Annotated in this window: 105 protein-coding genes, 1 tRNA gene and 1 pseudogene (2 of these 107 only partly in view); 58 read left to right on the top strand and 49 right to left on the bottom strand. The window is 59.3% G+C overall.

Translation table 11 applies throughout. The features are described from left to right. Window positions 1-1,976, bottom strand: the 5' portion of a protein-coding gene (gene alaS, locus TRL7639_RS09720; protein WP_085795490.1) for an alanine--tRNA ligase. 697 nt of this gene lie to the left of the window's left edge; the window shows 1,976 of its 2,673 coding nt (coding positions 1-1,976); the start codon lies at window positions 1,974-1,976; its stop codon lies beyond the left edge, outside the window. A gap of 179 nt (window positions 1,977-2,155) precedes the next feature. Continuing rightward, a complete protein-coding gene (gene recA / locus TRL7639_RS09715; RefSeq protein WP_085795489.1) occupies window positions 2,156-3,226 on the bottom strand; it encodes a recombinase RecA in 1,071 nt (356 codons plus the stop codon). Between the two features lie 193 nt (window positions 3,227-3,419). Here recA and TRL7639_RS09710 point away from each other — a divergent pair, with 193 nt between their 5' ends. Then, window positions 3,420-4,013 carry a gamma-glutamyl kinase gene (locus tag TRL7639_RS09710; protein ID WP_085795488.1) on the top strand — a complete coding sequence of 198 codons (594 nt, stop codon included), beginning with the start codon at window positions 3,420-3,422 and terminating at the stop codon, window positions 4,011-4,013. Window positions 4,014-4,035: 22 nt separating this feature from the next. On the opposite strand, the gene TRL7639_RS09705 is transcribed toward TRL7639_RS09710, so the two are convergent. From TRL7639_RS09705 to TRL7639_RS09690, 4 genes are all read right to left on the bottom strand, one after another. Then, window positions 4,036-6,342 (bottom strand): hybrid sensor histidine kinase/response regulator, encoded by a 2,307-nt coding sequence (locus TRL7639_RS09705; RefSeq protein WP_085795487.1) that lies wholly within the window; start codon window positions 6,340-6,342, stop codon window positions 4,036-4,038. Window positions 6,343-6,439: 97 nt separating this feature from the next. Then, on the bottom strand, window positions 6,440-7,609 hold the full coding sequence (locus TRL7639_RS09700) for an RsmB/NOP family class I SAM-dependent RNA methyltransferase (RefSeq protein ID WP_085795486.1): 1,170 nt from the start codon (window positions 7,607-7,609) through the stop codon (window positions 6,440-6,442). A gap of 10 nt (window positions 7,610-7,619) precedes the next feature. Further along, complete coding sequence (gene guaB / locus TRL7639_RS09695; protein ID WP_085795485.1) at window positions 7,620-9,068, bottom strand: IMP dehydrogenase; 1,449 nt, start codon at window positions 9,066-9,068, stop codon at window positions 7,620-7,622. A 132-nt stretch (window positions 9,069-9,200) separates the two neighbouring features. Further along, complete coding sequence (locus TRL7639_RS09690) at window positions 9,201-9,695, bottom strand: hypothetical protein (RefSeq protein ID WP_085795484.1); 495 nt, start codon at window positions 9,693-9,695, stop codon at window positions 9,201-9,203. Window positions 9,696-10,033: 338 nt separating this feature from the next. Between TRL7639_RS09690 and TRL7639_RS09685 the strand changes: the two genes are divergently transcribed. The 4 genes from TRL7639_RS09685 to TRL7639_RS09670 all read left to right on the top strand — a co-directional run bounded on the left by TRL7639_RS09685 (window position 10,034) and on the right by TRL7639_RS09670 (window position 15,410). Further along, window positions 10,034-12,082, top strand: coding sequence for an ASKHA domain-containing protein (locus tag TRL7639_RS09685; protein WP_085795483.1), 2,049 nt, complete (start codon window positions 10,034-10,036; stop codon window positions 12,080-12,082). Between the two features lie 74 nt (window positions 12,083-12,156). Further along, window positions 12,157-12,230: transfer RNA gene (locus TRL7639_RS09680), tRNA-Gly, on the top strand. A gap of 217 nt (window positions 12,231-12,447) precedes the next feature. Continuing rightward, window positions 12,448-13,791: a mechanosensitive ion channel family protein gene (locus tag TRL7639_RS09675; RefSeq protein WP_085795482.1), complete on the top strand. Its 1,344-nt coding sequence runs from the start codon at window positions 12,448-12,450 to the stop codon at window positions 13,789-13,791. Next, window positions 13,788-15,410: a mechanosensitive ion channel family protein gene (locus TRL7639_RS09670; protein ID WP_085795481.1), complete on the top strand. Its 1,623-nt coding sequence runs from the start codon at window positions 13,788-13,790 to the stop codon at window positions 15,408-15,410. The genes TRL7639_RS09675 and TRL7639_RS09670 overlap by 4 nt, the downstream gene beginning before the upstream one ends. A gap of 35 nt (window positions 15,411-15,445) precedes the next feature. Here TRL7639_RS09670 and TRL7639_RS09665 read toward each other — a convergent pair whose 3' ends face one another. After that, the gene (locus tag TRL7639_RS09665; RefSeq protein ID WP_085795480.1) at window positions 15,446-17,065 is read right to left on the bottom strand and encodes a long-chain-fatty-acid--CoA ligase; all 1,620 of its coding nucleotides are present in this window, start codon (window positions 17,063-17,065) and stop codon (window positions 15,446-15,448) included. A gap of 176 nt (window positions 17,066-17,241) precedes the next feature. Here TRL7639_RS09665 and TRL7639_RS09660 point away from each other — a divergent pair, with 176 nt between their 5' ends. Next, on the top strand, window positions 17,242-17,718 hold the full coding sequence (locus tag TRL7639_RS09660; RefSeq protein ID WP_085796353.1) for an acyl-CoA thioesterase: 477 nt from the start codon (window positions 17,242-17,244) through the stop codon (window positions 17,716-17,718). A 1-nt stretch (window position 17,719) separates the two neighbouring features. On the opposite strand, the gene pgi is transcribed toward TRL7639_RS09660, so the two are convergent. The 3 genes from pgi to zwf are packed head-to-tail and all read right to left on the bottom strand — an operon-like array spanning window position 17,720 to window position 21,481. Further along, window positions 17,720-19,327: a glucose-6-phosphate isomerase gene (gene pgi, locus TRL7639_RS09655; protein WP_085795479.1), complete on the bottom strand. Its 1,608-nt coding sequence runs from the start codon at window positions 19,325-19,327 to the stop codon at window positions 17,720-17,722. Between the two features lie 8 nt (window positions 19,328-19,335). After that, window positions 19,336-20,004: a 6-phosphogluconolactonase gene (gene pgl / locus TRL7639_RS09650; protein WP_085795478.1), complete on the bottom strand. Its 669-nt coding sequence runs from the start codon at window positions 20,002-20,004 to the stop codon at window positions 19,336-19,338. Window positions 20,005-20,014: 10 nt separating this feature from the next. Further along, a complete protein-coding gene (gene zwf / locus TRL7639_RS09645; RefSeq protein ID WP_085795477.1) occupies window positions 20,015-21,481 on the bottom strand; it encodes a glucose-6-phosphate dehydrogenase in 1,467 nt (488 codons plus the stop codon). A 156-nt stretch (window positions 21,482-21,637) separates the two neighbouring features. Here zwf and TRL7639_RS09640 point away from each other — a divergent pair, with 156 nt between their 5' ends. Together TRL7639_RS09640 and TRL7639_RS09635 are read left to right on the top strand one after the other, a co-directional pair. Continuing rightward, window positions 21,638-22,591 (top strand): radical SAM protein, encoded by a 954-nt coding sequence (locus TRL7639_RS09640; RefSeq protein ID WP_085795476.1) that lies wholly within the window; start codon window positions 21,638-21,640, stop codon window positions 22,589-22,591. Window positions 22,592-22,721: 130 nt separating this feature from the next. Further along, window positions 22,722-23,750, top strand: a complete 1,029-nt coding sequence (locus TRL7639_RS09635) for a Hint domain-containing protein (RefSeq protein ID WP_085795475.1) — start codon at window positions 22,722-22,724, stop codon at window positions 23,748-23,750. A gap of 8 nt (window positions 23,751-23,758) precedes the next feature. Here TRL7639_RS09635 and TRL7639_RS09630 read toward each other — a convergent pair whose 3' ends face one another. Further along, complete coding sequence (locus TRL7639_RS09630; protein WP_085795474.1) at window positions 23,759-24,028, bottom strand: usg protein; 270 nt, start codon at window positions 24,026-24,028, stop codon at window positions 23,759-23,761. A gap of 193 nt (window positions 24,029-24,221) precedes the next feature. Between TRL7639_RS09630 and gyrA the strand changes: the two genes are divergently transcribed. Next, window positions 24,222-26,954 (top strand): DNA gyrase subunit A, encoded by a 2,733-nt coding sequence (gene gyrA / locus TRL7639_RS09625; RefSeq protein ID WP_235820294.1) that lies wholly within the window; start codon window positions 24,222-24,224, stop codon window positions 26,952-26,954. A 179-nt stretch (window positions 26,955-27,133) separates the two neighbouring features. Here the strand turns inward: gyrA and TRL7639_RS09620 are convergent, their stop codons facing one another. Genes TRL7639_RS09620 through TRL7639_RS09610 form a run of 3 tightly spaced genes read right to left on the bottom strand, consistent with a single transcriptional unit; the run spans window position 27,134 to window position 30,562 of the window. Beyond that, window positions 27,134-28,603 carry a carboxypeptidase M32 gene (locus TRL7639_RS09620; RefSeq protein ID WP_085795472.1) on the bottom strand — a complete coding sequence of 490 codons (1,470 nt, stop codon included), beginning with the start codon at window positions 28,601-28,603 and terminating at the stop codon, window positions 27,134-27,136. 6 nt (window positions 28,604-28,609) lie between these two features. Next, on the bottom strand, window positions 28,610-29,755 hold the full coding sequence (gene ctaA, locus TRL7639_RS09615; RefSeq protein WP_085795471.1) for a heme A synthase: 1,146 nt from the start codon (window positions 29,753-29,755) through the stop codon (window positions 28,610-28,612). Between the two features lie 60 nt (window positions 29,756-29,815). Next, window positions 29,816-30,562 (bottom strand): RNA methyltransferase, encoded by a 747-nt coding sequence (locus tag TRL7639_RS09610; RefSeq protein ID WP_085795470.1) that lies wholly within the window; start codon window positions 30,560-30,562, stop codon window positions 29,816-29,818. 154 nt (window positions 30,563-30,716) lie between these two features. Between TRL7639_RS09610 and TRL7639_RS09605 the strand changes: the two genes are divergently transcribed. Then, complete coding sequence (locus TRL7639_RS09605; RefSeq protein WP_085795469.1) at window positions 30,717-31,337, top strand: thiamine phosphate synthase; 621 nt, start codon at window positions 30,717-30,719, stop codon at window positions 31,335-31,337. Here the strand turns inward: TRL7639_RS09605 and TRL7639_RS09600 are convergent. Further along, the gene (locus TRL7639_RS09600; protein WP_085795468.1) at window positions 31,334-32,470 is read right to left on the bottom strand and encodes a HupE/UreJ family protein; all 1,137 of its coding nucleotides are present in this window, start codon (window positions 32,468-32,470) and stop codon (window positions 31,334-31,336) included. The genes TRL7639_RS09605 and TRL7639_RS09600 overlap by 4 nt on opposite strands. Between TRL7639_RS09600 and TRL7639_RS09595 the strand changes: the two genes are divergently transcribed. The 4 genes from TRL7639_RS09595 (at window position 32,469) to TRL7639_RS09580 (ending at window position 35,885) form a co-directional block, all read left to right on the top strand. Further along, window positions 32,469-33,272, top strand: coding sequence for a DUF4198 domain-containing protein (locus tag TRL7639_RS09595; protein ID WP_085795467.1), 804 nt, complete (start codon window positions 32,469-32,471; stop codon window positions 33,270-33,272). The two genes, TRL7639_RS09600 and TRL7639_RS09595, sit on opposite strands and share 2 nt — an antisense overlap. A 45-nt stretch (window positions 33,273-33,317) precedes the next feature. After that, on the top strand, window positions 33,318-34,211 hold the full coding sequence (locus TRL7639_RS09590; protein ID WP_085795466.1) for a PfkB family carbohydrate kinase: 894 nt from the start codon (window positions 33,318-33,320) through the stop codon (window positions 34,209-34,211). Next, window positions 34,208-35,116 (top strand): pseudouridine-5'-phosphate glycosidase, encoded by a 909-nt coding sequence (locus TRL7639_RS09585; RefSeq protein ID WP_085795465.1) that lies wholly within the window; start codon window positions 34,208-34,210, stop codon window positions 35,114-35,116. Before TRL7639_RS09590 ends, TRL7639_RS09585 begins: the two co-directional genes overlap by 4 nt. A gap of 85 nt (window positions 35,117-35,201) precedes the next feature. Next, window positions 35,202-35,885: a DUF502 domain-containing protein gene (locus tag TRL7639_RS09580; protein ID WP_085795464.1), complete on the top strand. Its 684-nt coding sequence runs from the start codon at window positions 35,202-35,204 to the stop codon at window positions 35,883-35,885. A 1-nt stretch (window position 35,886) separates the two neighbouring features. Here TRL7639_RS09580 and TRL7639_RS09575 read toward each other — a convergent pair whose 3' ends face one another. Further along, the gene (locus TRL7639_RS09575; protein ID WP_085795463.1) at window positions 35,887-36,918 is read right to left on the bottom strand and encodes a patatin-like phospholipase family protein; all 1,032 of its coding nucleotides are present in this window, start codon (window positions 36,916-36,918) and stop codon (window positions 35,887-35,889) included. 74 nt (window positions 36,919-36,992) lie between these two features. Continuing rightward, window positions 36,993-37,766, bottom strand: coding sequence for a 3-hydroxybutyrate dehydrogenase (locus TRL7639_RS09570; protein ID WP_085796352.1), 774 nt, complete (start codon window positions 37,764-37,766; stop codon window positions 36,993-36,995). Window positions 37,767-38,096: 330 nt separating this feature from the next. Here TRL7639_RS09570 and TRL7639_RS09565 point away from each other — a divergent pair, with 330 nt between their 5' ends. The 5 genes from TRL7639_RS09565 to TRL7639_RS09545 all read left to right on the top strand — a co-directional run bounded on the left by TRL7639_RS09565 (window position 38,097) and on the right by TRL7639_RS09545 (window position 42,348). Next, on the top strand, window positions 38,097-39,911 hold the full coding sequence (locus tag TRL7639_RS09565; protein WP_085795462.1) for an extracellular solute-binding protein: 1,815 nt from the start codon (window positions 38,097-38,099) through the stop codon (window positions 39,909-39,911). Window positions 39,912-39,943: 32 nt separating this feature from the next. Next, window positions 39,944-40,789, top strand: a complete 846-nt coding sequence (locus TRL7639_RS09560) for an arsenate reductase/protein-tyrosine-phosphatase family protein (RefSeq protein ID WP_085795461.1) — start codon at window positions 39,944-39,946, stop codon at window positions 40,787-40,789. Window positions 40,790-40,810: 21 nt separating this feature from the next. Further along, window positions 40,811-41,287 carry an arsenate reductase ArsC gene (locus TRL7639_RS09555; RefSeq protein WP_085795460.1) on the top strand — a complete coding sequence of 159 codons (477 nt, stop codon included), beginning with the start codon at window positions 40,811-40,813 and terminating at the stop codon, window positions 41,285-41,287. Further along, window positions 41,284-41,946 carry an aquaporin gene (locus tag TRL7639_RS09550; protein ID WP_085795459.1) on the top strand — a complete coding sequence of 221 codons (663 nt, stop codon included), beginning with the start codon at window positions 41,284-41,286 and terminating at the stop codon, window positions 41,944-41,946. The genes TRL7639_RS09555 and TRL7639_RS09550 overlap by 4 nt, the downstream gene beginning before the upstream one ends. A 174-nt stretch (window positions 41,947-42,120) precedes the next feature. Beyond that, window positions 42,121-42,348 carry a hypothetical protein gene (locus TRL7639_RS09545; RefSeq protein ID WP_306417730.1) on the top strand — a complete coding sequence of 76 codons (228 nt, stop codon included), beginning with the start codon at window positions 42,121-42,123 and terminating at the stop codon, window positions 42,346-42,348. A 4-nt stretch (window positions 42,349-42,352) separates the two neighbouring features. Here the strand turns inward: TRL7639_RS09545 and TRL7639_RS09540 are convergent, their stop codons facing one another. After that, window positions 42,353-42,976 (bottom strand): helix-turn-helix domain-containing protein, encoded by a 624-nt coding sequence (locus TRL7639_RS09540; protein WP_085795458.1) that lies wholly within the window; start codon window positions 42,974-42,976, stop codon window positions 42,353-42,355. A 64-nt stretch (window positions 42,977-43,040) separates the two neighbouring features. On the opposite strand from TRL7639_RS09540, the gene TRL7639_RS09535 reads away from it, so the two are divergent. From TRL7639_RS09535 to TRL7639_RS09520, 4 genes are all read left to right on the top strand, one after another. Next, window positions 43,041-44,552 carry a class I adenylate-forming enzyme family protein gene (locus TRL7639_RS09535; protein ID WP_085795457.1) on the top strand — a complete coding sequence of 504 codons (1,512 nt, stop codon included), beginning with the start codon at window positions 43,041-43,043 and terminating at the stop codon, window positions 44,550-44,552. A 2-nt stretch (window positions 44,553-44,554) separates the two neighbouring features. After that, a complete protein-coding gene (locus tag TRL7639_RS09530) occupies window positions 44,555-45,205 on the top strand; it encodes a DsbA family oxidoreductase (protein ID WP_085795456.1) in 651 nt (216 codons plus the stop codon). An 89-nt stretch (window positions 45,206-45,294) separates the two neighbouring features. After that, on the top strand, window positions 45,295-46,503 hold the full coding sequence (locus TRL7639_RS09525) for a multidrug effflux MFS transporter (RefSeq protein WP_085795455.1): 1,209 nt from the start codon (window positions 45,295-45,297) through the stop codon (window positions 46,501-46,503). A 57-nt stretch (window positions 46,504-46,560) separates the two neighbouring features. Next, complete coding sequence (locus TRL7639_RS09520; RefSeq protein WP_085795454.1) at window positions 46,561-48,225, top strand: tetratricopeptide repeat protein; 1,665 nt, start codon at window positions 46,561-46,563, stop codon at window positions 48,223-48,225. On the opposite strand, the gene TRL7639_RS09515 is transcribed toward TRL7639_RS09520, so the two are convergent. Genes TRL7639_RS09515 through TRL7639_RS09505 form a run of 3 tightly spaced genes read right to left on the bottom strand, consistent with a single transcriptional unit; the run spans window position 48,226 to window position 53,317 of the window. Further along, the gene (locus TRL7639_RS09515) at window positions 48,226-49,257 is read right to left on the bottom strand and encodes a DUF3616 domain-containing protein (protein ID WP_085795453.1); all 1,032 of its coding nucleotides are present in this window, start codon (window positions 49,255-49,257) and stop codon (window positions 48,226-48,228) included. A 51-nt stretch (window positions 49,258-49,308) separates the two neighbouring features. Further along, window positions 49,309-52,770, bottom strand: a complete 3,462-nt coding sequence (mfd, locus tag TRL7639_RS09510; protein ID WP_085795452.1) for a transcription-repair coupling factor — start codon at window positions 52,768-52,770, stop codon at window positions 49,309-49,311. A gap of 22 nt (window positions 52,771-52,792) precedes the next feature. Continuing rightward, window positions 52,793-53,317, bottom strand: a complete 525-nt coding sequence (locus tag TRL7639_RS09505) for a component of SufBCD complex (RefSeq protein WP_085796350.1) — start codon at window positions 53,315-53,317, stop codon at window positions 52,793-52,795. 124 nt (window positions 53,318-53,441) lie between these two features. Between TRL7639_RS09505 and hemB the strand changes: the two genes are divergently transcribed. The 5 genes from hemB to TRL7639_RS09480 all read left to right on the top strand — a co-directional run bounded on the left by hemB (window position 53,442) and on the right by TRL7639_RS09480 (window position 59,443). Then, a complete protein-coding gene (gene hemB / locus TRL7639_RS09500; protein ID WP_085795451.1) occupies window positions 53,442-54,440 on the top strand; it encodes a porphobilinogen synthase in 999 nt (332 codons plus the stop codon). Between the two features lie 142 nt (window positions 54,441-54,582). After that, window positions 54,583-55,167, top strand: coding sequence for a lipid-binding SYLF domain-containing protein (locus TRL7639_RS09495; RefSeq protein WP_085796349.1), 585 nt, complete (start codon window positions 54,583-54,585; stop codon window positions 55,165-55,167). Window positions 55,168-55,296: 129 nt separating this feature from the next. Next, complete coding sequence (locus TRL7639_RS09490; protein ID WP_085795450.1) at window positions 55,297-57,762, top strand: penicillin acylase family protein; 2,466 nt, start codon at window positions 55,297-55,299, stop codon at window positions 57,760-57,762. Window positions 57,763-57,811: 49 nt separating this feature from the next. After that, window positions 57,812-58,207, top strand: a complete 396-nt coding sequence (locus TRL7639_RS09485; protein ID WP_085795449.1) for an SgcJ/EcaC family oxidoreductase — start codon at window positions 57,812-57,814, stop codon at window positions 58,205-58,207. A 300-nt stretch (window positions 58,208-58,507) separates the two neighbouring features. After that, window positions 58,508-59,443: an NAD(P)H-dependent flavin oxidoreductase gene (locus TRL7639_RS09480; RefSeq protein WP_165759789.1), complete on the top strand. Its 936-nt coding sequence runs from the start codon at window positions 58,508-58,510 to the stop codon at window positions 59,441-59,443. Window positions 59,444-59,466: 23 nt separating this feature from the next. On the opposite strand, the gene hflX is transcribed toward TRL7639_RS09480, so the two are convergent. The 4 genes from hflX to trkA all read right to left on the bottom strand — a co-directional run bounded on the left by hflX (window position 59,467) and on the right by trkA (window position 64,032). Further along, the gene (gene hflX / locus TRL7639_RS09475; RefSeq protein WP_085795447.1) at window positions 59,467-60,744 is read right to left on the bottom strand and encodes a GTPase HflX; all 1,278 of its coding nucleotides are present in this window, start codon (window positions 60,742-60,744) and stop codon (window positions 59,467-59,469) included. After that, window positions 60,744-60,983, bottom strand: a complete 240-nt coding sequence (gene hfq / locus TRL7639_RS09470) for an RNA chaperone Hfq (RefSeq protein ID WP_008204623.1) — start codon at window positions 60,981-60,983, stop codon at window positions 60,744-60,746. Before hfq ends, hflX begins: the two co-directional genes overlap by 1 nt. A 134-nt stretch (window positions 60,984-61,117) precedes the next feature. Beyond that, window positions 61,118-62,656: a TrkH family potassium uptake protein gene (locus TRL7639_RS09465; RefSeq protein ID WP_085795446.1), complete on the bottom strand. Its 1,539-nt coding sequence runs from the start codon at window positions 62,654-62,656 to the stop codon at window positions 61,118-61,120. After that, window positions 62,656-64,032, bottom strand: a complete 1,377-nt coding sequence (gene trkA, locus TRL7639_RS09460) for a Trk system potassium transporter TrkA (RefSeq protein WP_085795445.1) — start codon at window positions 64,030-64,032, stop codon at window positions 62,656-62,658. Before trkA ends, TRL7639_RS09465 begins: the two co-directional genes overlap by 1 nt. Window positions 64,033-64,130: 98 nt before the next feature. Between trkA and TRL7639_RS09455 the strand changes: the two genes are divergently transcribed. Further along, on the top strand, window positions 64,131-64,619 hold the full coding sequence (locus TRL7639_RS09455; RefSeq protein WP_085795444.1) for a hypothetical protein: 489 nt from the start codon (window positions 64,131-64,133) through the stop codon (window positions 64,617-64,619). 9 nt (window positions 64,620-64,628) lie between these two features. Here the strand turns inward: TRL7639_RS09455 and ntrX are convergent, their stop codons facing one another. The 5 genes from ntrX to dusB form a co-directional block, all read right to left on the bottom strand. Next, entirely contained in the window at window positions 64,629-66,044 is a 1,416-nt protein-coding gene (gene ntrX / locus TRL7639_RS09450) for a nitrogen assimilation response regulator NtrX (RefSeq protein ID WP_085795443.1), read from the bottom strand. Then, window positions 66,037-68,325 (bottom strand): sensor histidine kinase NtrY-like, encoded by a 2,289-nt coding sequence (locus TRL7639_RS09445; RefSeq protein WP_085795442.1) that lies wholly within the window; start codon window positions 68,323-68,325, stop codon window positions 66,037-66,039. Before TRL7639_RS09445 ends, ntrX begins: the two co-directional genes overlap by 8 nt. Window positions 68,326-68,424: 99 nt before the next feature. After that, complete coding sequence (locus TRL7639_RS09440) at window positions 68,425-69,792, bottom strand: response regulator (RefSeq protein ID WP_085795441.1); 1,368 nt, start codon at window positions 69,790-69,792, stop codon at window positions 68,425-68,427. 6 nt (window positions 69,793-69,798) lie between these two features. Beyond that, the gene (locus TRL7639_RS09435) at window positions 69,799-70,875 is read right to left on the bottom strand and encodes a two-component system sensor histidine kinase NtrB (RefSeq protein ID WP_085795440.1); all 1,077 of its coding nucleotides are present in this window, start codon (window positions 70,873-70,875) and stop codon (window positions 69,799-69,801) included. Next, a complete protein-coding gene (gene dusB, locus TRL7639_RS09430; protein WP_085795439.1) occupies window positions 70,872-71,855 on the bottom strand; it encodes a tRNA dihydrouridine synthase DusB in 984 nt (327 codons plus the stop codon). The genes TRL7639_RS09435 and dusB overlap by 4 nt, the downstream gene beginning before the upstream one ends. Window positions 71,856-72,039: 184 nt before the next feature. Here dusB and TRL7639_RS09425 point away from each other — a divergent pair, with 184 nt between their 5' ends. From TRL7639_RS09425 to TRL7639_RS09410, 4 genes are all read left to right on the top strand, one after another. Next, window positions 72,040-73,173: a bifunctional 2-C-methyl-D-erythritol 4-phosphate cytidylyltransferase/2-C-methyl-D-erythritol 2,4-cyclodiphosphate synthase gene (locus tag TRL7639_RS09425; RefSeq protein ID WP_085795438.1), complete on the top strand. Its 1,134-nt coding sequence runs from the start codon at window positions 72,040-72,042 to the stop codon at window positions 73,171-73,173. Next, window positions 73,173-73,670, top strand: coding sequence for a phosphatidylglycerophosphatase A family protein (locus TRL7639_RS09420; RefSeq protein ID WP_085796348.1), 498 nt, complete (start codon window positions 73,173-73,175; stop codon window positions 73,668-73,670). Before TRL7639_RS09425 ends, TRL7639_RS09420 begins: the two co-directional genes overlap by 1 nt. After that, on the top strand, window positions 73,667-74,158 hold the full coding sequence (locus TRL7639_RS09415) for a CinA family protein (RefSeq protein WP_085795437.1): 492 nt from the start codon (window positions 73,667-73,669) through the stop codon (window positions 74,156-74,158). Before TRL7639_RS09420 ends, TRL7639_RS09415 begins: the two co-directional genes overlap by 4 nt. A 139-nt stretch (window positions 74,159-74,297) precedes the next feature. Continuing rightward, the gene (locus TRL7639_RS09410) at window positions 74,298-75,479 is read left to right on the top strand and encodes an ammonium transporter (RefSeq protein ID WP_085795436.1); all 1,182 of its coding nucleotides are present in this window, start codon (window positions 74,298-74,300) and stop codon (window positions 75,477-75,479) included. Window positions 75,480-75,585: 106 nt separating this feature from the next. Here the strand turns inward: TRL7639_RS09410 and TRL7639_RS09405 are convergent, their stop codons facing one another. From TRL7639_RS09405 to TRL7639_RS09395, 3 genes are all read right to left on the bottom strand, one after another. Further along, window positions 75,586-75,861 carry a hypothetical protein gene (locus TRL7639_RS09405; RefSeq protein WP_207559649.1) on the bottom strand — a complete coding sequence of 92 codons (276 nt, stop codon included), beginning with the start codon at window positions 75,859-75,861 and terminating at the stop codon, window positions 75,586-75,588. A 76-nt stretch (window positions 75,862-75,937) separates the two neighbouring features. Further along, window positions 75,938-77,227 carry an MmgE/PrpD family protein gene (locus TRL7639_RS09400; RefSeq protein ID WP_085795434.1) on the bottom strand — a complete coding sequence of 430 codons (1,290 nt, stop codon included), beginning with the start codon at window positions 77,225-77,227 and terminating at the stop codon, window positions 75,938-75,940. Window positions 77,228-77,264: 37 nt separating this feature from the next. Continuing rightward, complete coding sequence (locus TRL7639_RS09395) at window positions 77,265-77,711, bottom strand: type II toxin-antitoxin system RatA family toxin (RefSeq protein WP_085795433.1); 447 nt, start codon at window positions 77,709-77,711, stop codon at window positions 77,265-77,267. Window positions 77,712-77,783: 72 nt separating this feature from the next. Here TRL7639_RS09395 and hpt point away from each other — a divergent pair, with 72 nt between their 5' ends. The 3 genes from hpt (at window position 77,784) to TRL7639_RS09385 (ending at window position 79,538) form a co-directional block, all read left to right on the top strand. Next, window positions 77,784-78,332 (top strand): hypoxanthine phosphoribosyltransferase, encoded by a 549-nt coding sequence (gene hpt / locus TRL7639_RS09390; protein ID WP_085796347.1) that lies wholly within the window; start codon window positions 77,784-77,786, stop codon window positions 78,330-78,332. 100 nt (window positions 78,333-78,432) lie between these two features. Beyond that, on the top strand, window positions 78,433-78,600 hold the full coding sequence (locus TRL7639_RS23085) for a hypothetical protein (RefSeq protein ID WP_165759788.1): 168 nt from the start codon (window positions 78,433-78,435) through the stop codon (window positions 78,598-78,600). Between the two features lie 149 nt (window positions 78,601-78,749). Then, window positions 78,750-79,538 (top strand): hypothetical protein, encoded by a 789-nt coding sequence (locus TRL7639_RS09385; protein WP_085795432.1) that lies wholly within the window; start codon window positions 78,750-78,752, stop codon window positions 79,536-79,538. Window positions 79,539-79,760: 222 nt separating this feature from the next. On the opposite strand, the gene TRL7639_RS09380 is transcribed toward TRL7639_RS09385, so the two are convergent. Further along, window positions 79,761-80,903, bottom strand: coding sequence for an amidohydrolase (locus TRL7639_RS09380; protein WP_085795431.1), 1,143 nt, complete (start codon window positions 80,901-80,903; stop codon window positions 79,761-79,763). Further along, window positions 80,900-81,853 carry a lipoyl synthase gene (lipA, locus tag TRL7639_RS09375; RefSeq protein WP_085795430.1) on the bottom strand — a complete coding sequence of 318 codons (954 nt, stop codon included), beginning with the start codon at window positions 81,851-81,853 and terminating at the stop codon, window positions 80,900-80,902. Before lipA ends, TRL7639_RS09380 begins: the two co-directional genes overlap by 4 nt. A gap of 267 nt (window positions 81,854-82,120) precedes the next feature. On the opposite strand from lipA, the gene TRL7639_RS09370 reads away from it, so the two are divergent. Together TRL7639_RS09370 and TRL7639_RS09365 are read left to right on the top strand one after the other, a co-directional pair. Then, the gene (locus TRL7639_RS09370) at window positions 82,121-82,669 is read left to right on the top strand and encodes a peroxiredoxin (RefSeq protein WP_085795429.1); all 549 of its coding nucleotides are present in this window, start codon (window positions 82,121-82,123) and stop codon (window positions 82,667-82,669) included. A 105-nt stretch (window positions 82,670-82,774) separates the two neighbouring features. Continuing rightward, the gene (locus tag TRL7639_RS09365; protein WP_085795428.1) at window positions 82,775-83,521 is read left to right on the top strand and encodes an HAD family hydrolase; all 747 of its coding nucleotides are present in this window, start codon (window positions 82,775-82,777) and stop codon (window positions 83,519-83,521) included. Window positions 83,522-83,607: 86 nt separating this feature from the next. Here the strand turns inward: TRL7639_RS09365 and TRL7639_RS09360 are convergent, their stop codons facing one another. Both TRL7639_RS09360 and TRL7639_RS09355 read right to left on the bottom strand, forming a co-directional pair. Then, on the bottom strand, window positions 83,608-84,537 hold the full coding sequence (locus tag TRL7639_RS09360) for a hydrogen peroxide-inducible genes activator (RefSeq protein ID WP_085795427.1): 930 nt from the start codon (window positions 84,535-84,537) through the stop codon (window positions 83,608-83,610). 198 nt (window positions 84,538-84,735) lie between these two features. After that, the gene (locus TRL7639_RS09355; protein WP_085795426.1) at window positions 84,736-85,869 is read right to left on the bottom strand and encodes a DUF6456 domain-containing protein; all 1,134 of its coding nucleotides are present in this window, start codon (window positions 85,867-85,869) and stop codon (window positions 84,736-84,738) included. A gap of 243 nt (window positions 85,870-86,112) precedes the next feature. On the opposite strand from TRL7639_RS09355, the gene TRL7639_RS09350 reads away from it, so the two are divergent. Next, a complete protein-coding gene (locus tag TRL7639_RS09350; protein ID WP_085795425.1) occupies window positions 86,113-86,412 on the top strand; it encodes a DUF6477 family protein in 300 nt (99 codons plus the stop codon). A gap of 29 nt (window positions 86,413-86,441) precedes the next feature. On the opposite strand, the gene TRL7639_RS09345 is transcribed toward TRL7639_RS09350, so the two are convergent. After that, complete coding sequence (locus TRL7639_RS09345) at window positions 86,442-87,986, bottom strand: trimethylamine methyltransferase family protein (protein WP_085795424.1); 1,545 nt, start codon at window positions 87,984-87,986, stop codon at window positions 86,442-86,444. 136 nt (window positions 87,987-88,122) lie between these two features. Continuing rightward, window positions 88,123-88,521 carry a GNAT family N-acetyltransferase gene (locus TRL7639_RS09340; RefSeq protein WP_165759787.1) on the bottom strand — a complete coding sequence of 133 codons (399 nt, stop codon included), beginning with the start codon at window positions 88,519-88,521 and terminating at the stop codon, window positions 88,123-88,125. A gap of 119 nt (window positions 88,522-88,640) precedes the next feature. Between TRL7639_RS09340 and guaA the strand changes: the two genes are divergently transcribed. Both guaA and TRL7639_RS09330 read left to right on the top strand, forming a co-directional pair. Continuing rightward, on the top strand, window positions 88,641-90,200 hold the full coding sequence (gene guaA, locus TRL7639_RS09335) for a glutamine-hydrolyzing GMP synthase (RefSeq protein ID WP_085795422.1): 1,560 nt from the start codon (window positions 88,641-88,643) through the stop codon (window positions 90,198-90,200). A gap of 125 nt (window positions 90,201-90,325) precedes the next feature. Further along, window positions 90,326-90,674: pseudogene (locus TRL7639_RS09330) on the top strand (transposase family protein); the annotation flags it as partial. Window positions 90,675-91,040: 366 nt separating this feature from the next. Here the strand turns inward: TRL7639_RS09330 and TRL7639_RS09325 are convergent. Beyond that, window positions 91,041-91,436 (bottom strand): YbhB/YbcL family Raf kinase inhibitor-like protein, encoded by a 396-nt coding sequence (locus TRL7639_RS09325; protein WP_165759786.1) that lies wholly within the window; start codon window positions 91,434-91,436, stop codon window positions 91,041-91,043. A 124-nt stretch (window positions 91,437-91,560) separates the two neighbouring features. Here TRL7639_RS09325 and TRL7639_RS09320 point away from each other — a divergent pair, with 124 nt between their 5' ends. The 7 genes from TRL7639_RS09320 to TRL7639_RS09290 are packed head-to-tail and all read left to right on the top strand — an operon-like array spanning window position 91,561 to window position 97,764. Next, window positions 91,561-92,439 carry a DMT family transporter gene (locus tag TRL7639_RS09320; protein ID WP_085795419.1) on the top strand — a complete coding sequence of 293 codons (879 nt, stop codon included), beginning with the start codon at window positions 91,561-91,563 and terminating at the stop codon, window positions 92,437-92,439. A gap of 58 nt (window positions 92,440-92,497) precedes the next feature. Continuing rightward, window positions 92,498-93,400 (top strand): DMT family transporter, encoded by a 903-nt coding sequence (locus TRL7639_RS09315; protein ID WP_085796346.1) that lies wholly within the window; start codon window positions 92,498-92,500, stop codon window positions 93,398-93,400. Between the two features lie 59 nt (window positions 93,401-93,459). Continuing rightward, window positions 93,460-94,332, top strand: a complete 873-nt coding sequence (locus TRL7639_RS09310) for an ATPase (RefSeq protein WP_085795418.1) — start codon at window positions 93,460-93,462, stop codon at window positions 94,330-94,332. A gap of 36 nt (window positions 94,333-94,368) precedes the next feature. Next, the gene (gene metA, locus TRL7639_RS09305) at window positions 94,369-95,286 is read left to right on the top strand and encodes a homoserine O-acetyltransferase MetA (protein ID WP_085795417.1); all 918 of its coding nucleotides are present in this window, start codon (window positions 94,369-94,371) and stop codon (window positions 95,284-95,286) included. After that, window positions 95,222-96,229, top strand: coding sequence for an alpha/beta fold hydrolase (locus tag TRL7639_RS09300; protein ID WP_085795416.1), 1,008 nt, complete (start codon window positions 95,222-95,224; stop codon window positions 96,227-96,229). Before metA ends, TRL7639_RS09300 begins: the two co-directional genes overlap by 65 nt. A gap of 58 nt (window positions 96,230-96,287) precedes the next feature. Then, window positions 96,288-97,157, top strand: coding sequence for a polyphosphate kinase 2 (ppk2, locus tag TRL7639_RS09295; RefSeq protein WP_085795415.1), 870 nt, complete (start codon window positions 96,288-96,290; stop codon window positions 97,155-97,157). After that, window positions 97,150-97,764 (top strand): TetR/AcrR family transcriptional regulator, encoded by a 615-nt coding sequence (locus TRL7639_RS09290; RefSeq protein ID WP_085795414.1) that lies wholly within the window; start codon window positions 97,150-97,152, stop codon window positions 97,762-97,764. Before ppk2 ends, TRL7639_RS09290 begins: the two co-directional genes overlap by 8 nt. Here the strand turns inward: TRL7639_RS09290 and TRL7639_RS09285 are convergent, their stop codons facing one another. After that, window positions 97,765-98,382: a class I SAM-dependent methyltransferase gene (locus tag TRL7639_RS09285; protein WP_085795413.1), complete on the bottom strand. Its 618-nt coding sequence runs from the start codon at window positions 98,380-98,382 to the stop codon at window positions 97,765-97,767. Between the two features lie 256 nt (window positions 98,383-98,638). Between TRL7639_RS09285 and TRL7639_RS09280 the strand changes: the two genes are divergently transcribed. Together TRL7639_RS09280 and TRL7639_RS09275 are read left to right on the top strand one after the other, a co-directional pair. Continuing rightward, window positions 98,639-100,876, top strand: a complete 2,238-nt coding sequence (locus TRL7639_RS09280) for an FkbM family methyltransferase (RefSeq protein ID WP_085795412.1) — start codon at window positions 98,639-98,641, stop codon at window positions 100,874-100,876. Next, window positions 100,873-101,709 (top strand): glycosyltransferase family 25 protein, encoded by an 837-nt coding sequence (locus TRL7639_RS09275; RefSeq protein ID WP_165759785.1) that lies wholly within the window; start codon window positions 100,873-100,875, stop codon window positions 101,707-101,709. The genes TRL7639_RS09280 and TRL7639_RS09275 overlap by 4 nt, the downstream gene beginning before the upstream one ends. 2 nt (window positions 101,710-101,711) lie before the next feature. Here TRL7639_RS09275 and TRL7639_RS09270 read toward each other — a convergent pair whose 3' ends face one another. The 4 genes from TRL7639_RS09270 to rplM form a co-directional block, all read right to left on the bottom strand. After that, entirely contained in the window at window positions 101,712-102,761 is a 1,050-nt protein-coding gene (locus TRL7639_RS09270) for an adenylate/guanylate cyclase domain-containing protein (RefSeq protein ID WP_085795410.1), read from the bottom strand. After that, window positions 102,758-103,126 carry a group I truncated hemoglobin gene (locus TRL7639_RS09265; RefSeq protein ID WP_085795409.1) on the bottom strand — a complete coding sequence of 123 codons (369 nt, stop codon included), beginning with the start codon at window positions 103,124-103,126 and terminating at the stop codon, window positions 102,758-102,760. The genes TRL7639_RS09270 and TRL7639_RS09265 overlap by 4 nt, the downstream gene beginning before the upstream one ends. 144 nt (window positions 103,127-103,270) lie before the next feature. Next, entirely contained in the window at window positions 103,271-103,756 is a 486-nt protein-coding gene (gene rpsI / locus TRL7639_RS09260) for a 30S ribosomal protein S9 (RefSeq protein WP_085795408.1), read from the bottom strand. Window positions 103,757-103,762: 6 nt separating this feature from the next. After that, window positions 103,763-104,221 (bottom strand): 50S ribosomal protein L13, encoded by a 459-nt coding sequence (gene rplM / locus TRL7639_RS09255; protein ID WP_085795407.1) that lies wholly within the window; start codon window positions 104,219-104,221, stop codon window positions 103,763-103,765. A gap of 268 nt (window positions 104,222-104,489) precedes the next feature. On the opposite strand from rplM, the gene TRL7639_RS09250 reads away from it, so the two are divergent. Beyond that, window positions 104,490-104,891 (top strand): nuclear transport factor 2 family protein, encoded by a 402-nt coding sequence (locus TRL7639_RS09250; RefSeq protein ID WP_085795406.1) that lies wholly within the window; start codon window positions 104,490-104,492, stop codon window positions 104,889-104,891. On the opposite strand, the gene TRL7639_RS09245 is transcribed toward TRL7639_RS09250, so the two are convergent. Then, the gene (locus TRL7639_RS09245) at window positions 104,881-106,293 is read right to left on the bottom strand and encodes an aminotransferase-like domain-containing protein (protein WP_085795405.1); all 1,413 of its coding nucleotides are present in this window, start codon (window positions 106,291-106,293) and stop codon (window positions 104,881-104,883) included. The two genes, TRL7639_RS09250 and TRL7639_RS09245, sit on opposite strands and share 11 nt — an antisense overlap. A gap of 98 nt (window positions 106,294-106,391) precedes the next feature. Between TRL7639_RS09245 and TRL7639_RS09240 the strand changes: the two genes are divergently transcribed. Further along, the gene (locus TRL7639_RS09240; protein WP_085795404.1) at window positions 106,392-106,619 is read left to right on the top strand and encodes a DUF1127 domain-containing protein; all 228 of its coding nucleotides are present in this window, start codon (window positions 106,392-106,394) and stop codon (window positions 106,617-106,619) included. 69 nt (window positions 106,620-106,688) lie between these two features. Here TRL7639_RS09240 and TRL7639_RS09235 read toward each other — a convergent pair whose 3' ends face one another. Continuing rightward, the gene (locus tag TRL7639_RS09235) at window positions 106,689-107,132 is read right to left on the bottom strand and encodes a PaaI family thioesterase (RefSeq protein ID WP_085795403.1); all 444 of its coding nucleotides are present in this window, start codon (window positions 107,130-107,132) and stop codon (window positions 106,689-106,691) included. A 61-nt stretch (window positions 107,133-107,193) separates the two neighbouring features. Between TRL7639_RS09235 and TRL7639_RS09230 the strand changes: the two genes are divergently transcribed. From TRL7639_RS09230 to gluQRS, 4 genes are all read left to right on the top strand, one after another. Next, the gene (locus TRL7639_RS09230; protein WP_085795402.1) at window positions 107,194-107,979 is read left to right on the top strand and encodes an enoyl-CoA hydratase; all 786 of its coding nucleotides are present in this window, start codon (window positions 107,194-107,196) and stop codon (window positions 107,977-107,979) included. 298 nt (window positions 107,980-108,277) lie between these two features. Further along, a complete protein-coding gene (gene trmFO, locus TRL7639_RS09225) occupies window positions 108,278-109,633 on the top strand; it encodes a methylenetetrahydrofolate--tRNA-(uracil(54)-C(5))-methyltransferase (FADH(2)-oxidizing) TrmFO (RefSeq protein WP_085795401.1) in 1,356 nt (451 codons plus the stop codon). A 23-nt stretch (window positions 109,634-109,656) separates the two neighbouring features. Next, the gene (locus tag TRL7639_RS09220; RefSeq protein ID WP_085796345.1) at window positions 109,657-110,271 is read left to right on the top strand and encodes a class I SAM-dependent DNA methyltransferase; all 615 of its coding nucleotides are present in this window, start codon (window positions 109,657-109,659) and stop codon (window positions 110,269-110,271) included. Next, window positions 110,268-111,131: a tRNA glutamyl-Q(34) synthetase GluQRS gene (gene gluQRS, locus TRL7639_RS09215; RefSeq protein WP_085795400.1), complete on the top strand. Its 864-nt coding sequence runs from the start codon at window positions 110,268-110,270 to the stop codon at window positions 111,129-111,131. Before TRL7639_RS09220 ends, gluQRS begins: the two co-directional genes overlap by 4 nt. A gap of 37 nt (window positions 111,132-111,168) precedes the next feature. Here gluQRS and hisI read toward each other — a convergent pair whose 3' ends face one another. Beyond that, a complete protein-coding gene (gene hisI, locus TRL7639_RS09210) occupies window positions 111,169-111,546 on the bottom strand; it encodes a phosphoribosyl-AMP cyclohydrolase (protein WP_207559648.1) in 378 nt (125 codons plus the stop codon). Window positions 111,547-111,594: 48 nt separating this feature from the next. On the opposite strand from hisI, the gene TRL7639_RS09205 reads away from it, so the two are divergent. Both TRL7639_RS09205 and TRL7639_RS09200 read left to right on the top strand, forming a co-directional pair. Next, window positions 111,595-112,047: an iron-sulfur cluster assembly scaffold protein gene (locus TRL7639_RS09205; RefSeq protein ID WP_085796343.1), complete on the top strand. Its 453-nt coding sequence runs from the start codon at window positions 111,595-111,597 to the stop codon at window positions 112,045-112,047. A gap of 59 nt (window positions 112,048-112,106) precedes the next feature. Further along, window positions 112,107-112,739, top strand: coding sequence for a MarC family protein (locus TRL7639_RS09200; RefSeq protein WP_085795399.1), 633 nt, complete (start codon window positions 112,107-112,109; stop codon window positions 112,737-112,739). A 478-nt stretch (window positions 112,740-113,217) separates the two neighbouring features. On the opposite strand, the gene recG is transcribed toward TRL7639_RS09200, so the two are convergent. Next, window positions 113,218-114,112 carry the 3' portion of an ATP-dependent DNA helicase RecG gene (recG, locus tag TRL7639_RS09195; RefSeq protein ID WP_085795398.1) on the bottom strand. The gene runs 1,196 nt beyond the window's last position, so only the last 895 of its 2,091 coding nucleotides appear in the window; the start codon falls outside the window, past its right edge; its stop codon occupies window positions 113,218-113,220.

Raw genomic sequence — 114,112 nt, 5'->3', positions numbered from 1 at the left:
ACAACGCGAACCTCGTCGCCATACTTCTCTCCAAAGAGCGCCTGAGCACCAATCGCGCGAGCGTCATCCGGTGTCATGATTCGGGTTTCCACGGTCGAATTTTGACGGATGAAGCTGTTCACGTCAGCCGCCACCTGAGTCATCTGATCTTCGCTCAACGCCTTGCCATGGCTGAAATCGAACCGCAGACGGTCGGCGGCATTGAGCGAGCCCCGCTGCGCCACGTGATCGCCCAGGTGCTCGCGCAGTGCCTCGTGCAGCAGGTGCGTGGCCGAGTGGTTGGCGCGGATGGCCGAACGACGCGTATGATCGACCTCCAATTCTACGGGGTCCCCCTTCGAGATCGCGCCACGTTCAACGGAGACCTTATGGGCATAGATCTTGCCATCGGCGAATTTCTTGGTGTCTTCGACCAGCGAAACCTCATCCCGGTTTTCCAGACGACGGATCACGCCGCTGTCGCCGACCTGGCCGCCTGCCTCGCCGTAAAATGGCGTTTGGTTCACGACCACCCAACCGCTGCCGCCCTCGGCAATCTTGTCGGTCAAAGCGCCGTCCGTGATCAGAGCCATCACCTGACCTTCGGCCTTTTCGGTGTCATACCCCAAGAAATCGGTGGCATCTGCACTGTCAAGAACATCAAACCAGACAGCATTATCCGCCGCCTCACCCGAGCCCGACCATGCAGCACGTGCCTTGGCTTTTTGCTCGGCCATGGCGGCATCAAACCCGTCGGTGTCCACGGTCCGGCCCTTTTCACGCAACGCATCCTGCGTCAGATCCAGAGGAAACCCATAGGTATCATACAGCTTGAACGCCGCTTCGCCCGACAACGGCGCGCCAGTGTCCAGGCTGCCCAACTCGTCGTCCAACAGCTTGAGGCCACGATCCAGCGTCTGCTTGAACCGGGTTTCCTCCAGCTGCAGCGTCTCTTCAATCAGCGCCTGTGCCTGCCCCAACTCGGGGTACGCCGCGCCCATCTGTTGCACCAGTGCGGGCACAAGACGGTGCATGACGGGATCTTTCGACCCCAGCAGGTGCGCGTGACGCATCGCGCGACGCATGATCCGGCGCAGAACATAACCGCGACCGTCGTTCGACGGCATCACCCCATCGGCAATCAGGAACGAGGTTGACCGCAGGTGATCGGCGATCACGCGGTGATGCACGTTCTTGTCGCCATAGGGATCAACGCTGGTGGCATCTGCACTGGCCTCGATGAGTGCCTTGAACAGATCGGTGTCATAGTTGTCGTGGCTGCCCTGTAGCAACGCACCGATGCGCTCCAGTCCCATGCCGGTATCAATCGACTGCATGTCGAGCGGCACCATCGAGCCATCTTCGAACTGCTCGTTCTGCATGAATACGATGTTCCAGATCTCGATGAACCGGTCGCCGTCTTCCTCGGGCGAGCCCGGAGGCCCCCCCCAGATGTGATCGCCGTGGTCATAGAAAATCTCGGTACACGGACCGCACGGGCCGGTTGGGCCCATCTGCCAAAAGTTGTCGGACGTCTCGATACGGATAATCCGATCCTCGGGCACGCCAACCTTTTTCCAGATCTCGAACGCCTCGTCATCGGTGTGATACACCGTGGTCAGCAGGCGCGATTTATCGATCTCGAAATCCTTGGTGATCAGTTCCCAGGCAAAAGGGATCGCCTCATGCTTGAAATAGTCCCCGAACGAAAAGTTGCCGAGCATCTCGAAAAACGTGTGGTGACGCGCGGTGTAACCCACATTGTCGAGGTCATTGTGCTTGCCGCCAGCGCGCACGCATTTCTGCGAGGTGGTGGCACGTTTGTAGTCGCGGTTTTCCAGACCGGTAAACAGGTTCTTGAACTGCACCATGCCCGAGTTCGCAAACATCAGCGTCGGATCGTTGCGCGGCACCAGCGGGCTCGAGGCGACAACCTCGTGCCCTTGCTTGGCAAAGTAGTTCAGAAAAGTCGATCGGATATCGTTCAGCGTGGCCATCAGCGTCTCTCGGCACAGGGGAAAGTGGTTCCGTGCAGGTGTATCGCCACGGTTTGCGACTGTCCACAGGCCGCGATGCCGCAAACGAAACAAGACGGCCCAAGAGCCGCCTTGCTCTACCTGTTCTAAGCGCTCTGGCGAATACCGGGGGGATTATTAGGGTTCCCGCCCGTGTCCGGTTACGCCTCGAGGATGTCGTCATCCGCCGCTTCACCCGGCGGCATGTCGAATTCCAGCCCATGGGCGGCGCGGATCTTGTCCTCGATCTCAAGCGCGACGCGGGAATTGTCGCGCAAGAATTGCTTGGCGTTTTCACGACCTTGGCCAATCCGTTCATCACCATAGCTGAACCACGACCCGGACTTGGCAACCACACCGGCCTTAACGCCAAGATCCAGCAGCTCACCCATTTTCGAGATGCCTTCGCCATACATGATGTCGAATTCGACCTGCTTGAACGGCGGTGCGACCTTGTTCTTGACCACTTTGACGCGGGTGGCGTTGCCGACAACTTCGTCACGATCCTTGATCTGACCGATGCGGCGAATGTCCAGACGCACCGAGCTGTAGAATTTTAGCGCGTTGCCACCCGTAGTGGTTTCAGGCGAACCGAACATGACGCCGATTTTCATTCGGATCTGGTTGATGAAAATCACCATACAATTCGAACGACTGATCGAACCGGTCAGTTTACGCATGGCCTGGCTCATCAGACGGGCCTGCACGCCTACACTGCTGTCGCCCATGTCGCCTTCAAGCTCGGACTTGGGCGTCAGCGCCGCCACCGAGTCGACGATGACCATGTTCACCGCGCCGGATCGCACCAGAGTATCCGTAATCTCCAACGCCTGTTCACCAGTGTCGGGCTGCGAAATCAGCAGCTCATCCAAATCAACGCCCAGTTTACGGGCATACTGCGGGTCAAGCGCATGCTCGGCGTCGACAAAGGCACAGACACCGCCGCGTTTCTGCTGCTCGGCCACACAATGCAGCGTCAGCGTTGTCTTGCCCGAACTTTCGGGGCCGTAGATTTCAACAATCCGGCCCATCGGCAGGCCGCCAATGCCAAGCGCGATGTCCAGGCCAAGCGATCCGGTCGAGCTCGCCTCGATTTCCTGGATCGCGTTGCCATCACCCAGTTTCATGATCGACCCTTTGCCGAACTGTCGTTCGATCTGAGCCAGGGCGCTGTCCAGCGCCTTTTGCTTATCCGCGTTCTGCTTGCTGCTCATTGTCAGAAGATCCGCCATTGTCTCGTTCGCCTTCCTTATTGTCATAGCCTGCCGCAGGCGGCAATCACTGCTTTGTTCTACTCTTGTTCCTTATGAGATCAAAAGTAGAACATTTCAATTAAAATCTTTCTGGTCTCACTCTTTCGGAATTGTGTTAACAGCAGGTTTACGGCATTTTTGCAGTGAAACTGAAGTAAGGGGCGTCTTGCAAATGCTTGTTTTTTACAAAGAAAGGCTGGCTTTTCTGGCGGTCCCCAAAACTGGCACGACCGCGTATCAATCAGCCTTGCGGACACGAGCCGACATGGTAATCGCGAATCCCCCCGAACTGAAGCACGCACCAGTCTATCGCTACAATCGCTTCTTTCGGCCCATGTTTGACAGAGTTTGCGGCGTCGAGATGGAGACGATGGCCGTCATTCGCCATCCTCTCAGTTGGCTGGGCAGCTGGTACCGGTACCGGCGTCGCCCCGGCATGGAGGGACACCAGAACTCTACCCATGACGTCAGTTTTGACGCTTTTGTCGATGCCTACCTTCGGGGCGACCGCCCATCGTACGCAAACGTAGGCAGCCAACTCAAGTTTCTGGAAACGCGGCCCAACGGCACTGGTATCACGCATCTGTTCAAATACGAAAACCAGCCTGCCTTGAATGAGTTCCTCGAAAAACGCCTCGACATTGAGCTGAAACTTTCCCGGGAAAACGCCTCACCTGAAATGAAACTGTCACTGTCATCAAACACAAAAGACAAGCTCGAGCGCAAACTGGCTGACGAATTCGAACTGCATGCCGCCGCGCAATAGGGATCGGACGGGGTGTTTCGGATCAAGCCAGCTGCTGATGCACTGTTTCGGTCAGTTGGTTCAGAGAAAAGGGTTTGGGCAAGAAGACTGAATTCGGGATATCCGGTTCAGCGTCACCGAACGCACCTTCGGCGTACCCCGATACAAAGACCACGCGGACTTGCGGTCTTTCCTTAAGCGCCTCGCGGACCCAAGTGGGCCCGTCCAGGCCGGGCATGACAACATCGGTCACAAATACGTCCACGGACAGTTCTGGATCTTGCAAGGTTTTCAAAGCATCTTCGGCCGACTCCGCCTCCAACACAGTATAGCCTCGCAGCCGAAGCGCGCGTGAGGCAAAGGCTCGGACCGGTGCCTCGTCTTCTACCAGCAGCACCACGCCTTCTCCATGGCGTACTTGAACCGGGGCTTGCTCATCCGTGCTCGAAACATCTGCGTGAGGCAGATCAGCGTGGACAGGGAAGTATATTATGAACTCCGTTCCCTTCCCCTCGACACTGTCGACAAAAATGTATCCACCCGTTTGCTTGATAATTCCATAAGCCGTCGAAAGCCCCAGGCCCGTCCCTTCGCCGGTGCGTTTAGTGGTATAAAACGGCTCGAACACCTTTTGGATCTTATCCGGAGCGATACCGACCCCTTCGTCGCGCACCTTAACCGTCACGTACTCGCCCGGCGGCAAAGTCGCACGGTCACGTTCCAGTGCATCATCCAAGTGGATCACTTCCGTCTCGATCCGAATCTCCCCGCCCTGAGGCATAGCGTCTCGTGCGTTCACCACCAAATTCATCAGCACCTGTTCCAGTTGCCGCTTGTCCGCGCGAACCGGCTTCAAGACCGGATCATGGCTGAGCGTGAGCGTAACTTTCTCCCCCACCAGACGGTTGAGCAGATGCGTCAAATCCGACAATGTGTCCCGCAAATCCAACGTCTCGGGTCGCAGAGTTTGCTTACGGGAGAAGGCCAACAATTGACTGACCAAAGCTGCCGCCCGATTGGCGTTCTGGTTAATTTGAACCAAATCGCCAAAATCTTGATCTCCCTGATCATGGCGCAGCAACAACAGGTCGCAATGACCTGAAATCGCAGTCAAAAGATTGTTGAAGTCATGAGCAACGCCGCCGGCAAGCTGGCCGATCGCTTGCATCTTTTGACTTTGCACAAATTGTGCCTCCAAGGTCTTGAGCTCGGTGGCATCGTTCAAGACGGCGATCAGGGCCGGTTTTCCGTTCTCCGTAATTCGGCTCAACGTGACTTGAACGAACACCTCTTTGTCCTTGCGTGTCAGTCGCAGAAACTCTGACTTTTGCGCTGCGACACCTTCGACTACGTCCCTGAGCCAATCAGCAATTGGACGTCCCAACCCTTGCATGATCTGATTGATGTGGGTTCCGCTGATTGAAGATTGCCCCAATAGCTCGCTCGCAAGCCTGTTTGCTTCGACCACTTTGCCCTGCGGTTCGACCTTGAGCATCGGCACCGGAAGCGTGTTGAAGCTTTCCTGAGGGTCAGAATGGTTGGGCACGTTGACCGGCAACAAATAAAGTTCACGCCGCACCTGTGACGTCCCATGTTCAGCGACAACAACAGTGACCGGACCCCGCGCCGTCGTGATGACCTGAGTTTTTCCAGGTTCGACCGGCATCGACAAAAACAGCCGGTCCAGGGATTTAGCTCGCTCCCCAACTAACTCGCGGGCAGCTTCGTTCATGAACAAGACTGCCCCGGACCGTCCGATTGTCAGCATTGGAATTGGCGTCGGATCTCCGCCTCGCCCAAGCCCACCACGATCCAACATCTCTTCGACGCGCCACAAGAGACCGCCGTCGGCAAGTGCATGCACCGCAAGGCGAATGTGACCGCGGCGCGTGACGATATCCTCGGTCGCGTTTCCGTCAATCCGAGCACGCGATTGCAACCGAAACAGAACCGCGGATGGATTGGCAAATATTGATCGAAGAGTTGCCGCCAGTGTCTCGGCCTGATCATCTGAAAACCGCGATCGGGCGGCAGTGTTGCGTGTCTGTATGAGACCTTCATCGTCGGTCACGAAACTCGCGCAGGCGTCCTTTTCAATGAAACCGGCGACCATGTCTCGGGCCATCGTCTGCACCACTCGGCTGCGATGCCCCCAGATCCCAAGCACGATTGCGACCACCGCCATACTGCCCGCAGCTGCAACGAGCAGCATGTCAATGACATCGGCAAACGGCCCCAAGGTTCCTGTCACCGCAAGAACAAGAGCCAACACCAAAACCGCGACGATACGGGCGCTGCTCGGGCTCTGGCCCGTCTTGTCAGATGTGATCGCGTCGCTGAAGGCGGTCAAGGCGCGACTCCATTCGTAGGTCTTTGACAGTATTTCGCGCACCAAGGGTTAAACCCTGATTAACGAAAATAAATTCTACCCAAGGTTGAATATACTGTCAAAGTCCCCGAGACATCTGAGCCACAAAAAAACCGTCCCCCCCCTCGAGCACGGTCCAAGTCTGCATGGATTCCAATACCCAATCCGGGTTTCGTTCAAGAAACCCCTTGGATTGTTCATTGTTTTCAGCGTTCAAAGCCGAACAAGTCGCGTAGGCAAACGTGCCCTTACCGCTCACAAAACCCGACGCCACGTCCATGACTTCACGCTGCGTCTGCAACAGGTCTTCAAACCGATCAGGCGTCAACTGCCACTTGCCAGCCGGCGCTCGACGCCAAGATCCGCTGCCGGAACAAGGCGCATCTGCCAAAACCAGGTCGAATTGACCGGCCGATCTCAACGCCTTTGGCGTGACCACCTCGATATTGGCCTTATTTCTTGCTGCACGTTCCGGCAGATCACGCATCCGCTGCGGCGCAACATCATGAGCCACAACTTCAACTCCTGCGTGCGCCGCCAAGGCCAAAGCCTTTCCGCCACCCCCTGCACAGTAATCCAGAACGCGCATCCCCGGCTCAAGTTTCAGTGCTTCGACTACCGCCTGGCTGGCTGCATCCTGCAGTTCGACAAACCCAGACTTGAACGTCTCGCTTTGCGTGACCTTGCGGGCACCTTCAGTCACCTCGAGCGCGGTTGTTGCGACGGAATGCGGGACACAAACGATCCCTTCTGCGGCCAATCGTGCAATGACCTCATCCCGCGTGATGCGATCAATGTTGACCCGCAGATGAACAGCCGCGCGCGTTTGCATGATTTCCGCAGCCCGCCCCGCGAGTTCTCCCAAGCTTTCGTGGAATTGGGGCCAAAGCCAGTCAGGAATATCCGCTGCCTCGGCCCCCTCGAGTGGATCGCGTCCCGCCGTCAGCTCGCTCTCTGCCAAGGGAACTGGCGCATGAGGCGCCCCATTGAACACGGTCGCCAGATCCAATTCCTTGCGTCGGCACAGGCCAAGCATCAACTGCCGTCCACTGTCGCCACCGCCCAAAGCGGCCAAGGAGCGGCGTTGGCGAATGACGTCGAACACATGATCCCGAACGGCCGCCCGATCCTTGGAGCCGGCATAGCGGCTGCGCCGGGCCCACCCGGTCAAGGCCTTCTCGACGGGGGACCCGGCGCTTATTTCATCCAAAAGGGTGATCGCGGTCTGAACGCGCGCCGCCGGGGTCATGCCTGTTGCCTCACATGATACGATAGTTGGGGCTTTCGCGGGTGATCTGCACGTCGTGGACGTGGCTTTCCTTCAGCCCCGCACCAGTGATCTTCACGAAATTGCAGTTGCGGCGCATTTCTTCGACCGTGGCACAACCTGTATAACCCATGGCCGCGCGCAGGCCGCCCACCAACTGGTGGATCACAGCGCTTGCCGGGCCTTTATAGGGCACCTGCCCCTCGATTCCCTCGGGCACCAGCTTGTCGCTGGCCGCATCCTTTTGGAAATAGCGATCGGCTGAGCCGCGCGCCATGGCGCCCAGGGACCCCATGCCACGATAAGATTTGAACGAGCGGCCCTGATACAGGATGACCTCGCCCGGGCTCTCATCGGTGCCCGCAATCATCGAGCCCACCATAGCGCAGGAAGCGCCAGCCGCGATGGCCTTGGCGAAATCACCTGAGAACTTGATGCCACCGTCGGCAATCACCGGCACATCTCCGGCGGCTGCGGCGCAATCCATGATCGCGGTCAATTGCGGTACGCCCACACCTGCAACCATACGCGTGGTACAGATCGAGCCCGGCCCGATGCCCACCTTGATCGCGTCTGCGCCAGCGTCGATCAGTGCCTTGGTCGCGTCGCCAGTGGCAACATTGCCCGCGATGATCTGAACCTCGTTCGACAGCGCCTTGGCGCGCTTGACCGCATCGATGACACCCTCCGAATGCCCATGCGCGGTGTCGACAACGATGATGTCGACGCCTGCATCCACAAGCATTTCACTGCGGGCAAAGCCGCTGTCCCCAACAGAACTTGCCGCCGCTACGCGCAATCGGCCCAACTGGTCCTTGCACGCCGTGGGGTTCAGCACTGCTTGTTCGGTGTCTTTCAATGTCAGCAGACCGGTCAGCTTGCCATCAGCGTCCGTCACCAGCAGCTTTTCGATCCGGCGCGCCTGCATCAGTGACTTGGCCTCGTCCCGATCCGCGGGTTCGCGCAAGATGGCCAGGTTCTCGGATGTCATCACGGCCTTGACCGGCGTCTCGTCGGAGGTGGCAAAACGCATATCCCGGTTGGTCACGATGCCAACAACGCGACCTGTTTCGTCTACGACCGGGAAACCGGTGAAGTTATAGCGCTGCACCAGGGCCTTGGCGTCCGCAACCGTCTGCTCTGCACGCAGCGTGACGGGGTTGTAGACGATACCGGATTCGAACCGTTTGACCCGGCGCACTTCGCGTGCCTGGTTGTCTGCGTCCAGGTTCTTGTGGATCACGCCGATGCCGCCCGCCTGTGCCATGGCGATGGCCATCCGCCCCTCGGTCACGGTGTCCATCGCCGAGCTGAGCAATGGGATGTTCATCGAGATCGACCGCGTCACACGCGTGGTCGTATCCGCCGTTGCAGGCAGAACCGACGAGGCCGCCGGCTCTAGTAGAACATCATCAAAGGTGAGCGCCTCACGAATCTGCATTTGTCATCCCCATGCATAACCCCGTTTGACGGTCACCCTATTGCATGGATCGAAACCGGGGGAAAGGTCTGGGGACAAGTTATTTGACGCAAGGAAACGCCGCGCCGCCGTGTCCTTGGGGATTTGGGCCGCTTACCCCCCAGCCAACAGCGCCGTCTCGGGCCGCAACTGTGGTCGGACCGTCAGCCAATGCACCTCGGTCCGGGGATTGGCAATGGCGAACATATCGACCCGCTTGTCGAACCAGTTCACCACAATCTCGCGCTCTCCTTCGAAGACCACAACACAATACGCACCCGAGGCCACATCACAGCTGTCCCGCTCGAGCACGCTTACAATGAATGGATCCGAAATATTGCGCTGCAGTTGAATCAGGGCCGTACGTCCCTTGCCGGACACAAGCAGACCGCCAACAAAGACCGCCATCGCAACGCCGATCAGGCCAAATCCGGAAAACCGCGCAAAAGGATTGGAAAATTTCAAACTGGGACCAAAGGCCACAAAGACCTGTCGACCCACCAGCCCAATAACCGCAATGATCATGATCATCGTGAATTTCCCGGACAGGCCGCTGCGTGCCTCTGAAACTCCGGCCACTGCGCCGGTTACGTCGAACCCAAAGTCCATAACAAATACCTCACTGGTTAAGTCTGCTGCAAAATGCATTTGACGCCACTTAGCGTCTTGATTCTGTCGGGATTGGGGCAGCTGTTGCGCAATTTGGCGAAAGAATTCGGGCCACGCGCCCAATAGGTTAACCAAGTCGGCTCCCAAGGCCACGACCTTAGCCACGGATGCTTTGATTTTCGGGCTACGTCCCCTGACAGAGCCGGTTAAAATCGCATTTCAGGTACAAGATTTTTGCCAAAATGACGCCCGCTGACCGAAATATGCCGCCCGACACCTTTCGCTTTGCCGCGAACATCATATTCTCCGCGTCAAACCCGGAACCAGAAGGCACCTGAATGAGCACCGATCCTCTTGTCGTTTTCACCCCGTCCGGCAAACGCGGACACTTTCCTGTTGGCACGCCGATCCTGACGGCTGCGCGCCAGTTGGGCGTTGATCTGGATTCGGTCTGTGGCGGGCGCGGAATCTGTTCGAAATGCCAGATCACCCCGTCTTATGGCGAGTTTCCCAAACACGGCGTGACCGTGAAAGAGGATGCCCTGTCCGAATGGAACAAGGTCGAGCAACGCTATGACGACAAGCGCGGGCTGACGCCAGGCCGTCGTTTGGGCTGTCAGGCCACCGTTCAGGGTGACATCGTCATCGACGTGCCCCCCGAAAGCCAGGTCCACCGTCAGGTGGTCCGCAAACGGGCCGAGGCGCGCGATATCACCCTGAACCCGACCACGCGTTTGTGCTATGTCGAGGTGCAGGAACCGGACATGCACGACCCGTCCGGCGATCTTGAGCGTTTGCGCGATGCGCTGCGCGATCAGTGGCAGGTCGAAGGGTTCGAAATCGCTCTGCCGATCATTTCCAAGATGCAACCGGTGCTGCGCAAGGGCGGCTGGACCGTCACCTGCCTGCTGCACGAGGCGCCGGGCCGCCCAACCCGCCTGCTCGACCTTTATCCCGGTCTGCATGAAAACAGCATCTACGGGTTGGCCATCGACCTTGGCTCGACCACCATTGCGGCGCATCTGTGCGATCTGGCAACCGGTGAAGTCGTCGCTTCCTCTGGCCTCATGAACCCGCAGATCCGCTTTGGCGAAGATCTGATGAGCCGCGTGAGCTATGCCATGATGAATGCGGGCGGTGATCAGGAGATGACCCGCGCGGTGCGCGACGGCATGAACGAGCTGTTCCGCAACATCGTGACGGACGCGCAGATCGAAGCGCATCAGGTGGTTGATGCGGTGTTCGTGTGCAACCCGGTGATGCACCACCTGTTCCTGGGCATCGACCCGTTCGAGCTTGGACAGGCGCCCTTTGCGCTCGCCACCGCCAACAGCATGAACCTGGCCGCATCCGAGCTGGACCTCAACAGCATCCACCCCTCCGCTCAGATCTATCTGCTGCCCTGTATTGCGGGTCACGTGGGCGCGGATGCAGCCGCTGTGGCGCTGTCCGAGGCACCCGACAAATCGCAGGACCTGGTACTGGTCGTCGACGTGGGCACCAACGCCGAGATCCTTCTGGGCAACACCGATAAGGTGCTGGCCTGTTCCTCGCCCACCGGTCCCGCCTTTGAGGGCGCGCAGATCAGCTCGGGCCAACGCGCTGCCCCCGGTGCCATCGAACGGGTGCAGATCGACCCCGTCACAAAGGAGCCACGCTTCCGTGTCATCGGCTCAGACCTGTGGTCGGATGAGGACGGCTTTGCCGAAGCCATCGCCACCACCGGCATTTCCGGCATCTGCGGCTCGGGCATCATCGAAATGGTGGCCGAAATGCGCATGGCGGGCATCGTCGACGGCCCCGGACTGATCGGCAACCCCGAACAGACAGGCACCGAGCGCTGTTTCCTGGATGGGCGTACCTATTCTTATAAGGTCTGGGATGGCAGCGCCGATGGCGGCCCGGTGATCACCGTCACCAACCGCGACATCCGCGAGATCCAGATGGCCAAGGCCGCGCTTTATTCCGGTGCACGTCTGCTGATGGACAAGTTTGGTGTCGACACCGTCGACCGCATTGTTCTGGCCGGGGCCTTTGGCGCCCACATCAGCCCGAAACACGCCATGGTTCTGGGCATGATCCCGGATTGCGAATTGGACAAGGTCACATCGGCCGGCAACGCCGCAGGCACCGGCGCACGCATAGCGCTGCTCAACAGCAAGGCCCGCACCGAGATCGAGGAGACCGTGCGCGCGATCCACAAGATTGAGACCGCAATCGAGCCGCGCTTTCAGGAGCATTTCGTGAACGCCTCGGCCATCCCGAACTCGGCCGAACCTTTCCCGATCCTGGCGACCGAAGTGACCCTGCCGGACGTCAACTTCAACACCGGAGCAGACGCCGCAGCAGCATCAGGCGGCGGACGTCGCCGTCGTCGTCGCAGCTGAACAATTCCAACACGTCAAGCGGGGGCTTTCCCGCTTGACCTCCCCTGCCCCTGCACATAGTCAGAAGCCAGAGCGCGGGTATGGTGAAAAGGTATCACGCGAGCTTCCCAAGCTTAAGTTACGGGTTCGATTCCCGTTACCCGCTCCAGAAATCCCGGACATTTTTGGCCTTGCGACCGCAAAACGCGCAAAACGCATGACATCAGACTGAATGTTGGGTTCCCAGGTCGAATACAGACGCTCTTAGGGTCCTGCCCCTACACTGTCGGACAAATTCGGCTGTGCCTCGTCATTGCCTGAAACCATCAAATGCAGCACAGTAAGATACGGAGAAATAGACAATAATACTGTTCAGGGGAGAGAACATGAATTGCTTTATTCGACTGATTTTGACGTTCAGAGTTTTGATTGTACTGTCGTTGGTTGCTGGATTTGTCAGCCATTCGCCAACATTTGCTCAAGAGACGGGTGAACAAACTCCACCTCAGGAAAACACCACGCAGGATGTCTCGGACCTGGTGACGCGGACGCTAGCACCCGAGGTGACACCAGACGATTTGAGCATTCTCATGGTTCCGCTCACCGCCGCGGAAATGGCGCAGGTGGTCGAGGGTTGGCAAGCCCATGTTCGATCTCAGCTTGAACAGCTGTCCTACCTGAACCTGGACTTGAACAGCGCTTCAGATGCCAAGGCAGAAACCTTGCGTGCTCAATTGGCCGAGGTTCAACAGACGACCAAGGCTTATCTGGCCAACTATCAAGCAAGCGTGACCGGCTGGCAGGACAAAGGCGCCACCCCAGAAGAGGTCAAACCTTATCAGGATTACGCCTATGCCGCTGCTTCGGGTGCGCTCAGAACAACAGACCCCAAGACTTTGTTTAGCGCGGCGCTGGATTGGCTGACCGACACGGACGGCGGTTTGGGTTTTTTGTTCAGCGTCTTGACTGTCCTGCTGTCGATTTGGGCTTTGATGTTCGCTGCCCGACTGGCCCGACGCATGACGGATCGAGGCCTGACACGGGTGCCTTCGCTGTCGAAACTGCTCAAGTCTTTCATCTCGACCGCCGTGTTCTGGGCTGTGATGGTTTTGGGTGTTCTGGTGGTGCTTGGGTTGTTCGGCGTAAATGTAACACCGCTGTTTGCCGTCTTTGGCGGGTTGTCCTTTATCCTGGGTTTTGCGCTGCAAGAAACACTGGGCAATCTGGCCAGTGGGTTGATGATCATGGTGCTCAAACCCTTTGACACCGGCGATTACATCCAGGTTGGCAGCTCGTCCGGGTTTGTTGACGAGATGTCGGTCGTATCGACCAAAATCAGAACCTTCGACAACCAGATCATCGTCGTGCCCAACAGCAAGATCTGGGGCGATATCATCACCAATGTCAGCGCGTCCGAAACCCGACGCGTCGATCTGGTGTTCGGCATCGGATATTCCGACGACGCGGCATTGGCCATCGAGGTGCTGACAAAGCTGGTTGCGCAACACGACCTGTGCCTCAAAGACCCTGCGGCCGAGATTTTTGTCGGCGAGCTTGGAGAAAGCTCGGTCAACATCTTTTGCCGCCCCTGGACCAAGAATGACGACTATTGGACGGTGTTTTGGGACCTCACCGGCCAAGCCAAGATCGAGTTCGACGCCGTCGGCATCTCGATCCCCTTCCCGCAGCGCGATGTTCACCTGATCCCGGTCGAAGGAGCTGCACAATGAAAACACTTGTTTATGCTCTTGTCATTGTGATCCTTGGTGCGGTCTCAGCTCTGGCTCAGGCCGACACGCCCTCATCCGAAGCCAAGCTCCGAAACGATCCATCCTTTCTGGCCCCTGTCATCGTGGACGGGGACGAGCTGTTCGTGATCCGCGGCTCGACTGCGCTTCCCGCCGCGAAACGCGCCGAGCGCATTCAGGACCGCATCGTCGCAGCCGCAGAGACCGTGGCCTCGGACGCGCTCGAAATAACGATCCGAGGGGGCGAGTTTGGCGAAGACATTCTGGTGAACGGAAAAATGGTCTCGGTCACCACAGCGGCGGACGCAGAATACGAGCAGATGGAAATCGACGTGCTTGCAGGCCTTCAGGCCCAAGCCATCGAAGCGGCCATTCTAAAATACCGCGAAAACCGCTCTCAATCGGCCCGGATCGACAGCGCCCTGAGCGCCGTGGCCTGGTCTGCCGGGTTTCTGATCGTGAGTTATCTGTTCTTCACACGACGCAGAAAAGTGTCCGGCTTTGTCGAAAAACTGGCCAGGAAACGGACAGCCCAGGTCGAAGCCGCAACCAAGTCCATTTTGCAACGCAAAGCCCTGACCAGCCTGATCAATTTCTTTGTCATGATCTTTATGTGGGCCTGCTATCTGATCCTGTTCTACTACTACCTGAGCTTTGTTTTGCTGGCTTTTGCCGAAACCAGACCGGTGGCAGAACTTTTGTTGAAATACGTCAGTGAACCCCTTCTGGGCGTGGTGCGGGCCATCGTCGGATATCTGCCAAACTTGATCATGCTGGGAATCATCGCCTTGATCGCGCGGTATCTGATCCAAGGCATCGGGATCTTTTTTGACAACCTGGAACAAGGGGTGTTCGAAATCGCGGATTTCGAAAAACACTGGATCGGTCCGACGTTCTTTTTGACCAAGATCCTGATCATCGTGATCGCCCTGGTCTTTGCCTACCCCTATATCCCCGGCTCGGATTCGCGGGCCTTTCAGGGGCTGACCATTCTGGCGGGTGTTATGGTTTCGTTGGGCTCGAACACCGTGGTGTCCAACATGATGGCCGGCCTGTTTGTCATCTATCGGCGCAGCACCAACGTGGGCGACCGCATTCAGGTGGGCGACAAAACCGGGGATGTGGTTGAAATCAAGCTGATGGAAACTGTCATCAAGTCGATCAAGAACGAGATGATCAGTATCCCAAACGCGCAACTGCTGAATTCCGAGGTCGTCAACTTTTCCCGCAAGGTCGACGGGCGCGGAATTCTGGTTCATACGACCGTTGGCATCGGGTATGAGGAGCCCCCGAAAAAGATCAAGGCCATGTTAATCGAGGCGGCGCACCGGACCCAGGGGCTCAAGAAAAACCCTGCCCCGTTTGTGCTTTGGACGCAGTTGGCGGACTATGCGATCAACTATGAGGTCAACGCTTTTACCTCAAGGGGGTCAAGCCTGCCAAAGATCCGCTCGGACCTGCATGAGAACATCGTGGATGTGTTCAACGAAAACGGGACCCAGATCATGACGCCGTCGTACATCTCGGACCCCGAGGTGCCCAAAATTCCCGAAGCGCCCTGGGACGGGAAACTGGCTCATTCGTCGGCCAACCAAGCTTGAGAAGAAGGCCGGTCCGAAAGACCGGCCCTGTCCATTCACCCTGTCAGCAGGTCGCGGAACTGCTCTTTCAACTCGCGTTTCAGAACCTTGCCTGTCGCGCCCAGTGGCAAGGCATCGACAAAGACAGCCCGATCAGGGATCTGCCATTTCGCAACCTTGTCATCGAACCAGCTTAGAACTTGCGCTTCGCTTACATCCTGGTCCGGGGCCCGAACGGCGACGATCACGGGGCGTTCATCCCATTTGGGATGAGGCAGGCCGATGGCCGCCGCACTGGCCAGCTGCGGATGTCCCACAGCGATGTTTTCCAGCTCGACCGAGCTGATCCATTCGCCGCCCGATTTGATGATGTCCTTGGACCGATCGCGGATTGTCATGTAGCCGTCCGCATCCAACGTGGCCACATCGCCGGTCGCAAACCAGCCGTCCTGCAACAGCTCTTCACCCTGTTTCAGGAAATAGCTGTCGAGCACCCAATGCCCGCGCACCATCAGGTCGCCTTGGGTCTTGCCATCATGCGGCAGATCCTTCCCCTGATCATCCACGATCTTGAGCTCGACCCCAAACGGCGGACGCCCTTGATTTTCGCGCAGCTTGTGCTGCTCCTCCGCTGGCAAATCCAGATGCTTGGCCAGCAGCGTGTTGGTGGACCCCAGCGGGCTCATCTCGGACATACCCCAGGCGTGGATCGTCTCCACGCCATAGACATCCCGAAACTCCTCCATCATCGACGGCGGACAGGCCGAGCCGCCAATTACCGTGCGCGTCAGGCTTTCAAGCGTAGTGTCGGTCTCGCGGGCAAAGGCCAAGAGCCCGGCCCAGATCGTCGGTACACCTAGCGCCAGCGTGACGCCATAGCTGTCTATCAGCCCCACCAGCGCCTCGCCCTGCAGATCGGCGCCTGGCAACACCATGCGCGCGCCAGACATGGCGCATGCATAGGGAGACCCCCAGGCGTTGACGTGGAACATGGGCACCACCGGCATCACCACATCGCGGGCAGAATAGCCGACGCAATCCAGTGTATTGGACGCGAAACTGTGCAATACCGTTGACCGATGGGAATAGAGAACACCCTTGGGGTTACCCGTTGTTCCCGATGTATAACAAAGGCTTGAGGCCGTATTTTCATCTAACTCTGGCCACGCGAAACTTACATCTCCGTCGGCTATCAACTCGTCATAAAACTTGAGCCCCGGAAGTTTCGCTGCCGCATCTTCGTTGCGCGGCCCCATCAACACCACATGCTCCAGCGTCTTGAGCTTGTCCAAAAGCGGCCCGATCAGCGGCACAAAGGTCTCGTCCAGAAACAGCACCTTATCCTGGGCATGGTTGACGATATAGATAAGCTGCTCGGGGAAGAGCCGCGGGTTGATGGTGTGGCAGACGAACCCCGCCCCGGACGTGCCATAGTAGATTTCCAAATGGCGACGGTTGTTCCACGCCAAGGTCGCACAGCGCGTCTGCGGCTCTAGCCCCAGGGCGGTCAAGGCCGAGCCCAAACGGCGGGCATTGGCCGCGATCCCGGCCCAATTGGTCTGCTCGACCCCTCCACCCGCTTTGACCGACCAGATCTCGGTCTGACCATGATAGCGCGCGGCATGATCAATGAGCGATGAAATCAGCAAGGGTTGCTTCATCATTTGTCCGAGCATTTCAAATCCTCCCATGCGTCCGCCCGCGCGCCGACCCGGTTCAGGTTCAGGCGGGGCGCTCCTGTCAATTGTCAGACAATTGATACAGGCGTGATCTGTCAAGACTTAACCGTGACGGAACGTAGGCAAACCGCATGGGCTTGCGCCACGTCAACGGGACCACTAGCAGTTTGGACATGGATATTCGTTTTCACACCCCATTGACTGCCAAAGAACAATTGGGCTTTGGTCTTGATGCCCCGCAACCGCTTGCCTTGGCCGACAAGGTCCGTTTTGCCGAGTTGGACCCGCTAAACCACGTCAACAACAAGGCTTACATCGAATGGTTCGAGACGCTGCGGGTGTCGTATTTCGATAATCTCTGCGCGTTTTGCTACGACGGGCTTGAAGCCCCTCGGCTCGTGATCCGCAGCGCAAATATCCACTATGTCCGAGAAATGGTGATGGATGAGGTCTATGTCACCACGGCGCGTGTCACCGGGTTTCGCAACACGTCCTTTACCATCGAGCAACAGCTTTGGTCCGGTGATCTGCGTGCGACGCTGACCGGAGTGATGGTCACATTGCGTGGCGACGGGTCGGGACGCTATCCGCTGCCCCAATCCCTGCGCGAGGTCTTTATCAAACGCGACGGCGCAACGCCCGAAGGATAGATTAGCCTCGGTGTTTCAGGACAAAGCCGACCAAAGCGGCGGTCGAGCCATCTTTCCCCTCGGCGCTTTGCTCGCCATCCACAATGGGCGCAAGTGAGGTTGCAAGCTCTTTGCCCAACTCCACCCCCCATTGGTCGAATGAGTTGATGCCCAGGATCACACCCTCGACAAACACGCGGTGTTCATACAGCGCGATGATCTGGCCCAGTACAAAGGGTGTGAGCTTTGGGTAAACCAACGTCGTCGACGGACGATTACCTGCAAAAACCCGGTGCCGCGCCTGACGGTCCAATTCATCGCCAGTCAGCCCTTTGGCCGCCATCCTCTCGCGGGCCTCGTCAAGGGACCGCCCGCGCATCAGCGCCTCGGATTGGGCCAGGCAATTGGCAACCAGCAAGCGGTGGTGATGGGCCAGATCTGGCTCGTGCCCTTCGGCCGCGATCATGAACTCGCACGGTACAACACCGGTACCCTGATGGATCAGCTGATAAAACGCGTGCTGACCGTTGGTTCCCGGCTCGCCCCAGACAACAGGCCCTGACGGCACGGTGAGAGAACTTCCACTCATCGCAACGGATTTGCCATTCGATTCCATTTCCAGCTGTTGGAAATAGGCCGGAAGCCGCGACAGCCGCTGATCATAGGGCAACACCGCGCGGGTGGGATAGCCACAGATCTGATGGTGCCAAAGACCGGTCAACGCCAGCAGAACCGGCATGTTCTCGGCCCATGCCGCGGACCGGAAATGCAGGTCCATCGCCTGTCCGCCGCGCAAGAAGGCATCAAAGGCCTGCGGCCCCATGGCCAGGATCACCGGCAACCCGATTGGCCCCCAGACAGAATAGCGCCCGCCAACCCAATCCCCGAACCCGAATACGCGCTCGGCCGGGATCCCAAAGGCTTCGGTCTTGTCGAGCGCCGTAGAAACGGCCGCAAATTGCCCAGCCGGATCACCACCACCATCCAGCATCCAGGCCCGCGCAGTGCGCGCGTTGGTCATGGTTTCAGTCGTGGTGAATGACTTGGAGGCAACAATCACCAACGTCCGGGTTGGGTCCAGGGGGCGCAGAACATCGGAAACATGCGCCCCGTCCACATTGGACACAAAATGACAGACCGGACCGTCGTGATAGGGTTCCAGGGCCAAAGTGGCCATCGCCGGTCCCAGATCCGAGCCCCCGATGCCGATATTGACCACATCCGTGATCGACCCACCGGCCCCGGCGAAGGCGCCCTTGCGCACATCCTCGGCAAATGAGCGCATGCGCGCCAGCGTATCCAGCACGCCGGGCATCACGTCCTGACCGTCCACCAGAACCGACCCGCCGTCCAGATTGCGCAGTGCCGTATGCAGCACCGCGCGCCCCTCTGTCTCGTTGATCGCAGCGCCCGTAAACATCGCATCGCGGTGCCTGCTCAGATCAACCTTTTCACACAATTCGATCAGCGCCGCGCGCACTGCATCATCGATCAAGGTCTTGGAATAGTCGAACCGCATATCGCCCGTCTCGACCGAGAACCCATCGGCCCGCGCGCCATCGCGCTCAAACAGATCCATGATCCAACGATTCTTGTTTTCGTCGCGCAGGTGGTTCAGTTCATCCCACATAGATTTCCCTATTCTGCCCAATACACGTTGGTGTTGTTCAACACGGCCGAGATCGGCGCCTCTTCGGGGGGCATGGTCATGGCGCGGTCCAGTGCATCGCGCTTTTCAGGCCCGAAGATCACCAGATGCTTGGACAGAGCCCCGTCCAGCACGGAACCCGTCAGCGACACACGTGCCTCGGGTTGTGTTTCGGGGCGGGCCACTGTCAGCACCGGCGCGTCCGAGGCCAGAGCGGCGTCCAGCCCCTCCATCCCTGGGAACAACGAGGCGGTGTGCATATCGTTGCCCATGCCCAACAACAGCACCGACAGCGGAAAATGCGGGGCCAGCATCGTTTCTGTTTCAGCCAGGTTCTGCTCTGGCGTGCCGCCGCCAAAGAGCGGCAGGAACACGGCGGATGACGCACGGTTGGTCAACAGCCGTTCCTTGATCAGCTTTGCGTTCGAGCGATCATCGCCTTCGTCAACACAACGCTCATCCGTGGGCAGCACATGCACCCGGTCCCACTCCAGATTGGCCGCACAGAGCGCGTCAAAGACCGGCCCTGGCGTGGTTCCGCCCGGCACCGCAAAGGATACCGTCTCGTGATGCAAAAGCGCCGTTTCCAAAGCCCCTGCCAAAACGTTGGCCACATCAATGGCCAGCATGTCTCGATCTGCGTATTCCACCAGTCTCATAGGCTCACTCTCAGGGGTTGATCCCCTGCCAACGGCGACCGTCGCGTTTGATCAGCAGCTCGGCGTCGCCGGGACCCGTGCTGCCGCTTTCATAAGGTTTGGGAACGTCGCCGCGCGACTCCCATCCTGCGATCACCGGATCGGTCCAGGCCCAGGCGGCCTCGACCTCGTCCCCGCGCATGAACAATGTCTGGTTGCCGCGCACAACATCCATGATCAACCGCTCATAAGCGTCGGGGGGATCCTGCCCCTCGGGACCCAAGGCCTCGGCAAAGGACATGTCCAGCGGCACATCCACCAGACGCATGCCACCCTGCCCCGGTTCCTTGATGGTCACCTTGAGCGTGATGCCCTCGTTCGGCTGCAAGCGGATCGACAAGACGTTGGCATGACGCCCCGCATCCGCACCAAAGATCGAATGCGGCGCGTCCTTGAACATGACGTTGATCACGGACGACCGCGCCTTGAGCCGCTTACCGGTGCGCAGATAGAACGGCGTGCCGGCCCACCTCCAATTGCTGATGTGGGTGCGTAACGCGATATAGCTTTCTGTGGTTGAACGTGGATTGCCGACTGCTTCGCGATAGCTGGGGTGTTCTTCGGCCTCGCCCTCGCGCGCCAGATACTGGCCACGGACGATATGGTGCGGCTCGACCGGATCAAGTGCGCGGATCACTTTCAGCTTTTCGTCGCGCACCGCGTCGGGATCAAACTTGGCTGGCGGCTCCATCGCGATCAGGCAAAACAGCTGCATCAGATGGTTCTGCATCATGTCGCGCATCGCGCCCGCGCGGTCATAGTATTCGCCCCTGCCGCCGACACCGACGCTTTCGGCCACGGTGATCTGGATGTGATCGACATATTGGCTGTTCCAAAGGGGCTCAAACAGCATGTTGCCAAAACGGACCGCCATCAGGTTCTGAACCGTCTCTTTGCCCAGATAGTGGTCGATGCGGTAAATCTGCCCTTCATGGAAATGATCGGCGAGCGTGGCGTTCAACGCCTTGGCGCTGTCCAGATCATGACCGAAGGGTTTTTCGACGACAATCCGCGTTTGATCGTTGGCAAGCCCATGCGCCTTGGTCCGCTGCGCCAAAGGCCCAAACAGACGCGGCCCGACCGAGAAGTAATAGGCGCGCACCCGGTCCCCATTGATCTTGCTGGCCAGTTCGTGCCACCCCTCATCGCCCAAGGCATCAACGGCAACATAGTCCAGACAAGACAAGAACCCCTCTAGCGTTCCATCTTCGCAATGACGGGGTGTCGAAAACTCACGGATCGCCTCAGCAACGAAACTGCGATACGCATCTGCGTTTTGCGTCCGTCGAGCAGCCCCAATAATGCGGGCGTCTTGGGGAATCTGACCGGCACAATACCTACGAAACAACGCAGGCAGGATCTTGCGTCTGGCAAGATCGCCTGTCCCACCAAATATGACGAGGTCAAACGGCTCGACCGGTATGACACGTGAAACCATGTTACGTCCCTAAGCCCTTTGCCTGTCAAAAATCAACGATAGCGCAAACAACTGTTCATTCCCAAAGCTTCACAAGTCCGTCAGACGTTCTCTGGCGACTTTAACTTTTTTCACCAAATAGGCTAGATCAAACCTCGAGCAGCAAGGTGAAAGCTAATGAAAGATCTCGAATCGCAGATTGCCAATGTCGGCAAGTTCCAAGACAGTTTCGTGACGGCCAAAGGCGAAACCCGCGCCTCGGTTTCACTGACCCACCCCGAAACGCTGTGGTTCAACACGGGAACGCTGTGTAATATCGAATGCGTGAACTGCTACATCGAAAGCAGCCCCACCAATGACGCGCTGGTCTATATCACAGCGGGTGAGGTGCGGAGCTATCTGGATCAGATCGAAGAGCGCAATTGGCCCATCCGCGAGATCGCGTTCACCGGCGGTGAGCCCTTCATGAACCCCCAGATGATCGACATGACCCGCGCGGCCCTGGACCGTGGGTTCGAAGTTCTGATTCTCACCAACGCCATGCGCCCGATGATGCGCAAGTCGATGCGCGAAGGGTTGCTTTCCCTGCAAGAAGAATACGCCGACAAACTCACCTTGCGCATTTCCGTCGATCACTATCGTCCCGATCTGCATGACGAAGAACGCGGCAAAGGCAGCTTTGCCAAGACGCTGGAAGGGATGCAGTGGCTACGCGACAACGGCTTCAAGATGGCCATCGCAGGCCGCACCCTTTGGGACCATGACGAGGTTCAAAGCCGCGCAGGCTATGCTGCATTTTTTGCGGAACATGGCTTTGACATCGATGCGCGGAACCCCGGCCAGACCGTCCTGTTCCCGGAAATGGACGAAACCGTCGAGGTGCCCGAAATCACCACCGCGTGCTGGGGTATCCTGGGCAAAAGCCCTGACGCTGTCATGTGTTCAAGCTCACGCATGGTTGTGAAACGCAAAGGCGCCGAGAAACCCGCAGTACTGGCCTGTACTCTGCTACCTTATTCGCCCGAGTTTGAGATGGGCCATTCCCTGCAAGAAGCCGAAGCCGACGTGCAGTTGAACCACCCCCACTGCGCCAAGTTTTGTGTTCTGGGTGGGGCCAGCTGTTCAGCCTGATACACAGAATTCTCCCCGATTTCCGATACCTTTGTTCGCTTGGCCGTAAAATGGTCAACCTTTCTTCGAACTTGTGCTGATCTCACGCAATAATCCAACACGCATTAAATAAAGAATATGGCAGGTTACAATGGTAGAAAGAACAATTCTCGCGGCGCCGAGCGCCGCACTTACAGTTGCCTTTAGTTCGCCATTTCTGGCGCCCGGAAGCTCGATCATCAACAACTCGAGTTCTCCGAATGGCACGATTTACAACTTCAATGGTGGCCTTAGTGAGATCATCACCATTGACGACACCAACAACACCGACGTCTTCGACGATGATGATCGCTTCAACCATATCGTCGTTGATGGGGGGACACTGGTTGCCAATGGGACGACTGTGGAATCCGAGTCCCTGATCGTACTTCGCGAACTTGACGGAGACGGCAACCCGATCGGCGATGAGATTACGATCAACGTCTATTCGCAAAACGGGCAAACGTCGAACATCTGGGGGTTTTCAGCCACCGACTTTCTTGAGTCCGGCAAGCAGTACATCAAGGTTGGCGGCTCAAACAATGGCGACTCGAACTATACCGAGTTGGTCCCGTGTTTTGCTGCGGGAACCATGATCAAGGAAGGCCGCAAACAAGTTCCCGTCGAAACCATCTCGCGTGGAGATCGCATCTGGACCCAGTCTCACCGGCGGAGAATGGTGGCTTGGGCGGGTTCAACCACCGTCAATGGACGCGGTAAGTTTGCGCCGGTTCGCTTTGAGGTCGGCGTTCTGGGAAACTCCGAGCCCCTTTTGGTGTCACCAAACCACCGGATGCTTCATTTTTCGACGCAGTCGCATCTTTTGTTCGCAGACCAACCAGTTCTGATCCCTGCTCGCTTTTTTGTCGGGCTTTCGGGCGTTGAACGTGCTCCCCAGGACCTCATCACCTATTACCATTTCATGTTTCAGGGTCACGCCATCGTCGAAGCAAACGGTTGCCTGACTGAAAGCTTCTACCCGGGCGCTCAGGCTTTGACCGGGTTGGAACAGGCCTGTCGTCAAGAGATCTTTGAGCTATTCCCCGAACTCAAGGCTTTGCCGGAAGAACCGTTCCCCATGATCGCGCCAGAATTGCGGTCTTATGAGGCCAAGGTCGTCCTGGGAACTCAAGTTGACTGACAAATGGGTTAGTTCAAACGAAACTCACCGACCACATTGCGCCACTCACCAGGAGATATCATCTTTCGGTGAGTGAAGCGCACGGAATGCAGCGGGCCCTCAATTTCTCGCTGCCAGAATTCGACAAATTTAAACAGCTTGGGATGATCCGGTGCCAGATCGTAGTCCTGCCAGACGAATGTGTTCAGCACGTGTATGTAATCAGGCATGTGATAGAAGAATTCTGCAGTCGTCAGCCCATACCCTTTGAGCATCAATTCCGTTTCGTTCTGCTCCATTTTTCGACCTCCATTTCTGGTTCGGTCCCTTCACCGTAACACAAGATTGGTTAATCACTTCCAAAAACAACGCGTTACTGTTTCGTGACGGTTTTCTGACAGATGCGTGAGCAGCTTGCTTGCACCCCATATGCCCCTTCTGATAAGGTACATCCACAAGATATAGACCCTGGACAAAGATCGGGCAGCATACGTGAGCGATACGCCAGAAACCCCTGAAAACATGGACGAAACCCCGCCCGAGCGCCCCGCATACGACGGGCCGACGGTGTCCATCGAATCCGAGATGAAGACCTCGTATCTCGATTACGCGATGTCGGTGATCGTCTCTCGGGCCATTCCCGACCTGCGCGACGGTCTGAAACCGGTACACCGGCGCATCCTTTACGCGATGCACGAGACCGGAAACACCCACGACAAGTCCTATCGCAAATCGGCCCGCCCGGTTGGTGATGTGATGGGTAAATACCACCCCCATGGGGACAGCGCGATCTACGACGCGCTTGTGCGAATGGCGCAAGACTTCTCAATGTCGTTGCCTCTTCTCGATGGTCAGGGCAACTTTGGCTCGATGGACGGCGACAACCCGGCGGCCATGCGCTACACCGAAGTGCGCATGGACAAGCCTGCAGGTGCGCTGCTGGCCGATATCGAAAAAGAGACGGTCGATTTCCAGGACAACTATGATGGCAAGGACAAGGAACCGACGGTCCTGCCCGCCCGGTTCCCGAACATGCTGGTCAATGGTGCCGGCGGTATCGCGGTTGGTATGGCCACCAACATCCCGCCGCACAACCTGGGCGAAGTGGTTGACGCTACGCTGGCCCTGATCGACGACCCGGATCTGACATCCGAACAGCTGATCGACTACATCCCTGGCCCCGACTTCCCCACGGGTGGTGTGATGCTGGGCCGTTCAGGTGCGCGCAAGGCGTATCTGGAAGGGCGCGGTAGCGTCATCATCCGCGCCAAGACCCGTGTCGAAGAGATCCGTCGCGATCGCTATGCCATTGTCGTGGACGAGATCCCCTATCAGGTAAACAAGGCCTCGATGATCGAAAAGATCGCCGAAGCGGTGCGCGAAAAGCGCATCGAAGGCGTCAGCCACGTGCAGGACGAATCCGACCGCAACGGTGTTCGCGTGGTGGTCGAGCTGAAACGTGACGCGACGCCCGAAGTGGTGCTGAACCAGCTTTATCGGTTCTCGCCGATGCAGACGTCGTTCGGCTGCAACATGCTGGCGCTGAACGGCGGACGACCTGAACAGTTGACCCTGCGCCGGTTCCTGACGTCCTTCATCGACTTCCGCGAGGATGTCGTGGCCCGTCGCACCGCCTATGACTTGCGCAAAGCACGCGAACGCAGCCATATCTTGTGTGGCCTGGCTGTCGCCGTTTCGAACGTGGACGAAGTTGTTGCCACCATCCGCTCGTCTGCTGACGCGGCCGAGGCGCGTGAAAAGCTGATGACCCGTCGCTGGCCTGCGGCCGAGATCGAAAGCTATCTGCGTCTGATCGACGATCCGCTCTCGAAAATGAACGACGATGGCACCTATAACCTGACCGAAGTTCAGGCCCGCGCCATCCTTGATCTGCGGCTGCAGCGCCTGACCCAGATCGGGGTGAAGGAAGTCACCGACGAGTTGGAAGAACTGGCAGCCAAGATCAAGGAATACCTCGATATTCTGTCGTCGCGCGAACGCATCATGTCGATCATCGGTGACGAACTGCGCGAGGTGCGCGAAAAGTTCGCCGTCGACCGCCGCACCGAGATCGTTGACTGGTCCGGTGACATGGAAGACGAGGACCTGATCGAGCGTGAGGACATGGTCGTGACCATCACCTCGGGCGGCTACATCAAGCGCACGCCACTAGCCGATTTCCGCGCTCAAAAGCGCGGTGGCAAGGGGCTGTCGGGAATGCAAACCAAAGAAGAGGACGTTGTTACCACCCTCTTTGTGGCCAACACGCATACCCAGCTCTTGTTCTTTACCACCGATGGCATGGTCTACAAGCTCAAGACCTGGCGCCTGCCCCAATCGGGCCGCACCGGCAAGGGCAAGGCGATCGTCAACATCTTGCCGATCCCTACGGGTGTTTCCATCGCGGCGATCATGCCCGTGGATGTGCCAGAGGATGAGTGGGAGAACCTGCAGATCGTCTTTGCCACCAGCGCGGGCGACGTGCGCCGCAATGCGTTGAGCGATTTCACCAACGTGAAACGCAACGGCAAGATCGCCATGGACCTGCCTGAGGATGTGGAACTGGTCAACGCACGCATCTGTTCCGAGGATGACGATGTGATGCTTGTGACCAACGCAGGCCGCGCGATCCGCTTCCAGACTACGGATGTGCGCGTGTTCAAGGGCCGCAAATCGACCGGGGTACGGGGCATCAAGCTGAACGGCAATGACAATGTGGTGTCGATGTCAGTGATCCGTCATTTCGAGGCGACCTCGGACGAGCGTTCTGCCTATCTTAAAATGCGCCGCGCGGTGGCCGGTTTGGCTGATGACGCCGAAGCCTCGGACGAGGAAGGCAATGCAATGGCGACGATCAGCCAGGAACGCTATGCCGAGATGTCGGCGGCCGAGAACCTGATCCTCACCATCACCGAAGGCGGTTCAGGAAAACTCAGCTCCAGCCACGACTACCCAGTGCGCGGTCGCGGTGGCATGGGCGTTGCGGCGATGGACAAGGCAATGCGCGGCGGAGAATTGATCGCCTCCTTCCCGGTAGAGATTGATGATCAGATCATGCTGGCCACGTCCAAAGGGCAGTCGATCCGGGTGCCAGTCGATGGGATCTCCTTCCGCTCACGCAGCGCCGGTGGCGTTAAGGTGTTCAACACAGGCAAGGGTGAAAGCGTCGTCAGCGTGGCTTGGATTGCGGATCAAGGCGACGAGGACGAAGACGGCGAGAGCTGATCTCTTTCACAGAACTGGAAACAACAAACCGCCCCGGATCGAACCGGGGCGGTTTTTCATTGTTTGACGGAGAAACTCCCGCCCGTCGATCAGGCATCAAAGATGCCTTCCTCCCGTTGGGCCGGGCCTCGCTCTGCTCGGCGGTGGCGCCCAAATGCGAGGCCACACTGATTGGTCGATCACAGGCTGTAGATGCCGCTGAATTTCTTCTCGATGTAGTCCAGCAGCGCCTCTGGCCCCGGCACCTTGCCGCTGGCGCGCTCGATCACATCGCGCGGCGCATAGAGGCTGCCGTGACGCTGCAGGTTCTCGCGCAGCCAGCCTGTTGCCCCTGATGTGTCGCCCTGGGCCAGTTGGTCGTCCAGGTTTGGCACGGCGTCGCGCAGCGCCTCATACAGGCAGCCAGCATAGACGTTGCCAAGCGAATAGGTTGGGAAATAGCCAAACAGGCCAACCGACCAATGCACATCCTGCAAGCACCCGTTCGATGGCCGGTCGACGTCATAGCCGAAATCGGCCTTGAAGCGATCATTCCAGGCAGCTTCGATGTCCGACACCTGCAAGTCGCCCCGCATCAGGGCGCGTTCCAGATCAAACCGCAGCATGATGTGCAGGTTGTACTGAACCTCGTCCGCTTCGGTCCGGATATAGCCGTTCTGGACCCGATTGACGGCGGCATAGAATTCATCTGCAGTGTTCAGGCCAAAGTCGCCAAATGCGTTTTTCATCTGCTCAAACAGCCAACCGGTAAAGGCGCGCGAGCGGCCGAGCTGGTTTTCGTAGATCCGGCTTTGGCTTTCATGCACCCCCATCGAAACACCACGCCCCAGCGGGGTGAGTTCAAATGACTGGTCGATGCCCTGTTCATAGGCGGCGTGGCCGACCTCGTGGATGGTGGAATAGAAGCAGTTGAACGGATCGGTGGGACTGGTCCGGGTGGTGATCCGCACATCCGAGCCGCTGCCCGAACTGAAGGGGTGCACCGCCTTGTCGACGCGGCCCTTGCTCATGTCGTAGCCAAAGGTTTTGGCGAGTTGCCGCGACAGCTTCATCTGGGCACCTTCGTCGAACTCTCCGACAACGCCTTTTGGCATCGGTTGCTCCAGAACGGCAGCGCGCAAAGCCACCAGACGCGGGCGCATGGTATCAAAAATTGCGGCGATCTCGTCGCTGGTGGTATAAGGCTCATAATCCTCGACCAACGCGTCATTGATGTCGCCACCATTCGCCAGCGCCGCTCCCTCTTCACGCCGCAGCGCGACCACCTCTTCGAGAACCGGCAGAAAGGCAGCCACATCTTCATCGGCGCGGGCCTGGGCCCATTTGCCTTGTGCCTCGGACGTCACCTGCGCCAGCTTTTTCGCCAGATCAGCGGGCACCTTTTGAGCACGCTCATAGGCTCGGCGGATCTCGCGCAGCTGCGCAGTCCCGGCCTCATCCGGGGCCTCGGCAGCCTCCAGCCAGTCCGCTACGCGCGGGTCGGATTTACGGGCGTGCAGAACGGCCTCGATCGCGGCCATTTCCTGTCCACGCTGACCCGCGGCGCCCCTTGGCATGACTGTTTCCTGATCCCAGCCCAGACGCCCGGCGATCTGCCCCAGGGCAGATGTATCGCGTTGAAAGGCCATCAATTGGTCAAATGCAGTCATGTGGGGTTATCCTCGAACAGAAGTTGCAACTGGGTAAGCGCTCAGGAAGCGGGCGCGCAGGATCAGCGCCCAAAGGATCACGGCCAGCAGCTGGTGCGCAATCGCAATGTGCCACGGCGCGGCGTAAACAACAGTGGTGATGCCCAGAACCACCTGCAGAGACAACGCCGCAAAGACCGCGTTAAAGGCAAAGCGTGTCTGGGGATGCGCGCTTTGACGACCGCGCAACCAGACGACGACGCCAAAAGCAAAGAGCAGGTAGCCCGCGCATCGATGGATGAACTGCACCAGGCCGGGGCTTTCGAACAGGTTGCGCCACCATGGGTCCAGTACCGACATGTCCGGCGGCAACAGCTGCCCGCCGATCAGCGGCCAATCGGTATACGACCGGCCTGCGTCGATGCCTGCAACAAAGGCCCCGATGATGATCTGCAAAAAGGCAAAATGCATCAACCCGGTGGACAGCGAGAACAGCTTGGCTTCTTTCGCACGTCGCGCCTGCATCAGGTCACGCTCGTCCCGGCCAAGCATATAGGCATACCAGGCGATGAAGCCCAGGATCACAAAGGCAAGCCCCAAGTGCGTTGCCAACCGATAGCTCGCGACCGAGGTCATGCCCTCGCCCTGCGTCACACCGGACGCCACCATCCACCAGCCGATCGCACCCTGCGCGCCGCCTAGTGCCCCCAGCAGGAACAGACGACCGGTCCACCCGGTGGGGATTTTGCGGGCCGCCATGAAACCAAAAAAGCCAAGTGCCCAAACGACACCGATCAGACGTCCCAGTTGGCGATGGCCCCATTCCCACCAGTAGATCTCTTTGAAATCAGCCAGATCCATCCACTGGTTTTGAATGCGCCACTGATCGATCTGCTTGTATTTGTCGAACTCGGACTGCCACTCGGCCTCCGACATCGGCGGAAGTGCCCCGGTTACAGGCCTCCATTCAGTGATCGACAGCCCGCTGTCGGTCAGCCGTGTCAGCCCGCCCACGACGATCATCGCCACAACCAAACCAAAGAGCACCATCAGCCACGCCCGGATCGCCTTGCGCGCGCCGCCGCGTCCCCGGTCGATCATACCGGGCTGCACCGCCTGCTCGTCACGGGCCTCGTCCGAGACCTCTTCAAAGATATTGCGCTTCTGGCTCATCGCTACCTCGGGTGTTGTCTTGTGGGGCAAGCTATGTCGCGTGCCCGGTGGCGTCCAGCTTTAGCCGCGTTCTTTCCAGCGCACCATTTGCCGCATGATCCCATGCAGCATCTGCACGTCTGCACGGGTCAGACGCATGCGGCTCCACAGATTGCGCAGGTTCAGCTTCATGTTGTCGGCCTTGGCGGGTGGATAAAAGAACCCGGCCTCGTCCAGCCGTTCCTCGTAATGATCGACCAGTTTCTCGATCTCGACCCCGGTGGCCCAATCGCCCTTGTTGCCCGGCACCTCGGACACATGGGTTACATCGCCTGCCTGCCGCATCCATTCATAAGCCGTCAGCAACACGCATTGGCCGAGGTTGAGAGAGGCATATTCCGGGTTCACCGGGACCGAGATGATGGCGTTGGCCTTGGCGATGTCGTCATTTTCCAGACCCGCGCGTTCCGGCCCAAAAAGCACAGCGACCTGCTCGCCCGCCGCAACCATTTCAGCGGCCATTTTCATGGCCCGTTCAGGGCTGTAAACCGGTTTGGTCAGGTCACGCGGCCGCGCGGTGGTGGCAAAAACAAACGTCCGGTCCGACAAGGCACCCGCCAGATCGTCATAGATCTGCGCCTCGTCCAGCAGCCGCCCCGCCCCGCTGGACATTGCGACCGCCTTGGGGTTGGGCCAGCCATCACGCGGGCCAACGATGCGCATCCGGTCCAGGCCAAAGTTCCACATCGCCCGCGCCGCGGCGCCGATGTTTTCCCCCATCTGGGGCCGAACCAGCACGAATGAGGGCTGCGCGGTCTCGCTTGGCATTGTCTCACCTTTCGAAAAATCCAGCCTGCTCTACTGCTGCTGGACCGGCAGGGCAAGAGAAGGCGCTGTTTTCGCGCCGGAATGCGGGCAATAAAGTTTCCTTCCCCGGCACAATCCGCTAAACCGCGCCAAACACGGATAAGGACCCACGCCCATGGACACGCCCGAGCTGCCGCAGATCTATCTTTCCACGCCGCCCAGCCTGGATCTTGATGTCTACCCCGACACGCTCGCCCGTGTTCTGGATGGGGCCGAGATTGCCTGCCTGCGCCTGTCACTGTCCAGCACGGATGAAGATCATGTGGCACGCGCAGCAGATGCGGTGCGCGAAGTGGCCCATGCCCGCGACATCGCCATTGTCATCTCGGATCACGTGTTGATGGCGCAACGGCTTGGCCTGGATGGGGTTCACCTGACCGACGCGGCCAAATCAGTCCGCGCCGCGCGCAAGGAGTTGGGCGCAGACGCTATTGTCGGCAGTTTCTGCGGCACCTCGCGCCATGATGGTTTGATCGCGGGCGAAGCCGGTGTGGACTACGTCAGCTTCGGTCCTGTGGGGAGCTCTGCCTTGGGGGACGGGACGACAGCCGAAACCGAGCTGTTTCAATGGTGGTCCGACGTGGTCGAGGTACCGATCGTGGCCGAAGGCGGGTTGACGCCCGAGTTGGTCCACTCTCTGACGCCCTGCACAGATTTCTTTGGCATCGGGGATGAGATCTGGAGCACCGAAGACCCTCTCGCGGCTCTGAAAACCCTCATCGCGGCGATGGGTTAAACCACCCGTTCCACGAACCAATATGCCCCGATCAAGGCAATGACGATCGAGGCCGGGATCGCGATCCGGCCCCGGTACCAATATTTGTTGCGAAACCACAGCCCCAGGGTCAGGAACGCGGCGGCAATAACCGCCAACTGCCCCAGCTCAACACCAACGTTGAACCCCAAAAGCGCGGCAAAGAACTGATCCTGCGGAAGGCCGAATTCTCCCAACACGCTGGCAAAACCCAGCCCGTGCAACAGACCAAAGCCAAAGACCACAAAGGGCCGCCAGGGGTTCAGCGCGCGGGTAAAGACGTTCTCGACCGCGACAAAAACGATGGACAGCGCGATCAGCGGCTCGACAATGGCCGGACTGATGGAGATCACATCCAGCGTCCCAAGCGCCAGCGTGACGGTATGGGCCAGCGTAAAGGCCGTGACCTGCCACAAGAGCGGTCGCAGGCGCGCGCTGAGGAAAAAGAGCCCCAGCACAAACAGAATGTGATCGGTGCCGCGCGGCAGAATGTGGTCAAAGCCAACCGGGACATAGGCTGCAAAGGCTTCCCAGGCACTGCGCGACGCACCACCGTCCAAGGCAATCGGCGGGCTGGTTTCGCCCCCTTGCAGATAACCGGTATATGGCTGTTCAACCCCCTGCTGGCGCAGCACCAAAGCCCCTGCCCCATCCGGCCACGTCAGGGTCACGGCCCGCGCGCCTATGGGCAAGTCGCCAACCAGCAAAAGCTCGGACGCGCGTGGCAACTCGGGGTTGCCAACCACGGGAATACTGATCCCTTCATAGTTCCAGGCAATCGGCTTAGCAGCCTCTGCCCAGATTGTGGCGACCCAGACAGGCGCAAACTCACGCACCAGACGCTCAAGCGTCACTGAATCCATCCTGCGCAGTTCATCGTAACGATCCGAAAGGTCAGAGGCATCGGTGTCCGCCATCCCGTCCAGGTCGATCCCGGCCACAAAGGCCTCGATGTTCAAACGCAGTTCCAGCCGCAACTGGCCGTCCTGAACGCTTAGATCGCCAATGGTTGGCGTCACCTCATGTGCGGCGGCACCCGTGACCAGCAACCACAGGGTTGACACAGCAGCCCAGAACCGCAGCTTGTGGATCAGCCCAACACAGGTTTTTTGCATGTTGCCCCGTCTGCTCTTGATCATTGCCCTTTGCCTGCCCCTGCCAAGGCTGGCCCTTGGGCACGAGTTTTGGATCGAACCAGAAAAATATCAAGTTGAAACCGGCGCGCCTTTGATGGCCAATCTTGTGATCGGTCAAAGGTTTGAAGGCAGCCCGCAGATGTTCTTTGACACCCGCATCGCCCGGTTCGAGCTGCATCAGGGCGGTCAGGTTGCGCCTTATGCGGGTCGGATGGGGGACATTCCAGCGCTTGAAACGGTGATCAAAGATCCCGGGCTTTTGGTCATCGTGCATCAAACACAGCCCTCGACACTCAAATATCACGAATGGTCCAAGTTCCAGGCCTTCGTTGACGAAAAGGGGTTTGGGGACGTCCTGTCGCGTCATCTTGAACGCGGCCTGCCCAGGGATGGCTTCTATGAAAGCTACACGCGACATGCCAAGGCGCTGATCGCGGTGGGGTCGGGTTCCGGCACAGACCACGTGACCGGGATGGAGGTCGAGTTCATTGCGGGCGTAAACCCATATGTGGACGACCTGTCGCAAGGGCTTCCAGTGCAACTTCTTTATCAGGGTCAACCGCTGGCAGAGACGCAGATCACCATTATCGAACGCGCTCCGACCGGGGACGTCCACGTGAAAACCCTGCAATCAGATGACAGGGGGCAGGCCCTGATCCGCACCCGTCCGGGCCATACTTATCTGCTGGATGCCGTGGTGCTGCGTCCTGCCCCCAAAAACAGCGAAGCGGTCTGGGATACCCTTTGGGCGGCGCTCACTTTCTTTGTGCCGGAACGCTGACGGCGTACTCTTGCGCTGCCTTGCCTGCTGCGGCATGTACAGCAAATGACAGAGCGTAAAGACATCCTGTGTATCGGGTCCGTCCTGTGGGACATCATCGGACGATCCGCCAGCCACATGCGCCAGGGCTCGGACGTGCCGGGCCGCATCACCCGCCTGCCCGGCGGCGTGGCCATGAACATTGCCATGACGCTGGCACGTTTTGGGATGGCGCCCACGCTGCTGACTGCCATCGGACGCGATGCCGAAGGCGACGAATTGGTGCGCGCCTGCCAGCGGATGGGCATGCGCACCGATTTGATCTATCGCTCCGAAGATCTGCCGACCGACCGCTACATGGCCGTCGAGGGCGCCAACGGCCTGATTGCCGCCATCGCAGATGCCCATTCGCTTGAGGCCGCAGGCGCCAAGATCCTCGGTCCACTCGAAGATGGTGCGCTCGGCAGTCGGGACACACCATTCGATGGGCTTGTCGCCTTGGACGGCAACTTGACCGTTTCCTTGCTCGAAAAGATCGCGCGCAGCCCCGCCTTTGCTGCCGCCGATCTACGTGTGGCCCCGGCCTCGCCCGGCAAGGCCGAGCGGTTGCTGCCCTTTGTGAACTCGGCTCGCGCCACGCTCTATGTGAACCTCGAAGAGGCCGGACTGCTCTGTCAGACGCAATTCGATACCTCTGCTGACGCCGCACGCGGGTTGCTAAAACGCGGTGCTTTGCGCGTTCTTGTCACCGATGGCGGCAACGCCGCGACCGAGGCGGACGAAAACGACCTTATCAGCCAGACCCCGCCCGAAGTGCTGGTCACCCGCGTGACCGGCGCCGGCGACACCTTCATGGCCGCCCATATCGCGGCCGAGGCCAGCGGCGCATCCCGTGCCGACGCCCTTGCCCGCGCGCTCCAGGCCGCGGCCACTTACGTTTCAGGAGACACCCCACTGTGATCGACCTTGTTCTGTCATCCGAAGTCCGCGCCGCCAAAGACGCGGGCCGCGCCATCGTGGCGCTGGAAAGCACCATCATCACCCATGGCATGCCCTACCCCCAAAACGTCGAAGTTGCGGCACAGGTTGAGCAGGACATCCGTGACGCGGGCGCCACTCCGGCCACGATTGCCGTGATCGACGGCAAACTGCACGTCGGGCTGGAAGCAGATCAGCTGCAAACGCTGGGTCAGGCCAAGGGCGTCGCCAAGCTGTCGCGCGCCGACATGGCCGCCTGCATCGCCACAGGCGGCACCGGGGCCACCACCGTGGCCGCCACAATGATCGCGGCGCAATTTGCCGGGGTCGAGGTCTTTGCCACCGGCGGCATCGGTGGCGTTCACAAAGGGGCCGAGAGCACATTCGACATCTCGGCCGACCTGCACGAATTGGCCCAGACCCGCGTGACCGTAGTGGCCGCTGGCGCCAAGGCCATTCTGGACGTGCCCAAAACGCTCGAAGTTCTGGAAACACTGGGCGTGCCGGTCATCGCCTATGGTCAGGATGCTTTTCCGGCCTTCTGGTCTGCGCAATCGCCGCTGCCTGCCCCCCTGCGCATGGATGACGCGATCCAGATCGCTCAGGCCCACGCCACCCGCAACGCGCTTGGCCTGCCCGGCGGTCAACTTGTGGCCAACCCGATCCCCGCGGATGACCAGATCCCGGCCGAAGAATTGACCCCGATCATTGAAGCCGCCCAAGCGGACGCCGACACCCATGGCATCACTGGCAAAGGTGTGACCCCGTATCTGCTGCAACGCATCTTTGAATTGACCGAGGGCCGCTCGCTGACCGCCAACATCGCGCTGGTGCGCAACAATGCCCGTTTAGCAGCCCAAATCGCACAGGAATTGATCAAGATTTAGAAGTGATTTCAACAATGGCCCGTCGCCCCATTGTCGGCGGGTCAAATCGTGCATAGGTTCAGCGGCGGAACGGACGGAAGACTCAATGAACACGCCATTTGACGAGGAACCTCATCGCCGCCCTGGCCTGTTTGCCAGCCTGCGTGCCTCATTCCTGACCGGCATCGTCGTGATCGCCCCGGTCGGGCTGACGCTGTGGCTGATCTGGACGGTCGTCGGCTGGTTCGACAGCTTCGTGTTGCCGCTGGTGCCACATCAGTTCCAGCCCGAGGAATACATCGGCATCAACCTGCGCGGTGTTGGCGTCATCTTTTTCCTAATCTTCACGGTCATCGTGGGCTGGATCGCCAAGGGGATCTTAGGCCGTTCGCTGATTCATTTCGGCGAAGGTCTGGTGGATCGGATGCCGGTCGTGCGGTCAATCTATTCCGGCATCAAGCAGATCTCGGAAACGGTCTTTGCCCAGACCGAGCGCAGCTTTGAAAAAGCCTGCCTGATCCAATACCCGCGTCGCGGGATCTGGGCCATCGGCTTTGTTTCAACCGATGCCAGAGGTGAAGTCGCAGATCGCGCCGAAACCGGCGGCAATCTGGTCAGTGTTTTTGTCCCTACCACGCCCAACCCGACATCGGGTTTTCTGCTCTTCTTCCCCGAGGAAGACATCATCTATCTGGACATGAGCATCGAAGATGCCGCCAAACTGGTGATTTCGGCAGGCTTGGTTTACCCCAACGACAAAGACCCAACTTTGCCGCCCGCCGAAGACTGAGCTAGCCGAACATTTCTGACAGATCAACGGAGCTGCGTTCGCCCAGGTCCGCTTTGTGGGCCGACAGGAACCCATCAGCCGCCGCGCGCCCCGCCTGTTTGAGCTTGTTCAGGACCATTGGCGTCGGCACCATCTTGGTCGCCACCGACAGTTCGGTCATCAGTTCGTCGTCAGCAATCATATGCACCAGGACCCGGCTCATCGTGCCCTTTTGCAACGTACCATCCTCCAGCAGCCGCTGGACAAAGTTGATCGCGCGCAACTCGCGCAGCAATGATGAATTAAAGCTGATCTCGTTCACCCGGTTGTGGATCTGCTGCGGCGTTACCGGCAGTTCGTCCCGTTCCAGCGGATTGATGTTCACCACCACCACGTCATCGGGCAGCCCGGTGTTGAACAGCGGAAACAGAGCCGGGTTGCCGGTATAGCCACCATCCCAATAGGCTTCACGCCGCCCGGTTTCGGGATCGTCGATCTCGACCGCCTTGAACAGGGTTGGCAGACAGGCCGAGGCCAGGATCGCATCGCTGCTGATCTCGGCCCCCTTGAAGATGCGGATCTTGCCGGTTCGCACCCGTGTGGCACAGATGAACAGCTCTGGCCCCTGGTCCACGCAGATGTTGTCGAAATCAAAGGCATCGACCACGGATTTCAACGGGTTCACATAGAACGGCCCATAGGCATAGGGCGACACCATGCGCGACAGTGTGTCCGCCATGGAAAACGGCAGCGAATACTCCAAGGCCTGCGCCATCTGCGCCGGTTCGAACCCGCGCATCCAATTGGCCATTCGCATGTCACCCACTGCGCCCATCTTGCCCCAGAGCCAGTTCAACGTCTCGCGCGCGCCATCGCGCCCGCCCCTGACCATGCCCGATTTGAACGCCGCCCCGTTGAGCGCGCCCGCCGATGTGCCGGTGATTGCCGCCACCTCAACATCCTGCTCATCCAGCAGCCGGTCCAGCACGCCCCAGGTAAAAGCCCCATGCGCGCCGCCGCCCTGAAGGGCAAGATTGATCCGTTTCACGGCCATGTTTTTCCTCTTGCTTCAAATATCCCGGGGGGGTCGCGCAGCGACGGGGGCAGAGCCCCCATCCCCGTGTCACATCAAAGCGCGGTCCAGCCACCATCGACCGAAATCGTGGTCCCCGTGATCTGCTTCGCCGCATCCGAACACAGAAAGGCAACGGTGCCGCCCAATTGCTCAACAGTGGCAAACTCGCGCGAGGGTTGACGCTCGAGCATGACCTTCTTGATCACCTCTTCGCGGCCCATGTTGTATTTCTCCATCGTGTCGGGGATCTGCGCCTCGACCAGCGGGGTCAGCACATAGCCGGGACAAATGGCATTACAGGTGATCGGCTCTTCAGCGGTTTCCAACGCCACGGTCTTGGTCATCCCCACCACGCCGTGTTTCGCGGCTACATAGGCCGCCTTGAACGGAGAAGCGGTCAGGCCATGAGCCGAGGCGATGTTAACCACCCGGCCCCAGCCCGCTTTGCGCATCATCGGCAGCGCTGCGGCAGTTGTGTGAAAGGCCGAGTTCATGTTGATCGCGATGATCGCGTCCCATTTATCGACCGGAAATTCGTCAATCGGCGCCACATGCTGAATGCCAGCGTTGTTCACCAGCACGTCGCAGACACCCGCCTGTTCGATCAGCGCGCGGCACTCGTCACCCTTGGACATGTCCGCCTTGATGTACCGCGCCTCGACACCGGTCTCCTTGGCGATCTCGGCCGCCAGCGCGTGATCCTCGTCTCGATCGGTGAAAGAGTTCAGCACTACGTTTGCGCCCGACCGCGCGATCTCCCATGCCACGCCCAGGCCGATGCCCGAGTTCGATCCGGTGATGATGGCGGTTTTCCCTTTGAGAGACATGGCGGTATTCCCCTGCTGATCAAATGTCGCGCGCACCCTGCCATGCTGCAGGTGCAAAGAAAACGGGGAAAAACCGACAGGCAAAACACCGCCGCTTCTTGCGCCGTTCGGGATCAGCCTTTGACACTGGTGGTGAAACCAAAAAAAACGCCCGCACGAAGCGGGCGTTAAGTTATTGAGGCAGGTTTCATACAGGCAAGAAACCTATCGAGCAGTGCAACCTTTATACGCAATTCCACCCCAACGTCCAAGCTAAAAGTTTGAAAAGACGCGAAACCCCAGATAGGTTAAACGTTAATAAAATAAGGCCTGAGCAGGATTGTTGCCAAAGTGCGTCCAGTTTTTTTCCAATACTTCCGCCCCATGCTGGCGGGAATCGCAACCGTTTTTGCCGCTGAAATGGCGTCCGCAGAATCGGCCCATGGCATAGCTATGTATGGAGAGCCCGCTCTCCCACCGGATTTTGTGTCTCTCCCTTACGTGAACCCCGACGCGCCCAAAGGCGGCCGGGTGGTGTTCGGCAACACCGGCGGCTTCGACAGCCTGAACCCGTTCATTCAGAAAGGCACCGTGCCCTGGCAGATGCGGTTCTGGGGCTACGAAGGGCTGATGGGTCGATCACAGGACGAACCTTTCTCATTGTACGGGCTTCTGGCCGAATCGATTGAGACCGCGCCGGACAGGTCCTGGGTCGAATTCACCCTGCGCGCCAATGCCCGATTCTCGGACGGAAGCCCGGTCACGGTCGAGGATGTGATCTGGTCGTATGAGACCTTGGGCACCCAAGGGCACCTGCGCTATCGCGGGCTGTGGGGCAAGATTGCGAGCATCGAACAGACCGGACCGCGCTCTGTTCGTCTCACGTTTTCGGACCCGGATCGCGAGCTGGCGCTGGTTGCGGGCCTGCGCCCAATCCTGAAAAAGGCACAGTGGGAGGGCAAGAGCTTTGCCGACGGCAAATTGCAGGACATCCCCATTGGCACCGGCGCTTATGTGGTCGATGACTATGAGGCCGGGCGCTATGTGAGTTTCAAGCGCAACCCCGACTATTGGGCCAAGGACCTGCCGCTGCGTCGTGGCACCCGCAACCTGGATGAGATGCGGATCGACTTTTACGGCGATCAGGCGGTGTTGTTCGAGGCCTTCACCGCTGGTGAGCTGAGCGCCGTCCGCGAATTCAACGCCGAAAGCTGGGCCATCAAGTACAACTTCCCCGCCGCCCAACGGGGTGACATGGTCAAGACCGAGATCCCGCATGAAAAACCGTCGGGCATGACCGGGTTCGTGATGAACACACGCCGTCCCCTGTTTCAGGACTGGCGCGTGCGCGAGGCAATGATGCTGGCGTTCAATTTCGAGTTCATCAACGACACGATGACCGGCGGCGCACAGCCACGCATCACATCTTATTTCTCGGGGTCCGATCTGGCGATGCTGCCGGGCGCAGCCGAAGGCCGTGTTCTGGAGCTGCTGACCCCCTTTGCCGACACCCTGCCTGCAGGCACGATCGAAGGCTACACCCTGCCCCAAAGCGACGGCAGCAGCCGCAACCGCAAGAACCTGCGCAAAGCGATCAAGCTGCTGGCCGAGGCAGGATGGACAGTGCAAGACGGCGTACTGCGCAATGCCAACGGCGCGCCGTTCGAGTTCACCATGCTCATGCGTCAGGGCGACAGTGGCAACCTGACCGTGACCGAGATCTACAGCCAGGCGCTTGCCCGTCTGGGCATCAAGGTGACCGAGGCCAAAGTCGACAACGCCCAATACACAGGTCGACTGGCCGAGCTGGATTTCGACATGACGCCGTTCCGCCGCGCGCTGTCGCTGTCTCCGGGCAATGAACAGCGGCTCTATTGGGGCAGTGCCGTTACCGACACGCCGGGCACCCGCAACCTGATGGGGATCGATGACCCCGCAGTCGATGCGATGATCGACGCCATGCTCAACTCGCAGACGCGCGAGGACTTTGTCGCCGCCACCCGCGCTTTGGACCGGGTGCTGACCGCAGGCCGCTATGTCATCCCGATCTGGAGCTTTGATGTGGGCCGCATCGCGCACATCAAAGAGCTCAAATATCCCGACACAGTCCCGATCTACGGCGACGGCCCCAGCTACATGCCCGAGGTCTGGTGGTTTCAGGATTGACCTGATCTTTCTATTTCCATATTTCATGAAATATGGAAATAGAGATTCACGACAAACTATCTGCCCTGGCGCACCCCAACCGGCTTGAGGTGTTCCGCCTGCTCATGCGGCGGTACCCTGATGCGGTGCCTGCCGGGCAGATCGCGCAAGCGTTGGATCTCAAACCCAATACGGCGTCGGTCTATCTGTCGGCGCTGAAAAAAGCGGGGCTGATCGAACAGGCCCGCACCGGCACGTCGTTGCAGTACACCACCAACCTGGGCGAAGTTCGGGGGCTGTTTGACGGCCTGCTTGGCGGCTGCTGTCAAAGCCGCCCCGATCTTTGCGTTCCGACCACGCTCCCGGAGACACCGATCATGACGGACCCTAAACGCCAGTTGAATGCCCTTTTTATCTGCACCGGAAACTCTGCCCGCTCGCTGATGGCGGAATCGATCCTGCGCACCGAAGGGCTGGACCGGTTCAACGCCTATTCTGCCGGCACCATGCCCTCGGGTCAGCCGCATCCCAAGGTGATCGAGCTCTTGGATTCAAAAGGTCACGACATTGGCCAGCTGCGATCCAAATCGGTGGACGAGTTCAATGGTGATGACGCCCCAAAGATGGATTTTGTCTTTACCGTTTGTGACCACGCCGCAAACGAAGAATGCCCCGCCTGGCCGGGTCAGCCAATGAGCGCCCACTGGGGCCTGCCCGATCCGGTCAAGGCCGAGGGGTCCGATGCGCAAAGAAATCTGGCTTTCCAACAGGCTTATGGGCTTTTGCGCAACCGCATCACCGCTTTTGTCAGCCTGCCGTTCGAAACCCTCGACCGGATCAGCCTGCAACACAAAATTGACGACATCGGGCGCCAGATCGATGCGTCCGAACCTGCATAACAAACCTATGGGACGTGTGACATGAACATCCTGGTACTCTGCACGGGCAATTCCGCGCGTTCGATTCTGCTGGAATCAATTTTCAACACCGAAGGGGCCGGTCGCGTCCGCGCCTTTTCCGCCGGCTCTCAGCCATCCGGCAAGGTGCACCCTCAGTCGCTCGTGCTGTTGGGCGAAGAAGGTCACGATACTTCTAACGCCCGCTCCAAAAGCTGGGACGAATTCGGCACCGAAGAAGCGCCAGAAATGGACATGGTGATCACCGTCTGCGGGTCCGCCGCCAACGAGACCTGCCCCATGTGGCCCGGCGCGCCGGTGCGGGCCCATTGGGGTGTCGAAGACCCCGCAGCCGCCGCCGAACCCGAATGGGACACGGCATTCCGCACCGCCTATGACATCCTGGGCAAGCGCGCCGCCGCCTTGCTGGAACTGCCCATCGAAACCATGAACCAGACCGAGCTGTCGACGCAGCTCAAGCGCATTGGAACCCTGACATGAACCCCCGCAAGCTGTTTGCCGAATTCCTGGGCACCGCATTTCTCCTGATCGGCGTTGTCGGCTCGGGCATCATGGCGCAGACGCTGTCGGACGGGAACATCGCCCTGGCGCTGCTGGCCAATGCGATCGCCACGGGCTGCATGCTCTATGCCATCATCACCACGCTTGGCCCGGTGTCAGGCGCGCATTTCAACCCCGCTGTCACACTCGCCTTTGCCCTGCGCGGCGAACATCCCTGGAGCGCGGTTGCCCCCTACGTGATCGTGCAAATCGCGGGCGGCATCATCGGGGTCTGGGCCACGCACATCATGTTCGACCAGAGCATCCTGCAGAGCTCGACCACCATGCACCGCACCGGGGGCGCGCAATGGTTTTCGGAAATCATCGCCATGCTTGGCCTGCTGTTCGTGATCTTTGGCGGCATCCGCCACAAGCCTGACGCGGTACCGCCGCTGGTCGGACTCTATATCACGGGCGCCTATTGGTACACGTCATCGACCAGCTTTGCGAACCCCGCCGTGACCATCGCGCGTGGCTTTTCGGACACCTTCGCGGGCATCTATCCCGGCCACATCGCGATGTTCATCGTGATGCAGATCATCGCGGTCTTCATTGGCCATGTGGTGCTGAACTGGCTGTTTGCCGAAACGAACGATTGACCCAACAGTCAATCGCAAAACCGACAATCGCCCCCTGCACACGCATGGGGCGATTATTTTTTAGTCAACTAGCTTAATTTCCGTGCGACATTTTGCCCAGTCATCATACAGCTGTTACATTTCTAGGCTGACCAACGGGAGGAGCGTTTCTGTCACTCATTCAAGGAATGCTCAATGATGATGAATTGGTCCGAGCTAACCCAGAACTGGGCGCAAGCGTTTCCGCGCGTCAAATCGCGGTTTCCGCAGCTCGACGAGGCCGACGCGCCGTTTTTGAAACTCGACCGGTCCCGGTTCGAGGCTTATCTGGCTGAAAAACACCAACTGACCCTGACCGAAGCCCGCGAGGAGTTCGAGGACTTCTTGTTTGTGGAGAGCCTAGGCCGCGAAATCGCAGATTAACCGGTTACGCCAGCGACGTGACCCATAGGATCATCGCATCCTCGTCACTGACCGAGATCACGTTATGCCCCATGGCGGCGTCGTAATAGGCGCTGTCGCCACGGCGCATTTCGACCGGCTCGTAGAACTCGGTGTACAGGCGAATGACACCTGTCAGCACATACAGAAACTCTTCGCCATCGTGGCGCACCCAGCCGTCGAACTCTTCCATCTTGCGCGCGCGGACGCGGGCACGATAGGGCAGCATATTCTTTTTCGTCAGCGTGTCGGCCAGCAACTCATGTTCGTAGGTCGCCGTTGCATGAGCAGCGCCATCGCCGAACTTGGTCACCGCCATGCGCCCGTTGATCTGATCCCGCTCGGGCGGTGTAAACAGCTGCGGCACCGAGATCTGCAAACCGACGGCCAGCTTTTTCAGCGCATCATAGGTGGGCGACATCTGTCCGTTTTCGATCTTTGACAGCGTCGAGCGTGCAAGCCCCGCCTGTGTTGCCGCCTGTTCCAGCGTCCAGTCGCGGGCCTTGCGCAATTCGCGCACGCGCGCGCCCAAGTCCAAGGGCTCAGCGGTGTCCTCGACGCCTGAATCTCGGGCGATGCGGATGATGGATTTTGGATCTCGGCCAGTCATGCGTGCTCTATACGGTGCCAAGCCTCTGCTTGCAACGCGCGGCCCGTCGGGCTAGCGATTGGCCATGCTTTCGATCTTTGACCAGGGGGCGTTCACGCCCTGCCCGACCCCATTCAACCTGGCCGCTCATGTGATGCGCCATGCCGCTTCGCAACCTGACAAGGTGGCCCTGTCGGTTCTGTGCCCTGACGGCTCGGACGACTGGACTTATGGCGCATTGGATGCAGCCATTCGCGGCACGGCCAGCGGGCTGTTGCAGGCAGGGATCGCGCCGGGGCAGATCGTTCTCATGCGCCTTGGCAACACGGTCGATTTCCCGCTGGCGTATCTGGGTGCCATTGCCGCCGGGATCGTTCCGGTACCAACCTCGTCGCAGTTGACGGCCTCTGAGACGCAAAAGATGATCGACGAGCTGTCGCCCGCCGCCATCCTGCGCGATCCGGATGTAGCCTGTGCCGATCACCCGGTGCAAATCGACATCGACGCACTGGCCGCCATGCGCGATCTGCCGCCTGCCGACTACGCCAGGGGCGATCCGGATCGCATGGCCTATGTGGTCTATACCTCTGGCACATCCGGCAAACCCCGCGCCGTGGCCCATGCGCACCGGGCGATCTGGGCACGGCAGATGATGGTAGATGGCTGGTACGGGCTGACACCCGACGACCGCCTATGTCACGCGGGCGCGTTCAACTGGACCTATACCCTGGGCACCGGGCTGATGGACCCCTGGGCCATTGGTGCCACGGCCCTGATCCCGGAACCCGGGACAGATCTGGGCGATATCCCGGCGCTTTTACAAGCCCATAAGGCGACTATTTTTGCTGCAGCACCAGGCGTTTATCGCAAGTTCCTCGGATCGCCTGATCGCCTCGATCTGCCCCATCTGCGCCACGGCCTAAGTGCCGGAGAAAAGCTGCCCCGCGAACTGCACGCGCGCTGGACATCAGCCACCGGAACCGAGCTTTATGAAGCCTATGGAATGTCCGAATGCTCGACCTTCATCTCGTCCAGCCCCGCCCATCCGTCACGGGGTGAAGCGCTTGGGCAGCCCCAGCCAGGCCGCAAGATCGCGATCCTTGGCCCTGACGGCCCGGTTCCGCAGGGCGACGAGGGCACGATTGCCGTGCACAGATCAGATCCGGGCTTGATGCTCACCTACCTCAACGCCCCGGACGAAGCGGACGCCAAGATGCAGGGCGACTGGTTCCTGACTGGCGATCAAGGTGCCATGGCGGTCGACAGCCAGATCACCTATCTGGGGCGCGACGACGACATGATGAACGCCGGCGGCTATCGCGTGTCCCCGGTCGAAGTCGAGGACGCCCTGGCCAAACACCCACGGATCACGCAAGTGGGCGCTGCACAGGTCGAGGTCAAAAAGAACACATTTGTGATAGCTGCCTTCTATACCGGCCCCGAAACGCTGGACGAGGGTGAGTTGCGCGCTTATGTCGAAGCCAACCTGGCGCGGTACAAACAACCCCGTGCCTTTGTCCATCTCGAAACCCTGCCCGCAGGCGGCAACGGCAAGCTGTTGCGCCGCGCCCTGCCCGCTTATTTCAAGGCCCAGTGACCATGACCGACAAAACCGTCAAGCTCGACATCCTGTCCGACCCGATCTGCCCCTGGTGCTATATCGGTAAAACCCATCTGGACAAGGCTCTGGCATCGGTGCCGAACCATCCCTTTGTCATCGAATGGCACCCCTTTCAGCTGAACCCGGACATGCCCGAGGGCGGCATGGATCGCCGCGCCTATCTTGAGGGCAAGTTTGGTGGCAAAGAGGGTGCGGTGCGCGCCTATGCTCCGGTTGTGGAGCATGCCGAGAAAGCGGGGCTGACAATCAATTTCGAAGGGATGCAGCGCACCCCCAACACGCTGGATGCGCATCGTCTGATCCACTGGGCCGGGATCGAAGGCAAGCAGACTGAGGTTGTCGATGCACTGTTCCAGGCCTATTTCGTCGACACCCGCGACATTGGTGATCATGACGTGCTGGCGGATATCGCCGACGGCATCGGAATGGACGCAGCTGTGCTGCGTAAGTTGTTGAAATCCGATGCGGATCGCGACCTCATCAAAGACCGTGACAGTCATTCGCGTCAAATGGGTGTGAACTCGGTTCCCACTTATATCGTGGCCAATCAGCACGCGGTGCCCGGGGCGCACCCCCCCGAGTTGTGGCAAAAAGTGATCGCCGATATCCTGTCTCAAATCGAGACTTGATGCACATTTTCACACAGACCTCTGTGCATTTCTGTTGGGTGGCCCCGCACCGGTTCGCGTGATAGCGCGGATGGGTAAGGAGTCTCGTCATGGCTGAACGTTTATCCAAGGTTGAGTTCATCGCGCTGATCGCGGTGATGTTTGCCACCATCGCGTTTTCCATTGACGCGATGCTGCCGGCCCTACCCGAGATCGGGACAGAGTTGAGCCCAAGTGACATCAACCGGGCGCAACTGATCCTGACATCATTTGTGCTGGGAATGGGGATCGGCACCTTCTTTACCGGGCCGTTGTCAGACACCTTTGGCCGCAAGCCCGTGCTTTTGATCGGGGCGGCTATCTATGTGCTGGCCTCTGGCCTGGCCTGGGCCGCCAGCTCGCTGGAACTGGTTCTGGCTGCGCGTGTATTACAAGGCGTCGCCGCCGCCGCACCTCGCATCGTCGGCGTCGCCATCGTGCGCGATCTGTATTCGGGCCGCGAAATGGCACGTATTATGTCGATTGCCATGATGATCTTTACCCTCTTTCCGGCCTTTGCGCCGATGCTGGGGGTCGGGATCATCTATTTGGTCGGTTGGCGCGGGATCTTTGCGGCCTTTGCCATTTTTGGTTTGGTCATCATCGCCTGGACCAGCACCCGCCTGCCAGAAACATTGCCAGTGCCCGAGCGTCGCCCCTTTCGCCTGCCAACCCTTATGGCCGCCGTTGGAGAGATGTTTCGCCATCCCACGGTGCGCTTGTCGATCATGGTGCAGACGCTCGCGCTGAGCATCCTGTTTACCATGCTCACCATGGTGCAGCCGGTCTATGATGTGGTCTATGACCGGGCCGACAGCTTTCCGTTCTGGTTTGGCGCTGTCGCCCTGATCTCGGGCAGTGCCAGTTTGCTGAACGCGATGCTGGTGGTGCGCGTGGGCATGCGTCGCCTGGTGACGTGGACCCTTGGCGCGCAGATCGTGCTGTCGGGCACCATGGTTGCCCTGACTGGCGTGGACCTGCCGATGAACACCGGATTTGCGCTCTTTGTCTTCTGGCAGTCGACCGTGTTTTTCATGGCAGGCATGACAATTGGCAACCTGCAAGCCATCGCGATGGAACCGATGGGCCATATCGCGGGCATGGCGGCCTCGGTCATCGGTGGCATCTCGACCATTCTGGCCGCCGCCATTGCCGCGCCCGTGGGGTTGCTGTTCGATGGCTCTCTTGTGCCGCTGACCATGGCGCTTCTGGTGATGTGCATTCTGGGCTTTGCTCTGATGGTTCACATGGGCCGGGTCGAAAATAGACTGCCCGCCTAGGTAGTCCCGCCCTCTGTTTCCGGTTAAACTCTCCCCCGTATTTGGGGGAGAGATTTGATGAGCAACTATTATGACCTCGGGCGCTATAGCTGCCCGATCACAACGGCCAGCGACCAGGCGCAAATTTGGTTCGATCGCGGCCTGAATTGGACTTATGGCTATAACCACCAAGAGGCTGTCGCCTGCTTTCGACGCGCGTTGGAGAATGACCCAAACTGCGCCATGGCCCATTGGGGCGTCGCCTATGCCGCCGGTCCGAATTACAACCTGCCGTGGGATTTGCTGGACGACAAAGGCAAGGCCGATGCCTTGGCCGAGGCTTATGACGCAACCCAGGCCGCCTTGGCCTCGATCGAGGGCTGCACGCGCACCGAACAAGAGCTGATCCGTGCCCTGCCCGCGCGCTATCCGCAGCGCGTGCCGGGCAAGGATATGCACGCCTGGGATCACGCCTATGCGGATGCCATGCGCGCGGCCTTTGCCTCTATCCCCGAACATCTGGACCTGCGCACAATCTACGTGGAATCGCTGCTCAACCTGACACCGTGGAAGATGTGGGATCTAAAGTCAGGTTTGCCTGCAGAGGGTGCCGCGACTTTGGAGGCACAAGAGGTGCTCGAGACCGCCATGCGCGAAGATCTCGGCGCTATGGAGCACCCCGGCTTGCTGCATCTTTACGTCCATCTGATGGAAATGTCGCCCACCCCGGAAAAGGCTTTGAAAGCTGGCGATATGCTTCGCACACTGGTGCCGGATGCGGGCCATCTGGTGCATATGCCCACCCATATCGACGTGCTGTGCGGGCACTATCAGAATGTGGTGCATTGGAACCAAAAGGCGGTCGAGGCCGATCTGAAATACTACGAGCGCGAAGGCGCGTTCAACATCTACACCGGCTATCGCCAGCACAACTATCACTTCATCATCTATGGCGCTTTGTTTCTGGGACAGATGCAGCCCGCCCTGGATGCCGTCCAAGGAATGATCGACACGGTGCCCGAGGATATGCTGCGCGTGCCATCCCCGCCGATGGCGGACTTCTTTGAAAGTTACATGGCCATGAAGCCGCATATCCTGATCCGCTTTGGCCGCTGGCAGGACGCGATCGAGATGGAGCTTCCCCAGGATCAAGAGCTGTTCCGTACCTTGACCGCCAACACTCACTATGCCCGCGCCGTGGCCTATGCAGCAACCGGCCAGGTCGCCAACGCCGAGGCCGAAGAGCAGCTGTTTCTGGCCGCCAAGGACCGGGTGCCTGAAACCCGGCTGCTGCACAACAACCGGGTCATTGATCTGCTTAAAATCGCACACGAAATGCTGCGGGGCGAGATCGAGTACCGCAAAGAGAACTATGACGCCGCCTTTGGCCACCTGCGGCGATCGGTCGAATTGGACGATGATCTGCCCTACGATGAACCCTGGGGCTGGATGCAGCCTGCGCGGCATGCGCTTGGCGCGCTGTTGTTCGAACAGGGTCATATGACCGAGGCCGAAGCGGTTTATCGCGCCGATCTGGGCCTGGGCGGATCGCTCAGCCGTGCCAGCATTCATCCTGATAACGTGTGGAGTTTGAAAGGCTTGTACGACTGTCTTAAAGCGCGAGGAGAGGCTTTCGAAATCATTCAGATCAAACAGCGCCTGGATCTTGCATTGGCACGGGCCGATACCAGCGTTGCCGCGTCCTGCTTCTGCGCGCAGGCTGCAATGCAGGCCGCGTCGTGATCACTGCGCCAAGGCAGGAAAGGTAAACCGGCGCGGGCCGCCATTGTCTGGCCCGTCAAAGAACACCAGCACCGATCCGTCGCTGCGGGTCGGGTCGCGCATCAGCCCCTCGGCCTTCCATTTGCGCTTTTTGGGCTCGATCCGGGACACAAGATCGGCCGCGTCCGAACCCGGTGTCCAACGGTGGATGGCATAGTCATCCGTCAGATGCGGACTGTCGCCGCCGCATTTCTTTTCCTGCTTCTTTTTCCTGGGTGCCTTGGCCCCTGCATCGCCCACCAACAACAGCAGGCTGTCGCCCCACTGCTCCATCCCGCGAATGCCGCGGCCCCCATGCGGACTGCTCAAGGCCACGCGATGCAATTCCGCTGCGTCCCAATCTTGCGCCAGCAACGCTTCAAAACCGATCTGCAGGATCAACACACCCGCCGCCCCATCAGGATAAGGCGCGCGAAAGCCAAAAAAGACCTGATCCCCGATCGCGGCCACACCTTCGATGTTCAGGCCATTTTGTTGTAATGGTTGATGAAAAGCCCCGCGCAGTACATCGAATTTCGCAAAGGCTGGTCGCAGAGAAATCGGCTGCGCCGTCAAGGGCGTTTGCGTGCCCACCCCGTGAGGCGAACCGATATAGATCTGTTCGTTGTGCTCGCGAACCTTGCATTTTTGCCGTGACACCGAGTGCGAGCCGACCGCGATCAGATGACCATTGACCGAAGCGATCCCTTCGACATCCAACTCATCCGCATCGCGCCCTTGGGGAGTGTCCCACAGATAGAGCCGTCCACCGGTTTCAATCTCTTCCCCATCAACCCGGAAGCTCTGGATAAACCGCACTTCGTCCGAAGCGGTGTAACAGAGCCCCTCTGGCCGGCAATGCGCCGCGCTCAGGTTCTGGGCTGCGAAGGGTTTTGGATCATCTTTGGCATATTCATCGAATTGACCGCGCACGTCCAAAGACTGCCCCGAATCCGAGAGCCCGAAGGACGGCAAAGTCAGTGCAAACACCAATGAGAACGAACCCAAGCGCATATCAATCACCTAAACAACCGTGATCGAGGTTAGCACAAAAACCGTTGCAAATCAGCTCTTTGCTTTGGCTTTTTTCTTCTCGGCGATCAGCTTTTCGGCCAGGTCGCGCGCAATGGCAAAAGCACCTTTGATCTTGTCGCTGTCCCTTTTCCAATCCCGACGCACAACGATCTTGTTGTCCTTGACCTTGGCCAGCCCGTTTTGACCTTGGATGAATTCCACCAGCCCTTGGGGCGAGCCGTATTTGTCGTTGTGGAACTGGATCGTCGCGCCCTTTGGGCCGCCATCGAGTTTGGAAATGCCCGCGCGTTTGCACATCGCCTTGATACGCACCACCAGCAGCAGCGTGTTGACCTCTTTCGGCAGCTTGCCGAAGCGGTCGATCAGCTCGGCGGCGAACCCTTCCAGCTCGACCTTGGTCGTAAGCGACGAAAGGCGGCGATACAGCCCAAGTCGCACGTCCAGATCAGGAACATAGTCGTCGGGAATCAGCACCGGCACGCCCAGATTGATCTGCGGCGCCCATTGGTCGTCGCTGTCCGACAGCCCCTCCATCTCGCCGGCCTTGATCTTGGCAATCGCCTCTTCCAGCATCGACTGATAGAGTTCATACCCCACATCGCGCATCTGGCCGGATTGCTCTTCGCCCAGCAGGTTGCCGGCCCCGCGAATGTCCAGGTCTTGGCTGGCCAGCGTGAACCCTGCCCCAAGCGTGTCGAGCGAGCCCAGAACCCGCAGGCGTTTCTCTGCCGCGGGCGTCAGTTTCATCCGCGGCTTGGTGGTCAGATAAGCATAGGCGCGGGTTTTCGATCGGCCCACTCGGCCCCGGATCTGATAGAGCTGCGCAAGGCCGAACATATCAGCGCGATGCACGACCATCGTGTTGGCCGTTGGAATGTCCAACCCGCTTTCGACGATGGTGGTGGCCAGCAGCACATCATACTTGCCGTCGTAAAAGGCGTTCATCCGTTCATCCAGCTCACCAGCCGCCATCTGACCGTGCGCGACCATATAGGTCAGCTCTGGCAATTGTTCCTTCAAGAACGCCTCGATGTCGGGCAGATCACTGATGCGCGGCACGACATAAAAGCTCTGCCCGCCTCGGTAATGTTCCCGCAGCAGTGCCTCGCGGACGGTAACGGCGTCGAACTCGCTCACATAGGTGCGGATGGCCAAACGGTCGACCGGCGGCGTGCCGATGATCGACAGATCGCGTACACCGGTCAGCGACAGCTGCAGGGTGCGCGGGATTGGGGTTGCGGTCAAGGTCAGCACGTGGATGTCACTGCGCAGCTGTTTCAGGCGCTCTTTGTGCGCCACACCGAAATGCTGCTCTTCGTCGATAATCAAAAGCCCAAGGTTGTTGAACCGCACGCCCTTTGCCAGCAGCGCATGGGTGCCCACGACAATGTCCACCGTGCCGCGCGCCATGCCATCGCGAGTTTGCTGCGCCTCTTTGCCGGTAACAAAGCGGCTGAGCTGGCGCACTTCCAGCGGGAACCCCCTGAAGCGTTCGGCAAAGCTGGCGGCGTGTTGACGCGCGAGCAGAGTCGTGGGCGCCACAACCGCCACCTGAACGCCGGACATGGCGGCCACAAAAGCGGCGCGCATCGCCACCTCGGTCTTACCAAAGCCCACGTCGCCGCAGATCAGCCGGTCCATTGGCTGGCCGGAATGCATGTCGTCCATCACCTCGCCAATGGCGCGCAGCTGGTCGTCTGTTTCCTGATACGGGAAGCGGGCGCTGAACTCCTCCCAGGCATGCGGCGGCGGATCCATGATGGGCGCTTTGCGCAAGGCCCGTTCGGCAGCAATGCGGATAAGCCGGTCGGCCATCTCGCGGATGCGTTCCTTGAGCTTGGCTTTCTTCGCCTGCCATGCCCCACCGCCCAATTTGTCGAGCAGCCCCTCGTCATGGCCGTATTTCGACAGCAGTTCGATGTTTTCGACCGGCAGATACAGCTTCGCCTGTTCGGCATACTCCAGCAGGATGCATTCATGCGCCGCACCGGCCGCCGTAATCACCTCGAGCCCCTTGTAGCGGCCGATACCATGATCGACATGCACCACCAGATCACCGGGCGACAGCGACTGCGTTTCGGTCAGGAAGTTCTCGGCCTTGCGTCGCTTTTTAGGCGCGCGGATCAACCGGTCGCCCAGAACGTCCTGTTCGGCAATCACCGTCACATCGGGTGTGGTGAAGCCGTGCTCCAACGCCCAGACCGCCAGATGCAGACCGCGCTTGCCGATGCGTGTGCCATCCATGATCGGGATCGCTTCGGCCAGACCTTCATCTTCGATCAGCCCCGTAAGACGTTCGCGCGCGCCTTCGGAGTAGGAGGCGACGACAACGGGTCCCTCGGCCATGCGGGCCTTGATGTGATCGGCCAAGGCCCCGAACAGGCTGATGTTTTCCTGTTGCCGCTCGGGCGAGAAATTGCGCCCGATGCGCCCGCCCGCATCGATCACACCAGGCCCAGAGGCTTGAGGCAACGGATTGAACTGCAGCACGCGGCGGTCAGCAACCACCTGTTCCCAAGCACCATCATCCAGATAAAGCAGACCCGGTGGTGTCGGTTTATAGACGCTGTCCATCCGTGACTTGGTCTGCAGCGCATGTTGGCGCGTCTCATACTGATCGGCGATGCTGTCCCAGCGGGCCAGACGCGCAGGCGTCAGCTGGTCGTCCAACGTGATCGACGCCTGCGGCAGGTAATCAAACAGCGTTTCCAGCTTTTCATGGAAGAAGGGCAACCAATGCTCGATGCCCTGATGCTTGCGGCCAGCGCTGACCGCCTCATAAAGCGGATCGTCGGTGCCAGCGGCGCCAAATTCGATACGATAGTTCTGACGGAACCGGGTGATCGCGGCGTCATCCAGAATGACCTCGCTCACCGGGGCCAGTTCAATGATCTCCAGCTTTTCGGTGGTCCGCTGGCTGACCGGATCAAAACGGCGCGCACCGTCCAGAACATCGCCAAACAGATCGAGCCGCACCGGGCCACCTTCGCCCGGTGGGAAGATGTCGATGATACCGCCGCGAATGGCATAGTCGCCGGGTTCCATCACCGTGGGGCTTTGGCTGAATCCCATGCGCACCAGGAAATTGCGCAGCGCTTCTTCGTCTACCTGATAATTCACCCGCGCGGTAAAGGCCGCCTCGCGCAACACCTCGCGCGCAGGCACCCGCTGTGTCGCGGCGTTGAGCGTGGTAAGCAACACAAACCGCTCAGGCATCTGGTGCACCAAGGCGGCCAATGTCGCCATCCGTGCCGCCGAGATATCAGCATTGGGTGACACCCGGTCGTAAGGAAGGCAGTCCCAGCCCGGAAACACAAAGACCGGCATGTCAGGGGCAAAGAATGACAGCGCGGCGCGGGTCGCTTCCATCCGCTTGTCGTCGCGCGCGACGTGCAGAACGGGACCACTGCTGCGCGCCACTTCGTTCAGAATCAGTTGCGCGTCAAAGCCCTCGGGCGCCCCGCCTACGGTGATATGGTTCTGTGCTGTCATCGCCTTAGACCCCTGATGCGGATCACCCCAGAACGCCGATGGAGAGGTTCTGATACATTCCAAATAGCGCAGTCACGAAAATCGAAATCATGCCGATGATCTGGGTGTAGATCCGGCATCGCGTCAACCGCTTGGACAGATCGGCACCCTGCAAGTCTTCGCGGCGGATGCGGCGTGCGGTCGACAGGTTGATCAGGCCCACAAGCGACATGGGAAAGCCGATCAGGAACAACGCCTGCGCAAATTCGACCCAATAGTAGAACCCCAGCACCAACAGCGTGGACAGCAAAAAACAGACGAACCCCAAAATCCAGATGCCCGATACGTCGGTCACATAAAGAATGCGATTGACGTTTACTCGGGTGATGTCCTGCAAATCGACCACGGCCTGACCACCCACGCGCCGCGCGCGGATCACCATGTCAAAAGGAACGCCCAAAACCCAGTGACTGGCTGAGGACCAGACCACAGCCAAAGCGATCCAGAACCACAGGTTCGAAAAACTCCGCATGTCGATCAGCTCGAAAATCGAGGAATACCAATTCAAACCTTCTGCCCCTCTGCTCGCGGTCATTGTTTGCTTGGTACCGGTCGAACGCGGCCATTGGTACTCTTGAAGACCGAACCAATTCCATGCCACCCAATGGGCAATTGTGCAAGGAGTCCGCGCCATGAAACCGACGATTGCCCCCTATCCGGCAGCCCGCGCCCGCAGAACCCGCCAATCCGAGGGCATCCGCGGCCTCGTGCGTGAAAACGTGTTGACCGTCAATGACATGATCTGGCCCGTCTTTGTCCGCGACGGCGAAGGCATCGAAGAGCCGGTGCCGTCGATGCCTGGCGTTGTCCGGCGCTCGGTCGACCTGATCGCAAAGGCGGCGGTCGAGGCGCAGGCGCTTGGCATTCCGGCGATCTGCATCTTTCCCTACACCGACGCCAGCCTGAAGACCGAGGATTGCGCCGAGGCCTGGAACCCCGACAACCTGTCCAATCGCGCCATTCGCGCGATCAAGGCGGCCGCGCCTGATATTGCGGTGATGACGGATGTGGCTTTGGATCCCTACAACATCAACGGGCACGATGGATATGTCGAAAATGGCGAGATCGTGAACGACCGCACGATCGAAGCCCTGGTCAAAATGACCCTGGCGCAGGCAGATGCGGGCGCAGATATTATCGGACCGTCGGACATGATGGACGGACGGATCGGTGCGATGCGGCAGGCGCTTGAAGGTGCGGGGCATCACAACGTGATGATCCTGAGTTATGCGGCCAAATACGCCAGTGCCTTTTACGGGCCCTTCCGCGATGCAGTCGGGGCTTCGGGCGCTTTGACGGGGGACAAGAAGACGTATCAGATGGACCCGGCCAACGGGAATGAGGCGCTGCGCATGATCGAACGCGATCTGACCGAGGGTGCGGATATGGTCATGGTGAAACCCGGCATGCCCTACCTGGACATCTGCCGCCGCGTGAAAGACGGCTTTGGCGTGCCGACCTACGCCTATCAAGTCTCTGGCGAATACGCGATGGTCCAGGCTGCCGCGCAAAACGGCTGGATCGACGGCGAAAAGGTCATGCTGGAAAGCCTCATGGCGTTCAAACGTGCAGGCTGTGACGGGGTGCTGACCTATTTTGCACCTGCGGTGGCCAAGATTTTGCAAGGGTAAGGGTCAATCTGACGCAAAATTCATGGCGACAACCCGCCGAAGAAACGTCCTGCCCCCGTGACAGGACGTCTTTATCGGCGTAAAGTCGCCCCAAGACCGGAAAAAAACCGGCTTGATCAGGCACGAATACAGAGAAAACATCATGAGCAGTTCCATCACAACCCGCGCGACCTCGCGCGTTTCGCGTCGCGGTTTCGGCTTTGGCCTGGCCGGGCTGACCGTCACCGCCGCTTGCGGCAACGGCGTTGGCAACAACAACGCAGCGACGATCGACGCCCGCGTGAATTCGACGCTGAACGAAATGTACAGCCAGTTCCCCAACACCGTTGAAATCGCCAACAAGGCAGCCGGGATGTTGGTGATGCCGCTGCTGACCGAGGCCGGTTTCGTGTTCGGCGGTGGGTATGGCCAAGGCGCGCTGCGCATCAATGGCGTAACTGTCGATTACTACTCGGCCATCAAAGGCAGCGCAGGTTTCCAGATCGGCGCACAACAATATGCCCACGTTCTATTCTTCATGACCCAGGACGCGTTGAACGAGTTTCGCCAGTCCAGTGGTTGGTCTGCGGGCGCTGACCTTGAATATGTCGTCAGCGATCAGGGCGACTCGTTGGCTGCTGACACCAACACGCTGCGCTCGCCAGTTCTGGCAGCGGTCTTTGGCCGGGCGGGCCTGCGCGTCGGTGCAACGCTCGAAGGCACCAAATACACCCGCATCATCCCTTGATAAGGCCGTGGCGACGCCACTTGCATGAGATTTGCAAAGGCCTGCTGTCACGGCAGGCCTTTTCCCTGTCTGCACCATGATTTAGGGTGCTTTCCGTATCGACACCCACCTTGAAAGTACGGGACGTTCATGGCTCTTCTGTTTCGTTGGCTTCTGCGCATCGCTGCCGGTCTGATCGGCCTTGTCGTCGCCGGGGTTGTTCTGGTCTATTTCCTAGCCAGCCAGTCCCTTCCCGAATACGATCAAACGGTCGAGGTTCGGGGCCTGACCGCCCCAGTCGAGATCGTTCGCGACAACGCCAACGTCCCACATATCTTTGGCCAGACTGATCCTGACGTCTTCTTTGGCATGGGCTATGCGCACGCCCAGGACCGCCTGTGGCAGATGACGATCTTTCGGCGCACAGCCCAGGGACGCCTGTCCGAGGTCTTTGGCGAACGCACCGTGCGCATCGACCGTTTGATGCGACGGTTGGACTTGTACACGTTGGCTTTGCAATCGGTCGAAGCACAGGACGATTACACCAAGTCCGCACTGCGCGCCTATGCAGCCGGGGTCAACGCGCGTCTCGCCGAAATCAACGACCAGGCTCTGGGACGCGGTGCACCCGAGATGTTCCTGTTCAACGCTCCCATCGCACCGTGGCAACCCGGTGACAGCCTGGCGATCATCAAGCTTATGGCGCTGCAACTGACCGGTCATCTTGAAGACGAAGTTCTGCGCGCCCGTACCTCGTTGATGTTGAACACCCCCGAACGCTTGCGGGACATCCTGCCCGATATCCCGGGCACCGGTGTCGCGGCCCTGCCCGAATACGCGAGCCTGTTCCCCAATCTTCCGCGCTATGCCGAAGGCGTCCCCATGCCGACTTCGCCCCTGTCGCCCTTTCCAAAGCGCGGCCTGGCGGGGGCATCAAACGCCTGGGCCGCAGACCCATCACGCTCGGCTTCGGGTGGGACGCTGCTGGCCAATGATCCGCATCTGGGATTCGCTGCGCCCTCGACCTGGTATCTGGCAAGGTTGGAGTTGCAGGAAGGCGGCCTCATTGGGGCCGGCATCCCCGGCGTGCCTTCGATCCTGATCGGGCGCAGCAATCGCATGGGTTGGGGCCTAACCGCTTCCTATGCCGATGATCAGGATCTCTTTATCGAACAGCTCAACCCGCAAAATCCGGAACAGTACCTGACCCCGGACGGGTTCAAGTCTTTAGAAACCCGCCCCTCGATCATCGAGATCAAGGGCGCCGCACCCATCACATTGACCCTGCGCTGGACTGAAAACGGGCCCGTCCTGCCCGGCAGCATGTACGATCTGGCCACGGTGACCCCTCCGGGACATGTGGTCTCGCTCGGCTGGACGGCCCTGAGCCCCCGCGACAGCTCGCTTTCCGCGTCGATGGAACTGATGCGGTCAGGCACTGTGCGCGAGGCGATCCGTGCGGCCGAAGGGTTTGTGGCCCCGTCTCTGAACCTGACCGTCGCGGACCAAGAGACCGTGGGCCTCAAGATGATCGGCGCTGTTCCGCGCCGTGACCCGCGCCACCAGAGCAAAGGCCGCCTGCCCTCGCAAGGCTGGCGTGTGGAAAACCGGTGGCTGGGACGCGCGCCCTATGCCGCCAACCCGCAGTTCGTCAACCCACGAGGCGGACTGCTGGGCAATACCAACAACAAACTGGTCGAACGCCCCTTTCCCAATCACGTCTCGTACATCTGGGGCGACACGCAGCGCGTGAACCGCTGGCAGCGACTGATGCAATCGCGCCAAGTTCACACCCGCGACAGCTTTATCGAGGCGCAGCTGGACCCCGTCAGCCCCACCGCCCGCACTTTGCTGCCGCTTATCGGGGCTGATCTGTGGTTCACTGGGCAGGCCGCCCCCGAAGGCACGCCGGAACGCCAACGCCAGATCGCCCTGTCTTTGCTGGCGGAATGGAATGGCGAAATGAACGAGCATCTGCCCGAACCCCTGATCTATGCCGCCTGGCTTCGAGCGTTGCAAAAACGCCTGATCACGGACGAACTTGGCCCCTTGGCCAAGGAGTTCAAACATGTGGAGCCGCTGTTCATCGAGAGGGTTTATCGCAACGTCGACGGCGCGTCGGCCTGGTGCGACGTGCGCCAAAGCGCCCCCACCGAAAGCTGTACTGAAATGGCGCGACTGGCGCTGGACGACGCGCTTGTCTGGATCGAGGAACGCTATGGTTCCGCGCTAGAGTCCTTGCGTTGGGGCGATGCACATCAGGCCACCCATGATCATCCGACCCTGGGCAAGGTGCCTGTGTTGCGGTTCTTTGTGAACATCCGTCAATCCACCAGCGGTGGGGACAACACACTGCAACGGGGTCGTACCTCGGGCGAGGACCCGAACCCTTTCTATAACGTACACGGTGCTGGCTATCGCGGGGTCTATGACTTTGCCGATCCCGACAGTTCGGTCTTTATCACGTCGACCGGGCAATCGGGCCATTTCCTGTCGCGCCACTATGACGACATGGCGCAGTTGTGGCGACGCGGCGAATACATTCCGATGTCGCTTGACACCGAGCTTGCGCGGGCCGCCGCCGTTGGGGTGACAGTCCTGCAACCTGCGCCATAGACGCAAAGCCCGTCTTTCGCGTAGGCTTCCTGAAACGGGAGAGAGACACATGGCAACTGCGCAAGACATACTGCAACAACTGGCGCGGGACTATGCGATAGCCTGGAGCTCGGGCGAGCCTGAGGCCGTGGCATCCTTTTATGCTGAAGACGGCGAGATTTCGATCAACCGGGGCGACGTGATCAAGGGCCGCGCAGCGGTTGCGGAAATGGCGGCCGGGTTTTATGCCGAATTTCCCGACCTCGAAGTACGCTGCGATCTGATGCGCAAGGCCGGATCGCATGCGGTGTTCATTTGGACACTCGAAGGGCACCACGCCGAGACCAAGAACCATGTGGTGGCAGGCGGTTGGGAAGAATGGGAGCTGGACGAGGAGATGAAGGTCAAATCTTCCAGAGGTTGGTTCGACGCCGACGACTATCAGCGCCAGATTGACGGCGCCTGACAACCGCCGGGAGAGATTTCGGGGCTCAGGCGCAGATATCGTGCCCGAGCAATCCTTACACTTGTCGGTTCCGCTAGCGGTCCTGGGCGTAGCGCCGGGCATCGCCCGGCGCCCGGCCCAACGGGAGGAGGTGTTTCGCCAGAAACATCGACGACGGGCGGGAGCGCTTGCCTGCCGCTCGAACTCCGATCCCTTTGACGACATCACCGCCCCCATTCCACGAGCGAAGGCCCCTAACAAGATATGACCTCAGACCTCTGTTCCCTCTTCAATATCGACAAACCCATCCTTTCAGCGCCTATGGCAGGGGCAGCGGGACCTGAAATGGTCGCTGCTGTATGTGACGCAGGCGGCTATGGTGTTCTGCCGCTGTGGCATAAACCGATTGAGGCGTTCGAGGCCGATCTGGCTCGCACCCAATCGCTGAGCGATCGCAATTTTGCAGTGAATATCAACGTCGCCAATCCCTACAAGGACCAACTGCAGATCTGCATCGACCACAAGGTCCATGCCGTTTCGCTGTTCTGGGGGATAGAGCGCGAAGCCATCGACATGGCGAAATCTGCCGGATTGAACGTGCTCTACAGTGTCGGAAACGCGGCTGAGGCCCAAGCGGCCGAACAAGCAGGCGCCGACGTGATTGTTGCGCAAGGCTGGGAGGCCGGCGGCCATGTTTGGGGACAGGTTTCGACCATGGCCCTGATCCCGGCTGTGGTGGATACCGTCAACATTCCTGTCATCGCAGCAGGTGGGATCGCAGACGGGCGCGCGATGGCTGCAGCTCTTATGCTGGGCGCCTCCGGCGTCTGGGTCGGCACGCGATTTCTCGCCAGTTACGAGGCCACGATCCATGACACCTATCGTCAGCGCATTCTTGACGCGCCCGAAGACCAGACCGAATGGTATTATGAGCTCTACGATGTCTCATGGCCCGACGCCCCGCACCGCGCGCTGAAAAACGCAACTTCCCAAGGATGGCACAGGACCGGAGCACCTAAGCCGGGCCAACGACCAAACGAGGGACAAATCATCGGCCATCGACCAAACGGCGACCCTGTTGAGCGCTATCAAAGCTATACGCCGATTACCGGCACCACCGGAGATGTAGACGCCATGTCGCTCTGGTCTGGTCAAGGGGTTGCTCAGGTACGACAGGTCATGAGCGCAGCCGAGATTGTCGACGAAATTTACCGGGATGCAGAGACCGCCCTCAACAACGGGCGGTCCATTCTTTAAACCCGCGGCCTAGGGTCCTGACCCTAGGCCCCCAATGCATTGAACTGGGCCTCTTGCTTGTCGGTCCACAGCACCGTCACCTTGAAGCCCGCTTCGGTCTGTTCCTCATTCTGGACAATGTCCTGCTGGAACAACCAGGCGCGTTGGCGGCCTTGCGCAAAGCCAAGCTCCAGCTCGGTGACATGCCTTGCGCCCTGCAGTTTGACGGCAATCGCCTCGAGCAGCTCGTCCAGCCCCTGCCCGGTCAAAGCCGAGATGGCAAAGATGTCATCCTCGCGCTCGGCGCGCGCCACCACGGCTTCGCGCTCATCCGGTTCCAGCTGATCGAGCTTGTTCCAGACCTCGATCCGGGGGCGTTCATCATCCACACCCAAAGAGCCCAGAATGGTCTCCACATCCTGCGCTTGCGCTTCGGTATCGTCGTGGCTGATGTCGCGAACATGCACCACCAGATTGGCACCCAACACCTCTTCCAGCGTGGCGCGAAAGGCCGCAACCAACTCGGTCGGCAGGCTGGAAATGAAACCCACGGTGTCGGACAGGATCACCTCTGGCCCATCGGGCAGCACAACGCGGCGCATGGTCGGGTCCAACGTGGCAAAAAGCATGTCCTTGGCCATCACATCCGCCCCCGTCAGGCGGTTGAACAGCGTCGACTTGCCCGCGTTGGTATAGCCCACCAAGGCGACAATCGGATAAGGCACCTTGGCGCGCGCCGCGCGATGCAGGGTGCGGGTCTTGACCACCTTGTCGAGCTGACGCCGCAAACGCACCAGTTGATCGTCGATGGCACGGCGGTCAGCCTCGATCTGGGTTTCGCCGGGTCCGCCGACAAATCCCAATCCACCCCGTTGACGTTCCAGGTGGGTCCAGGCGCGCACAAGCCGTGTCCGCTGATAGCTGAGCGCTGCCATCTCGACCTGCAACACACCTTCGCGGGTGCGGGCACGGTCGCTGAAAATCTCGAGGATCAGCCCCGTGCGGTCGAGGATCTTGACCTTCCACGCCTTTTCCAGATTGCGCTGCTGCACCGGCGTCACCGGTCCGTCGATCAGAACCAGTTCGACCTCATTGGCCTTGAACTGCGCCCCCAGCTCTTCGATCTTGCCCGAGCCAAACAGGTAACCGGGTTGCGGTTTCGCAAGGCGCACAATATCGGCCCCGATCACATCAAGATCGGGCAAGGCCGCGGCAAGAGAAACGGCTTCTTCCAGCGCCGGTTCGGGAACGCGGCGGTTTTCGTCTGATTTTATCTCGGGATGCAGGACCCACGCACGGGTCAGCTCCCTGTCATGTTCCATCAAGAGGCGTCTTCGCCCTCATACAGGCTGATCGGCTGGGCCGGCATGATCGTCGAGATCGCATGCTTGTACACCAGCTGCGACTGTCCGTCGCGGCGCAGCAGCACGCAAAAGTTGTCGAACCAAGTGATGACACCCTGCAATTTCACGCCGTTGATCAGAAAAATAGTTACCGGAACCTTGGTTTTCCGCACATGATTCAGGAACGCATCCTGAAGATTCTGTCTGTCCGAAGCCATTTTCTTAATTTCTCGCCTTTGTTCTTGCTACGTACTGCGGACCAGCACGTCCCTCCGCTGGGAGTATGGAGTGAGGTGAAATGAGATTCCAGCCATAAAAAGCACCTGACTGACCTAACGTTAACCAAAAATACCTAATTTCGCCAAAGCGACGGTGTCAGCAAGGCGATGATCGCCAGGGTTTCCAAACGCCCCAGAACCATTGCGAAACACAGAACAATTTTGGACGCTCCACCCAGTTCGGCGATCCGGATGGGTGTTTCGGCGGCAAAGTTGATCAGCGGGCCAGTGGTTGACAATGCGGCGATGCTCAGCACCAGCGCCTCTTCAAAACTTGACCCCAAGGCCGCCAGCAAAACAGCAACAGAGGCCAGAGACAGGGCAAAAAGCATGAAAAAGATCCAGGCAATGAACGCCCCATCTTTCTGAATGCGCCGATTGCCGATCCCTTCGCCACTAACAGACGAAGGGTGCACAAGGCGCTCTATCTCGCGCAGACCATTGAGGTAGAGCGCAAAGACCCTGAGCAGCTTTACACCGCCCGCCGTGGTCGCAACCCCGCCTCCGATCAAGGCCAAGCCCATCAGGATCAAACCAGGTGTACCCAGCCCGGACCAGGCGCGGGCCTCTTCCCAATCGGTACTTTCAAATCCGGTCGTCGTCAGGAACGAAAGCACCGTGAACATTCCCCCCCAAAGCGAGCGCAATGCCAAAAGAGGGTCGCCCAGCATGTCCACGTCATAAGCCGCCAGCCAATGGCGCAGGAACAGCAGGATCGGCACACCGATGACGATCATCAACCCGATCCGAAATTCTGGATCTTTGTCCAAGCGCGCATAGCCCTGATTGGCGGTATCTGCCGAAAACGTAAGCCGCGACAGCGCAAAAAACATGAACAAAAACAGGATCGCTTCCCCCGTCAGGCCAGCAGTCGATCCGTCAATTCCGCCAACGGGAGAGATACCGGACGTAGCCATCACCGACATGGCGTGGCAAATCGCGGTCAGGCCTTGTTCGCCCGCAACCACCAACAAGATCGCCATAGCGGCGGTCAGCCCGGCGTAGATCGGCGCCAATGTGCGCGTGATCCGGATCAGTCGGCCGCGGGGATCACTCAACTCGGCCTGGTTGAAGCCCGGAACCGTACGCCCCGGCTGCCCCCGCGCCGTCACCTCGAACCCACCCAGCGAGAGTGGCGCGAGGATGGCCGAAGCCGCAATCCACATCATGAGCCCGCCGAGCCACCCCACCTGCGCCCGCCAAAGGTGCAAAGGCGCAGCCAAACGGCTTGGATCGTTGAAGATATCCGCGCCGGTGGTGGTGATCGCACTGACCATGTCGAAATAGGCGTTCAGAAAGCTGGTTGTCTGCAATGCGTCATGAAATGGAATGGCCAGAAACACCGGCAACACCGCAAAGGTCGCAAGCAAGACCAGAAGTTGCCCCAGGGCCCCCCGTTTGGGTGTGTGGCCGCTGACGGCAATGGCGATCATCGACACGCCGAAAAGCCCCAAGATCCCAGAATAGAAGAACGACCGCGACACCGGATGATCGTCAAGATACAGCGCGTAGCCGGCCGGCACCCACATCGACAGAGACACAAACCCCCAGATCAGCAAAAACAGCGGCAAACGCCGCAGCAATCCGACCTGTGTTTGCTGAACCCGTTGCATCAGAAAAAGTCGATCGAGACCTGCATGAGCCGCTCGACCTCGGGCACGTCATCCGTCATCGAAAAAATGGCAACCACATCGCCTTCATCAATGCGTAGACCGCCAGTTGGGCGCAGTACTTCATCGCCTTTGCGCACCGCGCCGACAAGAACACCTTCGGGGAAATCGATGTCGCGCAGCCGGGCCCCCGCCATCGGAGAGGTTGAGAGCACCTCGGCCTCGATCACCTCGGCTTCGGCATCCCCAATGGAATAGACCTGCCGCACGCGTCCATGGCGGATGTGGCGCAGGATCGAGCTTACGGTGGTGGCGCGCGGATTGATGTAGGCGTCAATTCCCATCGGCTTCATCAAGGGCACTAGCGTGGGGTCGTTGATCAGCGCAATGGCCAGCGGACAGCCTTCGGCTTTGGCGCGCACAGCGGCCAGCATGTTGGTCTTGTCGTCGTCGGTCACGGCCAACATGGCGTCTGCCCGCTCGATCCCCGCTTCTTTCAACAGGGCGGCATCCAAGCCGTCGCCATTCAGGACAATCGTCCGTTCCAGTTCTTCGGCAGCCCGCTCGGCCGAGGGACGATCCCGTTCGATCACCTTGGAGCGAATTCGTTTTTCTTGATCTTCGAGCGTCTTGGCGACCTCGAGCCCAACATTACCCCCGCCTACGATGACAACCCGATCCTGTTTCTTCTGAGTTTTGCCAAAGACATCCATGGTGCGGCTCACGTCTTCGACATGGGCAAAAACATAACACTGATCGCCGACGAACAGCTGATCGCCGGGTTCCGGTGCAAAAAGTGTCCCCTCGCGCCGAACGCCAACAACGATAGAGCGCAGGGTCGAAAACAGGTCGGTCAGTTGCCGCAAAGGCGTGTTGACGATCGGGCAATCCTCGTGGATCACGATCCCCAGCAATTGCGCCTGCCCGTCCATGAAGGTTTCCGTGTCAAAGGCAGCCGGCGCCGACAGGCGCTGCATGGCGGCGGCGGCAACCTCACGTTCGGGGCTGATCACCACATCGATGGGCAAGTGATCGCGGCGATACAGGTCCGAATAGATCGCGGTCAGATAGCTTTGCGAGCGCAGGCGCGCGATCTTGCGCTGAATACCAAAAACGGAATGGGCCACCTGGCACGTGACCATGTTGACCTCGTCGGAATAGGTCGCGGCGATGATCATGTCCGCGTCCCGTGCCCCGGCCCGGTCAAGCACATCAGGATAGCTTGCAAATCCGGCGATCCCTTGGACATCCAGCGTATCTGTGGCACGCCGCACCAGATCGGGGTTGTTGTCCACCACCGTCACATCGTTCAGTTCGCCCGACAGGTGACGCGCGATCTGCCAGCCCACCTGACCGGCACCGCAAATAATGACCTTCATGTCCCCGACCTCTGGATCTCTGGTGTTTTTGAATGACAGATGGTCCCTTGAGGGTCAATTCAATTGTCACTTCGCGCAACTTGAGGCAGAATGGCGGCATGAAGACATTGTTTCGAATGATTGTTTTGTCAGTCCCGCTGGCGGCCTGTAGTTCCCTGTCGATATATTACCGCGAGGGGGCGTCCGTATCGCGAATGCAGTCTGACACCACCGACTGTCAGGTTGCCGCGCTCAAGGATGCGCCCGTGGCCAATCAGGTTCGGCAAAGCCCGCCTATCTACTTTCCGGGGCGGACCATCTGCAACTCGGCCGGACAATGCTATCAAACACCGGGCTATTGGGAGCCCGGCCGCATTTACACAGTAGATGTGAACGCCGGCCTGCGAGGTCAGGTCGAAGCGCAGTGCATGGCGCGCCGGGGATATCAACCGGTCACTCTGGAACCGTGCAAGCAGAACGTGAAATCCCAAGTGCCGCAGCAGCGCACAACGAAATTGCCGCCGTTGTCATCAGCCTCGTGCTTCGTCCAATTCGAAGACGGATCGTTCCAGATCATCACGCCAACGATCGCCAGCAAGCAAGGATAAGACCGCCGATTATTCGGCGGCCTCGGTTGCCTCGTCATCTACATGAGCCACCCGGGCACCAGCCTTTGTGGACGTCACAACCCCCAACGACTTGAGCTTCCGGTGCAACGCGCTGCGCTCCATCCCGACAAAGCTTGCGGTACGGCTGATATTGCCGCCGAACCGGTTGATTTGGGTCAGCAGATACTCACGTTCAAAGGCCTCGCGGGCCTCGCGCAGCGGCAGGGTTGCCAAGGCCCCCGACAGCACGACGCGGCCATCGTCGCTTTGCTTTTCTTCTTCGCTTGGCAGTTCGCGCGCCTCAATCGGCCCGCTGCTGTCGCCTAGGATCAGCACCCGCTCGACAAGATTCTTGAGCTGGCGCACATTGCCCGGCCATTGCATCGTCTGCATCAGGGCCACGGCTTCGTCGCTGAGGTCACGCTGCGGCAAGCCCTGGGTCGAGTTGCACACCTCGATGAAGTGATCTGCCAGAACCGGAATGTCCTCGCGCCGTTCTTCCAGCGACGGCACGGCAATCGGGACAACATTCAAACGATGATAGAGTTCTTCGCGGAACCGTTCGGCCCGGATCTCCGAATCCAAATCCTTGTTGGTTGACGAAATCACCCGCAGATCCACGCGCACCTTGTCGCTGCCCCCCACGCGCTGGAACTGTTGATCGACCAGCACCCGCAAGATTTTCGACTGTGTGCCAAGCGGCATATCCGCAACTTCGTCGAAATAGACCACGCCGCCATGCGCTTGTTCCAGCAGGCCCGACTCCACACCGCGCTCGGTGGATTCACGACCAAAGAGCACCTCTTCGACGCGCTCGGGCTCGATCCCGGCGCAGTTCACTGTCACAAAGGGCGCGTTGGCACGGTTGGAATGGGCGTGGATATAGCGCGCGGCAATTTCCTTACCCGACCCGGCCGGCCCCTTGAGCATGACGCGTCCGTTGGATTTGGTGACTTTGTCAAGCTGTCCAACCATCGTACGGAACGCCGCCGAACTGCCGATCATGTCCGAGCTCGTCACTTCGCGCCGCTTGAGCGCGCTGTTCTCGCGACGCAGGCGCGAGGCCTCCATCGCGCGGCGAATGACGACCATCAGTTGGTCGATGTTGAACGGTTTCTCGATGAAGTCATAGGCACCCTGCTTGATCGCGGCCACCGCAATCTCAATGTTGCCATGCCCGGAAATGATGACCACCGGCACGTCCGGATTGTCCCGTTTCACCGCCTTGAGGATGTCGATCCCGTCCATCCGGCTGTCTTTCAGCCAGATGTCCAGGATCAACAGACCCGGAGGTTCTGCATTGATCTCGCTCATGCATTCGTCGGAATTGCCCGCCAGCCGAGTTGAAAACCCCTCATCCTCAAGGATGTCGGACACCAGTTCGCGAATATCGCGTTCGTCGTCAACGATCAGAATATCACTCATATTGTCCTGCTTTCACTAGTTTTTTTGCCGCCTGTTCAGTTGGCGCTTTAGGTCTCTGCGGGTCGTCCCGCAGCAGACGGATCACGGCCATCGCGCCGAAATGGTCCTGTCCGTCAAATACCGGCGCGTCCTCAAGTGTGAGGCTGCCACCGTGTTCCTCGATGATCTTCTTGACGATGGGCAAGCCCAGGCCAGTGCCCTCATCGCGGGTGGTTACATAGGGTTCAAACAGCCGCGCCCGATCTTCGGGCAGGCCGATACCGTTGTCAGCAATGGTGATAACGATCCCCGAATCCCCCTCGCTCAGGCTGACATGAATTTGCGGCTCCAGGTTTTCGGGAGAGCCCTTTTCTTTCAGTGTTTCAATCGCTTCGCCTGCGTTCTTGATCAGATTCGTCAGCGCTTGCGACAGCATCGTCGCGTCCACATCCGCCATGATCGGCTGCTCTGGCAGCTCGGATTCAATGCGCAGATCCGGTTGACCCGTCTGCTGCAGCAACACCGCATCACGCACCAATTGGGTCAGATCCTCGGCCCGTCGGTCAGGCTCGGGCATGCGGGCGAACTTGGAAAACTCATCAACGATCCGTCGCAGGTCGTTGGTTTGGCGCACGATGACGTCGGTCATCGCGGTCAGCTTTTCCGCATCCTCTTGGGGCAAGGTGCGGGCGAACTTGCGCTTGATCCGCTCGGCACTCAGCTGGATCGGGGTGAGCGGGTTTTTGATCTCATGCGCGATCCGGCGGGCCACATCGCCCCAAGCCGCCATCCGCTGCGCGCTGACCAGATCGGTCACATCATCAAAGGCCACAACGTAGCCCTCAAGCCCGCCATCTTCGCCCCGTCGGGTCGCCATGCGCACCAGAAGGTTTTCCAACTGCCCCTTGCGTGTGACTTTGATCTCTCCCTGCGCGGTTTCCGAGCTGGTCGAGACCAAAGTTTCAAACAATGGCAGGAACTCGGGCACGGCGATCGCCAGTGCCAGGCTTTGCTCGTCCCCCGACCAATCCAAAAGCCGCTCGGCCGAGCGGTTGACGAAGGTCACACGCCCATCCGGGTCAAGCCCAACAACGCCCGATGTCACCGACGTCAGTACCGAGTCAAAAAGCCGTCGGCGCTGTTCGATCTGTCGGGTGTTTTCCAGCAACGCATCGCGCTGCCCCTTCAATTGACGGGTCATCTGGTTGAAGTAACGGCCCAACATGGCGATCTCATCATCGCCCCCATCTTCGATCACCTGAACCGCCAGATCGCCACCACCGACACGCTGCGCCGCGGTGGTCAAACGACCGACGGGGCGCGACAGGCGTTCTGCAAACCACAGCCCCAACCAGACCGCCGCCAAGAGCAAGATCACCGCCAAGCCCAGATACAACAGGCCAAATTGAAACAGTACCCGACCCCGTTCGCTTTCAAGCTGCTGATAGAATTTGGCCGTTTCCTTGGTGTCATCGAGCAGGTTCAACAGCTGCCCATCGACCTCGCGGCTTACGTATAGATACCGGTCCAGAAAGGCAGTCAGCGGAACCAGGGCGCGAAACTCGTTGTTGTCCCAGTCCTGAATGATCAACAGACCGCTCTCTTGCGCTTCGGTGACCTGTTCAGACCGTGGACGTTCAAAATCAAACAAATAAGACCGGTCGCCACGGAATCGGATGGCGCCCGTGCCGTCGATCACATAAGCCTCGCGCAACCCGCGCTGAATCTGCGACTGTCCCTGCGCCAGCAACTGTCGGAATTCGGCATCATTGATAAAAAAGTTAACGCCTCGGCTTTGATCCAGGAACTGTGCCAGCGCCATGGCGTCCTCGGACAGATCCAGCCGCTGTTCATTCTCATAAGCCTCGGCCGCTGTCAGCGACGAGCCCACCACGGCGCGGACGCGATCGGAAAACCACCCCTCAAGCCCCACGTTCAACGTCAGCCCGGCAAAAATCGCCACGGTCACAGCCGGGATCAGCGCCAAAAGCGCGAAGACACCGATCAGACGCAGGTGCAGGCGGGAACCCGCCGATTTGGCCCGTCGCGCAGCAATCAGCCGGGCCACCTGCCCCAACACAAGCGCCGCCAGAACCAGGATATAAACAAGATCGGCCAGCAGGATGAGTCGCAGCGCCAACGACGATGCGCCCTGATCAAACGGACCGATGGCCAGATAGGTCGCCAACGTCAAAACCGGCCCCAGCACCACAAGGCCCAAGGTCCCGATATTTCGGGCCTTTCGGGTCTTGCTCCACCGGCTAACCGTAGGGATTGGCCCGTTCTGTGACCGGGTTGCCACCTGCTGCCCTCATACTGATGTGTCGCTTGCGCAACGAACCGCCATATTTCGTGATCTATCCTAGGCCGAAACCCAGATGCCACGGTTTGTGTGGCGATATTACATCAGTTTGCGGCGCCGTGTCACCTGAATATCCAGATCGGTGATCTTTTTCCGCAGCGTATTTCGGTTGATGCCCAGCAGATCGGCGCATTTTGCCTGATTTCCGCCCGTTGCATCCAGGGCAATCTCGATAAGCGGCGCCTCGATCTCGCGCAGGATCCGTTGATACAGACCCGGCGGAGGTAGCATGTTCCCATGCAGATCGAAATAGCGCCGCAAGTGCCGTTCGACCGAGGCCGAGAGCTTTTCGTGATCACCGCCCCCCAGGACCGGCTCGACCTCGGGCTGGCTGCCCAAGACCAGTTCAACCTCGGTGCGCGAAATCTCATCGGCGCGGCTGGTCAGGCCCAGGCGGCGCACCGCGTGCTCCAACTGCCGCACATTCCCCGGCCAGCTGTAGACGCGAAACAGTTCCTTGGCCTCTTCACTCAGCCAGCGTTTTGCGGCACCATCGCGTTCAGCGCGGGCCAGAAAATGCTCGGTCAGCAGCGGGATGTCGTCGACGCGTTCGCGCAAGGCGGGCACATGGATTGGCGCACCGCACAGACGATAGTACAGGTCCTGTCGCACGCGGCCTTGTTCCATCGCCTTGGACAGGTCGCCCTGACTGGTGGCCATGAAACGCGGCACGTGATCGCCCGGTGCATCCATCATGCGCACGATACGTGCCTGAACCTCGTCATCGATGTTGGTAATCTCATCAATCAGCAGCGTACCACCTTTGACCCGCGCCAACACCCTTGCAGGCCCTTCCAGATCCTGCAAATCGGCCCCGGTGACAGTCACAAAGGGCAAGGTGCGCCGGTCGGAAAAATCGTGAATGGCGCGCGCAATCAGGGACTTGCCCGTCCCGCTTTCGCCCGAGATCATCACAGGCAGGTCGGTGTTCATCACCTTGGCCACCAGACGATAAAGCGCCTGCATCACCGGCGTACGCCCAACCAGTGGCAGCTCGTCCGGGCGCTCGCCCGTTTCATCCGACGATGGTTGCGGGGCCTTGCGCTTTTGATCGAGCGCCCGTGCTGTCCGTTTCATCAGATCCGGCAGATCAAAGGGCTTGGGCAGGTAATCATAAGCCTCGGCCTCGGCCGCCTGAATGGCTGTCATGATGGTGTTCTGGGCCGAGATCACGATCACTGGCAAACCGGGGCGGTCTTCGTTGATCTTGGGCAGCATTTCCAGCCCGTTGCCGTCCGGCATGACCACGTCCGAGATCACCACGTCGCCCTTGCCCTCGCTCACCCACCGCATCAGCGTCGTCAACGAGCTGGTGGCATGCACCTTGCACCCTGCCCGCGTCAACGCCTGGGTCAGAACCGTGCGAATTGTGCGGTCGTCGTCGGCCACCAGAACCGTGCCATCCATGCCAGTTTACTCCTTATCCATATGTCCGCGCGGAACCCGCGGCAGCGACAGGCGGAACACCGTGCGCCCGGGCACAGACGTGACCGAAACCCACCCGTTGTGATCCGAAATGATCTTGCTCACCAAGGCCAATCCCAGCCCGGTGCCGTTCTCGCGCCCAGACACAAAGGGATCAAAGATGTCGGCCTTGATCTTGTCCGGCAGACCGGGGCCATCATCGATGATCTCGATCTGCAAAGGCAGCGATTGACCTGTGCCGTCCGAGCGGCGCAAGCGAAAGCTGTGTTCGAAATAACTGCGCAGGCGGATGGTGCCGCCTTGGGGGTCTGCCGCCTCTGACGCATTGCGCAGCAAGTTCAAAATCACCTGCAGCAGCTGGTCGGGGTCGCCCATTGCCATCGGCAGCGATGGATCGTAGTCCTCGATAATGGTCATATGGGCCCCGAACCCCAACTGTGCGGAGCGTCGGGCGCGGTCCAGAACATCGTGAATATTGACCGGCTTGAAATCCGGCGTGCTGAGGTTGCCAAACTGCTCGACCTGCTCCAACAGCTTCACGATTCGACGGCTTTCGGCCACGATTAAATCTGTAAGTTCAAGGTCTTCCGCACCTAAATTCATGCTCAGAAGTTGTGCAGCACCAGTGATCCCGGCCAACGGGTTCTTGATCTCATGCGCCAACATCTCGGCCATGCCAATCGCAGACTGCGCCGCCGATTTCACCGAATGGTTCTGCGTCATCCGCCCCGCCAATTCCCGCGGCGAAATGATCATGATCATGGTGCCAGGATGGCCGAGCAACGGCGCAATCTGCAACGCGCATTGCAGTGGCGCGCGGCTGCCCGAGCCGACATCGATGTCATTGACAAAAAGCGGTGTGCCGTTGGTTCGGGCGCGCTCGAAGGCCTCTTCGATTGGGGCATCAATGGCGATCTGGTCCCAGACCGGCGTGCCCTCGACCGCTTTTTTGGAGGCGTTCAGAAACCCTTCGCCAGCCGAATTCACGTCGGCGATCCTGTCCTGCGGGTCGATCAGGAAAGCCGGAACTGGCAGCGAGGCCCAGATGGATTGGTCCGAGGTCATGCTGCCACCTTCTCGGACTGGATCAAGGCATCCGCCAGCAGCCGCGTCACCTCCTCCGTATCGCGGGACGTCAGCACGGTGCGGCGCAGCGGCGCTGCCGTGCCCGCCTCGTCCATGTACCAGCCCAGATGCTTGCGCGCGACGCGCAGGCCCAAGTCAGCGCCATAGAAAGACAGCATCGCGTGATAGTGGCGCTGCACCATGTCGATCAGGTCGGCGCCCTGCGGAATGGTGGGTACAGGCGTTCCGTAAAGATCATGCGAAACCTGCGCCAGCAACCAGGGTTTGCCTTGTGCGCCCCGCCCGATCATGACGCCCGCCGCACCGGACAGCTCCAGCGCCATTTGGGCGGTCTCGGTGCTGGTGATATCGCCATTGGCCACCACTGGCACATCCACGGCGTCGGTCACCGATCGGATCGCCGCCCAATCGGCGTGGCCCTTGTAAAACTGACAGCGGGTGCGCCCGTGGATCGTGACCATCTGCACGCCCGCATCCTGCGCGCGGCGCGCCACGTCGGCCGCATTGAGCAGCCTGTCGTCCCAACCAAGTCGCGTCTTGAGCGTGACGGGAACATCCACCGCCTCGACCACCGCCTCTATCAGCGTGAGCGCATGATCGGGGGTCTTGAGCAGAGCGGAACCGGAATACCCGTTGGTCACCTTTTTGGCGGGGCACCCCATGTTGATGTCGATGATCCGGGCGCCCTGGTCGGCCACTTGCCGCGCCGCCTCGGCCATCCAGGTTGCCTCTCGGCCCGCAAGTTGCACGGCGGTGTTTTCCACGTCAGCGCTCAGCTCGGCGCGTTCACGTACGCCGGGCTTGGCCTGAACCATTTCCTGGCTGGCGACCATCTCGCTCACCACCAGGCCCGCGCCGAAACTGGAGACCAGATCACGGAACGGACGGTCGGTGATTCCGGCCATCGGGGCGAGGACCACGGGCGGGGTCAGCTCTTTGTTGGCAAGACGTAAGGTCAAAATGCCTAATCCTTGTGCAAGTGCCACTTTGGTAACGAAGCGCCCCCAATGGCACAATGAAACGGACTGTTTCAAGGCGTATCAAAATGGCACTTGCCTATTTTTTAGGCAAGTTGACGCGGGTGATTGCCGAAGCGCGCGGCACCTCATAAACAAGGCGCAGCAGATCAGGAGCAGACACACCATGACCACAGCCGCCATTATCGTCGCTGCAGGGCGCGGCCAGCGTGCAGGCGGCGGAGTGCCGAAACAGTGGCGGCCACTTGCCGGGCGGCGCGTTGCGGATTGGACCTTGGCTCAGTTCGAAGCGGCAGGGTTGGACCATATCGTGCTGGTGCTGTCGGAAGATGACAAAGAGGCATGGGCCGAGTTCGAAAGCGGACGCTACATCCTGACCTCAGGTGGGTCAGATCGCGCAGGATCGGTGCGCAATGGATTGTCCGCACTGGAGAATCTGGGCGTCACCAAAGTTTTGATCCACGATGTAGCACGGCCCTGCGTCAGCAAGCAAATCATCTCGGACGTGCTGAACGCCCTCGACGAAAGCCCCGCTGCCGCACCGGGTCTTGCGGTTACAGACGCGCTTTGGGTTGGAGCCGAGGATCAGGTCACAGGCACACGGGATCGCGATGGCCTCTATGCGGCGCAAACGCCGCAAGGGTTTCACTATGACGCCATTGTTGCAGCCCATACCGCACACCCCGGCGACGCGGCGGATGATGTGCAGGTGGCGCGGGATGCGGGCCTGCCGGTGACGATTGTCCCGGGCGACGCGGACAACTTGAAAATAACCAGGCCCGAGGATTTTGCCCGGGCGGAACGCATACTGAGGACGGATATGGATATCAGGCTGGGCAATGGATACGACGTACATCGCTTTGGTGACGGCGATCACGTGGTGCTGTGCGGCGTGAAGGTGCCGCACGAGCGCGGGCTGCAGGGGCATTCGGATGCGGATGTGGGCATGCACGCCGTTACCGACGCGATCTATGGCGCACTGGCGCAGGGCGACATTGGCCAGCATTTCCCCCCGTCCGATCCACAGTGGAAGGGCGCGGCAAGCGAGATCTTCTTGCGTCACGCGGTCGAGTTGGCGGCCTCGATGGGCTATCGCATTTCCAACGTCGACTGCACGCTGGTCTGCGAATACCCCAAGATCGGACCGCATTCCGCCGCCATGCGCATCGAAATGGCGCGGATCATGGGGCTGAGCGAGAGCCAGGTTTCGGTGAAGGCGACCACGTCCGAGCGTTTGGGCTTTACCGGGCGCAGCGAAGGCATCGCCTCGCTCGCCACCGCCTGTCTGGTGTCGGCATGATGGGGCTGGCAAAAGCCATCGCAACGGTTGGCGGCGTCGGCTACCTGCGCCCCGCACCGGGCACCTGGGGGTCGCTGGTCACCCTGCCCCTGACCTATGCGCTGCACCAATTGGGTGGCTTTCCCCTGCTGGCGATTGCCACTGTTGTGGCCATCGTCGCGGGAATTTGGGCTACCGGCGTGATGACCGCCGGACAAGACGATCACGACCCGTCCGAGATCGTGATTGATGAGGTTGCAGGCCAGTTCATCGCGCTCATGGCGATCTCGTACCCGGCCTGGTCCCATGGGATCGAGATCACCGCGCTTTGGCCCGGTTGGGTCGCCGGGTTCTTGCTGTTCCGTCTGTTCGATATCACCAAGCCCGGCCCCATTGGCTGGGCCGACCGGCGCGGTGACGCGCTTGGTGTGATGCTCGATGACCTGATCGCGGGTGTCTTTGCCGCCATCGGCGTGGCGCTGCTCGCAGGCTTTTCACATGGGGTGCTGGGGCTATGAACGTAACTGACCTTCTGGATGAGGCGAAACGCCTGGGTGTCATGATCGCCACGGCAGAAAGCTGCACAGGCGGCATGGTGGCCGCCGCGCTGACCGACATTCCCGGCAGCTCGGCCGTGGTTGAACGCAGCTTTGTCACCTATACCAACCGCGCCAAGCAAGAGATGCTGGGAGTGAAACCCACAACCCTGGATGCGGTCGGCGCCGTGTCCGAAGAGGTGGCGCTTGAGATGGCGGAGGGCGCCCTGGCCCATGCCCCGGTGCATTTGACCGTTTCAATCACCGGCATCGCTGGTCCCGGCGGGTCCGAGTTCAAGCCCGAAGGGCGCGTATGCTTCGGGTTGGCCGGCTCGGGCCTGCCCACCACCACCGAAACCATCGAGTTTGGCGCCCTTGGTCGCGACCAGGTGCGGCTGGCGGCACGAGACCACGCGCTCAAGCTCTTGCAGACCGGCCTTTCACGTATCGCCGAAAATCAGGGCGGCTAGCAAAAACAACGCTTATTTTTTCACCACATCGCAAAAAGCGTCAAAAACAGGCGGGTTTTGCGGCAGGTGCCTCTTTTTTCCCCAAGCGGCTTTGGGTTCAACGCTGAGAACCACTCGCTTACCGAAAAGGAGAGGCCCCATGAATGGAGCCGATACAGCCTGGATCATTGTGGCAACCGCCCTGGTCCTTTTCATGACATTGCCCGGCCTTGCGCTGTTTTATGGCGGTCTTGTGCGTGCCCGAAATGTACTCAGCGTGTTCATGCACTGCTTTGCCATTGCCTGTTTGATGAGCATCCTGTGGTTGATCGCCGGATATTCCATCGCCTTTGGCGGCGGCACATCGGGCTACTGGGGCGGGCTGGACAAGATGTTCCTGCTGGGCATCACGCCGGACACCCTGTCGGGCACCCTGCCCGAGGTGCTGTTCTTTGCGTTCCAGATGACATTCGCCATCATCACGCCCGCCCTGATCGTGGGCGCCTATGTCGAGCGTGTGGGCTTTGGCTTTGTCCTGACCTTCTCGGGCCTCTGGATGCTCTTGTGTTATGCGCCGGTGGTTCACTGGATCTGGGGCGGCGGGTTCCTGGCCGATGGTGGCATCTTTGGTGAAACCGGCGTCAAGGACTTTGCCGGCGGCATCGTGGTTCACGAAACCGCAGGTCTGGCCGCGCTGATCATCGCCTTTTTCCTCGGCCCACGCCGTCACCGCACCACCCCACCGCACAGCCCTGGTTTTGTGATGATCGGTGCTGCGATGCTGTGGGTTGGCTGGTTCGGCTTCAACGGTGGCTCGCAACTGGCTGCTGACGGCGGTGCTGCGATGGCGCTGACCGTGACGCATATTTCTGCAGCGACCGCCTCGCTGACCTGGGCACTGTGGGAAAAGATCAAATACGGCAAGGCGTCGATGGTGGGTCTGGTGACCGGTACCATCGCGGGTCTGGCCTCGATCACACCGGCATCTGGCTTTGTTGATCCGGCTCAAGCGTTGGTCATTGGTGCAGTGGCCGGTATCCTGTGCCAAGAAGCGGTGAATGTCGTGCGCAACATGCTCAAGATCGACGACACGCTGGATGTTTTTGCGGTCCACGGCGTGGGCGGCATCTTTGGCACCATCATGATCGCCGTATTCGGCCTGGGAAGCTGGGCGGCCCAGCTGGGGGGCCTGGTGATCGTGGGTGTCTTCACGGCAGTTGTGACCGTGATCCTGGTGAAACTGGTTGCACTTGTCACCCCGCTTCGCGTAGACGCCGAGACCGAAACAAATGGTCTGGACCTGAGCGTACACGGCGAACGGGCCTATGACATAAGCAGCTGAGCCCACCTTGGCTGACTTATGCCCGCAAGGGCAGCGAAAAGCGGGTCTCTTGGGAGGCCCGCTTTTCTAGTTTGGCAAGCCAATCACAAGCAAGTTGGTGGACGTTTCAGCCCGCGACACACTGATTCCGCATTGAAACGGGGATCGCACATCCGACGACGGGCACGCAAAAGGCTTCGGACCAAGTGGAACGCCAAGCTGCTTCAAAATCGCCGGGACTGTTAGCCTCGACTTTCTGGGAAAAGATGTACCATGCGCCACCAAACGTCGTGTCTCGCAAAACATGGTCGCCAATCTTCTCGCGCTGCTCATTCTCTATCCCAACGCAATTCTCAGCGAGATAGGCCAAGTCGTTCTCCAGCACGATGTCAGAGAAGAACATCGAATGGATCGCGTTTGCAAAGAAGACCATCAAGGCAATGGATCCCATCACCAGAGACCGCCTGAAAGAGCTCATACTACAAACGCTCAGCCAGATCCGCCGCGCGGCCTCCGGTGCGCAGGAGTGACCAGACCTCATCTGTCAACGGTCCACCGATCAACTTGGCGGCCTTGGTGCGCACCCGTTCCTCTCGCGTAGCCAATGGCAGGGGCGCCTGCAGGTCATGGGTCGCTTCATCCCGGCTCCCATCGCGGCGCAGGATCGACAGATGGGCCTGGGTTTCGGTCAGGGTCTCATCCGCCTCGACGTTGATACGGCCCCGCAGCGCAATCAGACGCGGATCGGCACAGACCGCCTCGGAATAACTGTCGAGCCGCGCGGTGTCGTGGCCAAGCGCATGCATGGCCAGCACCGTGCGATACGAAAACTTGGCGCCAAGGCCCGTGGTCGGTTCCGGCTGATTGCACACGCTCATCCAGCGTGGATGGGTGCGCACAGTCATCTCGGCAACCTCGGGCTCGGCGATATCCAGCGTGCGCGCGGCCTCGAGCGCGGCGTGGAGGCCGTGACAGCAGGCGTGAAACTTGTGGCTCACGGACTCGAACAGCCATTCGGCGCCGAGCCCCTCGAGCGCCTCGTTCAGGTTACCCTCTCCGTGATGGGTGGCGCCAAAGCCAAAGTCCCCTTCGAGCGCGTCCGGATTGGCTTGAAACCCGCGTTGAACCAGTTGCACGGTCTCAACACCGGCTGCGGCTGCAAGGCCTGCGTTGTAAGGCTTGCCCATTGTTCCGAACTGCGCCTTGAGCCCCGCCGCGCGTGTGGCGGTCAGGCCCAGGACCTGCGCCATGCCATCGGCCTGCAGCCCCACCAGCCGACCAGCGGCCACGGCGGCCCCAAAGGCCCCCGCCGTCGCAGTCTGATGAAACCCGGTCTGATAGTGGCTGCGCCCCAGCCACAGGCCCACACGGACCGAAACCTCCATCCCGATCAACGCAGCTTCGAGGAATTCAACCAGCGGCAGGTCCCGCATCTCGGCCATGGCAAGCGCTGCCGGAAAAACCGCCACCGACGGGTGACCGATGTGGGCGAAATGGGTGTCGTCGTAATCGAGCGCGTGGCTGATGGTGCCGTTGGCCAATACCGCAGAGCGTGCTGGCGCTGCGCCGCCGCCAAAGACCTGCGCCTGGCCCGCCCCCTGTTCGACAAACACCATGTCGCGGACGATCTCGGACACGGGTTCAGCCCGGCCTGCACGCCCTACGGCGAACCAATCGAGCGCGGACAATGAGGTCACCAACCGGGCAGACGCGGTGGTGGTCACGGGGCCGGCGGCAAAGTCCGCCAAATGCGAGGTCAGCTGAGTCATGGAGCGCAGTGTAGCGCGCCGCTGAGGGGGGTAAAGCCTAGTTGTAAAGCTCGGCGGCGCGACGTTCAAATGCGCGTACGATCCGCTGCATCGCTTCGTTGAAGACTACACCTATAACCCCTTGAAGTATGGCATTTTTAAACTCGAAATCGACAAAGAACGACACTTCGCAACCGCCATCGGGGTGATCGACAAAGGCCCAAGTGGACTTCATGTGGCTAAAGGGGCCGTCCAGGTATTCGGTGTCGATCTTGTGCGCGCCCGGAAACAGCGTGACCCGGCTGCCAAACCGCTCGCGGAACACCTTGAACGAGATCACCAGATCGGCGTCCATCACAACAGCCTGTTCCACCTCTTGCGTGCGGCGGATGCGGGCGGCGGAACACCAGGGCAGAAACTTGGGGTATTCGCCGACATCCGCGACCAGATCATACATCTGTTGCGCGGTGTACGGCAGATGGCGGGTCTCGGAATGGGTGGGCATTTTGGCCTATATTTTGGGGTGACTCTGGGCGATCATGTCGTATGTTGCGCGCGAAAGATCAAGGGGGCAGTGATGAGCGACCGCGCATATGTGATTGATACGATGATTTCGGCCAAGGCCATCGCGGCCCGGATCGAGGAGCTGTGTCGCGAGATCCAGACCGAGTTTGCAGACACTGACAAGCTGGTCGTGGTGGGGCTTTTGCGCGGCTCATTTGTGTTCATCGCCGATCTGGTGCGTGAGCTGGACCTGCCCATCGAAGTGGATTTCCTGGAGGCGTCATCTTATGGCGACGCGATGGAAAGCAGCCGAGAAGTGCGTATTCTCAAAGACTTGCGCGGCGCAATTGAAGGGCGCGACGTGCTGGTGGTCGAGGATATCGTCGATACGGGCCACACGTTGAACCACGTCACCCACCTGCTGCAAAGCCGCTCGCCTGCGCGCCTGAAATCCATCGCCCTGCTGGACAAACCATCCCGGCGCGAGGTCGATTTCCGCTCTGATTGGATCGGGTTTGAAATCCCGGATGAATTTGTCGTGGGCTATGGCATCGACTATGCGCAACGCAACCGCAACCTGCCCTTCATCGGCAAGGTGCGCTTTGTTGCGGATGCAGAATAACGACTGAAAACGGGGTGCACTATGCGTGCACTACCCGTGCACCAAGCGTGCACCGCCTGATGCGCCGCAGTGCAGCACGTTTTGATCCAAGGGGCCGAGTATGAACATCCGCCATTTCCTGCGCATGTCCCGCATAGCCCGCAACCCGCCGTCCGAGAAACAGGTGCTGCGGTTACTGGCCGTGCTGGGGGTGTGTTTGATCCTGTTCGGGATTGAGTACTTTGGGTTCTGGCCAGAGTGGGCGAAGGTGAATTCTCTGAAACCTTGAGAGGACCACTTCGAACTATGGACCAAACTTTGTTCACCTTCGAGCGGAACCCTAATATGAAACCACCTTTCCTTTAAACACTTTTTATAGTAAAATAAACTTCATCGTTTCCGCCGAAAGAACATCACTCAACAAATGACGAATAAATAATGAAAAAATGCGCTTATTGCCACAACACAGCAGAACTACGCGACTCCCATGCGATACCTGATGCTTTCTTCAGATCAATATCAAAAGATAACAACGGTCAATTAATTGCAATTCCGGGCAGCGATGGGAAAATCCATCTATCTCAGGATACAGGCAAGGCAAAACTTCTATGCGAAGACTGCGAGCGAGAATTCAACAAGAGGTTCGACGCCCCTCTCGTAAACGCTTACAGAACTTGGGACAAAGCATTCATCGAAAAGGGTTCAGGTGCTACCCTCAGCTTTTCAGCTGAACAACTGGCACAAGGGCTAGCGTCGATTTTTTGGAGAGCCAGTGTATCTGGAAACGACTTCTATGAGAATGCGAGCGTCACTACCCCAGACATTGACAGGCTATTGAACGTTGTAAATGCCGACAGGAAAAATGTTCTTAAACTGTGTTCGTGTTTCATCTCGCGGCTCTACGACAAAAACTCCCAACGGGACGGCGGCTTCAAGACAGATAGCCTTTCCAAAGTAATATTGCCAGTCACCGCGTATAGAATAAACGTGGGTGGCACCCAGCAGTCAAACTCCATCGCATTCGCTGCTGTTTTCCAAGGGTTCATTTCTCATATTACCATTCCTAGACTTCCATACAAGTTTCGTAACAAACCTGGATACCTAAAGCCAGGTAGTGTAAAAGTACGTGCACCCCGAACACACTTCGCCGACTACGAACCGCTGATGGAGATTATGGTCGAGGGAAAGCGGAAGGAAATGGACGGTCAATCAAGTTTGAAGAACTAGAATAGATTAGATAAAAGTCGTCTATCGAGCCATACCTTCAAAGAAAACACTTTTACATCGAATTGCCACCCCGGCACCGCCGGGCCACGCCCGACCCTCCCCCCGGGAGGGCGTTTTGTGACGTTTCGAATTTGCTGAAACAATCGTGATCTTTGATGGCGGGTTGCCAAACTCTGCGTTCTGACGCCCACCCAGGGTCGGGCGTGGCCCTTGGGTGTGCTGTTAACCCAGGATGCGGCGGAGGGTTGTTTCGAAGATTGCGGCTCCGACCGGGATCAGCGCGTCGGGGAAATCGTAGTCGGGGTTGTGGAGTTGGGGGTGGGCCTCTCCGCTTCCCAGCCAGAACATGGCGGACTGGGCGGATTTGGCGAATTGGCCGAAATCTTCGGAGAATTTTTGTGGGGTGTCGGTGAGCTGCACGGGCACGTCCAGAGATTGGCAGGTCTGGTGCAGGTGCTGGGTTGCCTCAAGCGAATTGGTGCAGGCCTCGAATATGTCGTCGTAGGTGATGGTGACCTGCAGGCCAGCGGCCTGGGCGGATGTGTGGACGAGGGTTTCGGCCTCTGCCACCAGAGCCGCCATCCTTGTGTCGGTAACGGTGCGCAGGGTGACCCACAGCTCGCCATGTCCCGGCGCGACGCCGAAGGTGGGCTCTCCCAACTGGGCATGGGTCAGTGTGGTCAGAGCAAAGTCTGCGTTCAGCGGGCCGCCCTGCCCCAGAGTGGCCAGTTTCGGCATCAGGTCCGCCATCACGGCGGCGGGTGACTGCCCGTCCTGGGGCGCGGCGGCGTGCGAGGTTTTGCCGGTCAACACCACGCGCATCCCGCGCGAGGCGCAGTTGGCGGCGGACCGGCAAAGTTCGACATGGCCCAGGGCCAGACCGGGCAGGTTGTGCATGGAAAAGACCATGTCGGGAGTGATTTGGGCGAACTGAGGATCGGCGCGAAAGGCGGGCGCGCCCTTGCCGGTCTCCTCGGCCGGTTGAAAGATCATCACGGCGCGGCCCGTGGCGGGGCGTTTGGCGGCGAGGCTTTCGGCCACCGCAACAACCATGGTCATATGGCCGTCGTGGCCGCAGAGGTGGCCCTTGCCCGGTGTTTCAGAGGCATACGGCGCGCCGGTTTCTTCGGGGATGGGCAGCGCGTCAAGTTCGCAGCGGATGGCGACAGTGGGACCGGGTTGGGTGCTGTCAAAGATGGCGGCGACGCCGTGACCGCCGATGCCAGTGAGCACCTGATCGGCCCCCAGATCGCGCATGATCTGGGCGATTTTGGCGGCGGTCTGCGCCTCTTCCCCCGAGATTTCGGGGGCGCGGTGCAGATCGTGGCGCAGCGCGGTCAGGCGCGTCAGCTGTTCGGGCGTCATTGCTGACCGAGTTTGGCCTGACGCGCGTCGCGCAGGCGGGCAAAGTCGTCACCCGCGTGGTAGGACGAGCGTGTCAGCGGCGTGGCCGAGACCATCAGGAAGCCCTTGCCGTAGGCGGCTTTTTCGTAGCTTGCGAATTCCTCGGGCGTGACAAAGCGGTCGACACCGTGGTGTTTCGGTGTGGGCTGTAGGTATTGGCCGATGGTCAGAAAGTCGATGTCGGCGGCGCGCATGTCGTCCATGACTTGGCGGACGGCTTGTTCGTCCTCTCCCAGCCCCACCATAATGCCGGATTTGGTGAACATCGACGGGTCGAGTTCCTTGACCCGTTGCAGCAAACGCAGAGAGTGGAAGTAGCGGGCGCCAGGGCGCACCTCGGGGTATAGGCCCGGCACGGTTTCCAGGTTGTGGTTGAACACGTCAGGGCGCGCCTCGACCACGGTTTCCAGCACCGCAGGGTCACATTTGATGAAATCGGGCGTCAGGATCTCGATCGTGGTTTTGGGCGAACGGTGGCGCACGGCGCGGATAGTTTGGGCAAAGTGCTCGGCGCCGCCGTCCTTGATGTCGTCACGGTCCACGGATGTGATGACCACGTGATTAAGCCCCAGCTTTTCGACCGCATGGGCGACCCGGCCCGGCTCGAACGCGTCCAGATCCTCGGGCGGTTTGCCGGTTGCGATGTTGCAGAAGGTGCAGGCGCGCGTGCAGACCTCGCCCATGATCATCATGGTGGCGTGGCCCTGGGACCAGCATTCGCCAACGTTCGGGCAGCCAGCCTCTTCACACACGGTGACCAGGTTGTTCTCGCGCATGATCTTGTGGGTGTCGGCATAGCCTTTGCCGCCGGGTGCCTTGACGCGGATCCAGCTGGGTTTCTTGGGCTGGGCATTGTCCGGGCGATGGGCTTTTTCCGGGTGGCGTTGCTCGGGAATTTTCAGGTCGCGCACGTCAGGATCCCTTGGCTGGGGGTGAGGCTTGGGTCAGCATTCATTCCCTTCTATCATAACGCCGCGTCACAAAAAGTACCAGCTTCGCATGGCCGCTATGCATGGGTTGGTGCAAATGCGGCATCTTAACCTCAAATTTGCGGCACAAATACATGTTTCGCAACGTAAAACGGGCAAGTTGCACCGGCAGAAAAATCGCCCATTGAAGCCGGTTTAGAATCGTTTTAATTCACCTGAGAAACACACCAAATCACAGGAGCTTGAACGATGAAAGCTGGTGCAAAACTGCCCGACGTGACCTTTCACACCCGTGTCCGCGACGAGGCCGTAGGCGGCGACAACCCCTTCCGCTGGGAAGACAAGACCACCGCTGACTACTTTGCAGGCAAGCGCGTCGTCCTGTTCTCGCTGCCGGGTGCTTTCACTCCCACATGCTCGACCTACCAGCTGCCCGGTTTCGAAAACGGCCACGGTGATTTCGCGGCGCAAGGCATCGACGAGATTTACTGCATGTCCGTCAACGACAGCTTTGTCATGAACAAATGGGCCGAAGGTCAGAACCTGAAAAACGTCAAGGTGATCCCGGACGGTTCGGGCGAGTTTACCCGCAAGATGGGAATGCTGGTCGACAAGGACAACCTGGGCTTTGGCATGCGGTCCTGGCGCTATGCAGCCATCGTTACAGACGGCGTGGTCGAAGCTTGGTTCGAAGAGCCCGGCCTGATGGACAACTGCCCCGAAGACCCCTATGGCGTCTCGTCGCCCGAGACCGTGCTGAAGCACCTGGTCGAAGCCAAGACCGCAGAGCCCGCGTAAGCTGGCAACGGCAACTAAATTGGCAGGCTCGCTCAGGCGGGCCTGTTTTTGTTTGGGGCCAATGAATATGGTCGAAATGGTCTAGCTCAGTGCGCCATTGAACCAATGGCCGAACGTTTAGCTGTCAGAAATGGCTCACTTGGAAGCCGGCCGCTACTTGCGAAAGGTTCGCGAATGACTTTGTCCCCAGTGATATTTGATATGGACGGTCTATTGCTCGACACAAAGCGCCTCTGCCTGCAGAGTTTCGTTGAAACACGGCGGCATTTTTCATTACCAGACAACCTTGACACGTTTCTGAAATGTATCGGACTTCGTGGAGCAGAGCCTGTTCGCATTATCCGCGAAAGCCTGAACGGAGCGATGGAACTGGATGTGTTCAACGACGAATGGGGCCGACGGATTGACGCGAGGTATGCCCAAGGTGTTCCTGTAAAACCGGGCGCGTTGGAGTTGGTGCAGTTGCTTGATCACAACGGGCATTCTCTGGCCGTGGCAACTTCGACCCAAACGGCGGACGCTCGACAACGTTTGCAAGCAGCCCAGTTGTTGCACCATTTCGAGTTCGTGATCGGCGGAGATCAGGTGTCACGGCCCAAACCTGACCCGGAGATCTTTCACAAGGCAGCGGCTGAGTTGGGGGTTAATGTGCAGGATTGCGTTGCGTTCGAGGACAGCGAAACAGGAGTACGATCTGCGCATGCGTCCGGGGCAAAGACCGTCCAGATCCCGGATCTGATCCAACCTTCCATGGCTCTGCGGGCATTGGGCCACATTATCGCACCCGGATTAATAGAAGGCGCTGTGACAGCGGGGCTTTTATCTTTGGATATTCTAGAGGCGCGGCGCTAGGCCGCTCTCGTCAGGGACAAAGAATACCGGAGTGATAATTTATCATTTTCATTCTATCGCTTGGCCCTTCAAACCCGAAAATGTCATCAGGTTGAGATCCGGCAACTTGAGACAATCCCCTCGCCCACTTCGCGGATCAGCGCAGCCAGATCGTCGAACCATCCGTCGCCGCTGGTGGTGTCACGCCGTACTAGGCCAACGGTGCGCGCCGGTTCGGGGTCAGAAAAGCGGATCAGGTTCAAACCTGGCACAGCAGCCAGCTCTGATTGCGCGGCCAGTTCCGGCATCAGGGTCAAGCCGAACCCCTCGGCCACAAGGCGTGACAAAGTGGGTAGCGAGGACGCGCCCATATTAATATGGGCACTGTTACGGTCTTGACCACACACTTCGAGCGCTTGGTCGGTCAGGCAATGACCGTCTTCAAGCAGCATGAGATGGGCGGATTTCAGGTCGGTTGGCCGCACTGCATCGGCTCCCTGAGGCAAGCCGAGTAAACGCCCCTCGGACCCGGCCAGCAAAAAACGATCTTCGAACAGCGTGTGCTCGCTCAGGCCTTTGGTGGCGCTTGGCAAGGCCAGAACAGCCGCATCGATTTCTCCGGCCTTGAGCGAAGCGATCAGCCGTTCGGTGCGCGCTTCGCGGATTTGAACCTGCAGGGACAGATCACCCGCACGCAAGGCGGCCAGAACACCGGGCAGTAGATAGGGCGCCATGGTTGGAATGATCCCCAGCGAGAGCGACCGCCGCCCGTCGCTCTGGTCGCGGGCAAGCCGGTCGAGGCGTGCAGCAGAACCAAGCACATCTTCGACCAGCGCCAGCACGTCGCGCCCCAAGGGCGTCGGCACCACATCGCGGGCGTGACGTTCGACCAGGGCGCCGCCCATCAGGTCTTCGAGCTGTTTGATCTGAACCGAAAGCGCGGGTTGCGAGACATGACATATCTGAGCCGCGCGACCAAAGTTGCGCTGCTGAACCAGAGCCTTGAAATATTGCAGTTGGCGGAGTGTGAAGTTCATAGCGAGAACTTATTACCCGCACCCCACGATGCAAGGACAAGATTATTCCATACGTGCTGCTTGGCCCCCGTCACACCGGCAAGCTCCGCCTGCAGCAGACGGTGGTGCGCCGCGCGAAGCGCGGCGCTGGGCCCAACGGGAGGCGTTTTTGCTGCCAAGAAAAATCGTCGACGGGCGGGAGCCCCTCGCCTTTTGGTCTCAACCGATCATCTGATCGCTGCCGGTCAGATCGTCATAATGCCGCTTGAGCCGTTGCAGGGCGATGCGCAGTACGATTTTGCCGGACCGAGCCGACCAGCCCAATTGTTTCTCGGCCGTTTCCAATCCTTCCAGATAACAACAGCATCGCAGGGCAACATCGCTGAGCCCCGGGCCAAGATCCGCAAGCGCCCGTGAAACGCGGTTACGCGCATCCATCGGTCCATGGCTGGTTCCACGATCCGCTGCAAAGCCACCGCGCCCACCACCCGTAAGGAATCTGTCCCAATCTTGGGCCACATTGGGGCCCAACTGTGACAGTTCAAAATCTTCACGCAACCGCTCGCCCGCCCGCACCAGCCCGTCATCCAGAAACGGCTGACCGTCACGATCCTTGCGCCTGGCCAACGCCACCAACGGGCTTTCGGTCATGTTGTACCGGATCCGACGGGGGCGTCCGGCATCGTCTTCGTGCGTGTCCTCGCCCTGCCCCGAAAATGGCGCTTGGGCCTCGGCAAAACCGTTGTCGTTGCGCGAGCGTGCTCGGTTTTCAGCCTCGGCCAACAATTGGCTCAATGCGCTACGTCCGGTGGCTGTGATCCTGTATCGGCTGATGCGGCCCGGGTTGTTACAGGAAATCCAATCCTTCAAAGCCAATGCCTGTGCGATGGTGCAATCCACCACAGCTGTCCGCGTGCTTCCAGACTGGCCATCGTCGCGCACGACGACTGCCTTATCCATATCCTCGGCCACGGCCAGAACTGCGCCGCTTTCACATAGGCGACGTAGCACACGTGCTGCTTCGACATCCAAAGTTGCGGTATCCAGCGGCTCTGCGGTCGGAATTGGAGATGCCATCTTGGCTGCGTCCCTCGAATTGGCCCTCAAAGCGGCGCTATTGCCTGTGCCGATCGGAGGGAAATGCGTCTGGGCCAGCGCCTGAAGTGCAGCATCCACCAACGGGTCGTCCCGCCGCAGTTCGACCTTGCGGATCTGACGCAGCACAGTTGAGGCATGACACCCCGCCCCACGCGCCAAATCCCGGATCGACCGCCCCGCTTCGGTATGCGCCAGGTATCGCCGAGCACCCTCGGGAACCCAACGCGGAACCGGTAAAGCGGAGGTATTGTTCATGTCACTGCATCCTCAATGGCAAAATCGCTGACCCTGTTATCCAACGGTTATCCTACGAGTTACCCACACAACCTATGGCTGCATTGGTTACTGGTTCGTTAAAATCCGTCTCACCTATCAATATTGTTTCCAAAAGATAAACAGTCATGAAACCAACGCACGGTCGAACACGGGGCAAGGCAACACCCGCTAGAGTTGTGGCAACAATGAGGCAGGAAACAATTCGAACCCGTGAGGACGATTATGCAAGATCTGATGACGATGATTTCGACCATCCGCCGCCCCCGCCTGTTGATCCGCGCAGCCCGGCACGGTGCACAGGAGTACAACCGCGACCGTCACCTGCAGCGCATTCTTGGCTATGGCAGACTGCCCCGGCCGGCGGCGGCACTCATGAGGTTGATGGAGGTGGAGCGGGTCTTGAACGAGCAGCGGCGAGAGGATGACGCGGGCTATTCCCTATCCCGTCATTTGGACGTTCTGATTGCCATGATGGGCGAAGCGCAGCTGGTCCAGGCCAACCGCGCAACGCCCGTTGCCTGAGTGCGGGGGCAAAGCCCCGCGTGACACCGTTAGATGAAGGCGTCAGGCATGGATGCCTTTTTCTCGGCCACATAGGCGGCAAGTTTGCCCGCGATTTCCGGGTCCAGATGCGGCTGCTGGTAGTTTGCCAAAAGATGTTCAACGCGTTGCGTGGCCAGGGTCCGAGTGTCCCGCGCGCCCTCTTCTTCCCAGGTCTCGAACGGCTTGTAATCGAGCACTTCGGTCTTCCAGAACGCGTCCTTGAAGTTGGCTTGCGTGTGCGCGCACCCCAGGTAGTGACCACCCGGGCCGACCTCGCGGATGGCGTCCATGGCCTGCGCGTTCTCGTCCATCTCGACGCCTTTTGCCAACCCGTGCAGCACGCCCAATTGGTCGGCATCCATCACGAATTTCTCGAAATCCGACACCAGGCCACCTTCGAGCCAGCCGCACGAGTGCAGCATGAAGTTCACACCGGACAAGAGCCCCATGTTGAGCGAGTTCGACGTTTCATACGCAGCCTGCGCATCCGGCAGCTTTGAGCCACAGAACGACCCGGCCGAGCGGTATGGCAGCCCCAGACGGCGGGCCAGCTGACCCGCGCCATAGGTGATGTGCGACGCCTCAGGCGTGCCAAAGGTCGGCGCGCCCGAGTTCATGTCGATCGAGGTCACCATCGCGCCCATGATCACCGGCGCACCGGGACGGCAGAGCTGGTTATAGGCGATACCGGCCAGACATTCCGCCATCACCTGAGTCAGCGTACCCGCCACCGAAACCGGCGCCATGGCACCGCCTACGATAAAGGGCGAAACGATGCAGGCCTGGTTGTTCTTGGCATAAACCTCCATCGCGCCCATCATCACATCATCAAACGTCATCGGCGAGTTGATGTTGATGAGCGAGGTCATCACGGTATTTTCCTGCACGAACTCCTTACCGAACAGGATCTCGCACATTTCAACCGAATCCTGCGCGCGGCTGGGTTCGGTCACCGAGCCCATGAAGGGCTTGTCCGAAAGGGTCATGTGGGCCAGCAGCATGTCCAGGTGACGCTTGTTCACCGGCACGTCGGTGGGCTCACACACGGTGCCGCCCGAATGGTGCAGCCATTTCGACATATAGCCCAGTTTAACGAACTTCTGGAAATCGTCCATTGTGGCATACCGGCGGCCACCTTGGGCGTCGCGCACAAAGGGTGGGCCATAAACAGGCGCCAGGACCATGTTCTTGCCACCGATGACAACCGATTTTTCGGGGTTACGGGCGTGCTGGGTGAACTGTTTCGGGGCGGTCTTGATCAGCTCGCGGGCAAGGCCACGCGGGATGCGTACACGCTCGCCATCAATGCTTGCGCCTGCTGCGCGCCAACGTTCCAACGCCGGCGGGTTGTCGACAAAGTTGACGCCAACCTCTTCCAGGATGGTTTCGGCGTTGGCCTCGATGATATCCAGCGCCTCTTCGGACAGAACCTCGAAGTTCGGGATGTTGCGCTCGATGTATTTTGCGGTTTCGATTTTGACCGCTGTACGCTCGGCGCGACGAGCGGCCCCACCGCCACCACGAGATCTGCGCCTTGTGTTTGCCTCTGCCATAGGAATATCCCCGGGATAGATAGTGTTCACGTTGGTACACTTGTTACCCTACCCGATGTGTCGTCCGATTGTCTGGAGCGTCGCTTAAGAGGTAAAAGCGACATGTTCTAAACAGCAAAGCGACAGACCGAACCGATCAGAGCAGTTTGTGCATCGAAACGACATTGCCTGACTGCTCAATCTCGACCCAACCCAGGTGCAGATACATCGCGCGCGTCGCGGTCAACCCTGCATGCGTGCGCAGCTGCAACGCGCGGCAGTTCCTTTTGTGCGCTTCATCTTCTGCCAAGGCCAACAACCGCCCCCCGATCCCCTGCCCTGAGCTGGTTGGATCGACGCCCAGATTGGCAATCAACAACACGTCTCTGCGCACCACCAGGACAATGACACCAATCACATTTGTTTCGTCTTCGGCGACAAAGACGAGGTTGTCCGCGACATCGCTGGCGATACCACCGGTCACGTCTGGCAAGTCCGACAACTCGGCCCGCGCCGTGGCATAGGCAGCCGTCAGGCAGGATTCGATTGCTGCCACGTCCTCTGGCTTTGCTGGGCGCAAGACGATCATTTCAAACCCTTCTGCTCTGTGCATTTCACCCCAAGGCTCCCTGAATACCCTTGCACAAAACACCGCTGCAACCTAAGAGCCATCGCATGAGCCAGACATCCCACGACCGCCTTTTGATCATCGACTTTGGCAGCCAGGTCACGCAGCTTATTGCGCGCCGCCTGCGCGAGCTGAACGTCTATTGCGAAATCCACCCCTATCAGAATGTCACGATGGACTTTGTGCGCAGCTTCGCACCCAAGGCCGTGATCTTTTCCGGTGGCCCCGACAGCGTGACCCGCGAGGGTTCGCCCCGCGCGCCGCAAGAGATTTTCGACTATGGCGTGCCGATCCTTGGCATCTGTTATGGTCAGCAGACGATGATGACACAGCTTGGCGGCAAGGTCGAAAGCGGCCACGGCACCGCCGAGTTTGGCCGTGCTTATGTCACACCCAAGAGCAGCCTTGACATTCTGGACGGCTGGTTTGCCGAGGGCGACGAGCAGGTCTGGATGAGCCATGGCGATCATGTCTCTGAAATCGCACCGGGTTTTGAGGTTTACGGCACCTCGCCCAATGCGCCTTTTGCGATCACCGCAGACCCCAGCCGCCATTTCTATGCGGTGCAGTTCCACCCTGAGGTCCACCACACACCCAACGGTGCAAAGCTGTACGAGAACTTTGTGAAATTGGCTGGGTTCTCAGGCGACTGGACCATGGGTGCCTACCGCGAACAGATGATTCAGGCGATCCGTGACCAAGTGGGCGACAAGAAAGTCATCTGCGGTCTGTCAGGCGGTGTCGACAGCTCGGTCGCAGCCATGCTGATCCACGAGGCGATCGGCGATCAGCTGACCTGTGTATTTGTCGACCACGGATTGCTGCGCAAGAACGAGGCCGAAGAAGTCGTCGGCATGTTCCGCGACAATTATAACATCCAGCTGATTCACGCGGATGAATCGGATCTGTTCCTGGGTGAGTTGGACGGGCAATCGGACCCGGAAACCAAACGCAAGATTATCGGCAAGCTGTTCATCGACGTGTTCCAGAAACACGCCGACACCATCGACGGGGCCGAATTCCTGGCGCAAGGGACGCTTTACCCCGACGTGATCGAATCGGTGTCCTTTTCTGGCGGCCCATCAGTCACCATCAAATCGCACCACAATGTGGGTGGTCTGCCGGAAAAGATGGGCCTGAAACTGGTCGAACCGCTGCGCGAGCTGTTCAAGGACGAGGTTCGCGCGCTTGGTCGCGAGCTGGGCCTGCCGCAGTCGTTCATCGGTCGCCACCCCTTCCCCGGACCGGGTCTGGCCATTCGCTGCCCCGGCGAGATCACCCGCGAAAAGCTGGAGATCCTGCGCGAGGCGGATGCGATCTATATCGACCAGATCCGCAAGCATGGCCTTTATGACGACATCTGGCAGGCGTTTGTTGCGATCCTGCCGGTCCGTACCGTGGGTGTGATGGGTGACGGTCGCACATACGACTATGCCTGCGCCTTGCGCGCGGTGACCTCGGTGGATGGCATGACGGCGGATTATTACCCCTTCAGCCACGAATTCCTGGGCGAGACCGCCACCCGGATCATCAACGAGGTCAAAGGCATCAACCGCTGCACCTATGACATCACCTCGAAGCCTCCGGGCACGATCGAGTGGGAATAACTGAATACCCGGCCAAGCCAGGCTTTGCACTGCGGTGGGGGCCATAAAAGCCTTTGGCCCAGGTTCAGGATGCGTTGATTTTCACAGCGCTGCGTGATTCACGGCTCCGGTAACGGAGCTGTGCCATGAGCGATCTTCATTGGCTGACCGACGGGCAGATGATCAAGCTTGGCCCTTGTTTTCCGAAGTCGCACGGTCAGCCCCGGGTCGATGCCAATCGAGTATTGAGTGGTAATGCCTTCATCAATCGCAATGGCTTGCGTTGGCGAGATGCCGCCAAGGGTTACGGGTCACACAAGGCGCACTGCAGCCGGTGGACGACGCGCGGATGATGGCCCGTCTGACCGCATGATCGGTCGAACCAAGGGTCGTGTGAATACCACGCTGCATGCCGTTTGTGGTAGCCAAGCTCGCCCGCTCAACCTGTTCATTACGGGCGTTACTGTACGTCACTTTTTGCCCGCACAGTTGTTATCTTTGGAAAGTCGTGCATTGAAAACAATGCGTTGGACGCAAGATCAAGAATATTCCCCGTGTTCTGCAGCTGTCTTTGCGTTGTGTTGACATGAGTAGATGCTATATTGTCGGATCTAATATCACTCAACTACTGCTCGATCGAAGACCATTCATGACCCCACGACTGATCACGTGCAAAAGCTGCAATTATAGAAACCGCTATGCCCGAAGTATCTGTAGCTATTGTTTTGCTCCCACCTCAATTTGGAACCGTTGGTGGGCGATACCAGCGATGCTTGCCATTGCTACTCTGGCCTACTGGCTCCTGACTGCTGGGACTCCTTTAGTGTAGCAGCGCGCGCGCTCCATCTGGGCATGATGCTGTCATTCGGGGTATTTTCTCCGGGCCTTTGCAACAGCCAGCTTTTTGCCGCCCTTCTTGGTCCGCGCGGTCGCAGTCCACTCGTAGGTGTGTTTTCCGCTCGGCGGACATGGGCTTTTGTATTTGAAGCTGTTCGCTGAAACTGTGCCGTCTTGGGTAATTTTCACCCAGCCACCGCCGTGATTGTATCCTGGAACATCCAGATCCTTCAGTTTGAATTGCACGGCTGTGGTTCCTGCAGGCAGGCCCGAGATTTTGAAGCGCGGATTTGCGACCGTGTTGGGCTTGCCTGTTGTGCACAGCTTGAGACCGGACCAATCAAAGGTGAATTTGAATTCTGCCGCGGCAGATGTGGCCATGAACCCCGCTGCAACAGCCAACAAAAGTACTTTTGTCATCATGTCTCTCCAAAACATCAATCATCAACAGGTTTGACTGTACCCAAGGCGTGTATCGAAACAAGCTTATGATAAGTTAACAATCCGGGTTGACGAGACAACAGCATTCAGCGTTCGTGTCCCCATGGAGCAGCAACCCACACAGATCGCCAAGGCAGCCCTATGGATGACCGGCGCCATCGGCTCGTTCTCGGCGATGGCCGTGGCGGGACGCGAGGTTTCCATCACGCTCGATACGTTTGAAACGATGATGTACCGCAGCCTGGTGGGGGTCGTGATCGTTTGTCTGGTGCTGACGGCAACCCGCAACTGGGCACAGGTCACCACCCGCTCCATGGGGTTGCAACTGTTTCGCAATGTGGCGCATTTCACTGGGCAGAACCTGTGGTTCTATGCTGTCACAGTGATCCCGCTGGCGCAGGTTTTTGCGTTGGAGTTCACCACCCCGCTTTGGGTCATCGTGCTGTCCCCATTGGTTCTGGGTGAGCGGCTGACGCAGATCCGGGTCTGGGCGGCACTGTTGGGCTTTGCCGGCATATTGGTTGTCGCCCGCCCCAGTCCCGAGACGATCAGCCCGGGCCTGATCGCGGCGGCAAGCTCGGCCATATTCTTTGCCTTCACCATCATGACCACCAAACACCTGACCAAGACCGAGGCCATCGGCTGTATCCTGTTCTGGTTGACGGTGATGCAGCTGGGTTTGGGCCTAGTGGCGTCCGGGTTTGACGGCGATATCGCGCTGCCCGATGCGCAAACCGCGCCCTGGCTGGTGGTGATCGGTCTTGCCGGATTGCTGGCGCATTTCTGCATCACCAATGCGCTGGCTATTGCGCCCGCCACGGTGGTTGTCCCGTTCGATTTCGTGCGCCTGCCCGTGATCGCCATCATCGGGATGCTGATGTATGGCGAACCGCTGGACCTGTGGGTGCTTGTCGGCGCGGTGGTGATTTTTGGCGGCAACTACCTGAATATCTACGGCGAGACGCGAAAACGACTTGCATGACTTTGAAACCGCAAGTTTCGGGTCGAAGTCTTGTGATCACTGCGGCAATCTTGCGCTTATGACCGATCAAAAATCCATGTCCGCCCGCGCCTGGGCCGAATTGTTCCTGCTGGCCTTGATCTGGGGCGGCTCTTTTCTGGCCATCCGCGTTGCCCTGGACGAGGTGCCGGTAATCACATCCGTCCTGCATCGCACCGGTTGGGCAATGCTTGTCTTGTGGGGCGTGATCTTTGCCATGCGCCTGCCCATCCCGCGTGCCCCGCGCATCTGGGGGGCGTTTCTGGTGATGGGGCTTTTGAACAATGTAATCCCCTTTGGCCTGATGGCCTGGGGGCAACTTTATATCGAGACGGGGCTGACCTCGATCCTGAATGCGGCCACGGCGATCTTTGGCGTTCTGGTGGCCGCTGCGGTCTTTGCCGACGAGCGTTTGACCCCGCGCAAGATCATCGGTGTGGGGTTGGGCTTTCTTGGGGTCGCCGTGGCCATCGGCTTGCAGAATTTTACCACCTTCAACATTCAGAGCATCGCGCAAATCGCTATTATCGCAGGCACTTTTTCTTACGCTTTGGCCAGCGCATGGGCCCGCGCCAAATTGGGCGATCTGCCCCCACAGGTGGCCGCAGCAGGTATGTTAACCGGATCAACCATCGTCTTGCTGCCAGCCGCGTTGCTGATAGACGGCCCGGTTTCCATGTCGCTGCAAGCCGACACTTGGGCCGCCATCGGATACTACGCGATCATCGCCACAGCCGGGGCCTATCTGCTCTATTACCGTGTGTTGGCGATGGCGGGCAGCGGCAACCTGATGCTGGTTACACTCGTAATCCCGCCCGTGGCCATCGTTCTGGGCGCATATGTGCGGGGCGAGACGCTGATGCCACAGGCCTATGTGGGGTTTGCCCTGCTGGCGGTGGGTCTGTTGATCCTGAATGGCACGATTGGACGCCCACGCAATTGACCCCGCCTGCCCTGCACTCTAGCAAGGGCGCAACGACTTAGGACGATGGACGGCGGGACATGATTTACGGCTCGGCTCAGGACTGGCGCGCGGCGACGCGCAAAAAAGTGCTGTTTTTTGGCATGTCGGGGCTGGGCAAGACCTATGTCTCGAACATCCTGCGCGATACGGGCGACTGGTTCCATTACTCGATCGATTACCGCATCGGCACCCGCTATATGGGTGAATACATCACCGACAACGCCAAGGCCGAGGCGATGAAGGTGCCGTTTTTGCGCGACCTGCTGCTGTCCGATTCGATCTATATCGGCTCGAACATCTCGTTCGAAAACCTGACGCCGGTGGCGACCTATCTGGGCAAGCCGGGTGATGCTGCCAAAGGCGGGCTGGAGATCAGTGAATATCATCGTCGCCAGGAGCAGTTCCGCCTGGCCGAAACCCATGCCCTGCTGGACACTGAATACTTCAGCGACCGGGCCGAGCGGCTGTATGGCTATCCGCATTTCATCTGCGACACCGGTGGGTCAATCTGTGAATGGGTCGATGCCGACAACCCGGACGATCCTTTGCTGTCCGAACTGTCGAAACACACGTTGATGATCTGGATCAAAGGAGATGAGGCCCACACCGAGGAATTGATCCGCCGGTTCGACCGCGCGCCCAAGCCGATGTCGTATCAGCCCGAATTCCTGACCCGCGTCTGGGACCAATATCTGGCCGAGCAGGACTGCGGCCCAGATGAGGTTGATCCCGACGCCTTCATCCGCTGGACCTATGCCCAGGCGCTGGCGCATCGCCAACCCAGGTACGAGGCAATGGCCCGCAACTGGGGCGTCACGGTGACCGCTGACCAGATCGGCGCCGTGCGCGATGCATCCGATTTCGAGGATGTGATCGCCCAAGCCCTTGAGGCCAAAGAACAGACCACCTAGGTTCCCCCATTCATCCGCAACGAAAAAGCTGAAACGATGCCCATCAAGATCCCATCCGACCTGCCCGCCTATGATGTCCTCACCAAAGAGGGCGTCATGGTCATGTCGCCGGATCAGGCGGCGCGTCAGGACATTCGTCCCCTGCGCATTGGGCTGCTCAATCTGATGCCCAAGAAGATCCAGACCGAGAACCAGTTCGCGCGCCTGATCGGTGCCACGCCACTGCAGATCGAGCTGAGCCTCATTCGGATGAGCGAGCACCGCACCCGCAACACGGCCGCCGAGCACATGGTCGAATTCTATCATCCCTTTCAAGAGATCAAGGACCAGAAATTCGATGGCCTGATCATCACCGGCGCGCCGATCGAACATCTGGAGTTCGACGCGGTCACCTATTGGGACGAGCTGCGTGAGGTGATGGATTGGACCCAGACCAATGTGCATTCCACCTTTGGCGTCTGCTGGGGCGGGATGGCAATGATCAATCATTTCCATGGCGTCAAGAAGCACATGCTGGATGCCAAGGCCTTTGGCTGCTTCCGACATCAGAACCTGGATTCGGCCTCGCCGTTTTTGCGCGGGTTCTCGGACGATTGTGTGATCCCGGTCAGCCGCTGGACCGAGATGAAGCAAGATGAAATCGACGCCGCCCCCGGCCTGAAGACGTTGTTGGGCAGTGACGAGGTCGGCCCCTGTCTGGTCGAAGATCCCACGCACCGCGCGCTCTATATTTTCAACCACTTTGAATACGACGACGATACGCTCAAGCAGGAATACGACCGTGACGTGGCCAACGGCACACCGATCAACGTGCCGACCAACTACTATCCCGACGATGATCCCTCAAAACCGCCCATGAACCGCTGGCGCAGCCACGCGCATCTGCTTTATGGCAATTGGATCAATCAGATTTATCAATCGACCCCGTTCGACATGGATCACATTGGTTCTTAAGGCGCTGATATCCCTTCTGGCTCTGGTGATCGCGGGCGTCGCGATCACCCAGTGGAAGGCAGCGCGGAACGAAGCCAGAGCCGAGACCAGCCATCCACCACCCGGTCAGTTCATTGACGTCGATGGGATCAAAATTCACGCCATGGTCGCAGGCAATGGCCCGGATTTGGTGCTGATCCACGGCTCCAGCGGCTCGACGCGAGACATGAGCTTTGCCCTGGCGCCGGCACTCACCGACCGCTACCGCGTGATCCTGTTTGACCGGCCTGGACATGGGTTTTCTCAGGCACTGCCGCAGGGCCATGAAACGATAACCGATCAGGCGCGCGTTCTAAGCACTGCCGCCGTCAAGCTTGGGGCCAAGAAACCCATCGTCATGGGGCAAAGCTATGGTGGCGCGGTGGCGCTGGCCTGGGCAGTGAATCACCCTGATCGTATCGCGGCACTGGTGCCGGTTTCGGCCCCCTCAACGCCTTGGGCAACGCCGCTCGATCCCTACTACCAACTGATCACCTCAACCTGGGGCAATCTGCTTGTTGTGCCCTTGATCACGGCCTTTGTCCCGGACAGCCGGATTGCTAATACGATGGAGGGCGTTTTTGCGCCGCAAGCCGTGCCATCGGGCTACCTTGATCACTTCAATCCACGCCTGAGCCTGCGCCGGTCCGCGACCCGTGCCAACGCGCGCCAGCGGGCGAACCTGCTGGACGAGGTCACCAAGATGCACCCGCGTTACCCAGAGATATCGGTGCCGACAGAGATCGTTCACGGGGATGCAGATGACATCGTAAGCCACGAATTGCATTCAAAAAACCTGGTGATGCGCATCCCCGGCGCCGTGCTGACCTTGCTCCCGGGCATTGGCCATATGCCGCAACATGTCTCGGTGTCCGACGTCACCGCAGCAATCGACCGCGCCGCTGCGCGTACGGGTTTGCGTTAAGTCGATTAACATTACATAGTGTCTAGAAACAAAAGCAATAATCCCGGAGGCACCCCCGATGGCCCGTCCAACCCACGGTGAGATCACCAGCTACCTCAACGATGACGCTCCGCAGGATATCCGCAAGCTTGTGCTGAACGCGGGCAAAGGCGACATCCTGAACCCCAGTTATCCCTACGACGACAGGATGGACCGCAAGGACTATCAGAAGCGGATGGATGCGTTGCAGATCGAGTTGGTCAAGTTGCAGGCCTGGACCAAACAGACAGGCGAGCGCATCGCCATTCTGTTCGAGGGGCGTGATGCGGCCGGCAAGGGCGGCACAATCAAACGGTTCCGCGAAAACCTGAACCCACGCGGCGCGCGTGTGGTGGCTCTGGCCAAACCGTCTGATGCTGAACGCAGCCAATGGTATTTCCAGCGCTATGTCGAACACCTGCCCTCGGCCGGGGAAATCGTGTTCTATGATCGCAGCTGGTACAACCGCGGCGTGGTCGAGAAAGTCTTTGGCTTTTGTTCTGATGAAGAGCGCGAGCGGTTTTTCCGCCAAGTCCTGCCCCTTGAACAGGGATTGGTCGAGGATGGCATTCGCACGTTCAAGTTCTGGTTGAATGTTGGCCGCGCCGAGCAGTTGCGCCGGTTTCGGGATCGGGAAAGCGACCCTCTCAAACAGTGGAAACTCAGCCCGATTGACGTGAAGGGCCTGCACAAATGGGACGACTACACCGACGCCATCAGTGAAACGCTGCTCAGATCGCATTCCGACAGCAACCCCTGGACCATCGTGCGGTCCGACGACAAGAAACGCGCCCGCATTGCCGCGATTCAGACGGTGCTGAGCCAGATGGACTATGACGGCAAGGACGCCGACGCCGTGGGGCAGCCCGATCAGAAAATTTGCGGCGGGCCGGACATCTGGGATGCCTAAACGCGGTTATCATCACGGCAATCTGCGCCAGGCCCTGATCGAGGCGGCGCTGAAGCTGATCGAAGAAAAAGGCCCTACCGGCTTTACCCTGTCCGAGGCGGCCAAAACCGCTGGTGTCACTCCGGCTGCTGTCTATCGCCATTTCGAAGGGCGCGAGGATCTGATCGCCGAAGCCGCGCGCCAGGGCTTTGATATGTTCGCGGACCTGATGCAGTATGCCTATGACAAGGGGCAGCCTTCTGCCTTGGCCGCGTTCGAGGCAACAGGCCGGGCTTACTTGGCTTTTGCCCGGCGCCATCCAGGGCATTACATTTCGATGTTCGAAAGCGGCATTTCGGTGAACCGCACGCCCGAGCTGGCCGCGGCCGCCAACCGTGCCAAGGCGGTTCTGGAACGTGCCGCGGCCGAATTGTCCGAGCACATCCCCGCCGAAAAACGCCCCCCCGCGTCCATGTTCAGCGCCCACATCTGGGCCATGAGCCATGGTGTGGTCGAGCTTTATGCCCGCAACACCGGCACCGCCTCGCCTTTCCCGCCCGAGGATCTGCTGGAAACCGGGATCGGGATTTATCTGCGGGGGTTGGGCCTGATCAGCCCTGACGGCTGATCAAACCTGTTTTGAACGCGCGATGAAAATGTCGTGCTCGATATCCCACCGCAATCCGCGCGACACGGCCCAGTCGACCAGGAACTCCTTGGTCGGGTACTGCGAGAACCCGGGTTTTTCGGGATCGAAACACCGCATGTCGTCGATCATGATCGACACCGCGTCCCATTTGTCCATGTTGTCCGAGATCGCCTGCAGCTCTTCTCGGATCGGGCATTCCAGCTCTCCCTGAAAGGTACCGTCGCCGGAATAGTGACCATCCAGCCAGAAACAGACATTGCCCGACAGTTTCGGCAAGAGCGCAGGAAAGACGTTCTCGCTCACATCCTTGATCACCTCGATCGACGGATTGTCACCAAACCGGGCATTGGCGCTGGCATAGAGGTTCGGCTCGGGTTCGATCGTGATCACCCGATCAGCAAACTGGCCCAGATAGGCCGTGGTGTTGCCCATGTTGGTGCCCGTCTCGACCCAGGTCGATTTCGGCAAGGTATAGCGCTTGAGCACCGAACGTTTCGCAATCGCGGGCGCAGGCACGTCAAACCCGGTTTCCAGCCATTCCTCCAGCCCCTTGCGATAACGCATGCGGCGATACAGCGCCGTATTCTTGATGCTCATGTCCACTCCTGACCTTTGATCAGTCTGCTCCCTACCGCAGTTCATCCTGAGGGAAAACAAAAATGCGAACAATCCACTTTTGGGGGTTTTGACGATGGGCCGATACCCGCGCCCACGTCGCCGCAGCGTTTACAACTCAGGGAGTTTCTGCCAAACCGGACCCAACGCAATCCCCGCCAATGCAGCCATCCTGCGCCGTGCGGATCAACCCCAAACATGCGCGTTCTGATACGCTGCAGACCATGGAAGCGCTTGAATGAAGTTCCTGAAAAAGCTCCGCGGCAAAAGCCACAAGGATGACCCGATCACCGACGAAGAACGGATGATCATCAAGAAATGCATCCGCCCCGGAGATATCGTGTTCGACGTTGGCGCGCACCACGGCAAGTGGTCGGAAAGCGTGCTGAAGATGGCGGATGCGAAAATCCACGCATTTGAGGCGTCCAAAGATGCCCATCAGGTTCTGCAAGGCACCATCGCCGACAAGGTCACCTTGAATTGGAACGCGGTGTCGAACCGGGACGAGGATCTGACCTTTCACGTCTATCGCGATGACGCGCGGCTCAGCTCGCTACACCGACGCACCAGCGTTGAGGATCAGTTGCTGACCGCAGGTTTTGACGCCATTACCGTCCCCGGAACCACGATGGACACCTATTGGGCCGGTCGGACCGAGCAGATCCGGTTCCTGAAGGTCGACGTCGAAGGCGCCGAATATGACGTGTTACGTGGCACGCGGAACCTGCTGCGCCGCGGCCAGGTGGATTTCCTGCAGTTCGAATATGGCGGCACCTTCCTGGATGCCGGCACCTCGCTACGCAATGTCTGGTCGTACCTGCGCCGCTTTGGCTATCGCGTACTACGGGTGCAGAATGGCAAGTTCACAGAGGTGAAGAAATTCACCGACAAGACCGAAGATTACAGCTATTCCAACTACTTGGCGCTGCACGAGCGGCTGATGAAACCGTTCCTGAAAGAAGGCGGCGAGATCGAGTTGGATTTCGACCGCATGGCGCATTTCGGGATCAAGCCCACAGGTGTGCTGCATGTCGGCGGGCATGAGGGCAACGAGATCACGACATATCGCGCCAAAGGCATCAGCCCGATTGTGTTTGTTGAAGCCAACCCCGATCTGGCCGGTGGTTTGCGTGATCGGTTTGCCTCGGACAGTGATGTGAGCGTCATCGAATCCGCTGCTGCCGAAGAAGAGGGCAACGCCACCTTCAACATCACCTCGATGAACCAATCCAGCTCGCTGCTTGAACTTAAGGATCACGCAAAGCTTTACCCCAAGATCGGTGTCGAAAAGCAGATCACCGTGCGCACCGCATTGATCGACACGCTGCTAGACGAGGCCGGGATCGACCCGTCCACGCTTGATTTCATTGCGATGGATATTCAGGGGGCTGAGCTGAAAGCGCTGAAAGGCGCGACGAAACTTCTGCAACATATCAAAGCGTTGCAGATCGAAGTTAATTACTCAGAACTCTACGAAGGCTGCGCCTTGATCCACGAGATCGACGCCTTTCTGGAAGAGCACGGGTTCATCCGTGTGATGACCAATACGCCTTATAGCGAGGAATGGGGTGATGCGCTCTATGTCCGTCGCCCTCTGGTTGGCAGCTCGATTGTGGGCTCGATGGGTCGGTTCGCCAATCAGGTGTTCCAATACCTGTTCATCCAGACCTATGCGCGCGAATACGACTATACCCCGGTCAACTCGACCTGGGCGGGTGATGACATTTTCAACGTGACCCCGGGCCTGACCGAGATGCCCGAACTGCCCTTCAAGATCGAAGAACAGGGGTACGAGCTGTCCAACAGCACGGTCGCCAATGACCCCGAGGTGCGGCCAGCCACCGATTTCGCCGGGTTCTTTCAGTATCACACGCGCTATTACAAACCCTACAAAGAGCTGATGCAGGCGCATTTTGCGTTCAAAGGCGCCTATGCCGAGCGCGCCGCACAGCTGAAGGCGCTGTTTGACGCGCAACCCGGCCCCGTCGTTCCACTGCACTTGCGGCGCGGGGATTTCGGCACCGGCGTGTTTTTTATCGCGCCTGAAAGCTGGTATTTGGATTGGCTGCAAGGCCTGCGCGAACAGCACCCTGATCTTACGCTGTACATCGCCTCGGATGAGCCTGACGCGGTGCTGCCTGCGTTCAAGGATTTCAACGTCATCACCGAGCGTGATCTGCCCGCCAGTGATCTGGAGCATGGGTTCTTTACCGACTTTGCCGCGTTGACGATGGGTGACCATCTGGCGATTTCGAACAGTTCGTTCTCGTTTGCGGCCTCGATGCTGAACCAGACCGCACAGACGTTCATGCGGCCCGATCTGACCCAAGAAAAGCTGATCGACTATGATCCCTGGAACGCACCAGTCCTGCTGCGCAAGCTTGAGGCCGAAGAAGCGGGCGAAGCGTTCATGAGCGAAAAGGCCAAGGGGCGGTCCAAATACAAATGGCGCAAGGTTCGCAAGATCTTCAAATGAAAACAGAGGTCTTTTTCCTGAACCTCGACCGGGTTCCGGATCGGGCCGTTTTCATGGCAGAGCAATGCGCGCATGGGGGCATCACCGCCCCCATTCGTGTCTCGGCCACGGATGCATCGGCCTCGCCCGACTACACCTCACCCCGCTACAATCCCCACCGCTGGGGGCCCTACTGGAGCATGACAAAGACCGAGGTCGCGGTGTTCGAAAGTCACCGCAAGACCTGGGAAACCATTGTCGAAACCGGCCGACCTGGCGTGATTTTTGAGGATGATATTCTGTTGTCTTCTTCAGCGGGTGCTGTGATCGAAAGCCTGGGCAACGAACATGGTGGGTATGAGTTGGTCAAACTTGACGCAGTTGGCGGGCGCTATCGGTTTGGTCCCACGTGCACCTTTGGCGGCCAGACCTTGCGCCAGATCGTCGGTGTATTGCCCAGTGCAGCGGCCTATCTGCTCAGCCCAAGCGGAGCTGCGCAACTGCTGGAGTTGTCCCAGAGCTATTGCGACCACCTGGATGATTTCATCACCCGGCCATGGCCCGGTTTCCGTGCCTTTCAGCTGGAGCCGGCCGTTGCCGTACAAGGAATGTTCTCGGATCTGAGCGGCCGAACAGACATCCCTGTCAGTGTCATCGGCAGCGAGCGCACCGACTTTGGCAAAGCCGCCACCGACGACGGGCGTGGGCCGTTCAGCTATCGCGCGATGAAAGAGATCAAACGTACTGCCCGCAAAATCGCTCGGAAACGCGGCGGCGACAAACGGCTTTTGGCATCGGGGGGCTTCATCGGAGAGATCCCCTTGGCCTCTGACCTACCCCAATTCAAACGCTGAGATTAACGCACATGCGCCGGCCGCAGATTGGCTTCGACCGTGATCAGGTCTAATTCGCCCAGACCCTTGATCTGATGCGCGCCGAAATCGCCAATCTGAAACTCGTCGATCAGATCGAATTTCATTTCTTCCGGGGCAACGATACCCATCGGGTCGGCCATCATTTGCAGCCGTGAGGCCATGTTCACAGCCGGGCCAAAGACGTCATAGACGTATTTCTGTATCCCCACGACCGAGCCGACTGCGGCCCCTGTCCCAAGCCCGATTCGCGCGCGCCAGGTGTGCTGATGGCTTTCGTTGCGCCGTTCTAGGTAGCGCAGGAACCGCACCGCACAATGCGCCACGGCCGAGGCATGTTCCGGCGCTGGATCCGGCATGCCACTGACGGCCAGATAGGCATCACCGATGGTCTTGATCCGCTCGCAACCATATTGTTCGACGATGCGATCGAAGGCGGTGAAAATATCGTTGAGTTCCGCCAGTGTCACCGTCGGATCGGTCTTGGTGGCAAATTCGGTGAAGTCGACAAAATCGAGCATCACGACCGAGACCTGATTGTACAGTTGCGGCGTGACAACGCCAAAGGTTTTGAATTCCTCGTAAACCGAGCGCGGCATCAGATTCAGCAACAGTTTCTCTACTCGTTCCTTTTCCCGCTCCAGCTCGCGCGTGTTGCGTTCAACCATGGTGGAATAGCTGTCGATCATCGATTCCAGCTCGCGGATGCGGGTAATGTTCTGGCATTCGACCACCAACAACCGCTGCCCGCCCGACAAGGTCGCCGAAATAGAGATCGCAATCACCAAAGTCCGGCGCTTGCGCTTGATCTCGACCTCGCCGGTGAACATCACGCCTTCGGCGTCGTTCTCTCCTAGGTCCTCGGGAGAGAGCCCTTCTATCAGTTCGCTAAGCCGGGTCACCTGGTCAGGGGTCCCGAACCAATCGCAAAAAGGTTTGTTGGCAAAGATAAATTCGTGACTGACCCCATCGACGATGGCAACGCCCACCCCGATGGATCGCAGCAATTGCTCGTTGATGGCAGTGATGCTCATCCCAGGTCCGCCGTCACGATGATCGAGCGTTTGCTTTCGATCTCGTGCAACACGAAATCCACATCTGCAGGCTTCATGCCATGATCGCTTAGGGCCTCGGACAACAACTTTCCCATTTCATCAAAGTCCGCGTGCGAGATATTTAGCTGAGCATGCACGACACGTAATCGGTCATCGGAAAAGGATACAGGACCGCCCACCAGAGATGAAATGAACTTGGTCTGGTGGTCCATCAGGCGCGGCATGTCCACATCCGCGAAATAATCGCCGATTTGGTCGGAATCCAGTGCCATCTCGTAAAAGCTCATGACAATGCGGCTGATGGTTTTGAAGCCGCCGTACTTTTCGTACACCGTAGTGCCCATAACAAATTCCGCCAATATTCATGCAATATGCATGTACATTAGGCCAGAACGGGAACTTAAATCAAATTGAGACCAAATATGATGCCAAAAACGAAAAAGGGCCACGCGACTGCGTGGCCCTTTTCTGTTCGAAAAATACGAAGCTTAACGCTTCGAGAACTGGAACGAACGACGCGCTTTGCGCTTACCGTATTTCTTACGTTCCACAACGCGGCTGTCGCGGGTCAGGAAGCCGGCGGCTTTCAGAGCGCCACGCAGGGCGGGATCATAAAGCTGCAGCGCTTTCGAGATGCCGTGCTTGACCGCACCGGCCTGACCGGTCAGGCCGCCGCCTTTGACGGTTGCGACAACGTCGAACTCGCCTTCAACACCAGCAACCTGAAACGGCTGGCGCAGGATCAGCTGCAGAACGGGACGGGCAAAGTACTTGTCCATTTCCTTGCCGTTCACGGTGACCTTGCCGGAACCCGGCTTGATCCACACGCGAGCAACAGCGTCTTTACGCTTGCCGGTGGCGTAGGAGCGGCCCAGTTCGTCACGCACGGGTTCGCGCAGGACGATTTCTTCGGCCACGGTTTCAACGCCTGCAACGGCGCTCAGCTCTTCGAGAGTATTGATCTGATCAGCCATCGGTCATTAGCTCCGGGTGTTTTTCTTGTTCATGGACTTGACGTCCAGAACTTCGGGAGACTGGGCTTCGTGCGGGTGCTCGGCACCAGCGTAGACGCGCAGGTTGGTCATCTGTGTACGGGCCAGACGGTTGCCTGGCAGCATGCGCTTGACCGCTTGGGTCACGACGCGCTCGGGGTGTGCACCCTCGAGGATCTGCTGCTTGGTGCGCGACTTGATGCCACCCGGGTGGCCAGTGTGCCAGTAGAAGTGCTCGTCACGCTTCTTGCCGGTCATCTGGATTTTGTCAGCGTTGATCACGATGACATTGTCGCCCATGTCCATGTTCGGGGTGAACGACGCTTTGTGCTTGCCACGCAGGCGCATGGCGACGATCGAAGCAAGACGGCCCAGAACAACGCCCTCGGCGTCGATCAGGATCCACTTCTTGTCGATGTCTGCAGGTGTTGCAGAAAAGGTTTTCATGGCAGGATAGTCCTGTTTGATGTGAAAGAGCGGCCCAAATGACCGCTCCGAATTCGATGGAGGGGTTCTATTGGCCCTGCACGATCACGTCAAGCGTAGCAAAGTATAATTTCAATTGATAAAACAAAGGCTTATAAAATAGGTACTATTATACCCCACAAAATTCACCCCTCAAACCCATTCTCAATCACACATGACAACAAATGGGTGGTATGCCCCTGCCTGATTGTGCCAGTCTACCGATGGCAAGAGACGGGGAACAGACAAGATGGCATCACTGGACGCAGTAATCGAAGCATATGGCGCAGCCTGGGCAGAGAAAGACCCTTTAAAGCGGATGAAGCACCTGGAAATCGCGTGGGCCGAAGATGGACGCTATGTCGATCCCAATGGTGACGTCTCTGGGCGCGAGGGGTTGGCAGGGTACATGGATGCCTTTCACGCCCAGGCCAAGGGATCGCAGATCGTGGTGACCAGTGCCGCAGTTCAACATCATGAGATGGTGCATTTCACCTGGGCGATGAAAGCGGTTGGTGGCATCCCCCTGCTCAAGGGGCATGACTTTGGCACGCTGGACACCGATGGCCGCATCAAACAACTGGTGGGCTTCTTTGGTGACCCTGAACCCATTGGCGGTAAAAAGGGCCTTTTGAGCTGGCTCAAACGCTGAGCCGTTCGGGCGGGTTGTCGAGCAGAACACGCATTCGCATCAACGCGGCTTCATACGTCTTTAAACTAACGCCCGCATTGATGGCCAACCGCACCGCGTGCGGCGTGCGCGAGGTGCGGCAGGCGTATTCCTCGGCCGAGCGGATCTGAATACCTTGCGCCTCGGCCGCCTGACAGAACGACGCCGCGCGCCATCCGGACGGCAGGGTCAACCAAAGGAACGGTACCGGGTGGCGCCAGTTGAGTGAATACGAGCCAAGGATGTTCACCGCCGCCTTGATGTAGTCACCCGTGACTTGCTGCAACCCATCCAGCATTTGTGGCAATTGCGGATGCCCAAGCAACGCGGCGCTCAGATCCAGCATGGGCGTGGCCAGGCCAAAGAACCCATGTTCCACCGCGCGGCGCAAATCCGCCACCTGCCCTTCGGGGGCCACCGCTATCCCGATGCGAAGCGCAGGTGTGATGGATTTCGAAATCGATGTCACAAACCAAGTCCGATCCGGCGCCAGCATCCGATACCCCGGAGCCTGCGCAGGCATGTGACGATAGCAATCATCCTCGAGCAGGAAGAACCCACGCTTTCGGGCAATGGCGACCACTTCTTCGCGCCGATCCAGTGGCGTAAACACCGTGGTCGGGTTGTGTACCTCGGGCGACGTGCAGAAAACCTGCGCCTCGTGCTGGCGGGCGAGCGCATCGAGGGCTTCGGGGATGACGCCATGTTCGTCCATGGGCACTGGCACAACCTCGGCCCGGAGCAATTCGGCGGCGCGTCGGAAACCGGGATATGATAGCTCTTCGACCAGAACCACGGGGCGACGGCCGCGCAAGATCGCCTGCAAGATCATCGAGATCGCGTTTTGGCCACCGTTGGTCAGCACGATCTCTTCTTCGCTCACACGACCCAAAGGCGCCTGTGACAACCACTTGAGCGCAGCCTGTCGCGCAGGCAACGCCCCTGCCCGACTTGGGTAATGCATCAGACCAGAGGGCGGATCCTGCGCAATCTGCCCCAACAGGTTTCGGATCAGCTGCGCCTGCCCGACACTGGGCAGATGGGGTGAGAACATATTGACCGCATACCCATCTTGCGTGTTGGTGTTATGGGCAATGACGTCCACCTCGATCGGGGCAAATCCGTCGGCCTGCGCTTGCCGGTCGGCCACAAATGTACCGCGTCCGACACCCGCTTCGAGCAACCCTTCGTCGGTCAGGATCGTATAGGCCCGCGCCACGGTGCCCGGAGTAATGGACAATGTATAGGCCAGCTCGCGTACGGGCGGCAGTTTCGCGCCAACCTCCAGGTCCTTGTTTTCGATGGCTTTTCGGATCGTATCCGCCACCATCTTGTACTTTGGACCTTTGACCTCGGGCAAAGATGCCGGCCAAATTGTACCCATTACAATTCTTCCTTTGAATTGACACAATGCAGAATGTATCAAGTGAATGTACCAAATAGCGTACCATTGTGTCAATACAATTTAGAAAGGACCCTGTCATGACACGTCTGATGCATAGCCCCGCGCTGACCCTGCTGAACGCGAGCCCCCGGCTTCCGCTGATCGCGGATCTGGCCGTACGCTTTGCAGCCACGGTCACGACATGGGAACAACGGCGCCGAACCCGCGTCAACCTGAGCCATCTGGACGATCATCTGCTGGCTGATGTGGGCCTGACCCCCAAACAGCGCACGCGAGAGATCAAACGCCGGTTCTGGCAGATTTAACTGAGATCCCCGTCCCATTTTTCATTTTGGGACCTCTTCACTGGCCGGAGCTTGCTCCGGCCTTTTTTGTTATCCGGCGTTTGCAGCGACCGAGCCCGCAGGTGGAATGGAATAGGTCATCGTCGCCCGCGCCACGATCTTGTCCGATCCTTCGGACCGCATCAACACATCGCCCACGGCCAACAGCTTGCCCAGCTTCAGCAACCGCACTTCGGCCAACATGTCGACGCCACCCTCGGGTTTGCGCATGAAATCCATCGAACAGCTGGATGTCACCGCCAGCCCCTGTCGCCCGACCCGCGCCAAAACCATCGCATAGACGCCACAATCGGCCAGGGCAAACATCGACGGCCCCGAAACGGTGCCGCCCGGTCGCAGGTGCCGATGCGCCACCTTCAGGCGCATAATCAGGCGATCTTCGCTCAGCTCTTCGATGGCGAAATCGTCGGAAACCTGTGGAAATACACTGGCCATGTAATCCATCAACTCGTCTGTGTTCATTGCCAGTGACATGCCGCTTTCCCTCTTCCCGTGTTACCCCTAGAGTTGCCCGCAGATTTGGGTGGAGAGCAAGATGGCAATTCTGGAACGTAGCGACACAGGCGCGGTGGCGCATCTGCACATGAACGCGCCCGAGCGGCTGAATGCGCTGAGCGACGAGATGCTGGCGGCGCTTCAGAAGGAATTTGATCGGCTGAAAGACGACCGCTCCATTCGGGCGGTGATCCTGTCAGGGGCTGGCAAGGCCTTCTGTGCCGGTCACGACCTGAAACAGATGACAGCCGGGCGTCAGGCCGAGGATGGCGGCAAGGCCTATTTCAAGGACCTGTTTGATCGCTGCGCCCGGATGATGATGACCGTGCAGCAACTGCCCCAACCCGTCATCGCCCAGGTTCACGGCATTGCCACAGCCGCGGGCTGCCAACTGGTCGCGACCTGTGATCTGGCCATCGCGGCCGAGGGCACGCGGTTTGGGGTCAACGGGGTGAACATTGGCCTCTTCTGCTCGACGCCCATGGTGGCCCTGTCGCGCAACATCCCACGCAAGCAGGCGTTCGAGATGTTGACCACGGGCCAATTCATCGACGCCGCCCGCGCCGCTGAACTGGGCCTGATCAATCGTGCGGTCCAACCCGAATCCCTGGCGGATGAAACCGCCGCCATGGCCGAAACACTGGCAGGCAAACTGGGTGCGGCAGTGAAAATCGGCAAACAGGCGTTTTATCAGCAAATGCAGATGCCGCTGGATCAGGCCTATGCCTATACCGGCGATGTCATGGTCGAAAACATGCTCTATCGCGATACCGAAGAGGGAATCGCCGCCTTTATCGAGAAACGGGATCCCGATTGGAGCCAGTGAGTTGATCGTTTCCCGAAACCGGTAAAATTGTTTCCAAATTTGAACTTTCAATCTGGGCAACACTGTGGCAAACATTTGGCAAGGGCCCGGTAAAGGCTGGGCACTTAAGCGATTTTTGGGTCGCCGTGGGCGGAAGGTCCCTCCTTGTCAGCCTCTCTCTGACACCGACATTCCCGCAGCGGCGACCCCAAAAACACCCCGACACAATCTGGATGCAGGAAGCTGAGGACGACTTTGGCCCCTTGACCGGTGTTGTCTGGCGTTGCGTGCACGCGCGCCCTGCCCTAAATGGCACCTCATGACACAAGTTTTGCATATCGTGGGCGGCGGCATGGCCGGGTCCGAGGCCGCCTGGCAGGCGGCGGAAATGGGCGTTGACGTGGTACTGCATGAAATGCGCCCCAAGGTCGAAACCTTTGCGCATCAGACCGGCGACCTGGGCGAGATGGTGTGTTCCAACTCCTTCCGCTCGGACGATGACGAACAAAACGCCGTTGGCCTGTTGCATTGGGAAATGCGCGCTGCAAATGGCTTGATCATGACCACCGCCGACACGCACCGCCTGCCTGCGGGTGGTGCCCTGGCCGTAGACCGAGAACCCTTTGCCGAGACCGTGACGGCCAGGCTCAAGGCGCATCCCCGCGTGACTGTATCCTATGAAGAGGTCACTGCCCTGCCCGAGGATGGCAATTGGATCTTTGCCACCGGCCCGCTGACCTCACCCGATCTGGGCCAGGCGATTCAGGCGGAAACCGGTGCCGAGGCGTTGGCTTTTTTCGACGCCATCGCGCCGATCATCTATGCCGAGAGCATTGATATGTCCAAGGCGTGGATGCAATCCCGCTACGACAAGGGCGAAACCGAAGAAGAGCGCACCGCTTATCTGAACTGCCCGATGGACAAGGACCAATACGAGGCGTTCATCGACGCGCTATTGGCCGCTGACAAGACCGAATTCCACGAGGGTGAGACGGCGGGCTATTTCGACGGCTGCCTGCCGATCGAGGTAATGGCCGAACGCGGGCGCGAGACCCTGCGCCACGGGCCGATGAAACCCGTGGGCTTGACCAACCCGCATCAACCGGACGTCAAAGCCCATGCGGTGGTGCAGCTGCGCCGCGACAATGCGCTTGGCACGCTGTTCAACATCGTGGGCTTCCAGACCAAGATGAAATACGGCGCGCAAACGCAAGTGCTGCGTATGATTCCCGGCCTGGAAAACGCCAGCTTTGCCCGCCTGGGTGGCATCCACCGCAACACGTTTTTGAACTCGCCCACCCTGCTGGACGATCAGATGCGCTTGAAATCGCGCCCCAATGTGCGGTTTGCCGGGCAGATCACCGGTGTCGAAGGCTATGTCGAAAGCGCAGCCATGGGCCTGCTAGCTGGTCGTATGGCTGCGGCCGAGATCCTTGGCATCAACCTGCCGCAGGTGCCGCAAGACAGCGCCATGGGCGCATTGATCCACCACATCACCGGCGGCGCCGAGGCCAAGACGTTCCAGCCGATGAACGTGAACTTTGGCCTGTTCCGCCCGGTTGATGGCCTCAAAGGCGGGCGACGTGGGCGCAAGGACCGGTACAAGGCCTATACCGACCGGGCAAAGTCGGCCTGGAGCGACTGGTTGGAGCATTCGGCTCTGGACGCGGCCTGAATCAAACGCTTAACATGTGGGCCATGACCCAAAAATTCCTGGCCAGCACATACAATCTGGAAACACCCGAAGAAACACGCGACCATTACGACAAATGGGCCGGATCCTATGATGCCGAAGTGGACGAAAATGGGTATGTTACGCCTGGGCGTGTCGCCGAAGCGCTTAGGGCAGAGGTTTCGGACCTAAATAAACCGATCCTGGACTATGGCTGTGGGACTGGCCTGTCCGGGCTTGCGTTGCGCAAGGTCGGCTTCACCACGATCGACGGGATGGACCCGTCATCTGACATGCTCGATGGAGCACGGGCAAAGGGCGCTTATCGGCACCTGACAGGGTTTGACATCCTTGATCCCGCTCCGGTTTCAGCCGGGTCTTATGACATTATCACTGCCATCGGCGTCATCGGCGCAGGAGCCGCGCCACCTGAAACCTTTGACCTGTTGATGAATGCACTGCCGAGTGGCGGTTTGCTGGCATTTTCCTTCAACGATCATGCACTGGCAGACCCCGCATTCGAAGGGCGCCTGAACGATTGGCTGGACATGGGCGCTGCGCGCTTGCTCAGTAAGGAATACGGCGACCACCTGCCTGGCATGAACATGAAGTCAAACGTGTATATTGTTGAAAAAGCGTGACTTTCAAAACGCGTTTTGCACCATCCCCCACAGGCCCTCTACATCTTGGACATGCCTATTCTGCGCTGCTTGCCTTTGACATGGCCATGGCCGAGCACGGTCAGTTCCTGCTCAGGATCGAAGATACCGACACCGCCCGCGCCCGCGACCATTGGGAGGCGCAGATTTATGATGACATCCACTGGCTTGGGCTAAACTGGGAAACTCCTGTCCTGCGCCAATCCGAACATCTTGAGCGTTACAATGCATCCCTGATGCAGTTGGCGGATCGCGGCCTGATCTACCCCTGTTGGTGCCGCCGCAGCGACATCCGCGCCGCCCTCTCTGCCCCGCAAGAAGGCGCGCCATTGGCCCCCGGCGTCTATCCCGGCACCTGCCGCAGGAGGGGCATGGACAGCCGTCAGCCGGGCGACGCGCTGCGTCTGGATATGACCAAAGCGCTGGCAGAGGTGCCTGAAATGCGACTGATCGAAACCGGCCTGAAACACGCAGGCGCCCACACCGTGAACCCCGCGCAACTCATTCAGGAAATTGGCGATCCGGTGTTGGGCCGCAAAGAGATTGAAACGCCCTCTTACGTGCTGGCCGCCGTCATCGATGACGGCGCACAAGAGATCACCCATGTGGTGCGTGGCGAGGACCTGTATCAAACCACGTTCCTGCAAGTGCTGCTGCAACACCTTCTGGACCTGCCTACACCGATCTATCATCACCACAGGCTGATCCGGGACGAAGCTGGCAAACGCCTGGCTAAGCGCGACGATTCCAAGGCCATCGCCAAATACCGCACCGAAGGCGCAACGCCCTCAGACCTGCGCAACCTTGTGGGGTTACCGCAACCCCTTGCTTCTTCTTGTTGAAAATTCGGTCCCCGAAGACCACGGCGCAAAGCGCCCTTCACTCCATCGGTTTCATCAACTCGACCTCGGTGCCATCCCGCACCGCCGTATAGAAACACGTCCGCCGGTTCGTGTGACAGGCCGCCCCCGTCTGGTTCACCGTCACCAACAGGCAATCGCGGTCACAATCGACGCGGAAGTCCACCAGTTCCTGCACATGGCCCGAGCTTTCGCCCTTGATCCAGAACGACTGCCGCGAGCGCGACCAATAGGTCACCCGCCCCGTTTCCAGCGTTTTCGCCACGGCTTCGGCGTTCATCCAGGCCATCATCAGCACCTCGCCCGAGGTCGCGTCCTGCGCAATTGCCGGGATCAGGCCGGCCTCGTTGTAGGTCAAAGTCGAGGGATCGAAAGTCATGGCAAAAACCTTTTGCATCGCGGCGTCGGCCCACTATGTATGGGGAACGAACAACGAGGGAAAGCCATGTCCGGCGAAACCGATCTGATCAAGCTTTATTCGGCTAAGATTTTGGCGCTGGCCGCTGATATTCCGCACCTGGACCGGCTGGAGAACCCCGGCGCCACGGTCAAGCGGCGTTCGCCTTTGTGCGGATCGACTGTCACCGTGGATGTGACCCTGAAGGACGGCAGGATCGCCGAATATGGTCAGGACGTAAAGGCCTGCGCGCTTGGTCAAGCCTCGGCCTCGGTCGTGGGCAGCGCCATCATTGGTGCCACGCGGGCGCAGGTGGAAACCGCGCGCGATCAGCTCAAGGCGATGCTCAAAACCGACGGCCCAGCCCCTGACGCGCCCTTTGACGGGCTCGAAGTGCTGATCCCCGCCCGTGACTACAAGAACCGTCACGCCTCGATCATGCTGGCGCTTGAGGCGACGCTTGAAGCGATGGATCAGGCAGAACAGGCCAACTGCGCCTGAGACTGGCCAGATTGCAATCATGACGCTAGGCTCGCCTCTGTTTTCAGGGGAGAGTTGAGTTGCAGGATTTAGTTGAACGTTTCGTGACCCTTTGGGTCGTCATCGACCCCATCGGAACGGTGCCCGTATTCATCGCGGTGACCGCTGGCATCGACACCGCCGCACGCCGCAAAACCGCTTTTCAGGCCGCACTGGTCAGTGCTGGTGTGCTGCTGTTCTTTCTGATCTTCGGGCAACTGCTGATCGATGCGCTGGATATCGGCCTGAACTCTTTCCAAGTCGCAGGCGGGATCGTGCTCTTCCTTTTTGCGCTCACTATGATCTTTGGCGAGAGTAAACCCGAGGCCGAACAGAAACAGGTCGAAGGCGCGCAAGAGATCGAAAAACCCAATCCCGCGATCTTTCCCTTAGCGGTCCCCTCGATGGCATCACCCGGCGCGATGCTGGCCATCGTCATGCTGACCGACAACAACCGGTTTGGTGTTGTGGATCAGGCGATTACCGGCGGCGTCATGCTTGTTGTGATTGCCATTGCTTTTGTTCTGATGCTTTTTGCCGATCCCATCATTCGTCTGATCGGTCACGCAGGATCTGCGATTGTCAGCCGCGTCATGGGGATGATCCTGGCCTCGGTTGCAGCCAATGCGGTACTCTCGGCGATCCTGGAAATCGTTCAAACAGGTCAGCTGTGAAGAAAAATCCGCCGCTCTTTCGGGCGGGAAAGAGCGGCGGCAGGTATTGCGGGTCTCATGTAGGGTCCGGGGGCCATTCAGGGCCGAGGCAGGGCCCGTTCAGGGTAAGGATAGGCAGGTCACCCTTTCATCAATGGGACAGGATGCGAATGGGTCCGGGCATGAGATCGCAGGCAGAATTCCGTAAGTTAAAGACCCGGCAGATGCAGCGCCACCACCAGCATCACCACCAAAGACGCCGCCCCTGCTGCATCTTGCAACAGCGTATCCTGGGATCGGGTCAGGGCGGTTTTGATCTGGCTCAGCATCTGGCGTCTCCGGGTTAATGGTCCATGTCAGCGTTAAGTCTTTGTTGACCTTTTGTTCTCATTTCTCGATGAGTCTGTAAAGAACTTTTTGAGAACATTTGTGAACTTTTTGTACGCCAGATGAGAACAACCAGCACGGGAATTCGTAATATCGATTTGTTTACAATAAGTTAGCCGACCGAGATCAAGCGGATCGCCTGATCCTGCTTCATCAACCACAGAAGAACACGCGCTGCCTGTCCCCGCTCTGTCGACAGGTCTGGGTCAGAAGCCAGCAAAGCGCGCGCATCAGACTGGGCCACCGCCATCAGCGAAGCCTGCCGTTCCAGATCCGCGATGCGGAACCGGGGCAGCCCTGACTGTGCCGTCCCGATCAGGTCGCCCGCGCCGCGCATCTGCAGGTCGGTTTCGGCAATCCGGAAGCCGTCTTCGGTCTCGCGCAGCACCTCGAGCCGCTTGCGCCCCGTCTCGCTGAGCGGCGCCTGATACATCAGCAGACAGGTGGAGTCCGCGTCCCCGCGCCCCACCCTGCCGCGCAGCTGATGCAACTGCGCCAAGCCAAAGATTTCGGCTCGCTCGATCACCATGATCGTGGCATTGGGCACGTTCACCCCCACCTCGATCACGGTTGTGGCGACCAGGACCTTGGTCTCGCCTGCCTGGAACGCCGCCATCGCGGCATCCTTATCCGCAGGCGGCATCTGACCATGCACCAGCCCAACGACCCCTTCGCCCAGAATAGCGCGCAGACGTTTGAACCGCTCTTCAGCAGCGGTCAGATCGACCAGTTCGGATTCGTCCACCAGCGGACAAACCCAGTAGCATTGCCGCCCCTCATCAATTGCCTCGCGCAGGCGGCCAACTACAGCATCCATCTTGTCCGTCGAGATCACCGCCGTCTTGATCGGTTTTCGCCCCGGCGGCTTTTCATCCAGGATCGAGACATCCATATCGCCGTATTGCGCCAGCGACAGGCTGCGCGGGATCGGCGTAGCGGTCATCACCAATACATCCGCGCCGACACCCTTTTTCGCCAGTTCCATCCGCTGCCGCACGCCGAACCGA

It is taken from the genome of Falsiruegeria litorea R37 (assembly GCF_900172225.1).
Taxonomy (GTDB): Bacteria; Pseudomonadota; Alphaproteobacteria; order Rhodobacterales; family Rhodobacteraceae; genus Falsiruegeria; species Falsiruegeria litorea.
This window is presented reverse-complemented; position numbering and strand designations above follow the sequence as displayed.

Bases quoted from the DNA above. Each gene is read 5' to 3' on its own strand.
- TRL7639_RS09700 (WP_085795486.1), bottom strand. From the start codon at position 7,609: ATGACCCCGGCGGCGCGCGTTCAGACCGCGATCACCCTTTTGGATGAA.
- TRL7639_RS09495 (WP_085796349.1), top strand. From the start codon at position 54,583: ATGAGCAGTTCCATCACAACCCGCGCGACCTCGCGCGTTTCGCGTCGC.
- TRL7639_RS09600 (WP_085795468.1), bottom strand. From the start codon at position 32,470: ATGCAAAAAACCTGTGTTGGGCTGATCCACAAGCTGCGGTTCTGGGCT.
- TRL7639_RS09415 (WP_085795437.1), top strand. From the start codon at position 73,667: ATGAACGTAACTGACCTTCTGGATGAGGCGAAACGCCTGGGTGTCATG.
- TRL7639_RS09435 (WP_085795440.1), bottom strand. From the start codon at position 70,875: ATGACCTCGGACCAATCCATCTGGGCCTCGCTGCCAGTTCCGGCTTTC.
- TRL7639_RS09530 (WP_085795456.1), top strand. From the start codon at position 44,555: ATGACCGACAAAACCGTCAAGCTCGACATCCTGTCCGACCCGATCTGC.
- TRL7639_RS09270 (WP_085795410.1), bottom strand. From the start codon at position 102,761: ATGAGCATCACTGCCATCAACGAGCAATTGCTGCGATCCATCGGGGTG.
- TRL7639_RS09480 (WP_165759789.1), top strand. From the start codon at position 58,508: ATGGCAGGGGCAGCGGGACCTGAAATGGTCGCTGCTGTATGTGACGCA.
- TRL7639_RS09205 (WP_085796343.1), top strand. From the start codon at position 111,595: ATGTCCGGCGAAACCGATCTGATCAAGCTTTATTCGGCTAAGATTTTG.
- TRL7639_RS09660 (WP_085796353.1), top strand. From the start codon at position 17,242: ATGGATATTCGTTTTCACACCCCATTGACTGCCAAAGAACAATTGGGC.
- TRL7639_RS09380 (WP_085795431.1), bottom strand. From the start codon at position 80,903: ATGACGCCCGAACAGCTGACGCGCCTGACCGCGCTGCGCCACGATCTG.
- TRL7639_RS09420 (WP_085796348.1), top strand. From the start codon at position 73,173: ATGGGGCTGGCAAAAGCCATCGCAACGGTTGGCGGCGTCGGCTACCTG.
- TRL7639_RS09520 (WP_085795454.1), top strand. From the start codon at position 46,561: ATGAGCAACTATTATGACCTCGGGCGCTATAGCTGCCCGATCACAACG.
- recA (WP_085795489.1), bottom strand. From the start codon at position 3,226: ATGGCGGATCTTCTGACAATGAGCAGCAAGCAGAACGCGGATAAGCAA.
- hisI (WP_207559648.1), bottom strand. From the start codon at position 111,546: ATGCAAAAGGTTTTTGCCATGACTTTCGATCCCTCGACTTTGACCTAC.
- TRL7639_RS09580 (WP_085795464.1), top strand. From the start codon at position 35,202: ATGAACACGCCATTTGACGAGGAACCTCATCGCCGCCCTGGCCTGTTT.
- TRL7639_RS09635 (WP_085795475.1), top strand. From the start codon at position 22,722: ATGGTAGAAAGAACAATTCTCGCGGCGCCGAGCGCCGCACTTACAGTT.
- TRL7639_RS09250 (WP_085795406.1), top strand. From the start codon at position 104,490: ATGGCATCACTGGACGCAGTAATCGAAGCATATGGCGCAGCCTGGGCA.
- TRL7639_RS09690 (WP_085795484.1), bottom strand. From the start codon at position 9,695: ATGGACTTTGGGTTCGACGTAACCGGCGCAGTGGCCGGAGTTTCAGAG.
- TRL7639_RS09605 (WP_085795469.1), top strand. From the start codon at position 30,717: ATGGACACGCCCGAGCTGCCGCAGATCTATCTTTCCACGCCGCCCAGC.
- TRL7639_RS09310 (WP_085795418.1), top strand. From the start codon at position 93,460: ATGATTTACGGCTCGGCTCAGGACTGGCGCGCGGCGACGCGCAAAAAA.
- TRL7639_RS09560 (WP_085795461.1), top strand. From the start codon at position 39,944: ATGGAAATAGAGATTCACGACAAACTATCTGCCCTGGCGCACCCCAAC.
- TRL7639_RS09555 (WP_085795460.1), top strand. From the start codon at position 40,811: ATGAACATCCTGGTACTCTGCACGGGCAATTCCGCGCGTTCGATTCTG.
- TRL7639_RS09355 (WP_085795426.1), bottom strand. From the start codon at position 85,869: ATGAACAATACCTCCGCTTTACCGGTTCCGCGTTGGGTTCCCGAGGGT.
- TRL7639_RS09300 (WP_085795416.1), top strand. From the start codon at position 95,222: ATGGCAATTGGATCAATCAGATTTATCAATCGACCCCGTTCGACATGG.
- TRL7639_RS09545 (WP_306417730.1), top strand. From the start codon at position 42,121: ATGATGATGAATTGGTCCGAGCTAACCCAGAACTGGGCGCAAGCGTTT.
- metA (WP_085795417.1), top strand. From the start codon at position 94,369: ATGCCCATCAAGATCCCATCCGACCTGCCCGCCTATGATGTCCTCACC.
- trkA (WP_085795445.1), bottom strand. From the start codon at position 64,032: ATGAAGGTCATTATTTGCGGTGCCGGTCAGGTGGGCTGGCAGATCGCG.
- TRL7639_RS09535 (WP_085795457.1), top strand. From the start codon at position 43,041: ATGCTTTCGATCTTTGACCAGGGGGCGTTCACGCCCTGCCCGACCCCA.
- TRL7639_RS09675 (WP_085795482.1), top strand. From the start codon at position 12,448: ATGAATTGCTTTATTCGACTGATTTTGACGTTCAGAGTTTTGATTGTA.
- TRL7639_RS09665 (WP_085795480.1), bottom strand. From the start codon at position 17,065: ATGCTCGGACAAATGATGAAGCAACCCTTGCTGATTTCATCGCTCATT.
- TRL7639_RS09325 (WP_165759786.1), bottom strand. From the start codon at position 91,436: ATGACAAAAGTACTTTTGTTGGCTGTTGCAGCGGGGTTCATGGCCACA.
- TRL7639_RS09595 (WP_085795467.1), top strand. From the start codon at position 32,469: ATGTTGCCCCGTCTGCTCTTGATCATTGCCCTTTGCCTGCCCCTGCCA.
- TRL7639_RS09485 (WP_085795449.1), top strand. From the start codon at position 57,812: ATGGCAACTGCGCAAGACATACTGCAACAACTGGCGCGGGACTATGCG.
- TRL7639_RS09685 (WP_085795483.1), top strand. From the start codon at position 10,034: ATGAGCACCGATCCTCTTGTCGTTTTCACCCCGTCCGGCAAACGCGGA.
- TRL7639_RS09440 (WP_085795441.1), bottom strand. From the start codon at position 69,792: ATGGATGGCACGGTTCTGGTGGCCGACGACGACCGCACAATTCGCACG.
- rplM (WP_085795407.1), bottom strand. From the start codon at position 104,221: ATGAAAACCTTTTCTGCAACACCTGCAGACATCGACAAGAAGTGGATC.
- TRL7639_RS09220 (WP_085796345.1), top strand. From the start codon at position 109,657: ATGACCCAAAAATTCCTGGCCAGCACATACAATCTGGAAACACCCGAA.
- pgi (WP_085795479.1), bottom strand. From the start codon at position 19,327: ATGTGGGATGAACTGAACCACCTGCGCGACGAAAACAAGAATCGTTGG.
- TRL7639_RS09610 (WP_085795470.1), bottom strand. From the start codon at position 30,562: ATGCCAAGCGAGACCGCGCAGCCCTCATTCGTGCTGGTTCGGCCCCAG.
- TRL7639_RS09710 (WP_085795488.1), top strand. From the start codon at position 3,420: ATGCTTGTTTTTTACAAAGAAAGGCTGGCTTTTCTGGCGGTCCCCAAA.
- TRL7639_RS09670 (WP_085795481.1), top strand. From the start codon at position 13,788: ATGAAAACACTTGTTTATGCTCTTGTCATTGTGATCCTTGGTGCGGTC.
- TRL7639_RS09290 (WP_085795414.1), top strand. From the start codon at position 97,150: ATGCCTAAACGCGGTTATCATCACGGCAATCTGCGCCAGGCCCTGATC.
- TRL7639_RS09320 (WP_085795419.1), top strand. From the start codon at position 91,561: ATGGAGCAGCAACCCACACAGATCGCCAAGGCAGCCCTATGGATGACC.
- trmFO (WP_085795401.1), top strand. From the start codon at position 108,278: ATGACACAAGTTTTGCATATCGTGGGCGGCGGCATGGCCGGGTCCGAG.
- TRL7639_RS09345 (WP_085795424.1), bottom strand. From the start codon at position 87,986: ATGGCAGAGGCAAACACAAGGCGCAGATCTCGTGGTGGCGGTGGGGCC.
- TRL7639_RS09465 (WP_085795446.1), bottom strand. From the start codon at position 62,656: ATGCAACGGGTTCAGCAAACACAGGTCGGATTGCTGCGGCGTTTGCCG.
- TRL7639_RS23085 (WP_165759788.1), top strand. From the start codon at position 78,433: ATGAACATCCGCCATTTCCTGCGCATGTCCCGCATAGCCCGCAACCCG.
- TRL7639_RS09245 (WP_085795405.1), bottom strand. From the start codon at position 106,293: ATGGGTACAATTTGGCCGGCATCTTTGCCCGAGGTCAAAGGTCCAAAG.
- TRL7639_RS09350 (WP_085795425.1), top strand. From the start codon at position 86,113: ATGCAAGATCTGATGACGATGATTTCGACCATCCGCCGCCCCCGCCTG.
- TRL7639_RS09515 (WP_085795453.1), bottom strand. From the start codon at position 49,257: ATGCGCTTGGGTTCGTTCTCATTGGTGTTTGCACTGACTTTGCCGTCC.
- hflX (WP_085795447.1), bottom strand. From the start codon at position 60,744: ATGGAACATGACAGGGAGCTGACCCGTGCGTGGGTCCTGCATCCCGAG.
- mfd (WP_085795452.1), bottom strand. From the start codon at position 52,770: ATGACAGCACAGAACCATATCACCGTAGGCGGGGCGCCCGAGGGCTTT.
- TRL7639_RS09405 (WP_207559649.1), bottom strand. From the start codon at position 75,861: ATGTTCTTCTCTGACATCGTGCTGGAGAACGACTTGGCCTATCTCGCT.
- TRL7639_RS09550 (WP_085795459.1), top strand. From the start codon at position 41,284: ATGAACCCCCGCAAGCTGTTTGCCGAATTCCTGGGCACCGCATTTCTC.
- TRL7639_RS09400 (WP_085795434.1), bottom strand. From the start codon at position 77,227: ATGACTCAGCTGACCTCGCATTTGGCGGACTTTGCCGCCGGCCCCGTG.
- TRL7639_RS09240 (WP_085795404.1), top strand. From the start codon at position 106,392: ATGACACGTCTGATGCATAGCCCCGCGCTGACCCTGCTGAACGCGAGC.
- rpsI (WP_085795408.1), bottom strand. From the start codon at position 103,756: ATGGCTGATCAGATCAATACTCTCGAAGAGCTGAGCGCCGTTGCAGGC.
- TRL7639_RS09640 (WP_085795476.1), top strand. From the start codon at position 21,638: ATGAAAGATCTCGAATCGCAGATTGCCAATGTCGGCAAGTTCCAAGAC.
- TRL7639_RS09620 (WP_085795472.1), bottom strand. From the start codon at position 28,603: ATGACTGCATTTGACCAATTGATGGCCTTTCAACGCGATACATCTGCC.
- pgl (WP_085795478.1), bottom strand. From the start codon at position 20,004: ATGAGACTGGTGGAATACGCAGATCGAGACATGCTGGCCATTGATGTG.
- TRL7639_RS09570 (WP_085796352.1), bottom strand. From the start codon at position 37,766: ATGTCTCTCAAAGGGAAAACCGCCATCATCACCGGATCGAACTCGGGC.
- TRL7639_RS09230 (WP_085795402.1), top strand. From the start codon at position 107,194: ATGGCAATTCTGGAACGTAGCGACACAGGCGCGGTGGCGCATCTGCAC.
- TRL7639_RS09275 (WP_165759785.1), top strand. From the start codon at position 100,873: ATGAAAACAGAGGTCTTTTTCCTGAACCTCGACCGGGTTCCGGATCGG.
- hemB (WP_085795451.1), top strand. From the start codon at position 53,442: ATGAAACCGACGATTGCCCCCTATCCGGCAGCCCGCGCCCGCAGAACC.
- TRL7639_RS09410 (WP_085795436.1), top strand. From the start codon at position 74,298: ATGAATGGAGCCGATACAGCCTGGATCATTGTGGCAACCGCCCTGGTC.
- ctaA (WP_085795471.1), bottom strand. From the start codon at position 29,755: ATGAGCCAGAAGCGCAATATCTTTGAAGAGGTCTCGGACGAGGCCCGT.
- TRL7639_RS09575 (WP_085795463.1), bottom strand. From the start codon at position 36,918: ATGGCCGTGAAACGGATCAATCTTGCCCTTCAGGGCGGCGGCGCGCAT.
- hfq (WP_008204623.1), bottom strand. From the start codon at position 60,983: ATGGCTTCGGACAGACAGAATCTTCAGGATGCGTTCCTGAATCATGTG.
- guaA (WP_085795422.1), top strand. From the start codon at position 88,641: ATGAGCCAGACATCCCACGACCGCCTTTTGATCATCGACTTTGGCAGC.
- TRL7639_RS09525 (WP_085795455.1), top strand. From the start codon at position 45,295: ATGGCTGAACGTTTATCCAAGGTTGAGTTCATCGCGCTGATCGCGGTG.
- hpt (WP_085796347.1), top strand. From the start codon at position 77,784: ATGAGCGACCGCGCATATGTGATTGATACGATGATTTCGGCCAAGGCC.
- ppk2 (WP_085795415.1), top strand. From the start codon at position 96,288: ATGGCCCGTCCAACCCACGGTGAGATCACCAGCTACCTCAACGATGAC.
- TRL7639_RS09360 (WP_085795427.1), bottom strand. From the start codon at position 84,537: ATGAACTTCACACTCCGCCAACTGCAATATTTCAAGGCTCTGGTTCAG.
- TRL7639_RS09265 (WP_085795409.1), bottom strand. From the start codon at position 103,126: ATGGGCACTACGGTGTACGAAAAGTACGGCGGCTTCAAAACCATCAGC.
- guaB (WP_085795485.1), bottom strand. From the start codon at position 9,068: ATGCAGATTCGTGAGGCGCTCACCTTTGATGATGTTCTACTAGAGCCG.
- TRL7639_RS09540 (WP_085795458.1), bottom strand. From the start codon at position 42,976: ATGACTGGCCGAGATCCAAAATCCATCATCCGCATCGCCCGAGATTCA.
- TRL7639_RS09490 (WP_085795450.1), top strand. From the start codon at position 55,297: ATGGCTCTTCTGTTTCGTTGGCTTCTGCGCATCGCTGCCGGTCTGATC.
- TRL7639_RS09370 (WP_085795429.1), top strand. From the start codon at position 82,121: ATGAAAGCTGGTGCAAAACTGCCCGACGTGACCTTTCACACCCGTGTC.
- TRL7639_RS09630 (WP_085795474.1), bottom strand. From the start codon at position 24,028: ATGGAGCAGAACGAAACGGAATTGATGCTCAAAGGGTATGGGCTGACG.
- TRL7639_RS09385 (WP_085795432.1), top strand. From the start codon at position 78,750: ATGAAAAAATGCGCTTATTGCCACAACACAGCAGAACTACGCGACTCC.
- TRL7639_RS09590 (WP_085795466.1), top strand. From the start codon at position 33,318: ATGACAGAGCGTAAAGACATCCTGTGTATCGGGTCCGTCCTGTGGGAC.
- TRL7639_RS09365 (WP_085795428.1), top strand. From the start codon at position 82,775: ATGGCCGAACGTTTAGCTGTCAGAAATGGCTCACTTGGAAGCCGGCCG.
- zwf (WP_085795477.1), bottom strand. From the start codon at position 21,481: ATGGTTTCACGTGTCATACCGGTCGAGCCGTTTGACCTCGTCATATTT.
- TRL7639_RS09455 (WP_085795444.1), top strand. From the start codon at position 64,131: ATGAAGACATTGTTTCGAATGATTGTTTTGTCAGTCCCGCTGGCGGCC.
- TRL7639_RS09395 (WP_085795433.1), bottom strand. From the start codon at position 77,711: ATGCCCACCCATTCCGAGACCCGCCATCTGCCGTACACCGCGCAACAG.
- ntrX (WP_085795443.1), bottom strand. From the start codon at position 66,044: ATGAGTGATATTCTGATCGTTGACGACGAACGCGATATTCGCGAACTG.
- TRL7639_RS09285 (WP_085795413.1), bottom strand. From the start codon at position 98,382: ATGAGCATCAAGAATACGGCGCTGTATCGCCGCATGCGTTATCGCAAG.
- TRL7639_RS09315 (WP_085796346.1), top strand. From the start codon at position 92,498: ATGACCGATCAAAAATCCATGTCCGCCCGCGCCTGGGCCGAATTGTTC.
- TRL7639_RS09280 (WP_085795412.1), top strand. From the start codon at position 98,639: ATGAAGTTCCTGAAAAAGCTCCGCGGCAAAAGCCACAAGGATGACCCG.
- TRL7639_RS09235 (WP_085795403.1), bottom strand. From the start codon at position 107,132: ATGTCACTGGCAATGAACACAGACGAGTTGATGGATTACATGGCCAGT.
- TRL7639_RS09425 (WP_085795438.1), top strand. From the start codon at position 72,040: ATGACCACAGCCGCCATTATCGTCGCTGCAGGGCGCGGCCAGCGTGCA.